Origin of the sequence: Desulfobotulus pelophilus (genome assembly GCF_026155325.1) — a bacterium.
GTDB classification, from domain to species: Bacteria; Desulfobacterota; Desulfobacteria; order Desulfobacterales; family ASO4-4; genus Desulfobotulus; species Desulfobotulus pelophilus.
Genome location: NZ_JAPFPW010000014.1, coordinates 1 through 93,583, shown reverse-complemented (window position 1 = coordinate 93,583; position 93,583 = coordinate 1). Strand labels below are relative to the sequence as shown.

The window sequence follows — 93,583 nt, the reverse complement described above, 5'->3', positions numbered from 1 at the left end:
GCCGGGCAAACACAAAAAAAAAGCCCCCTTTCGGGAGCTTTTTTTAAATTTTGGTGGGCCCACCTGGATTTGAACCAGGGACCGACCGGTTATGAGCCGGTGGCTCTGCCAGGCTGAGCTATAGGCCCAAAAAACCTTAACTTAATATCTTTTTGACATAAGCTTGTCAAGAGAAAGTCACATCACATCGTTCAGCAATAGGGATAAAATCAATATTCAATAAAACTTTTCAGCTTTTTACTGCGCGTTGGATGACGCAGCTTCCTCAAGGCTTTTGCCTCAATCTGACGAATTCGCTCACGGGTAACAGCAAAGTCCTTACCAACCTCTTCCAGAGTATGATCCGCTTTTTCTCCGATACCGAAACGCATACGCAAAACCTTCTCTTCCCTCGGCGTGAGCGTTGCCAGCACACGCCGCGTCTGCTCGGAAAGATTGAGATTGATCGCAGCATCGGAAGGAAGCATAAACTTCTTGTCTTCTATGAAGTCACCCAAATGACTATCTTCTTCTTCCCCGATGGGCGTCTCAAGGGAAATAGGTTCCCGCGCTATCTTCAGCACTCTGCGTACCTTATCGAGCGGAATTTCCATTTTTTCTGCAATTTCTTCAGGACTTGGTTCGCGGCCAAGTTCCTGAACAAGATAACGGGAGGTGCGAATCAGCTTATTAATGGTTTCAATCATGTGCACAGGAATACGAATAGTTCGTGCCTGATCTGCAATGGCACGGGTAATGGCCTGGCGTATCCACCATGTGGCATAGGTACTGAATTTATAACCCCTGCGGTACTCAAACTTATCAACGGCTTTCATCAGGCCAATATTGCCCTCCTGAATCAAATCCAGAAACTGCAATCCTCTGTTTGTATACTTTTTGGCAATACTCACCACCAACCGCAAATTGGCCCGAACAAGTTCGCTTTTTGCTTTCTTAGCACATTCCCTGCCCTCATCCACATTGGAAATAACCTTTTTCAAGGAACGAATGTTGGCCTTTAGGCTATATTCACGGGCCTCAATTTGTGCCTGAATACGGCGCAGATCAGAAAAAATATCTTTCAGCCTGTCCTGGTTATAGTCCGTCCGTTCTTCTGCCCACGCCAGAAATATGGATTCTTCCTGAAGCCGTATCCGAAAATCCGTAATGGTTGTATCAAAAGCCTCTGCCGCCTGCCCCATGAGCTTGTTCATCACTTCAAACCATGAGATATGGTGACGGATTTTTTTCTCTATACGATCCGTGACACTGCTCTCAAGCCGCCACTCCTTGATGCAGTCAAAAATTTTTTCATTACGTTTGGAAATAACTCTGCGATGCTTTCTTTTTTCCTCGTAATCCATATCCGGATCTGAAATTACTTCACGCAGGTCAGCATTTTCTGCATGAAGGATCTTGATTTCACGGATTACATCCAGAAACTCGCCTATCTGACGATTTTCATCAAGCAGGGTATCCCCTTCATCGATATCCCTTAGCACATGTTTAGGCCGCAGCTCTCCATTTTGTATACGGTCCGCCAGACTGATGAGGGTATCTACAGCCACCGTCATTTCCAGCATTGCCTTGAGAATCTCCTGCTCACCCTGTTCAATTTTTTTGGCAATTTCAATTTCCCCTTCTCTACTGAGAAGGGTCACCATACCCATTTCCCGAAGGTACATTTTCACAGGGTCCGTAACAGAACCAAAATCCACCTCAGACTCATCGCTTGAGGCAAACTTGGGAATTTCTTTCTTTTCCTCTTCTTCAGCCTCTTCGAGATCTTCTTCTTCCTCCAGATCAGGACGATCAAGAAAATCCTCTGCATTTTCTGAATCTTCATTTATTTTAGAAATCTTTTTTACGGGGAGATCCGATGCTTTCATTATTTTGACGCCCATTTCCCCAAGCGTCACAAAAACAGCATCCATCTGTTCGGCCGTAACCGTATCCGATAAGACCTCATATACTTCATCATAGCTGAGGTATCCGCGCATTTTTCCCATCTCAAGAAGAGACTTGAGCTCTTTTTTCTGTGCAGCACGCGCCTTTTTATCGCCAGCGGACGGTTGGGTCATTGGGTATGCCTCCTAGGTGTTACTACACGGGTCAGCCCGAGCTTTGCCGCTTCCCGGGCCTGCTGTTGTTTCTGTTCAAGCAAGGCCATTAATCGGGTCTGATCCCTGCCCGCTTCTGCGGCCTTAATACGGTTCATAAGGCCGGAACCTCTGTGCGCCTGCTGCTGCAAACGCTGAAACTGTGAAATAAGGGTATCCGCGTTATCAAGAGTCCAGGCAGAACTCTGAAAACGAATTCGGGCCAGACACTTCTGCACTTCCGTATCCCTAAGCATTTCGGCATCCGCCAAGCCATAGTCATCATCCTTACTGTCAAGGAGACAGGAAGCCATACGCTTCAATACAGGGTCTGAAAAAAAATCCAGCGGGTGTAAAGCAGCCAATCGCTCCCTTGCCTCCGGGACCGACAGCATGAGAGATACCAAAGCCTCCTCCATGGGTAAATGCTCCGAAACAACTGCCAACCGATCCGGAGCACCTCCTGAAACCGCCCTGGGCAGCCCCGTTTTTCCCAAACGTTCCCTGACTGCCCTCTCCTCCATATCAAGACCATCAGCCAACTCCCGCAGGTACAGATCTCGGACAACTGGATCTGCAACATTATCGAGAATCGGGAGAAGAAAATCCAAAGAACGCATACGCCCTGCCGGGTCCCTGCCCCAGCGCCGGAGGGAAGAATGGACCAAGAAAGAAAAAAGGGGCTCAGACTTTGCACCCTCCTCTAAAAACACATCTCTTCCATAACGGCGTACAAAAGTGTCTGGATCCTCTCCTGTGGGGAGGAGCAGAACCCTTGCATCCACGGCCTGAGACAGAATAACCGGAGCCGCACGTTCAGCAGCTTTCAGGCCTGCGGCATCTCCGTCAAAAACAAGCACAAGGCAATCCGCATACCCTCTCAACAACTGAACCTGTTCCCGGGTCAAAGCCGTACCCAGTCCAGCAACGGTTTCCGGAATACCATGCTGATGAAGGCTGATGACATCAAAATAACCTTCCACCACATAGACAGTCCGTTTTTTCCGAATTTCATGGCGGGCCTGATAAAGACCGTAAAGAGACCTGGCCTTGTGATATACTATGGTTTCAGGAGAGTTCATATATTTGGGGTTACCATCCCCCAGAACCCTGCCACCAAATCCGATTATGCGTCCCTGAATATCCTGTATCGGAAACATTATCCGGTTACGAAACCGATCATAGGCACGATTCTGTTGACTCCTGACCACCAGCCCTGCCTTTTCCATCAGATCGCTACCAACACCTTTTTTTGCAAGATAGTCTCTGAGATACGACCATCCATCGGGGATAAAACCAAGTTCAAAAAATTCTGCAAAAGAATCCGCTATCCCCCGCTCTTTCAAATACTCTCTGGCTGCATTACCAAGGGAGCTTTTCATCAGGCCGTGTCGGAAAGCGGACTGAGCAAGTCGGTTTACGTCAAGAACAGCTTGTCTTTCACCTGTATAAGTGTCGTTATCTCCACCGGAAGAAAGAGGAATACCAAAACGTTCGGCAAGATTTTTTACGGCATCGGGGAAAGAAAGGCCTTCACTCTGCATAACAAAAGAAAACACATCCCCTCCTGCACCACAGCCAAAGCAATGATACATCTGCCTTTCAGGATCCACTGAAAAAGAGGGTGATTTTTCTGTATGAAAAGGACAGAGGCCAGACAGACGTCGGCCAGTGCGTTTCAAAGTTACACGATCGGAAACCACCTGAACAATATCTGCGACATTCCGAAGCGTTTCAATGGTTTCATCCGTTATCCTTGCACCCAAGGCGGCCCTCTTCTGTCTACACGTCAAAAGCCTCACGGTACCCAACGAACGCAAACTACCCCTTTTAAAAAAAAGGGTGACAACCTGCAGAAGTTAACCCGTTTTGTACTCCTGTCAAGAAAAAGTGAGGATATTTTTTTCACACATCAGCCCAAAGGGGCATGGAGCCCCTTTTCAGCCCATTGCATACAACGGCTGTAGGAGGTTATCACCTAGAAGAAAAGAGCTGATTCGCCTGGAGTATGGAAAGAGTTCCCTCATAAAGGGCACGCCCACTGATGACCCCTGTTACCCCAGAGGCTTCCAATGGAAGGAGGGCCTCCAGATCTCTGATAGTCGAAACACCACCGGAAGCAATCACAGGAATGGATACGGCTTCTGCCAGCGCGCGTGTTTCTTCTATATTTACCCCACCATGGGTCCCATCTCTTCCGATATCCGTAAAGATAATAGCTGCTACCCCCACTCCTTCAAAGCGCTTTGCGAGCTCAACTGACGCCGTTTCTGTGGTTTCCGTCCAGCCATCCACAGCAACCCGGCCTCCCCGTGCATCAATACCAACCACTATGCGACCTGGCCAGCGCTCACATGCGGAACAGACAAGCTCCGGATCCCGAAGGGCTGCTGTTCCCAATATTATACGTTCCACACCGATAGAGAGATAATGGGAAATGGTCTCCATGGAACGGATTCCTCCGCCGACCTGCACCGGAACAGTAACCGCAGCAAGAATCTCTTCAATGAGTGAAAGATTTCTGGGTTTTTGCTCAACGGCCCCATCCAGATCCACCAGGTGAATCAGTCTGGCACCTTCCGCTTCCCACTGAGCGGCCTGTGAGACTGGATCATGGGAAAAGACAGTTTCAGCATCCATACGCCCCTGGAAGAGACGCACACAACGACCATTTTTAATATCTACAGCGGGAATGAGTATCATGTAATGCCTTTCTTAAAAAAGCCCCCCACAATTCTGTTCCTACAGGATGCCCTTGGTGGAGGGAACTCCCGTAACCCTCGGATCCAGAGACACCGCCTTATCCAGCGCTCTTCCAAGGGCTTTGAACATGGCCTCCACAATATGGTGACTGTTTTCACCATAGGGAACATCAACATGCAGGGTAATCCCCGCCTTTACTGAAAAAGCCCTTAAAAATTCTTTTGCCAGATAAGGATCAAAGGGCCCCGGACAACGGATGGGATCCGGCAGAAAACAAACGAGAAAAGGCCTGTTTGACAGATCCAGAGACACTCTGCAAAGGGTCTCATCCATGGGAACAACAGCATCTCCATACCGCGCAAGCCCCTTGCGGGCACCCAAAGCCTCCGCAAGAGCATCACCAAGGACAATGCCGACATCCTCCACGGTATGATGCCAGTCAATATCGATATCCCCCCTGCAGTCCACCTCAAGATCAAAACACCCATGTGCCGCAAACAGGGTCAGCATATGGTCAAAAAAAGGAACCCCCGTATCTATTCGGGACTGTCCTCTGCCATCCAGATTCCATGAAACGCGAATATCCGTTTCACCCGTTTTTCTTTCTATAAAAGCCTTTCGATCCATACCCCCCCCAAAAGCTATTTCAAAACTTTTTTAATTAGCAAAATACCCCCTTATGGTCAATGACGTTTCCAACATCTTCCGTCTTCTTCTGGCTTAGCAGAGACTATGAAATATATTCTCCTTTTTCTAACCACCCAAATGGACTCTCTGACCATCCAGCCAACGGGTACCATGCGTGAAATGCCCAACTCATCCAAAAGGAAGAAGGCCTGCGTTTTCTCCACAAAAAAACAACTACTCGCATCTTGGCGATTTACAGAAATCAAAAAAAGCCTTATGATTTTATGCAGATTTGCTCTGCAGCCATGCTGCGCCCTGTACGTAAGCTGAGCCCCATTATCCGGAGACGGTCATGAATATTCAAACCGCCATCCATATACAGCCGGGTTCACACGGTGGCCCCCGCATTGAAAAAGCTGCCACAACAGGCCGCACTCAACCAGCTGCGCCCGTCGCCTCTCCTGAAAATACCGGCCGAACCGGAAAAAATGAAGAAACGGCAGGTTCATTAACTGGCTTATCCAAACTGACTCCCTCCCAGTTACGCATGGTATCGGAACTGAAAACCCGTGATCAGGAAGTCCGTACCCATGAACAAGCCCATATAAGCGCAGGTGGAGGGCATGTAAATGGCGGCATCCGCTACATATATCAGAAGGGTCCGGATGGGAAAATGTATGCCATTGGAGGAGAGGTGTCCATTGATGTCTCTCCGATTCCTGGCGATCCGGAAGCCACCGCCAGGAAAATGGAACAGGTCCGCCGTGCAGCCATGGCTCCTTCCGACCCATCCCCCCAGGACCGCAGTGTAGCCGCCCGAGCCACAATGATACGCAGCGCTGCCCTTCAGGACCTTGCCCTGATACAGCTACAGCAACAAAAGGATAAAACAGCGAACACCCGTTCAAACTCAAAAGCTGCCTATGAAAACCCAGAGCCTCTTTCCGGTCAACTTATCCGTGTACAGGCATGATTGGCACATCGCTCACCATAGCTTCCTGAATAGCCGACAAGCGTACATCCAGCTCCCTGCTTTTTTCTATCAGACCAGCAATCAGCACAAGCCTTTCCTCCTGACTCGCACCCCTACGCGCTGCTGTCTGGTCCAGAATATCCATCTCACCCACGCACGTACTGAAACGGGCTTCCAGATCTGCCTGAAGAGCTCCGGCAAGAGCCGAAGACAACCGCAAAACATATTGAAATTTAAGATTTTCACGATAATCCACCATATGCTGAACAATCTGCCTGTCTGCCTCTTTACGAATTTTTTTCAAACTGTTAGCAAGTACCTTCAAACCCTCTTTTCCCGTTACTCCTTCTTTTGCTGCATCCCTGTCTTTTGAAAAAACGATGGAAAGCCAACGCCTCAACCGTTGAAACCCGAAAGCCATATGTCCCTCCGTCCGCACACGGGCACTGTATCGCGTAACGGCTCGGGCAGGGGGAAGGCGCAAGCCCATTCGCTCAGCCAGACTTCTCGGATCAAGTACAATACTCGGTGTCTTCGCAGAAGAAGGAATATCAAGGGGAACCCCCATACCTCGCAATCCAGCACAATACTCTTCCAAGATATCGTTCACCATGGATACGTAAGGCCTTGCAACCTCAGTATAATATTCCTGCATTCTGACTTCCATCTCCCGAACAGAACGGACAATTTCCGGATTAACCCGATCGGTCATATAGGTATCCAGCGCTTGCCGGAAGTCCTGAAAAGCATGATAAAGGGCCAGAGAAAAGCCCGAACTGTCAAGAATTCCAGCATAATTGCCCATATCCGGCCGGTAGTCTCGAATAAAACTGAGAATACCGGGAATCACCTCACCCGAAGCGCTATCAAAAAACCGATCGAGACTGGTTTTCAACTCCCTTTCAAGGCTCGCACTGGCTCCATCCAGCGTGCTCCGGATCAACCCCTGAACCTGAGCTACCCTCCGATGCCTTCCCCTGACCTCCTCAAGAATCCGGGCAGCCTTTTCCTGGTCTCCTCCAAGAAGGTCGCAATCCACAAGACATCGATTAATAAGGGATGCTGTAATCTGACGTAAACGTGCCGCCTGGTTCATCAGGAGCAACTGCGCCCTCTCATGGGTCATTCGGGCACTCAGTGATGCGTTGAAATGTTCAAAGGCCCTGATACTTTCCTTGACCATGGATGGATCCGCCTCCCACTGCGCAAGACGAAGACGTTCTTTTTCCGGAAGCTCACCCTGCCCTTCCAGTGTTTTAAGAAGTCGGTAGAGGGCAGAAAAAACATTCAGGTGAACACCCGGGCACAGGAACCCGAGTTCAGAAGATACCTTTTCCACCACTCGCAGTACGTCCTCTTCATCCGCATGTTCGCCAAAATCCGTATTCAAAACAAAAACAACTGAATCCAGTATTCCCATTCTGCGGATCATATTCAAAAAACGCAAATCTGCCTGACGTAACCCTGTCCGGCTGCTGATTACGTATAAAACCAGATGGGCCTGAAAAAGATAATCCTGAACCTGAGCAATGTGAAGCGGATTGGGCGCATCGCTTCCCTGACAGTCGGCAAGCTCAATGCCATCTGGCATACTCAGATCATCAACTGTAATAAGAATGTCCCGCACATAGGCTGCCAGTACCTCATCGGCAACAAACATCTGATAATCTGAAAAGCAGCTTTCCTCAAAAACAGCAGCAGGGGTGTCGGTCGTGATAAAGGCTTTGACGGAATCATATCCTTCCAGATAGGAAGACAGATAAACGCTGTGAATATTCCTCGCGTCTTCCGTTACCAGCTGATCCGTTCCCAATGTCTGCAGGGCCACCCGAAGATCTTCCCTGTCCCTGTCCCTGCGGATATCAAACCGGGCTTCCACCTGACGCCAGCCGGAAGCGGGGAAAAGAGCCAGCGACCCTTCAATATCTGCATTAACTTCATCCCAGCCCTTGAACCGTACCTCAGCACGGAGTTTTTCACCACGGCGGACCCTCGTCACAATGGAAGTGACAACTCCAGCACCCCGTTTCAGGATGTCGCCGCCCAGCCACGCATTGACCAGTGTGCTTTTCCCCGACTTGATGGTACCCACAACAGCGACCTTCAGAGTTTCTTCCCGGAACTGTCTCATAATCTCTTTTGTATCCCGTTGCCAGGATGGCCCACTTCCGGAATGGATATCATCATTTTCTTCATACTCAACAGCCAGATCAAGCAGATCTTTCGCAAGGACTCCAAGCCCATCCTTCCAGATGCGATATTTCTCCATTATGCAATACGCCTCAACCTTCTTGCTGATTCAATCCAGACCCGGCAGACAACTACAATCCGGAGGCCTATCAGGCGTTTCCGCCCTCCGCCGCCAGGAACTCAGGCCGAATCCCCATTTTTTGAAGAACCGTATCCCAGCAACTATCCGCAGACAGGGAAAGCAGCAGGTCTGCGGATACAGTATGCACAAGCCATGCATTCTCGCATATTTCATTTTCAAGCTGCCCCGGACTCCAGCCGGAACAACCCAGCATCATTTTATAGGAAGCAGGCCCCCTGTCTGCAGCAATGGCTTCTACTATATCACGTGAAAAACTCAAACCTATATACGGCGTAATGGGAAGGCAGCTTTTCCAGTCAAAGGGTGGGCCATGCAAAACAAAAAGACCATCTTCCCGCACAGGACCACCACAGAAAACCGGTCGACTCTGGTTACACTTGCTGCAGGCCATACCAATGGAACGGAACACATCCGCTTCCGAAATGTCTGAAAGAGAATTATTCACAACCACTCCGAAGCTCCCTCCTGCATCATGGATGGCCATACACACAACAGACCTGAAAAACCAAGGATCTTCAAGCCTTGGCATGGCAACCAGAGATTTTCCCACAAAAGGATTGCTCATAAGGTTTTCCCGTCTTTGATTCGCTGCAAAAACTATAAAACAAAACAGATATCAAATGTGAAAGCGCTGTACAAGAGACTGCACTTCCAACAGCTGCTTGCGCATGGCATCGGCTTCTGCCTTCAGAGATCGGCCGCTTTGTACCACGTCGTCCGTAGATCTGTGGACAGCAGCAATGTCTTTTGCAATTTCTGAGGCAGCAATAGAAGCCTCTGAAACATTATGATTCATTTCCTGTATGCCTTGGGAAGCCTGCAGTACATTGTCAGCTATTTCATGAGTGGTTTTGCTCTGCTGCTCCACAGCCGTGGCAATGGAAACCACAATAGAATTAACATCCTGAATAACCGATAAAATTTTGGCAATACGATCCACGGTTGCAGAGGTGGAATCCTGAATGCCATGGATTTTTTCTCGTATTTCTTCCGTTGCCCTTCCGGTTTGTCTTGCCAATTCTTTGATCTCGTTGGCCACAACAGCAAAACCTTTGCCGGCCTCTCCCGCCCTTGCCGCTTCTATGGTCGCATTCAGGGCCAGAAGATTGGTCTGGTCAGAAATCGTATTGATGGCTTCTGTTACCTGGCCCACTTCCCTGGCCGCATTCCCAAGGGTCTCCATGTGCAGAGATACTTCTTCGGCCTGCACCACTGCATCCTCCGTAATGGCGCGTGCATGTTCAGAATTTTTGGCTATGGCGTGGATGGTTTCCGTCATCTGTTCCGCTGCGGAAGCAACCATGGAAACATTGGTTGTGGTCTGTTCCACTGCCGCAGCCACAGAATTCATGTTGCTGCTCATTTCTTCACTGGCAGCGGCCACGGAATTGGCCCTCGCAGCATTTTCTTCCGCATTGTCATTCAAGATCTCTGAAATGCGGCCCAGTCCCTCCATGGTGGTCTTCAGCCCGACTCCAGCAGTTCCAATACCACCCAGCATGGATCGCAGTTCAGCAGACATATTGTTCATTGCCGTAATCATTCGTCCAAACTCATCTCCCGAAACATACTTCACCTGAGACGTCAGATCTCCAGATGCCACTGCCTGAAGCATGGACTCAGAAAGAAAAAGAGGGCGCAGTACGTTTCGGCGAATCTGCCACCATCCAAACCCGATAACCACAGAAAGAATTACCAGTACCCAGAGGGCCACCGAAACCCTGGCACGAAAAACAGCCTCATGAACCGCATCAAGGGAAGAAATAATTTCAAAGGCTCCATGTACCTCGCCAACCTTCCACCCCTCCCGCACTCCCCCAACAGGATCTCTGGAGCCTTTCGGATCCCCATGACAGAGCATGCACTCCTGGGTCAGGGTTATGGCTTTAAAATACCGGACCTGATCTTTCTCAAAAATAATCTTTTCTTCAATTTTTCCTTCCGCCAGTTCCCTCAGAACTGCCAGTTCTACGGCATTCGGGGTATTGGCAGGATTTCTGGGACTGATCTTGGGAGCACGGAAACGATAGCCTGCTTTTTCCGCATTGATGGCCGCCATGTTCAGCGCCGTAATTACCGGCACAGCCTCCATAATCTGCCTGTCATCCAGATCTTTGTAGGGACGCATGACGTCCATTTCCAGCTTTTTAGCCATTTCGTTCCGTGCAGCTTCAGCCATAAGCACAATGGCCCTGCTTTTTTCGAGTATTCCTTCGTAGGCTCCCCTGCGGATATCCCCCACTCTCATAATGGCTAAAATCAGCGCAACAACCAGAGGTCCTGAAGCGACAACGGCAAGAATTTTCCAGCGTACACTCATATTTTTCAGGTTCATCAGAAAACTCCTCGGGCAAGGGCAAGGGCATGCGTACAGTTCGGTATCCTAAACGACATCGACTATTTTATACGCCAAACACCACAGCTTGCAAAGGATGAAAGCAAAAAAGCCGGCTAGAGAGGCTCTTTCAAAAAAGAGACCTCACCGCAGCCCGATGCCTGCCAGAATCAGACAAAAGCAATACGGCATGAATGCCTTTATGAGCAACATCCACGATGAATACAGACCACATACCAGACTTGACAAGGATTGTTACAGATGTTTTCTATAGGGTGCCTGTATCAACCGCACCTCCCCTTTTCCGGAAAAAACATCATGCCTGTTTTTGAGTATACCGCACTCACCCCCAAAGGAAAACGATGCAAAGGTGTCATTGATGCTGACAGCATGCAGATGGCACGGAACCGACTACGGGATCAGAATCTGTATCCCACACTGATGCAGGAAGTTCGCAGCCGGGCACACGAAAAAAAACGACTTCTGAACACGTTGGGATCTAAACGCTTACGGCCCAAAGATGTAAGCCTCATTACAAGGCAGCTGGCAACCCTCACCGGTGCCGGGTTCCCTCTGGTCAGTGCCCTGGGATCCGTGATTGCCCAGACGCGGTCCACTCCTGTACGACGGGCCTTGTCCAGAATCAAAGACTCCGTTGAGGGTGGTGCTGGATTTGCGGACGCCCTTGCCGCAGAAGCAGGAAGTTTCTCACCCATTTATGTCAATATGGTCCGCTCAGGAGAAAGCTCCGGGACACTGGAACTGGTTCTCGAACGGCTTGCAGATCTTCTTGAAAATCAGGAGGCCCTTAAATCAAAAATCCAGTCAGCCCTTGCCTATCCGGTTATCATGGCACTTTTCGGGGGGCTGGTTCTTTTTGCCCTTATGACCTTCATTGTCCCGGGCCTTGTGGCTATTTTTGCCGATATGCAGCAGGAACTGCCCATGCCAACCCGGATTCTCCTGCATATCAGCGGATTTCTCAAGGCAACATGGTGGATCCTGCTCCCGGCTATGGCAGCACTGCCCTTTGGCTTCAGGATGGCCCGAGCGTCAATCCGCTTTGGAACCCGGATAGATGCCGTACTGCTCCGACTCCCCATAGCAGGAAATCTTACAACAAAACTGGCTGTATCCCGATGCTGCAGAACCCTTGCATCACTTCTGGCCAACGGAGTCCCTATTTTAACGGCTCTGGGGATTGTTGAGAATGTTGTGGGCAACAAGGTGCTGGCAGCTACAATTTCCAAAGCAGTAAAGGCTGTGGAACGGGGGGAAGGGCTGGCATCATCCCTTGCGGCGGGCAGCGGCTTTCCGGACATGGCCCTCCAGATGATTCAGATAGGTGAACGCAGCGGCAATCTTGAGGCAATGCTGGAAAAGGTTGCCGATATTTATCAAAACGAAAGTCAGAATATGGTAACAGCCCTTACATCCATGCTGGAGCCTGTTGTCATTCTCATAATGGGGATCAGTGTAGGCCTCATTGTTCTTGCCATATGCCTGCCAATCTTTGAAATGAACCAGCTGATCCGCTGATACCATCTGCCGTTCAGGATACGGGGGATTCCCTGAGGGCTTTGAGCTTCCGACGCAGCACCCATATGGCAAAGGCTAGCAGACCAAGAACAGCTGCCACACACCCCACCCTGCCCAGATCCTTCTCCAGAATGGATTCTCCCAGAAGTACAAAAGCAGCTCCATACATCATGCTGATGGGAAAACTGATTAAAAAATAAGTCCGAAACGACACGCCGCTTAAAGCAATCAGATAGTTCTTGGCAAAGGCGGGAACTCCAGGGAGGAGTTTCGCCGTAACCGTAAAGACTACCGCCCGTCCATGGCGGACCTGGGGCAGGCGGTAGGAAGTCCGGGCAAGGACCCTCTCCAGCAGAGGACGCAGACCGCTCCTGCACACCCAGAAGGAAAGAACCAAATTGATTCCAAGACTTACAGCCGAACCCGTCAAGCCAGTCACCCAGCCAAAGGTCGCTCCTGCAAGTATATAAAACGGGGTTGTGGGAAAACCTGCAAGAGGCAAAAGGGCAAGGGCCATAAAAAACGGAACGGGACCGGCTTCCTCTTTCCATGCATGAAACAGCTCACCATCCCAGAAATTCCAGAGCCATAGGCAAAAAAAAACAAAGAGTGTTAAACCGGCAAATCGGCTGAAACGAATTATATTTTTTGTCAGTATCACCACGCTTCCTTTCATGGCCGGACAGCACAGAGACCAGCCTTCGTTGCACCAAATCTTACCGGTATCTCTCTCATCCCTCATCCGGGCAGAAAATCTGCAGACCGCCTCTGCCGCCCCGGTATTCACCTGCAGGCCCGTCAGCAAAAAGCCCTCTTTTCCATGGGCATCAGTCCTTTTTCGGCATAGAATGGACTTTCCCATCGCTCCAAAGCGTCAGGAACCGGCCTCTGGGCATGGCATTGCCTACTCTCACCATTTCTTTCTGGGAAGAATATCCCCGGAGACTTGACGATGGGCCAGCAGAAAGTATAAGAATCGGACTTATTGTCTTGCCAACCTATTTACGATGGAGGTTTACCATGAAATACCTGTTTTATGTCAGCCTTGTTGCATCCGCACTCATGTTTACCGCCTGTACCGCAGAAAAGACAACGCCGGAAAGCGCTGCCCGCAAGCATGTTGAGGGACAAATTATTCTTGATCAGGGTATTCAGACCAATACTTCCGGTCTTACCTTCACCATAGCTGAAACCATCGACAATACGGCCCTTGTGGATGTTTCAGGCACCATAGCCATTGAAGGCCAGGTTCAGGCCGTCAAAAATGATAAAGGCCAGTGGATAATCAAATAAGCATATCCGAAGAAGGCGACCTCAGCGAAGATCGCCTTCAATTCCCATCAAAACCATTACAATGGGTAATCCCTTTGCCCAAGGCTCAACCAGACTCCATCCGGCCCCCAGGACAACCTCACGGTTTCCCTGCTGCCGCCCTGGAGCTCAGCAAACTTTCCCCGCCATAATTTCAGGTCTGTATTTTCAAGGACCTGGCGGAGTATCTCCGCCCGCTCCACGATATTCTGATCCATCTTTCCCTTCAGGGCAAGAGACACAGCCCTTTCCTGCTGACGTTTAATTTCCGTCACTATGCAGTGCCGTGAAAGATCCAGATGCAGAACGCCCATAATCAGCTCCTTAGATTGAACCATTAGCGGACTAACCCAAATTCGTCATTCTTTTGAAAGCCCAATGAAATCAAATGAAGCAATTTTTTATGGGTACCACATATCCATTTTTCAGCCATTTACAGTAAGCCTTCAGAAGTGTGGTCACTATTTTGGCGAATTTGGCTAACCGAACAACAGGACAGCCATTCCGTGCCTGCCTCTTGCAAAACCGCCGGATCTGAACGAATTGACCGGCCCTCATGCTCCTGCTGTAAAAACAAGCCGCTCCATACCGCGGCAGTCCACATACAGCATCAGCATGCCCGGGCCAGAACCACAGCCCGCAGGGGCGCAGGCTCCCCCTCCACAGTCCGGAATCTGTTTTCCGGATCCAGAAAATCTTCCAGAGACTCATCAAAAGACCATGCTGTCCGGCGCTGCTCCTCCGTTCCGGTAAAATCGGCATCCACACAGCGAACATCAGAAAACCCCGCATGACCCAGCCACCGGGAAAGGCAGGAAACCGTTGGCAGATAATAAATACTGCGCATTTTGGCATAACGGCCAAGGGGAGTGAGAGACACAGGCTCATCTCCTTCAATAATCATGGTTTCCAAAACAAGGTCCGATCCTTTTTTCATGCGGGCCCGCACATCCTGCAGAAACGTCACTGGAGACTTTCTATGATAAAGAACTCCCATACAGAAAACCACGTCAAAAAAAGGCCCCATATCCGGAAGTGCCTCAAAAACCGATGGGAACATAAAAAGATCCGGATGCCGCGCATACTGCTGCACAAGCTGGAATTGATAATAGTAGGGCAGAAAAGGCTCCACTCCCAGAGCAAAAGCAGGCTTTTTTCCGGCCATACGAAAAAGATAGTACCCGTTGCTGGAACCGATATCCAATATGCGTCTTCCTTGCAGCTCAGGCATGAAGGGACATAACCTCTGCCATTTCATGGAAGAGACCCATTCCGTATCCACATCCACGCCGAAAAGGGAAAAAGGGCCTTTACGCCATGGTATCAGCCCCCTGAGAACATCATAAAAGTTCAGCGCCTGCTCCTTTGTGAAGTCCTCAGCCCTGCCAATACAGATGCAGTCTCTATCCAGTTCCACAATGGAGGGAATCACATCAGGAAGGGAATCAAAGGCCTCACGGAGCATCCTGGCCTGCAAATCAGACGATCCGAGACGGGCTTCGCAATCTGTCACAAGGCCAAGAAACCCCGAAGCGGCTTCCGTCAGCCCCAATCTGCCGGCTTCCAGCATCAGACGCCGCATACTTTGTCCTCCTTTACGGCCAGAAAACTGGTAAAATGAAACCATTTCAAATATATTTCCACCTTACGGAAGCCTGCCATTGCAAGGCGTTTCTGGTGGGCTTCCATGGTTTCCGGTACCAGCACATTTTCCAGAGCTTCCCGCTTGCGGCTGATTTCCAGAGAAGAATACCCATTGGCTGCTTTGAATTCATAGTAAAGTTCCTGCTGCATATCCGTAAGAAAAGTATTTTCATGTACCACCTTCTCGGTCAAAAGCAGTATACCACCCGGCACAAGGGCATCATAAATCCGGCAGACAAGTCCTTTTCTCATCGGAAGCGGAAGAAATTGCAGGGTAAGATTCATGACCACCACGGAAGCATTCTCCAATCGGCTTTCACAGATATCTTCACAGCAAAGCCGGATGCGCTCCCGGCCCTTCCGCACCGAAAGTCTCTTTTTATAAATTTCCAGCATGGGTTCGGAATTATCCAACGCAATCATCGAAAAATCCATATCCCCTGCCGCCTCAAGAAATCCGATCCCGAAATTTCCGTGGGAACATCCCAGATCGTACATCCGTGTTCCTGGCCTGTAAAATCTCTTTGCCAGGGTCATCTGTAATCCGAGGGTTTCACTGTACAAAGGAACAGACCTGTACAGCATGTCATCAAATACAGCTGCCACACTGGCATTAAACGAAAATGGGGCTGAATTCGCCTCATCTGATGTAAAAATTTTGTCCACCGGCATATCCAACCCCTCCTGCTCTGAACCCAAAAATCGCCATCTGTCTGTAAACGAAATTATATTTTACTGTCAACGCAGCCTTGTTCTGCATCCTGTTTTGAAGTATATTTTTACCGTAAAAACTGCTTCCTTGCGTAATTAAAAACCCTTACTCCTTGCCCTATGATCCTGTCGGTCATTTTTCAGACAGAAAGCCATACAACTCAATGCACGATCCTTTTTCAAGCCGAAACCGTTACCGCAGCACCATGGGCCATGCTGGCCTTGTCGGTTTCCGGCTGACCGAGCAGGAAACCGACCTGCATATTCAAGCAGTGTCAGATCTTTCCGTGGCAGCCCGGAAGACCCTCCTCAGACTGAGGCAGGAAATCCGGGAATACATAAGCTCTTATCCTGAATTTTCCACCAACCTCACACCATGGAACGAAAATCCTGGTACATCTACTCTGATCCAATCCATGGCTAACGCCTCCCGACTTGCAGAAGTGGGGCCCATGGCCTCCGTTGCAGGGGCCATTGCAGAAGCGGTGGGCAGAAAACTGCTCCGCCGATCCTCCCGTATTATTGTGGAAAACGGGGGAGACCTGTTTGCATGCAGCGACCTTCCTCTTACCATAGGACTTTATGCGGGAGACACACCTTTTTCCGGAAAAATTGCCATGCAGATCCCCCCTCCTGTTGATGGCATGGGCATCTGCACCTCATCCGGCACTCTGGGTCACTCCATCAGTTTCGGCAGGGCGGATGCCGCCGTGGTCATGGGTCCGGATACAGCCCTTGCCGATGCCCTTGCCACATCCATGGCCAATCAAATCCATAAACCAGAAGATATTGACACTCTCATCAAAAAAGCAGCCGAAAGACAGGGTATCACAGCCATGGTTCTCGTGAAGGGAGACCGTCTTGCGGCCTATGGCAAAGTGAAACTGCTTCGCATGGGAAGCTGAAACTGCCTTTGGTTACGGAAATAAAATAAAAAAGAGGTTGAACTTCAGCAGTAAAAAACGTATCAAAATTATTTATTGCCTCATTTCAGGGAGGTAAAATTCCCTTCTGGCATGCCTCCAGCTGTAAAATGTATGCAATCCATTCTCTGATGTTTATTCATCCATACTGCTTTCATTGCGGGAGAAGGACACCCATGACACGAATGAAGCTGATTCTTACCTTACTTGTTCTTGGATTCATCGGCCTGCTTTTTTATCAGAATCAGGGGTACCTTCTTCAGACCTATACGTTCTCTCTGAATTTTCACTTTTTTGGCTATAGTTTTCCTGATGCACCCACAGGAATTTATTTTGCCATTTGCTTTGCCGCAGGCTTTCTCATCATGTTCTTCAGCAGCCTCATGATCCGATTCCGTGCCGCAACCCGAATCCGCATGCTGAGAAATGAAAACCAGCAGCACCTGGAAACCATTGAAGCGCTTCAGGAGGAGCTGGCTGACAAAGCATATTCTGCTAAACGACAGGACAACCATGGAGAACATGACAGTTCTCCTGAAGACGCTCAGGATCAAAGGCTCTGATATTCTTTTCATCCAAAATTTTTTTCCGGCCCGGCGCCTGTTGCCCGGGCCGGATTTGTCTTGAAACAGAGGCCAGATCCATACAAACTTTTGTCACTGGAATCTGAAATCAAGCCCTGAATCTGTCCAAATACCAGCCCCGCCAAAAACAATATATCCTCCACGGAGTCCCATGAGTAATCCATCTGTCCCAACACCTATGATGATGCAGTACATGGACATTAAAGCCCGACATCCGGACTGTCTGCTATTTTATCGCATGGGTGATTTCTATGAAATGTTCTATGATGATGCGGAAACAGCATCAAAAGCACTGGATATTACCCTCACAACCCGCAACCGCAAAGATCCGGACGCCATACCCATGTGTGGTGTTCCCGTAAAATCTGCAGATATCTATATGGCAAAGCTTGTACAGAATAATTTCAAGGTGGCCATATGTGAACAACTCGAAGATCCTGCCACGGCAAAAGGCCTTGTGAAACGTGATGTTGTACGAATTCTCACACCGGGTATGCTGATTGAGGACCATCTTCTTAATGACAGAACCAATAATTTTATTGTTGCCATTGCTTTTCATGGAAAAACGTGGGGCCTTGCCTGTCTGGATCTGTCCACGGCGATTTTCCGCGTGACAGAAACCCGATCCAGAACCGCCGTAAGGGATGAACTCGCCCGCATACAGCCAAGGGAAATCCTCCTTCCCGAGGATTTTGACCATAATCCAGACAAACTATACTTTCAAAATATTTTCGACCGCTCCAGGGTTAGCCCCGTAGCGGGACCCTGCTTTCTTCCGGCAAGGGGCAGAGCCGTCCTTCTGGAACAGTTCCGCATTCGCAGTCTGGACAGTTATGGCATCCGGAGAGCGGGAGCCGGGGTTGGCGCGGCAGGCGCCCTCCTTCACTATGTACAGGAAACCCAGAAGCAGGACATTTCCCATATCAGGGGACTACAGCTCTATGCGCTGGATGGCATTCTCCTTCTGGACGATACCACATTCAGAAATCTCGAAATCACACAAAATCTCCGGGACAATACTTCCAAAGGCAGCCTGCTCCAAACACTGGATGCAACCGTAACTGCCATGGGTGCAAGAACCCTGCGTCACTGGCTTACCTATCCACTCATGGATATTCCAGCGATAGAAACCAGACATCATGCTCTGGGAATGGCCCTGGAACGACCTCTTGTCCGACGGCAGATCAGGGAAAAATTGCGACAGATCCACGATCTGGAAAGGATCAGCACCCGCATTGTCATGGGGCGCTGCCACCCAAGAGATCTGCTGGCACTAAAAAATTCCCTGCTGCTGTTGCCGGAAATTCTGTCATCTCTCGCAGACATGTCCTCTCCTCTTTTTACACTTCAAGGCAACCAGGAAGAACTGTTCACACTGGCCGTGCTGCTTGACAAGGCCATCCGGAATGATGCTCCCGTGCAGATGGATCAGGGAGGAGTCATCAAACCCGGTTTTCATGCAAAGCTCGACGAGCTGATTGCCATGGCAGCGGATGGTAAGAGTTATCTGGCCAGCCTGGAGGCCCGTGAACGCGATAAAACCGGTATCAGCACACTCAAAGTCAGGTTCAACAGAGTTTTCGGTTATTTTATAGAAGTATCCAAAGCACAGTCTAAGTCTGTTCCTCCGGAGTACGTCCGCAAACAGACCCTTGTCAATGCGGAACGCTACATAACCGATGAGCTGAAAAATTTTGAAGATAAGGTCCTCGGGGCCCAGGAAGAACAGATCCGTATGGAAACGGCCATTTTCGATGAAGTCCGACAGAAAGCCGCTTCCATGCACGCATCTATCAGCTCCGCAGCAGACTTTCTGGCCAAAGTTGATGTGCTGTTCGCCCTTGCCCAGCTGGCAGAAGAAAAAGCCTATGTTCGTCCTGAGATAACCACAGATGGCATTCTTGATATCAGAGACGGCCGCCATCCCGTTGTGGAGTACATGCTTACGGACAGCCGCTATGTCCCCAACTCCATTTACATGGATAACAAAGAATCTCAGGTGCTGATCATCACCGGCCCGAACATGGCAGGCAAATCTACTGTTCTGCGTCAGGTTGCCCTGATTGTTCTCATGGCCCAGACAGGAAGTTTTGTTCCGGCCTCATCCGCACGCATATCCGTTACAGACCGTATATTCACCAGGGTCGGTGCTTCGGACAACCTGGCTCAGGGCCAGTCCACGTTTATGGTGGAAATGGAAGAGGCTGCCAATATTCTGCACAATGCCACTGCGGACAGCCTCGTCATCATGGATGAAATAGGCCGTGGGACCAGCACCTTTGATGGCCTCAGCATTGCATGGGCTGTGGCTGAATATCTTCATGACTTCAAGCAAAAAGGCATCAAAACCCTTTTTGCAACCCACTATCATGAAATGATCCGCCTTGCCTCCAACCTTCCAAGGGTAAAAAATTTCAGTGTTGCCGTGCGTGAGTGGGACGATCACATCATTTTTCTTCATAAACTCACACCCGGTGGTGCCAACAGAAGTTATGGTATCCAGGTTGCAAAACTTGCCGGACTTCCGGATTCTGTGATACACCGTGCAGGAACACTGCTTGCCAGGGTTGAAGACGGACAGCCCCTGTGGGAAGAAAAAAGCAGCGAGGGTGGAGAAATGGATCCTGATCAACCACGCCAGCTCTCCCTTTTTCCCGGCCCGGAAAAAATTGTTCTCCAAATGCTGAAAGAAACGGATCCCAATACCATGACCCCTCTGGAAGCAATCAATTTTCTCTCTTCCATCAGAAATAAAATCATGGAAACGAATGCCTGACCAGAGAATGGAAATGACAAAACTGGAGTTCACAACCCTGTACAGTACATGTATCTTCTGCAGCAATTACCGGTCGCTGCAGCCCGCTGCACCTGGCCAGTCAGTTATCGAGTGAAGGAAACAAGAACCCATGATTCTTAAAGAGCTCCGGATCAGGGTATACCCGGCAAACCCATCCACCCAGGGCAATTTTTGGCCTTTATGGGGTTCTGTTTTCTGTTTCCTTATGGTTTTTGTTCTTTTATTCCCCACATCCCCTTCCTGGGGTCAAACCGTACGGAATCTTTACCTGCAGACAGACAGAGACTTCCAGAATCTGCAGAAAGACCCCGGAAAACGACAATACCGCTCCCACTGGGAAGATGTTGCGAAGGCATTCAAGGACGCTTATAATCAAGATCCTGACGACGGATGGGCTCCTGCCTCCCTTTACAGGGCTGCTGAAGTCTATCTGGGGCTTTCCCAGTTTTCAGGACGCCGTGAGGACAGGGACCAGGCCATTGCCCTTTTTCAAAAGGTGTTTCATGAGTGCCCTAAAAGCCGTTATAAATTCAGGGCCTCTGCCAAACTCAAAGAACTCAACGCCCCCCTTGCACCGCCAGCCCCCCCACCGTCGGCACAGGTGCCTCTCAAAACCACCCGGTCCACACGTCCCGATACGCCCACAACCGTAACAACAGCACCGGCTGCCACAGCATCTGCCCCCCCAGCCGCGACCCTGCCCGTTCCTGCTCCCCCCCCGGCCAGAGTCAAGGCAGAGGGAGAAGACACAAGCCATCTCGGAAAAATCCAGGGTGTCCGCTACCAAACCTATCCCAACCGGACCCGTATTGTTGTGGATGCAGACCGTGAACTTGCTTACTCTTTCAACGATCTTAACCGTGACCGTTCAACAGGGCTTCCACCCCGAGTATATGTTGATTTTAAACTGGCAACCCTTATGGAAGGCCTTACACCGTCCATTGACGTCCAGGATCCTCAGGTTAAAACCCTCCGTATCGCCCGCAATACGGCAGACAGGGTCCGACTGGTCATGGATCTTGACCAGTCCAGAGATTTTAAAGTTTTTCAGCTTTTTGATCCCCACAGAACGGTTATCGATATCTGGGGTACCACCTCCTCATCGGACAAAGCGGAACTCGCAGCAAGCATTCCGGCTGCAGCTCCCCCTGTACCCGCTGCCGTAAATGGAGGGGCCATCCGGCGTCAGCTTGCTCTCGGTGTCCGCCGGATCGTCATTGACCCTGGTCATGGCGGCAAAGATCCCGGGGCCATTGGGCATGTGAAAGGTGTTTTTGAAAAGGACATCAATCTGCAGATCGCCAAGATACTCGCTGAAAAACTGAAAAAAGAGCTACAATGTGACGTTATTCTTACCCGCACAGGAGATACGTACCTCACCCTTGAGGAACGTACGCAATTTGCCAACCAGCACAAAGCCGATCTCTTTCTCTCCATTCACACCAATGCGGCTATCAACCGCAATGCCTACGGCATTGAAACCTATTTTCTCAATCTGGCAACAGACGAAGAATCCATTGCCGTTGCAGCCCGTGAAAATGCGACTTCCACCAAAAACATCAGTGACCTACAAACCATTTTGAATGATCTGATGCAAAATGCTAAAATTAATGAATCCAGCAGACTGGCATCCTATGTTCAAAAGGGAATGGTTGACAGTGTCAAACCCCACTACAGTCATATCAGTGATAAAGGAGTTAAGCAGGCTCCATTTTATGTACTGCTGGGTGCCCAGATGCCCTCCATTCTCATTGAGGCAGGCTTCATCACCAACCCGAGGGAATGCCAGAGACTGACTAATCCACAATATCAGAGCCGTATTGCCGATGGCATTGTCGAGGGTATCCGACGTTACATACGGGAACACTTCCCCGACAATCCCTGATTAACAGATTCATAAAAAGATCACTATTTTTATAAGGAGTTTGCATGGAAGACTGTATTTTCTGTAAAATCATTGCCGGGCAGATACCCACAGAATTTCTTATGGAAACAGAAGATCTTGTTGTTTTTCGTGATATCAACCCCAAGGCACCTGTCCATCTGCTCATTGTACCGAAACAGCACATCCGCAGCATCAATGACATCCAGAAAAATCACAAAGAAGTGATCGCCAGCCTCTTTTATATCGCAAAAGAAATGGCGGCAAGGGAAGGAATCGACGAAAGCGGTTATAAACTGCAGTTTCATGTGGAAAAAGGGGGGGGACAGGAAGTTTTTCACCTCCATCTCCATCTCATAGGAGGCTGGAAGTTAACCACTTCCCGAACTGCAACCGGAACTCATAGCGTGTGATACATTGCTTTCCGGACTGAAAACACCACGGACCCCTGACGGGATCCGTGGTATATCAGAAAGACATTCCTTTAAAGAGTGTACAGGCGCTTCCCTCCTACCACAGGAATACCGCGGGCAGACAGATGCGTGACAGCCCCGTCCACATCATCAAAGCGAAAAATCATCACGGCCTTATCACCGCTCTGCTGCACAAAAGCATACATATATTCCACATTGATATTTTTCTCCCGCAGAATCTCAAGGATGTCATGCAGGCCGCCGGGACTATCGGTCACCTCCACGGCCACAACTTCGGTTTTACCAACGGTAAACCCCGCATCCTTAAGAACCCTGTCCGCCAGTACCGTGTCGTCTACTATCATGCGAAGCACTCCGAAATCGGCTGTATCGGCCAGAGAAAGAGCCCGTATGTTCACAGCGGATTCCTTGAGGATGGCTGTCACTTCCGCAAGACGACCTGCCTTGTTTTCCATAAAAATAGAAATCTGTTCCACCTTCATCAGCTATCCTCCTTATCACCGTTGTGAACGATCGTGTATCTCGTATGTTGGAAATCACCAAGGGGCAAAGCCTTGCATTACCTGCCCCATCGGAGAAGCCGTACACAGCCGGAGTTCATGTGCCAACCCTTCCAGCCGAAAGGCCCGTAAAAAAATCATCACAGGCCATACTAGCTTCATATACGCCGACGATCAATAACTCTCACGGCTTTTCCTTCACTCCGGGCAATACTCTTGGGTTCAACAAGACGAACTTTCGCTGAAATTCCAAGATATTCTTTAATATTTTTAGCAATCATACGTTCCAGATTCTGAAGGCCTCTTACCTCATCCGTGAAGAGTTTCTGGCTGATCTCGACCTTAACCGTCAAAATATCCAAGCTGTCTTCCCTGTCCACCTCCAACTGATAGTGCGGCTCGACCTCGGAAATAGTCATCAGAACAGACTCAATCTGAGAGGGAAAGACATTCACCCCACGAATGATCAGCATATCGTCCGTACGGCCGGAAATCCGCTCCATCCGTATCAGAGTACGTCCGCAGACACAGGGTTCCTCAATCAGTCTTGTGATATCCCTTGTTCTGTACCGGATAACAGGAAATGCTTCTTTGGTAATAGATGTGAAAACCAGCTCCCCGACCTCTCCGGGAGGCAGGCGCTTACCGGTTTCCGGATCAATGATCTCTGGAATAAAATGATCTTCAAAAATATGAAGACCTGCTTTCGCTTCATGGCATTCCACAGCCACACCCGGTCCCATGACTTCACTGAGCCCGTAAATATCCACAGCAGAAAGCCCGAGGTCGCCTTCTATCTGGCGGCGCATGGCCTCACTCCAGGGTTCAGCACCAAAAATACCATGGCGGAAATTCAGTTCTTTGAAATCAACACCCATTTCACGGGCAACTTCTGCAAGGTGCAAGGTATAGGATGGCGTTGCCGTTAAAATAGAAGGACCAAAATCTTTCATAATGGTGATCTGCCGTTTGGTATTCCCTCCGGAAACCGGAATCACGGTGGCTCCCAGTCTCTCCGCACCATAATGAACCCCCAGACCACCGGTAAACAATCCGTAACCATAGGCATTGTGGATAATATCTCCACGCCGGGCGCCCCCTGCGGACAGGGCCCTTGCCATCAAATTGGCCCATGTTTCAATATCTCTTGCCGTATATCCCACAACCGTTGGCTTGCCAGTAGTGCCGGAAGAGGCATGGATGCGCACAACATTTTCCTTGGGAACAGCAAAAAGACCAAAAGGGTAGTTGTCCCGGAGGTCCTGTTTTACCAGAAAAGGCAGCTTTTCCATGTCATCCAGACTTCGGATATCAGAAGGTGTCACCCCAAACTCGCGGAAACGCTCCCTATAAAAAGGAACAGTTGCATAGGAACGCTGCAAAGTGGCCTGAAGACGTTTCAGCTGTATGGCCTCCAGAGCTTCCCGGGGCAGAGTCTCAAACTCCATGTCATAAATCATCGGCTTTTCTCCTTGTCATCGCACATCCGGGAAAGGATACGCCCATACAAAAAAAAGCTGCGGGAGCGATCCTCCCACAGCCTTATTGTTATTCCGATTCCATGGGCGGCATAAACGGAGTACGTCTGCCCATTGGAATGGAGACCGAACAAAGAATGCTCAGCATCACTTTACATGGGCAGACTTACAAAAGAGAGAACCTGCCCGATAATATATTCGATTCCGCATCCTTCCCTCCGAATAAAATTCAGCGGGAATGTACCTGCCCCTGTAGAACTTGTCAATACCCTTGGGCGATCCATCAACTCATTTTCGTTTATTTCTGGTACTGCTTACAGATTTTGCCGGATCAAAGCGGATCAGATGACAAGACAGAATTCAAACTACAGATACAAGCTTCTTTATTCCATGCCTATCCCTTCAGTCCAGCCGTAAAAACTGGTTTGCGTTTTTCAAGAAAAGCCGTGGTCCCCTCCTTTGCATCTGCACTGGCCATACAGAGGGCAAAGGCATCGATTTCCATTCGGCACGCTGTCGCAAGATCCACATCCATGCCGCTGTTCACAACTGCTTTTGCAGCCCGCAGGGAAACCCTGCCTTTGGCGGCAATACCCTTTGCGGTTTTCATTACCGCCTCCATCAGTTCTTCAGGCTGGCAGACCTTATTTACCATACCGATGGCCATGGCTTCCTCAGCGGAGAGCATTTTCCCTGTAAAAATCATCTCTTTGGCCATATTTTTACCCACCAGCCTGGGTAGTCGCTGGGTACCGCCAAAACCGGGTATAATGCCCAGAGTAATTTCAGGCAACCCGAACTTTGCAGACTCAGAAGCATAGATGAAATCACAGGCAAGGGCCATCTCACTACCGCCACCAAGGGCAAATCCATTCACGGCGGCGATGACAGGAATGGAAAGATTCTGCAACTTACCAATGGCATCATGGCCCAGCTGGCAGAAAAACCTGGCATCCAGAGGGCCGAGTTTGGCAAGTTCAGAAATATCAGCCCCGGCTACAAAGGCTTTATCACCACTTCCCGTAAGAATCAGAACCCGAATACTTTCGTCCTGATCAATGGCATCAAGGCAGCTGGAAAATTCTGTCAGTAGAGCCGCATTCAAGGCATTCAATGCCTTGGGACGATTGAAGGTCAGGGTTGCGACACCATCTGCAGATGAATAAACAATGTTTTCGTATTCCATACTTTCCTCCTTGTTGGATAAACCCACCTCCGAAGCACCAGAATCCAGTGGGAACAGCAGCTGAACGTATTACTGGCATATTTATATCAGGCGTAAAACAAAAAAAGTGTCTTGTCAAATACCATGGCCCCGCAAAAAGTCCAGCCACTGCCGCCAAGCGCCGTGTATCGTATGATGCAAGGCTGATAAAACATTCATATCATATATGATTATGAATAAACACATGCTTTTGAGGACCCATCAGACAGGGTGTTCATGGAACACAGAAAAGAGTATCCTTCCATCCATTCAGAACATGAAACAGTGGCAAATCAGGAGTCTTCTGGTAAAAAATACAGAACCCATTTATTTTTTCAACGTTTAATGCTTATATCAAAGTCGTCTTTCTTCAAAAGGCTGACCCAAAAAATAACTTACCCATGTCATGAATACCCAACTTTTGCCCAGGGAGCACCATGGTTCTCCGGATTCTTATCCTGCTATCCCTTCTCCTCTCCGGTAACGGGGCCTATGGCTTCACGAATATTCCCCTTGCAGAACTGTCCCTTTCTCTCACAGCATCGGTAAAGGACGAAACCCAAATTCTGGAAGAACTTTCCAGAGATATCGAACATGAACAAAAACTGGATACCATTACCCAGTCGGAAATACGTGCTTTCCGCATCCTTGCAGCATCGCATCGCAATCTCATCCTTGCATCCCATACCCCCATAACAGACCTTGAGAGAGCAAGGGCTGATCAGCAGGCATCCATTACCAGCATGGACAACCATCTCCAGCGCATACAGCGGCAGCTGGAACGGATGGGAAACCTCCGTATGCAAACTGAAAACCGGCAGAAAATTACCCATGAACAAAAAGAGTCCCTTAGTCCTGAAGAAGATAGCAGTGCTGCGGCAGAGGAAGTGCGAAGTGCCCTGAGCGCCCTTATCACTCTCCTCGAGAAGAAACATGATCTGATCATTCAAATGGAAAAACGATTACACGAAAGAAAAACAGAGATACGGGAGCTCCGTCAGGATACGGAAGAGCTGTCACTGAGCCTGCAGAAAACACTGAGAGATCGGAGAGCCATTGAACTTTTTCAGAAACAGGAAGGATTCCGCGCTCTGCTGGACCCCAGCACACCCCTTGCCATCCTGCTTCAAATTCGCGAAAATGTCTTTCGCCTTCTTTCTCCGGAATTCTGGCAGTCGGAAATCAGCCCTCTGCTGCAAATTTCTCCCACCATTGCCATCCGCCTTCTCATTGCAACCCTTTTTCTTTTACCCCTTTTTCTGAGACTGCTCACACAACTTAAAAAAATGGAACGCCTCTACCCTGAAGGCTGGCGGACTGTCCTTCTGGAATCCACACGCCGCACCCTGCCCTTCATGGTAATGGCCATTGCCATGGAAGGCTGCATGTGGAGTCTTGCCATTCTGTCTGCCACAGGCTTTTTCAAAACAGCATCCTCATTTATGTGGTTCTTGGCGCTCTTCAGAATGCTCACTGCCTTTCAACAGGCATGCCAGAAGGAAAACCGGCCATCCCCTTCCCCGGAAGTCATGATCCTGCTTCGCCATCTCACACGGGCACAGGCTGTTTTTGTACCGGTACTGCTGGTGTCCATCTGGATTTTCCCACCCTCCAGTCCTCTCCTTTTCGTTGCAAGACTGAGCATGGAAATATTCATCGCAATGATCATTTTCCGTTTCTGGTCCGGGTGGGCTAAGCCAGCCCCAGAACAAAGTTCTCAAATTCCCAAAATTGGCCTTCACATCAGCACCAAAGCCATAGCCATAGGAGCTCTGCTGCTGGAGCTTTTTGGATACGGCACCTTTGCCCTTTTCTGGTACTGGGGATGGGGTGTCACTTTTATTGCCATAGGAGCCTATATTCTTTTACTGGCCGCCATCAAAGAATGGACACCTCCGCAAGCACTCAGTTCCGATGATAAAACAGCTGCCAATGCCCTGTTCTTCAAACGTATGGGCATTCAATCCCTGCCCTTTGTCCTTATCCCCCTTCCCATACTCCTCATCGCCAAAGCCTGGCGCCTGCACGAGAACATACTGCCTCTGATTTCCGGTCTTCTCAGCTATCCCATTACCTTTGGCAACATGCAGTTCAGCCTTCTGCGCTTCATACAGACCCTGAGCGTACTGATCATAACCCTTATGATCACCCGTTCTTTCAGAGCTTTTGTAGAAAAACGGATTCTTATGGAAAGCGGGATGGAGCAGGGGCTCAAGGCTTCCATTCTCACCCTGCTGGGATATCTGATCTGGGGCATTGGAATCCTTGCGGCCCTTCATGTGTTCGGACTGAACACCACAACCCTTACCGTTGCCTTTGGTGCACTGGGGGTGGGCCTCGGATTTGGCCTTCAGGCTATCTTCAATAACTTTGTCAGTGGTATCATTCTGCTTTTTGAACGGCCCATACAGGTAGGCGACGTCATTGAGATTGACGGCATATGGGCAACTGTCATGCGTATCAACGTCCGATCCACAGTAGTCCAGACCTATGACAATGCCACACTCATTATTCCCAATGCTGATTTTATCAGCTCACGGCTTATCAACTGGAGCTTCAAGGACCAGCGTATCCGGAGAAATATCGATATCGGCGTTGCCTACAGCTCCGATGTCCGTAAAGTGGAAAAGGTTCTCCTGGAAATTGGCAACAACACCAAACATGTGCTCACCTACCCTGCGCCGGATGTTCACTTTATGAACTTTGGCGACTCTGCACTCATCTTCCGTCTTCGCTTCTGGAGCACCCTTGATCATTTCCGCAGGGTTGAAACCCAGATCCGCTTCCAGATCACCGATGATTTCAGAAAAGAAAATATAGAAATTCCCTTTCCTCAGAATGATCTGCACATACGGTCAGACTATCGCTTTGACATGCAGAAAGCAGCCAGCCTTCAAAAAGACACCCTTTCGGATCCGACCGAAAAAAAACAGGATAGGGATCCTCCGCATCTTCTCTGAAGAGGTAGCCTGCATTTTTTCTGCAAACAACAGGCTTTTTTCCACAAAAAACGGCATCCTGGTATGCAGGATGCCGGCAAAAATCTCAAAATCCATTCAATCCGTCTTATCGTGAAATCTGGTCCGGGCGGATGCCCATTGCCCTGGCAACACCTTCCCCATATGCTGGATCGGCCTTAAAGCAGTTTCCGATATGCCGCATCTTGATTTCTGCGGGGGCATCTCCCATGGCTCTGGCCGTATTGCCGAACAGGATCTCCTGCTGTTCCTGCGTCATCAGCCGGAAAAGGGCTCCCGGCTGAGAATAATAATCATCGTCATCCCTGTGATTCCAGTGATCAGCCGCACCTTCCAGACTCAAGGGAGGTTCTGAATAATCTGGCTGTTCCTGCCACTCTCCGTAGCTGTTAGGTTCATATCCAAGAGTACTGCCATGGTTTCCGTCCACGCGCATGGCTCCATCCCGGTGATAACTGTGAAATGGGCAACGAGCCTTGTTCACGGGTATCAGGTGATGATTGACTCCTAGGCGGTAGCGCTGGGCATCACCATAAGAAAAAAGACGGCCCTGCAGCATTTTATCCGGAGAAAAACCTATACCCGGCACCACATTAGCGGGATTAAAAGCCGACTGCTCCACCTCCGCAAAATAATTATCCGGATTGCGGTTCAGCTCCATCACCCCAACCTCAATCAGGGGATAATCTTTATGTGACCAGACCTTGGTCAGATCAAAGGGATGGTATGGGCAGGAAGAAGCCTCTTTCTCCGGCATAACCTGTATGAACAAGGTCCATCTGGGATAATCCCTGTTCTCAATGCTCTCATACAGATCCCTCTGATGGCTTTCCCTGCATTTTCCGATCAGAGCTTCCGCTTCCGCATCCGTAAGATTCTGAATTCCCTGCTGGGTCTTAAAATGAAACTTTACCCAGAAACGCTCATTGGTGGCATTGATCATACTGAAAGTATGGCTTCCAAAGCCATGCATATGACGATAGCTGGCAGGTATACCACGGTCACTCATGGTTATGGTAACCTGATGGAGGGCTTCCGGCAGCGACGTCCAGAAATCCCAGTTATTTGTGGCACTGCGCATATTGGTTCTGGGGTCCCTTTTCACAGCATGGTTCAGGTCAGGAAATTTCAAAGGATCCCGTAAAAAAAAGACCGGCGTATTGTTACCAACGAGATCCCAATTTCCTTCTTCCGTATAGAATTTCAGTGCAAAACCACGAATATCCCGCTCCGCATCCGCAGCACCCCGCTCGCCGGCAACCGTACTGAAACGGGCAAACAATTCGGTCTGTTTACCCACTTCAGAAAAAACCTTTGCCCGGGTATAAGAACTGATATCATGGGTTACCGTAAAAGTCCCATAGGCGCCGGAACCTTTGGCGTGCATCCTTCGCTCCGGGATCACTTCCCTGTCAAAATGCGCCAGCTTTTCCAAAAACCAGATATCCTGCAGAAGCATGGGGCCCCGCGGACCTGCTGTCAGCACATTCTGATTATCGGGTACGGGAGCTCCTCCATTGGTTGTCAGTTTTCTTTTGTCATCTTTCATGCATCCTTCTCCTTTGGTATAAAGTATGGGTGCCTCAAGAAAACCGGGAACAAAAACTATAGTCCGCACGAAAACATACAAAGTCAAAAAAACACATATCAGCGGACTATTCAGGTCAAAAAAAGCTGTAAAGAGATTTTTTACAGTGGCAGAAACACAAAAAAGAGGCAAGTCTTTCTCATATCCCGAACAGTTCAGGATGATGAAAAACCTGCCTCTTTGGTAACGCCACTTAAACGGGAATCTATGGAAGATTACCTGAAAAAGACCCCGTTACACAAAACAGAATTCAATTTTCTTCGATTCTTCCCACATCGTTTTTAACCACGTAGAATCCTGCCAGACTCAGAAGAGCCACGCCGACCAGAAGACCCAACCCCACACTCCCCGTGAAGCCAAGCATCAGGTAAGCTACCCCGGCAATGGCTGCGGTAAAAAGAGCATAGGGAAGCTGGGTCAGCACATGGTCCATATGATGGCAGGAGGCCCCCGTTGAGCTCAGAATTGTCGTATCGGAAATAGGGGAACAATGGTCACCGAGGACAGCACCTGCGAGAACAGCGGCCAGAACAGGCAGAAGCAGGTCAGGTGCTACCTTTGCTGCAATATCTCCGGCAATGGGAAGCATAATACCGAACGTCCCCCAACTCGTACCCGTGGCAAAGGCCATTGCACCAGAAATCAGAAACACCAGTACGGGAATCAGGGCAATGGGAATGGTGCCATCTATCATTCCAGCAAGATAAACACCGGTCTGAATGGCTTTAATGACAATGATAATAGTCCAGGCAAACAGCAGAATCCAGATAGCCGGAAGCATGGCCCGTGTCCCCTCAACAAGAGCGGAAGCATAGGTCCGGGCACCATGACCGGCCAGCACCATTCGACCGAAGGTCACTGCCAGCCCGGCAAGGCCACCATAGACAAGGGATTTTGCCACATCCGTGTTTTCAAAGGCTCCCAGAAGAGTGAAGGGTTCATCACCCATCTCACTGGCTCCGGTCCAGATCATGGCTGCTGTTGTAGCCAGAATCAACACAAGAATGGGCTGCACAAGATCCTGTACGGATCCCTTGCCCTGGTCATCCACCGCTTCAATATTCCCCGCTATAGGTGTTCTGTCCGGATCATACAATTGCCCGCCTAATGCCCTTTCTTCATGAATTCTCATGGGTCCGAAGGACCGCCCTGTCCAGGCAACAAAAAAAACCAGCATCAGGGAAAAAATCGCATAATAGTTCATGGGTATCATGGACATGAAGGTACCGAGGGGAGAATGGGATGCCATAAAGGAATGGGCAGCCAGCACACTGCCTATCAGGGCAATAATATAGGCCCCCCAGCTTGAAACCGGTGAAATGACACAGATAGGTGCAGCCGTGGAATCCAGAAGGTAGGCAAGCTTTGCCCTGGAAATTCTGTAACGATCCGTCACGGGTCGGCTGATGGAGCCCACGGCCAGACTGTTAAAGTAGTCATCAATGAAAATAAACACACCAAGAATGGCCGTCAGCATACGGGCTCCCCTGCGGGAGGCTACACGCTCCATGGCCCATTCACCAAAAGCACGGCTACCACCGGAAAGGGCAATGGCCCGAGTCATGATACCAAGCAAAATCAGGAACAAAACAATAAAAACATTCCAGGTATTCACTCCGCCGTCTTCCCAGAAAAGGGAAAGAACAATGGAGCCAAGGTAAGAGAGAACTGCTCCCGGAGAGAAACCGCAGAGCATCAGTACGCCCGTGATAATGCCCAGGCCCAGAGAGATCAGAACTCTCCGGGTAAGGACTGCCAGAATAATGGCAATGGCAGGAGGCAACAGGGACCACGCCGAAGTATCGTAAGCAATCAGTTCCATAGCAGTATTTCAGAGCCGCATCAAAGCAGCCTTCCTTTCCTCAGGTCATGAAAAATTCCATCCTTGGTGTACAGACTTCCGCAGACTGCTTTTCTAGGCCACCTTTAATTTACGCTCCAGCAGTGCAAGAAGCTGAGAGATCACAAAGGTCAGTAAAAGATAAATCAACGCTGCTCCCACAAGAAACTGCACATAATCATAGTACCGCGCACCCATGACCCTTGCAGAATACATCAGCTCACCAGCACCAATGACAGAAACCAGAGAGGAATCTTTCAGTAGAATGATAATTTCATTACCGAGGGGTGGAATAATTCTTCGAAAGGCCTGTGGAAGAATAATATGGCGCATGGCCTGCCCATGGGTCATGCCCAGAGAACGCGCTGCCTCCATCTGCCCTTTGGCAATACCTTCAATGCCTGACCTGACAATCTCTGCCACATAGGCACCGGAATTGAATCCGAGGGCGATCACTCCGGCCATCAGAGGATCCGGAGTCATGCTGTTACCCGTTATTGCCATATAAATCTGGGGCACCCCGAAATAGACAAAAAAAATCTGCAGCAACATGGGGGTTCCCCGCAGGACATAGACATAAATCCCACTGACAATTCGGAATGTGGTATTCCGGGAAACCCGGCCGATACCGGCCACACAGCCAAGGATAAACCCCAGAAGAATGGCCCCCAGCGTCAGCTGAATTGTTACCACTGCCCCTTTAACCAGAAACATCCTATGCTGCCAGAGCAGCGCAAAATCCAACTCCATACTCTGTCTATACCCTTCTTATCAATACAAAATGTACTCTTCGGAATACCTCAGCTTCGTTTCATGCCCAGGCCCGATACAAAAAAAAGCGAAAAAGCCTATTACCCGATGAAAGCCTGCATTAAGTACCCGTTTCTGCAAAAATTACGACATAATCGTTTGATGGTGAAAAAACGAATTCAAAACTCCATCGGGAGCAACGTACAGTCAATCAACATGCGACCATACACAGTACCATACAACGCCCTTTTTCAGGCAGGTATCCAATCGCCTGGGGGAATGAACCTTGCCCCCAGGCTGAGATGGCCCATGAGCCCGAATCAGACACAGGGGGAATTCAGGGGCCATCACATGGCTTACCAGGCCACCTCATTTTCTAGGTGAATTCTGTTTTTACACGTTCCACTTTTCCCGCAACTCATCCAGTTTGCCAGACTTCATAACATGTTCAAAAGCAACATTCAGAGCCTCAAGAAATTCCGGACATCCTTTGCGGATTACCGCAGCCACTTCTTCATAATTCAGTGCTTCGTCCAGCTGAACAAAGCCAAATCGCTGCACATAATTTTCTGCTATAGCCACATCCAGCACAACACCATGGGAAGCTCTGTTCCGAAGCATCATCACAGCGGTACTGGCATCATCCACAATACGGGCAGTTGCTCCCTCAATGGATTGAGCCGCTTCGGCACTTGTGGACCCGATCTGTGCGGATACGACCTTTCCTTTCAGGTCTTCAATGCTCCGGATACCGGAATCAGGGTTCACAAGAACCACCTGTCCGCTTTTATAATAGGGAATGGTAAAGTCCACACTTTCTCTGCGCTCATCCGTCACTGAAAAGCTGGACATACCAAGCTGAACCTGACCGCTGCGCACAGCAATAAGGATGGAATCGAACCCCATACCCTGCAGTCTGACCTGAAGACCCATTTCTTCCGCAACAGCGCGAATCAGATCAATATCAAAACCAACAATATTTCCCTTATCATCGATGCTCTCAAAAGGAGGATAATCCGGACTGGTGCCCACAATAAAAAATCCGGATGACTGAATCTGAGTCCAGGTACGGCATTCGGCCATCGCAGCCCCCGCCCAGACCAGCATCATCAGACTTACCAATACAATTGTTCCACACCGCTTTATCATTTTACCTCCTCCGCACAGATATGGGTTTCAGGAAAAATTCAGAGTTCCGTAAAAACAGCTCTGAGAAAAGAATTGAAAGTATCTCGTTTCAGTGTAAAAGGACTTACTAAGCGTCTGACCCCTTCTTGTCAAGCGACTTTCTTCTTGGGATCCGATAGGTTGTCAAATGGTCAGACCCTTGACCCAAAACCTGTGCCTGCATGTCCATGTTTCAGCTTTATTTTCTGACTTTATCCAAATGACGCTTGATTTTTTTGCTGCTGTCCGTACATTTTATACCCAACTGTCTGTTCGCTGGCAAGGCAGCCCGGATCATTGCCGGTGAATACCCTGTCCCCTACCCATTTCATTCCACGGAGGCTCCATGACACAGTCCCAAACCACTCTTTATACCAGCGGTCATCAGGGAACGGAAAGCGAATTTGGTCGCCTTGCTCAAAGCTATGGTATTCAGGAAGTTCATTACTCATGGCCTGGCCGCTCCATCGAACGCAGTAATGCCATGCAGGTTCTTGATGAAACGACCCTGGCCAAGGGAGATGTCAGCATGGAGATTGTTTCCAAACGCATGGGTCGTGGCTATACCAAAGCAGACACCATACGTAAGGTCATGCAGCTGCTCTTTCACACCATTAACCATGGTCATCAGGTACTGGCCGTAGGGTGGATCCAGGATGACGGTACCGTAAAAGGAGGCACGGGCTGGGGAGTGGAGCTGGCCAAGTTTTTTAACCGCCCCCTTTCCGTATACGATCAGAAATCCATGGAATGGTTCTCATGGAAACAGAACCAGTGGATAAAAGAAGCGCCGGTCATTACCCATACAACGTTTGCCGCCACAGGAACACGGCATCTGACCGATGAGGGACGCGCTGCCATAGCCGATCTTTTTGCCCGTTCTTTTAAAAAATAAAAGTCATAGAGATTACGATGGTAAAACTCTGTTACCATCATCCAACTGGCAAACCCCGTTCCTGCGTTCGGTCAAGCAGAACGGGGTGTTTCCTCCCCTTCATCCGCAAGAGCAGAAAGAGACCTTATGACACTGTCGCTTCAGGATCTTCTGAATGAAATCAAAAAGAATCCGCGTTTTCCCCAAGCGGGCATGGTTCTCTGCCACAATGGCGTAGTACGTGAGACCAGTCGCGATGGCAGAAAAGTTACGGGACTTCGGGTCAGCGTGGATTCCTCCCGCCTGGCGGAAATTATCCATAAGGCAAAAGCCATGCCCGGCATCCTGGATGTACTTGTACATATATTCAAAGACAAGCCTCTGAAAGTCGGAGATGATGTCATGTACATCGTTGTGGCAGGGGATATCCGTGAACACGTGATCCATGCTCTCACATCCACACTGGAATCGATCAAAAAAGAAGCCACTCAAAAAACGGAATTCTTTTAACTCCCCGACAGACCAGACAGAGGCATAAGGAAAACAATGTCCGAACTGACACACCTTGATAACGAAGGACGGGTACGGATGGTAGATGTATCCGATAAACAACCCAGCCTCCGACGCGCCAGAGCAGAAGGCTCCATTCATATGAAACCGGAAACCCTCAGCCAAATCCTTTCCGGTCAGGGAAGAAAAGGCAATGTTCTTGAAACCGCACGCATTGCGGGCATTATGGCTGCCAAACGCACGGCAGAGCTCATTCCCATGTGCCACCCTCTTATTCTGACAGGAATCCGTGTAGATTTTACAACAGACAGAAACCACAACTGCATAGGCATTGAGGCAGAAGTGAAAACCTTTGACAAAACCGGTGTGGAGATGGAAGCGTTAACAGCCGTAGCCGCCGCCGCTCTCACCCTCTATGATATGGCTAAATCCATGGACAAAACCATGGAGATTTCCGGCATACGGCTTATGGAAAAAGAGGGTGGAAAGTCCGGCATGTTTGTACGGAGCAGCCTGTGACCCTACCTCTTCAGGATGGATGCGGCAGGCCCGTCACCTATCTGCGCATTTCCATAACAGATCACTGCAATCTTAGGTGTCTCTACTGCACTCCCGAAAAACCCAATCCCAGGCTTTCCCATCAGCATATTTTGCGCTTTGAGGAAATTCTTGTAATTGCTCAGACAGCCCTTGATATGGGAATCCGTAAAATACGCATTACGGGCGGAGAACCCCTGATTCGAAAAGGCGTCTTTTCTTTTCTGAATCATTTGGGAAAACTTCCGGGTCTCCGCCGTCTTGCCATCACCACGAATGGTGTACGGCTGGCTTCTACCCTTAATCAGCTCGAGGAGGCCGGAGTTCATCAACTCAACATCAGTCTGGATACCATGGACCCCGGCAAATTTGCCCGCATCACAGGCAAAGACTGCTTCCATACCGTGTGGGAAGGGATAGAAAGAGCCGTTGAATCCGGTTCTTTCCGGATCAAACTCAATGCCGTTGCCCTTCGGGGAATCAATGAAAAAGATTTTCTTCCACTGGCCTCCCTTGCCCGTCAATGGCCCGTCAGTGTCCGCTTCATTGAGGAAATGCCCATCGGTCATCGCCACAACAGGAACCACCGCCCCATACTGGTACCCGAAATCCGACAGATTCTGGAACCCCTCGGCCCTCTCTCACCCATCAGCAGCGAAGCCGAAGACGGTCCTGCAAGCCGCTTTTCCTTTCCGGGAGCCATCGGAGAAATCGGCTTCATCCCGGCACTGAGCAGACATTTCTGCCACAATTGCAACCGCCTCAGACTCACTGCCGATGGACGCCTGCGGCCCTGCCTTCTTTCCGATGAAAGCATGGACATAGGAGGCCCCCTGCGCCGGGGAGTACCCAATAGCAGACTGCAGGAAATATTACGGGAAAGTCTAAAGCATAAAGGCGCGGAACATCACTTTAACCCGGAGAGCGCAGATCAGGTTGACACGGCTATGATACGAATCGGCGGATAGCCCCAAAAGCCTGTACCTGCTTTTGGGGAAACACACAGTCTTTCAGCGGAAGCGCTCTACCCCTTTACGCGGACAAAGGGCAGCCACAGGACACCGGCTGCACCATGGGGAGACTGGTCGGCAGAGGGTCTGACCAAAAGCCACAAGAATCTCATTGTAGGCAACCCAGTACTCAAGGGGCAGCTTGGCCCTGAGTGCCATTTCCGTTTTTTCCGGCGTAGGGGCTTCCACATAGCCCAGTCGGTTGGAAATGCGGTGAACATGGGTATCCACACAAATGGCTGGAATACCGAACCCTTCCACCAGAACAAGATTGGCTGTTTTGCGCCCCACCCCCGGCAGGGCCAGCAGCTCCTCCATAGAATCCGGAACACCGCCTTCATACTTTTCCACGAGAATGGCAGCGATGGACATAAGTCGCCTGGCTTTGGTCGGGTAGAACCCCACGGGAAAAATCAACTCCCGTATACGCTCCTCACCCAGATTCAGCATACGCTCAGGAGTATCTGCCCTGCTCAAAAGTCTCCGTGCCGCTGCTTCCGTAACCTCATCCTTGGTCCGCAGGGAAAGAAGTGTTGCCACAAGAACACCGAAAGGCGTTGCACCCGTTGCCGCCATAAGACTTATGACAGGAGCATTCCACTCCCTGTAAGCCTCCTTCAAAATTTCCATGAAACGATGAATACAAAAGTTCGAACCGGACATTGTACTCCATTCCTTAAGAAAAAACGTGACCTTGCAGCCCATTTTCGTGTATCAGCCAGACTGTCCATTTCAATGGCGTCAGATGCAGGACAAAATGATGTCACAACCCGCAAGAGAGGAGCCCATCATGAAATTTTTCTTTGCATCCGGTTACCAGCTTTTTTACGGCTTTCTCATCCTGCTGTCCCTTGCTTTTGCCCTGTTCGGCATACTGGTGCTACGAATTGCCTACCACCTTGAAGAACCGGGCTACTTTATCCTGTTTTTCTTTGCCGCCAATTTCATCATACTGCTCAGTATTACCTTTGCCATCATTTCCTTCTTCCGGATTCGTACCTTCCGCTCCCCTCCATCGGAAAACAAAGATAATAATGGACAGAGCTCTCCCGGTGATCACAGCACGGGAGAAAAGAGACCTGCAAAACGAACGGCAAAACGATAAAACCACAAAGGTTTTGGCAGGCTTTGAGCATTGACCTCACAGGAAACGTTAAAATCTCTCTGCAGCATCTCCCCGACAGTCTCCGCCACTTTTGAGTCCGCTGCAATCAGCGTGATTTCAAAGTTCAGATAAAAGGATCTGTTATCGGCATTGGCCGTACCAACGGCTGCAAACTGATCATCCACCAGCATCACTTTCTGGTGCAAAAACCCCGGAAGATACCGAAAAATACGAATGCCTTCCATGGCCAGTTTCTGCAGATAGGCATAACCGGCCAGATGAACCAGCCAGAAATCCGAACGGGATGGAAGCAGAATACGTACATCCACACCCCGTAGAGCGGCTGTCTGCAAGGCCTGCATCACAGCATCGTTGGGAACAAAATAGGGGCTTGCAATCCAGACTCTTTTTCTGGCAGCCAGAATGGCATTCACAAAAAAAAGGGAACATGCTTCGAGATTGTGGGCAGGATCCGTGGGTAGAACCAGAAGAGGGGTACCCATCCCCTCTTCATTTTCCGGATCCCTACGCAGAGAAAGTGTCGCTCTTGTGGCCCAATACCAGTCCCCTTCAAACACCCGCTGGACCGCAAGAACTGCCGGCCCCCGTACGCCCATATGGGTATCCCGCCAAAAACCGAACCTCCTGCTTTTCCCAAGATACTCCCTTCCCACATTATGCCCGCCCACAAAAGCTTCCCTGCCGTCCACCACAACAATTTTACGATGATTGCGGAAATTCAGCTGAAACCGGTTAAAAAAACCCCTGCGGGTAAAAAAAGGCCGGAACTGCACACCCGCATCCCTCAACCTGCGACCATACCCGGCTTTCAGTTTACGACTGCCGATCTCATCATAGAGAAAATACACCCTGACGCCTGCCCTGGCTTTTTCCATGAGAAGCTTCTGCAGTCGCAGGCCCAGAGCGTCATCCCGCACAATAAAAAATTCCAGCAGAATATAATTTTCCGCTTCTCCTATGGCTGAAAAAATGGCTTCAAATGTAGCCTTCCCATTCACAAGAAGCCGAACCTTGTTGCCACGGGTAAAAGGTGCTCGTGCAAGACTTTCAAATAGCCGGTATGTGTCCGGCTGATCTTCAGGAGAAAACGCACGGTATCTTTCCAGAGTCTCTATCTGCTCCTTCACTTCACGGGCTTTTTCCAGGGAGCCCTGCCGAAGAGCCTCCAGATAACCATGAAACTTATTTCTTCCGAAAACCCAGTAAAAGGGCAGCGTCAGCCATGGAAAAGTGATCAGTGCAATCACCCAAGCCACTGCCCCCTGGGAACTTCTGGCATACATCACAGCATGAATCGCCATGAGAATGGCCAGAACCTCCACAACGGTAACCAAAACAGCAATCAGCGTAAGCATATACCCATCCAGACAGTTCATAAGCAGGAAAAGGAATGACGCGCAGCGAGCCTTTCACCCAATAGTACTATTGTATCTATATAATGAGTATAAGAAATACAATCCTTAACCCTGCCAGTACACCGGTAAGTAACCACCCCAGCACTACCCTCACACGAAACCGTGGGGACAGGTTTCGTACACGGCTCATTGTCCATCCCTGTCCTCATTTTACAGGAAAAGCGTTCCGACTGACGATGGCCGGTTTTAGTCCTCCTTGCCCGCTGCCGACAACAGTGACAAAGCCTTTTCCGCCGGTACCAGGTCCGGCCTTGTCTACGGGAACAGCCAGAATTTGTACTAACCGGTTCGTCTCGTGCACAGCGGACAGTGATTATTATCTTTTTTAATCAGCCCTGATTCATAAAAAACCAAAGCACGTTCCCACAGCGGGGCGGTTTTTTATGATTAAAAATCCCTTATGGAAATCCGCATATTTCGGGTATCCAGAACAGGCGGATCGGTACGGGATTGATTGATGGCAGCGGGACGGTGGAAGGCTGCAGATGTGCGAGTGGAGGTGACTTGTCATTTTTCAGAAACGTAAACCTTGCAGAATACCATTCTGAATCCAAAAGTTGTTCCGATAAATTCCAGCTGCGTCAGTTGAAAAACTGGGATTAATTAAAAACAATAAAAAAAAGGTTTACAGCTCTAAGCTGTAAACCCTTACTTTTTATGGCGCGCCCGGAGGGATTCGAACCCCCGGCCTGCGGATTCGAAGTCCGACGCTCTATCCAGCTGAGCTACGGGCGCAGAGTTTTTTATGGGGTGAGTAGAGGGGCTCGAACCCTCGACCCCAAGGACCACAACCTTGTGCTCTGCCAACTGAGCTATACCCACCACAAAAACGAGATTGCTTATATCTGTGGCGGTAAAAAAATGCAAGGCTTTTTTTCTTTCATCCGGAAAAAGAAAGGACCTTTTAAAAGGAAATCTTGACCCGGAAGGCCTTATGCACTAATTCATACAGGATTCCATGGCGTTCGACCTTCTAAATCTGGAGGTTCTTCCCAAACGAACGCCTGCCACATGCACACTTCTCCAACGGAGCCTTGCGGTATTTTGAAAGAAATTATTCTCGGCACAGCCGGTCATATCGATCATGGGAAAACAAGCCTTGTTCGTGCGCTTACGGGAACGGACACAGACCGACTGAAAGAAGAAAAAAAACGGGGTATCACCATTGAGTTAGGATTTGCCTCTCTCAACCTCCCGGACGGCAGACGTCTCGGGGTTGTGGATGTACCCGGTCATGAAAAATTTGTCAAAAACATGGTTGCCGGTGCTTCAGGCATCGACATCGTTGCAATGGTCATTGCAGCCGACGAAGGCACCATGCCCCAGACCCGTGAGCATTTGGAAATATGTTCTCTACTGGGCATCCGCCAGGGTATTGTGGTACTCACCAAGTGCGATTTGGTGGATGAAGAATGGCTCGAAATGGTCACGGAAGATGTCAGAGATTTTCTTTCCGATAGCTTTCTTGCCGAAGCACCCATCATCCCTGTTTCCTCCCATACGGGTCAGGGCCTGGAAGAACTGATTCGTACCATCGCCCATATGGCCTATCTGGTACCGGACATCCGTAACACTACCGTTTTCAGACTCCCTGTAGACAGAGCCTTCTCCATGAAGGGCTTTGGTACCGTGATTACCGGAACCCTGATTTCCGGTTCCGTCAGCACGGGCGATACCGTAATGGTATATCCCGCCCTGACCCAGTCCCGCGTACGGGGACTGCAGGTTCACAACAACAACGTCACGGCAGCGGTATGCGGTCAGAGAACTGCCATGAACTTTCAGGGCCTGGATCTTTCGGAAGTGCAGCGAGGAGATGTCATTGCCCCCGTAGACGCTCTGAAAAATACCTTCATGGTGGATGCGGATTTTCACTATCTGCCCAGCAATGAAAAGCCCCTGAAAAACCGCACCCGCGTCCGTTTTCATACGGGTACCAGCGAAATCACAGCGCTCACCATTCTCCTTGACAGGGATACCCTGTCCCCCGGAGAAAAAGCACCTGTCCAGTTCCGTTTTGACACTCCCATGGTCTGCGTTCGGGATGACCGCTATGTGGTACGCTCCTACTCCCCTGTCCGAACCATCGGGGGCGGCACCATACTGAACCCCGTACCCCGAAAGCACAAACGGTTCCAGGATTCAATCATTGAGGGGCTCAACCATCTCAGTGAGTCCGGAAGTGAAGAAGCCGCTGCCTTCCACCTGCTTCAGGCGGGGGCTGTAGGCTCCACCCTCTCCGACCTCAGACTGGTGACCAACCTCTCGGAAAAACAGCTGGGCGGAATCCTGCAGAAACTCCTTTCCAACCGGACCATTCTGGTTATGGATAAGGAAGCCAAAAGCTATATTCATGCAGATGCCTTTACAAGGCTCTGCTATTTTGCAACGGACTACCTGGAAAAGTTTCATCAGTCCCACCCTCTGAAAGAAGGCCTGCCCAAAGAAGAGCTGAAAAGCAAGTTCCCTTCCTATATTCAGCCTCGCCTTCTCAACCAGATCCTGAACCAGCTGGTAAAAGATGGGCAAATGGTACAGGAAGAAGAAATTGTCCGGCTCAGCACCCACAAGGTTGCCCTTCAGGTGGATCAGGAAGCCCTGCGGGAAAGAATTCTCGCCGTCTACAAGGAAGCGGGCATCACCCCTCCCTATTTCCGGGAAATAGTAAGAACGCTGGACAAGGGACAGGCCCAGGCAGCTCCGGATGTGATGAAAATTCTTATCCGGGAAAATCTCATGGTCAGGGTAAAGGAAGAACTTTATTTTTATCGGACTTCTCTGGATGAACTTCAGGAAAAAGTAGTTGACTTTCTCCTTCAAAATGAAGAAATGAATCCAACTCAATTCAAGGAAGTCTGCGGCGGTATTGCACGAAAATATGTCATACCGCTCATGGAATATTTTGACGGCATTCACCTGACCATCCGCATCGGTGACACACGGAAGCTCAGGAAACAGAACCCAATGGAAAGATAAACTTTTTCTAAAAAACAACGCCCATAAGGACCCACCATGCACAATGACAGGGATACAGAAAATTCAAAAGAGGAAACCAGTTCCTTTGGCATCTTTGCCACCCGTCAGGCAGGCAAGGCAATCTTTTTTACTCTTTTCGGGCTATGGCTTACCGGTACTATTTTCGGGATCATGCGGTCAACAGACAGCCCGAATCCCATTGAAGCAGCACCTTCCCTGTCTTCCAGCGACAGGGAAGGCCAGAGCATCATACGCCCAGGAAGTGAAGGACATGTTCAGACCATCACTCCCAGAGAAACCACCCGGACTGAAATGGCTGCAGAAACTCCTGCCCGGTCTTCCCGTGCAGCATCTTTGCCTCCACCCAATACGGCTACTTCCCAGAATGTAGTCGGCTGGGCTTTTGTGGAAGCAGCCATGCAGCCCATGCATCACGAGCTGTATGAACGATTCTGGGGATGGCGGCCCAATGATCTGATCCGCCCCACGGACAACGTAAACAACTTTCAGCTGGGTACCCTTGAGGTCACACGAAGAACAGCCGTGAAGCTGGCCGAGGATATTTCCCGAACCGGCAGCACGGCTTCCTTCAATACGCATCTGGAGCAGGCCATGAACTGGTTCATGATCCGCCCCACTAAATTCTGGTTTCCATCAGCAGAGTCAAAATATAAGGCAGGACTCAGGGAAATGGGCCGCTACCAGGAACAACTGGCCAAGGGCGATGCCAATTTTTTCAACCGTTCCGACAATCTCATCCCTCTGCTCATTGCCTATAAGAATCTTCTGGGCAGCTGCAATGAGAACCTCATCAAAAGCCATGAAAGCGATGGACGGCCTGTCAGCTTTTTTAAGGCTGACGATTACTTCTATTATTCCCAGGGAGTAGCCAATGCCATGTCCATCATTCTTGAAGCTGTAGAACATGATTTTTATCCCATGCTGCAGAATCGAGACGGGCTGGACAGCCTGCGCAAAGCCATCTATTACTGCAAAAAAGCAGAAGAAATCAAACCACTTATTATTTTAAATAGCGACATGAGCGGGCTTCTCGCCAATCACAGAGCCAATCTTGCCACCCACATATCTCTGGCTCGCTTTTACATTAGTGTTCTGATAGCAACCATTTCCACCTGATCCTACCCAAAAAAGACAGGTAGAAACCGGCATAATCCCAGCTCCTTCCGTCGGTTAGTATCGACAGGAGGAGCTGCCCTTGCCTGTTATCCATCCACAGAACGCCTGTCAGCTACAGCAGAAAGCTGCCGTAACGGCATCCAGAAAAACCATTCCCTCCACAGTGAGACGACAGAACCGGCTGTCACAAATCAAAAAACCTTTCTGCTCATAATAATCCAGCAGACCCCCGTATTCTGTATGAAAAGAACCGCCAAACGCAGTATCCCATGCCTGGATATCCAGTCCCTTGCGGGTTCTGAACCCCAGATAAAACCCTTCAATCTGCTCCCCATCCCTGGTCAGGGGCTCTTCCAGAATACGTGGAAGCTGTTTCTGCCTCACTGAGTTGATATAAAAAGCAAGATCCGGAGCATTGGACCATCGCAGGGGATGAATATAGCTATGGGCACCCGGTCCGAAACCAAGGCAAATTTTTTTTTCCCAATACCCGAGATTGTGACGGGACTGGAATTCTTCTCCCCTTGCAAAACTGGAGACTTCATACCATGGGTAACCGGCTGCATCCATATAGTACAACGTAAACCGCAGAAGATCCGCCACCATGGATTCATCCGGGGCAGAAAGCACCCCTGCCTCCAGATCCCGTCCCATGGGGGTATCCGACTCTATGGAAAGCATGTAAAGGGAAAGATGATCCGGCCCAAGGCTCAGCGCTTTTTTCAGTCCGGATTCCCAGAAGACCCTGCCCTGACCTGGAAGCCCGTAGATCAGATCCAATCCCATATTGAAAAAACCGGCCCTCCTTCCCGCATCCCATGCATCCAGAGCTTCTTTCACACTGTGGCTACGGCCAAGGAAACAAAGTTCCTGTTCATCCAGGCTCTGTATGCCGAAATGCAAACGATTCACTCCGGCATGGCGAAATTCCATCAGTTTATGAGGTGAAACGCTGCCAGGATTGGCTTCCAGCGTGATTTCAGCCCCCTGTCGGATGCCGTATCGGCTATCCACAGCATCCACAATCCGGCCTATCACATCCGCATCCAGAAGAGAGGGAGTTCCCCCTCCAAAATACAGGGTATCCACCCCCTTTCCCTTCGGTTTTTCCATGAGACTTATTTCATCCAGAATGGCTTGCGACCAGTCATCCATAGCCTGAAGACTGGCAGTGGAATAAAAATCACAGTACCTGCAGCGGGATTTGCAGAAAGGCACATGAATGTAAACTCCCATACTGTTTTTCATCAGATGAATCGTCGCATAAGGTCATCCAGCACCTCTTCCAGATTATCCGGCCGGATTCCATAACGTCGGCAGGCTTCCTCCACACGACCCCGGCGCTGCAGGTCCCTGAAATCTGCCATTCCGCGATACACGCCCATCCGGCGTCCCGCCTGGTACAACATTCTGTCCTTTTCCGGAAGATCCAGAAAAGACTGGATTTCTGCTATCATTTGCGGTTTATCCTCCGGAAACCTTCCATTGACACTTTCAAAGAGATTCAGCACATGATCACTGGTCAGGGTACTGGAAATTCCTTCCAGTGCCATAATAAAACCGAGCATTTCCCGTGCCACTTCTTCACCGCTGCATTTCTCAAAACGGCCTTCCTGCCAGTCCTGGTAAAGCTCTGTATGGGCCGGAAGGGCCAGGGTTCTCAGCCGTATATAATCCGGGTTGATCTGATTCAGAGCATCGGCCGTGTCCATGGCGTGGGCTTCAGAAAGATCCCTGCCGCCAAGGCCCGGCATGACATACTCGGAAAGGGACATGCCAGCTGCCTTCACTTTCTGACCGGCCATAATATGCACTCCCCGCGTAACGCCCTTCCGAATTCTTTCCAGCACCTCATCACAACCGGATTCCATCCCCACATGAATGCGGTTCAGACCGGTTTCAGCCATCTCCCTCAGCTTTGCATCAGGAATTCCCTTAATGGTATGGGAGCGTGCATACGAGGTAATCCGGCTGATCCATGGAAAGCGGTCCCGAATATGGCGCAGCACCGATATGAGATCATCCGGTTTCATAATCAAGCTGTTGGCATCCTGAAGAAAAACAGATTCCATGCCATGGGCCATCCAGTTAAGTGTTGCATGCAGCGCATCCAGCTCCGGTCCGGACAAATCCTTTCCCGCACGCGTCACCATATCCCGTGTCACGGGGCCTCCTGACGCGTCGGCCTGCAAAGCCGTCAGGCAGGCATGCACACTGTCGATATCGGCAAGAACATGGTCCACAGGCCGCAAACTGAAACGGCTCCCTTTGTATACAGGGCAGAACCGGCACCGGTTCCATGGGCAGTTCCGTGTAACCCGGATCAGAAGACTGCCAGCCTCGCTGGGAGGGCGAATAGGCCCTTGCTCAAAACCTTGATATATGGATGTATCACTTTTATTTTCCAACATTCTTCCTCCTTACGGTTGCTGCATCTGCGCCTGTACAGGGGCTGGACATTCTTTATTATCATCGTCAAAGATGCCAGCTGGCAAGCGATGGCGGCAACAAAACAAGCTGGATTTTCAACATAGGAACCTTTACGAAAATGGCAAGCAACTTTGACACAACGCAGGATTGAATGTATAGAGTATCGTCGTTCATACCCAAGGAGACACCTTTACATGCGACCCTCTTACTTTTTTATTCCCTTTTTGGTTCTTCTTTTACTGGCACTGATCACAGGGCTCCTGCTCCGAAATGAGCTGCAGCAATACGCACAAACACCGCTGCAGGAAAAGGGAGAAGAAATTCTTTTCAGTGTCAGGCCGGGTGAAGGCTTCCGAACCGTGGCCGAACGTATGGAAAGAGAGGGACTGATTCACTCCTCCTTCCGCCTCCGGGTTCTGGCGCGTCTGGAAAAAAAAGACACACGCCTTCATATCGGTACCTATGCCATGTCTCCAGCCCTCTCACCCCGATATCTTCTGGACATGATGGTGGAGGGCCGGGTGAAACGCTACCGCATCACCCTGCCCGAAGGCCTGCGCATAACAGAAATTGCCAAAAGGGTCTCGCAAACCGGGCTTGTGGAAGAAGAAACCTTCGTCTGGCAAGCTAAAGACCCTGCCTTTGCCATCCGCCTGGGCATTACCGCTCCTACCCTTGAAGGCTACCTCTTCCCGGACACGTATTTTTTTACCCATCAGGACAGTGTGGAAACCATGCTGCACACCATGGTCAAGCATTTTAACCGGGTTTTTACGGACGAAAAAAAAGAACGGGCCAAAGAGCTGGGCTTTTCCGTGCACGAAATTGTGACACTGGCTTCCATCATTGAAAAAGAAACGGGGGCTCCGGAAGAAAGACCCCTGATTTCTTCCGTTTTCCATAACCGGCTGAAAAAAGGCATGCGGCTTCAGACTGACCCCACGGTGATTTACGGAATTCCTGATTTTGGCGGCTCCATCACCCGAAGCCATCTCCGGACACCGACACCGTATAACACCTACCATATCCGGGGGTTGCCGCCCGGTCCCATAGCATCTCCGGGAAAAGCCTCCATTCAGGCTGCCCTGTGGCCTGCTCAGAGTGACTACCTCTTTTTCGTCTCCAGAAATGATGGCACCCATCATTTCTCAACCAACCTTCCAGAACACAACCGTGCGGTTCAGAAATATCAGCGCGGTAACCGAAATTCAGGACAATAGGGTTGTGATGGACCAGTCTCTCCCATATCAGTACATGTGCCGGAAAGCCATTGAGATTCAGCAAAAATGGGAACCCAGTCAGGGTGACGTCTACATTACCCCAGCCCACAAGGCCGGGATTCATTTCTGGATTGAGGCAGAGGCCCCGCATGCCTTCCGTAAGGGCTTTGCCATTTTCTACAGGGGGAAAACCATACGGATCGAGTCACGGGTATGGCTTCCCAGGCTCAACCAGCTCATGGATCTGGCACAGATACCCGGCATACGGTTTCAGGATATGACCTTTCGTTTCCACAGGTGGGCTGGCAGTACCGAAGACAGAAAAGAACACCCCTGCCTCCACCACTTCAAAAGTCAGGAACAGCTCTGGCTCGCCTTTGTCATGGCCATCCATTCCGGAAAACAATGGGATGGCAAGCAATGGATTACTATTTCACCTGCAACAGCATGACCCTGGCCTCGCCCTCCTTCTGGCCTTACGAATACAAGGAGACCCGGCAGTACAGGGATAGGGATTCTGACGCTAAAGGATGATTTCCAATCAATACCCATGCCCATCCTTTGCCTTTTAGTGCTAGCCTGATTGATTTGAAAGGAACCCATGTCTTCATCTCTTCCGGAATCCTGGTCCCTGGCCACCCTTGCAGGGCAACGGCTGATGATCGGCTTTGAAGGACCTGCCTGTGACACTCGAATACGCCGACTTCTTTTCCGTTTCCGCCCTGCTGGTGTGGTTCTTTTTGCCACAAATGTCCGCTCTCCGGACCAGCTCCGCCGACTGATCTCCGATCTTCAGACAGCAGCTTCGGATGCAAAAATTCCACCTCTTATCATTGCCATTGATCAGGAGGGGGGCCATGTTGCCCGTCTGAGGGAGCCGTCCTTCAGGGAATATCCTTCCATCAGAACCCTCCGAACTGAAAGTGAAGCCCGAAATCATGCACGTTCCATGGCCAAAGACTTAAAAAACCTGGGCATCACCATGAATCTTGCTCCCGTTCTGGATGTGGCCACTTCTTCCGGAAGTATCATGCTGAACCGCGCTTTTGAAGGCAGTGCGGCCATGGTGGAGACCATGGGCCTTGCCATGATTGAGGAGTATCAGAAGCAGGGGGTTGATGCGGTGGCCAAACACTTTCCCGGTATCGGCCGTACGGTGCTGGATTCCCATCAGGTTCTGCCCCATCTCCATACGGATTGGGAAGAACTGGCATCCAGTGACCTTATTCCCTTCAGGGCAGCCATCCAGACAGATGTTCCCGGCATCATGGTATCTCACATCCTGTATGAAAAACTGGATCCCCAGTGGCCAGCCAGCCTTTCTGTGCAGATATCCAGAAACCTTTTAAGAGATACCATGGGCTATGAGGGTCTTGTCATGACCGATGATCTGGACATGAAAGCAATCCGCCTGCCCATGGAAAAAGTAATGGAACGCATGGTGGCAGCAGAAATTGATCTGGGACTGATCTGCCATGAGGGCCCTGCCCTGGAAGAAGCTTTTGAAACCCTTGTTCAGACAGCAGAAAACCCCGAGGCCAGAAAGCAATTCTTGCAGTCTGCCCACAGGGTTCTCCGTTTGACCATAAAAAAAGGACTCCGGAATTAGCAGGTCTAATCCGGAAGCAGGTCATAGAAATACCGCATCGCATCGGAACGGGAAACAATCCCTATAATTTTGCCTTCCCTCACCACGGGAAGGCGGCCAATATCATGCTTGACCATCACCTTGGCCGCCTCCATGGGACTTTTGCCCGGATCAATGGTAATCACATTCCGGCTCATAAAGGCTTTTACCGGTGATTTTTTCTGGGATTCCTTACGGATCTTTCTGAAATCCCGCCGGGAAATGACACCGGTTAACACACCTTTTTCTACTACCGGAAGCCCCGTGCACCCTTTCTCCACCAAGACCTCCCACACCTCATCCATGGGGGTATCCGCCTCCACCGTTTTTACCGGATAGCTCATGATATCACTCAGCTGAATGGAACTCTGCTGATTGCCTTCCAGAAGGGTGAGCATCTGCTCCATCACGGCATCCGGATTCACCATATCCAGCATGGCGGAACCGGCGGCGGGGTGTCCACCGCCGCCAAGACTGCGCATCACGGAACCCACGTTCAGATCTTCGGTTTTGCTGCGACCGATAACAAAAGTACGCTGGCGTTCCAGATCCGTAAAAATACCGAAGGCTGCGTCCACGTTCATGATTTCCCGGTACATGTTGATCACAACAGAAAGATTGCCCACATGGCCTTCAATCACCATGCGACTGACGGCAATCCGATGACCCTTCACATCCACCTTGGCTGCTTCACCCGCCTGAATCATTTCAAACAGAATGTCCTTCTGGCGTTCACCATACACAGGCCGCAAAAAAGTGGAAAGCACATTGAGGTCCGCCCGGTTTTCCAGAAGAAATGCGGCTGCCAGCGCATCTTCGGAGCGGGTGGAGCTGAAACTTAAGTTCCCCGTATCTTCATAAAGCCCCAACAGAAAAAGAGTCGCCTGCATGGGAGTGAGCCGCATACCCTTTTCCCTGATACGCCGGACAAGCAGGGTTACGGTGGCTCCCATCATTTCCCGGCATGTCCAGCCGGCCTGTATGTCTCCCTCGGGATGATGATCCCAGAGTATAAGCTCCAGCCCTTCTTTGTCCTTAAACTTCCGGAACTGCCCGTCCAGCCGGGACCAGGATCCCGTATCCACAACAATCAGGCGTTCTACTTTTTTTACTTCCACTTCTTTAGGAAGATACGTGTCAAAAATATCTTTGTGGATGGATAGAAAAGCTTTCACATTGGGGTTCATGTCATTGGGCCGTACGGGAATGGCTCCGGGATACAGCAGGCTCGCAGCCATCATGGAGGCCACTGCATCAAAATCCGCATTTTTGTGGGTCGTTATGATGTCCATCTTCCTCACATTTTGTCCCTAAGGGTCAAATCCGGTGTTCTATTTCTCATCCCGGGAGGATCGTACTTCCCGGCTTTCTGTTGAATCAGGCAGATAAAGCGAATCCCGGCGCCTCTCCGGAAGCAGTCGTTCCTCCCGTTCCATGGTAAGACGTAAACGTTCCAGCTCCACCCTTGCATCCATGGCTTTGGAGGCAAGGCGATATCTCAGATACAAAAACCAGAAAGCAAGACTCAGTATGCCAAGAAAAAGGGAGGCAAAAATCCAACGGAAGCGCAGGACCAGCTCCAGAGCAGACAGAGCCGCGCGGGACAAAAGCACCGGCAGCACCCAGAGGGCAAGCACAGACAGAAAAACAAGTCCACCCACCGTAAAAACACCGGGCCTGTCCATTCCTGCCATCACCTGTCCCAGGGTTTCCATCTTCGCCTTGTCCTCCATGGGGCCGGATTCTTCCTGAGAGAAAAGGGAGCGCCATACCTTCACAAAAAACGCCAAAAAAAGCACCATGCCAACGGGGACACCAATGGCGGCAAACAACCATGCCGTAAGTGGAAAGGGTGTTTCACGGGTCACCAGGCGGGTATGGTAGGATTCAAGAGGGCCAAAATTCTGTTCAAAATAATACCGGTCAAAACGGGTCAGGGTATCTCCCCTGGTCTCGTAAATTACGCTGCCATCGCTACTCTGGACCTGGAGCCATGATTTTTTTCCAGATGCATTCCAGGCAAGAGAAAAAGCAATGATTTCTCCCACTGCCAACAGAATCAGGAGAGTCAGAATCAGCCTGCGGGAGAGGCCGGATGGCGGTGTCGTTTCAGGCATAAGCACCTTTCTCAATTGACCATACAAAAAAAGCAGTACAGAGCCTACGCTTCTGCCTGCCTTTTTCTTAACATAGCCCTTTGCCCCGGACAACAGGGTGTATGCATATATCTTTCTTATTTTTCACTGCATCGGATCAGAAGAGAATGGAGCATTGGATCTTCGGGAAAGCCATTCCCTGGCACGGCTCTCTCTCAATCGCTGGTCAGGGAGAAGCCACCCTGCGGTCCCATTGGAAAAGGGAAGTTCTGGGAGCAAGAAAAACGCGCACTTCCGCTATGGCAATACCTTCTGCATAACGCACATCCATAACCTGCGCACCCATGAGATAGGCCCGGGTTTCTGCCATAATGCGGTCATGCCCCATCTGACCGTCTCCTGACATGGCGGATGCTTCTATCAGTATGCCGCCAATCCGCTCTGAAAGACGTCTGTACCCATCCAGGATGGCGGCCCGCTCAGCATGATACCGCCTTTGAGCAGGCGACCCCTTATCGGGCGCCAGACCCTGTCCTTCCGCCCGCACCATGAGTTTCACAAGGGCTTCTTCGGGTTCTATACCAGGAATCAGATTTTCAGCCTGCATCACCGGTGTCTGATACCGCAGCACCTGATGCCGCGTGGCACATCCTGCCAACATAATCAGCAACATTACCACGCTCAGCCAAAGGCAGGCACGCCCTCCCCTGCTCTGTCCTTTTACCATCTTTACTCTCCCATCGGCCAGCCTGTTGTAAAGTTCCCATTTATTCTGGCAGCCGGTCCATGTTATAGGTTGAACTCAGATAAAAAGCGTCATTTCAGAACCTATCGGTCCAGCCGCTTTTTTCCTTAAGACTTACGCTATCAGAAACGAAAAAACCATGCGGTCCTCTCCTGTTCATACAGTTCTTTTACTTTTCCTCTGTGTTTTTTGCACGGCCTGCGCCGGGATACATCAGGCAGCAACAACAGGTCCCTATTTCATCACCCTGGAGCAGGACAGTCACAATGGCATGCTGGGAGAAAGCCGCCTTCTTATGGTCTCCGCTCCTGAAGAATACAGAGCAGATGCATGGACAGTGACTTCTGTTTCCGTAACCATCCCCAGCCAGCCCGGTCAGGACGGCCGGGAAAGGGCATTGAAAACCGCATGGAAAACCCTTCTCTTCCGGGAAGGCACTCAGAGTATTCAGGCACGCAGTTCATCGGAAGGCAGACACACCCACACAAGCATGACCCTGCGCTACGAAGGACTGGTGGAAGAGCCCATGCGAATTGTATCTTTTATACGCGAAGAAAAATCCATCTCCCTGACACTGGAAACCCGTTTTGCTCCCATTGCCTTTCCGGACCAATGGGAAAAGCTGCACAAAAAACAGAAACGGCAGGAAACAGCAAAAGAAATTCTTTCTGTTTTCCGCTGATCCAGGGCCTGTACTGCTGGGAAAAAGGTATAAAAAAACTTACAAAAACAAGGAAAATAACATGATTGCTGTTGTACAGCGGGTCAGCTCCGCTGAAGTTCGCATTGATGGAGATGTGGAAGGAAAGATCGGCAAAGGAATTCTTGTTCTCCTTGGTGTTGCCAGAGAAGACACCACCGAAGACAGCAACTACCTTTCAGATAAAATTGTTCATCTGCGTATTTTTGAAGATGGGGAAGGCAAAATGAACCGGTCCCTGCTGGACTTCAGCGGAGAAATTCTCGTGGTTTCCCAGTTCACCCTCCTGGGAGACTGCCGCAGGGGACGCCGCCCATCCTTTACGGAGGCCGCCAGACCTGAAATGGCCATTCCCCTTTATGAGCACTTTGTCACAGCCTGCAAAAACTTTGGTATAAGGGTAGCAACGGGAAAATTTCAGGCCACAATGGCCGTTTCCCTTATCAATGACGGTCCGGTTACCCTTACGCTGAACAGTACCGAACGCAAAAAATAAGGACAGAACCCATGCGCTGCTACCGACTGCTTGTAATGCTCATTCTGTTGCAACCCACCCTGTCCCTGGCTGATCCACCTTCTTCGGAAAGGGCCTGGGTTCTGAAAACCCCCAGTGGTGAAATCCTTTCTGAACAGAACCCGGAACAAGCCATGATACCGGCTTCCATACTGAAAGTTCTTACTTCCCTCTATGCCCTTGAAACACTGGGGGCAGAATATCGTATCCCTACCCTCCTCAGCACGGGCAATGACGGATCGCTGGTTGTACAGGCGGAGGCGGATCCCCTCATGACGTCAGGGCCACTGAAAAATCTGGCCCAGCAACTGGCTTCCCACACGCAGAAGCGTCATTTTACCCAGCTTGTCATAGATGTATCGGCCTTTGAACACAAACTTCCCGTAGACGGACGCTGTCACACTTCCCAACGCACCTACAATGCTCCCCTTTCCCCCTTTGCCGTCAACTTCAACACCGTAGCCTTTCAGATAAAGGGGGGAGAAATCCTGTCTGCAGAAAGGGAAACCCCTCTCCTTCCCATGGTTCTTGAGCCAATCCGGGCATCCCGCATGGCTTCGGGTCGCATTGCCCTGCCATCGGAAAATGATTTCCCTTTGCAATATGCCGCTTCCATGCTCCGTTTTTTTCTTGAAGAAGAGGGGTTTTCCTTTGAAAACACCGAGAATTCTTTCCGGGATAGTGCCCCACGGATACCCGATACCCCCATACTGGAAGTTCTGTCTCCATTCACCATTGAAGACATTGTGCATCAGCTTATGGCCTACTCCAACAATGTCATGGCCAACCAGCTGATGCTGACAACCGCCCTCAGGGATCAATATGATGCGGGCAACACCACTTCCGGCCCCATGGGCCTTGATGAGGCAAGAAAACGTTTTGCCAGTTTTATAGGCCGCCAGCTGGGGATAGATGATTTTACCGTAGAAGAAGGCTCCGGTCTTTCCAGAAAAAATCTCATATCCGCCAGAGAAATGATGAAAGCCCTGCACGCATTCAGCCCCTACATGAGCCTGATGCGCCAGGAACCCAGTGGCTGGTATAAAACCGGCACTCTTTCCGATGTGCGAACTCGGGCCGGTTACCTCAGGGGACCGGGGGGATGGTACCCCTATGTGCTCATGACTCACAGGGAAAATGATGCCTATTCACTTTATCTCAAAACCCTTCAGCAAACCGCAGGCAGCGGGAGTCGTCTGAGCCATTCTGCAAACTCTGCGGCCAAAAACCCGGCAACCAACTGAACCCAGAACTCAAAGGTAAGGGACCGGCCCATCAACAGCAGATAAGGTAATGGTGCTGTGTGCTATTCAGAAGGGACTGGCTCTTTCTTCTTTTTTTTCGGGGGAGCATAGAACTGCCATTCCTTATTGACGATGAGGCGTGCCCCCCTGTTAAAGGTGAAATAGGCCCCTGCCCACTGCAGTACAACAAAAAGGCGGTTCTTAAAGCCCGTGAGAAAATAAATATGAATGAGCAGCCATGTCATCCATGCAAAAAATCCTGAAAAACGAATTTTCCCCACCTCCACAACAGCCCGGCTTCGGCCAATGGTAGCCATCTGTCCCTTGTCAAGATAGGTAAAATCCCGGCGGGGTTTACCGGCCATGTCCATAAGAATATTTTTTGCAATATGGCGTCCCTGCTGCAGGGCCACAGGAGCCACACCGGGTAGCGCCCATTCTGCACCATCAGGGATGAAAGCCGCCTGATCACCCCCTGCAAAAATTTCAGGATGCCCGCCAATACTTAAATCCGGCCGAACCGGAACCCTGCCGAGATCATCCATGTTCTGTCCCAGAAAACCATTGATATCCGATGCCTGAATCCCTGCGGCCCAGATAACCGTTGCAGCCTGAACCCGTTCCTTACCAATATCCACACCATCGGAATCAATGGATGTTACCCTTCTTGAAGTCCAGACCTGAACACCCAGCGCCTCCAGATCCCGCGTTGCTTTAGCCGAAAGATCCGGATGATATCCCGGCAGAATCCGATCCCCGGCCTCCACAAGAATCACCCGGGTAAGCGTAGGGTCTATATTTTTAAAATCTTTGGAGAAAGTATAGCGACTCATCTCACCGATGGCACCGGAAAGTTCCACCCCTGTTGTACCGCCACCCACCACCACAAAAGTCAGCTGTTTCATTTTTTCTTCCGTATTATCCGTGCACTCAGCTCTCTCAAAAGCATAGAGAATCCTTCGACGTATCTCGGTTGCCTGCTCTATGGTTTTCAGTCCCGGTGCCAGTGGCTCCCAGACTTCATTACCGAAATAGGTATGCTGCGCTCCGCAACCCAGCACCAGATAATCATAGTGGATCGGGCCTACTGTAGTCACAACCTTCCTTGTTTCCATATCTATGGAAAGGGCTTCCGCCTGGAGAACCCTCACATTTCTGTAGCCTGAAAGAAGGGCCCGAAGGGGAGCGGCTATTTCCGCAGGACTTAAGCCCGCCATGGCCACCTGATACAGAAGGGGCTGGAAAAGATGATAGTTTTTGCGATCAATCAGGGTCACGTCAAGCTTACCGGATCTGCCAAGAATCTTGGCTGCATTCAGCCCCACAAAGCCTCCGCCCACAATGAGCACATGTTTCATATTTTTTCATCCTTTCCTCTAATAATAAGCTCAACGTATACAAAAAAGGAAATGCCACTTCTCCTTTTGCAAAATGACCATATTATTGTATTGTAGTTCTGAAAAAGGCCTTTGTCATCCATCTACTTGCGCCTTGGATTAAAAAGCATTGGCAAAAAGGGAATGAACGACTCTCTTCGCTTCCTTTTCATGCTATGTTCCTTTATTCCAATCTCATCAGCCGGAAAAAAGGCTTCGTAAATCAGGGCAGGAATCCGTGACCATGGTAGCCTTTGGCCGTTTACCTTACCAAAGCATGAATTGACTCCCAATTCCATGACTGAAGACCTGTAGTAAAGATACAGCCCACAGGCGGAGAACGGGTAGGATATGCAGAATCTTGTTTCCTTTCTACTGGAACTGATGACCTTCCGGACCCTTGCACAAAACCCGGAAGCCATCCGGCACTGCACGGCACACATTCAGAGAAACCTCACAGCCCATGGTGTCCCCCACGAAATACTGTCTGTCCAGCAGTGTCCATCCATCCTTGTCTGCCCCCAGCCACGCCGTGCGCCCATACTGCTGATCAGTCATATGGATGTGGTGGACGGACCGGATCATCTTTTTTCTCCGCGTGTTCAGGACGGTCGCATATGGGGTCGGGGTGCCGTGGACGACAAATATGCCATCGCCCTTTCCCTGGCACTTTTCTATCGTAACCTTTCCCGCCTGCGGGAGCGGGGACACGGTGTGGAAGCAATGAATTTCGGCCTGCTGATCACATCAGATGAGGAAAGCGGAGGTGAAAAAGGCACCGGTACCATCCTGCCTTTGCTGAACTGCCATTTTGCCATTGTTCTGGACGGGGGCTCGCCGGAACAGATCATTACCTGTCAGAAAGGGATTCTCCATCTCCGTATTACGGCAAAGGGTAAAAGCGCCCACGCAGCCCGGCCCTGGCTGGGAAGAAATGCCATTGAAAACCTTATGGAGGATCTCTCCCGGCTTCAAGGCTTTTTCAGCGGGAAGAAACAGGAACTCTGGGAAAAAACCCTGAACATCAGCCGTATAGAAGGAGGATCGGCTATCAACCAGGTACCCGATTCCGCATCGGCCTTTCTGGATATCCGTTTTACGGAAAAAGATGATCCTGCTGAGATTCTCCAAATGATTCAAAAGAGCTTGAAACACAGTTCGCTAAGTGAGCAAACCCATGATCCCGTTTTCACAGCAGGATCGTCTCCCTATCTGGATCTTCTGAAGCAGGCCGCTCCATGGGCAGGGGAAGCACGGGAGCACGGAGCCAGTGATGCTCATTTTCTTTCAGCCAGAGGAATTCCCGGCGTAGTCTGGGGTGCAGATGGCGAAATGAGCCAGCATTCTGATTCGGAACGTGTACGAATTGACTCCATAGAAGCCCTTGATTCCGGACTGCAGTCTTTTCTGGACCTCTGCACAGTGCATAAGGAAACACTTCCGTGGCACTGAAAACTACCCCCTTCCCCGACTGGCTGGCCTGCCCCGTCTGCGATGAGCTGCACATACGGCCCCATCTCCTTGACGGACAGATTGCTCTTTGTAAAAACTGCGGGAACCACATTGTCGGCCGGAACCCCCATGGTCTGGATCTTCCTTTCGCCCTCTCCCTGGCAGCTCTCACAGCGTGGATAACCGCCATCCTTCTGCCCTTTATCCATGTGAGCTTCGGAGGGCAGAATCAAACCGTATCCCTTCCCTCCGCCGTTACCATGCTTGCAGAGCACAGCATGACCTTACTGGCAGCTTTCGTAGGGCTGCTTCTCATCATGGCCCCTCTGTGCTCCATTCTTTGCATGCTGTATCTCCTTATTTTTCTCAACAGAAACAGAAAACCACCCTTTTATCGCTTTTTTCTCAAAGCCTATTCCCGAACCCGATTCTGGGACATGACCGATGTCTATCTCATCAGTATTCTCGTGGTACTGGTCAAAGCCGTTCACATGGCAGATATTCTTCTCCTCTACGGCTTCTGGGCCTTCTGTCTTCAGGTTCTCTGCATCCGACTTGCTTTTGCTGCTTTACCCCCACGGGATATCTGGCAGGTACTCATCACCTCCTCCACCCTTCCCCGACCCTTGCCTGGTAAAAGGGCCATGGAGGCCGGTCTTGTAAGCTGCCATATATGTACCCTTGTCCATAGCATATCGCAGAAACGCTGCCTGCTCTGCTCCAGCCCCCTGCACAGCCGTAAACCCCAGAGCATCAACCGTACCCTTGCCCTTACCCTTACGGCAGCCATTCTCTATTTTCCTGCCAACCTTTACCCCATTATGATTACAGTCAACATGGGAGAAGTGATCTCCAGCACCATTCTGGGCGGAGTTATCCTTTTATGGGAAACGGGCGTCTATTCCGTTGCCATTGTTGTCTTTTTTGCCAGCGTCTTCATACCTCTGGCTAAGCTCATTGCCCTTTCTTATCTGATGGGGTGCGTATATGCCGGCCGAAGAATCTTTCCCCATGACCAGACAAAACTCTATAAGATAGTAGAAGTTATAGGCAAATGGTCCATGGTGGATGTCTTTGTGGTTGCCACGCTGGCCGCCATGGTGCAGATGGGTCCCCTTGCCACCATAGAACCAGGCATCGCCGCCACAGCCTTTGCCGCCATGGTGGTCATCACCTTATTTGCAGCCGAAACCTTCGACCCCAGAAAACTCTGGGACCGGAAACCTGAGGAAAAGCATGCCCATGAACCTGAACGAACCGGAACTTCCTGACATCACAACAGCCAAGGCCCGTTTCTGGATCTGGCTCATACCCATTGCTGCCATGATCGGCGGCGGGTGGCTTCTTTTTCAGCACTATGCCCAGCGTGGCATTCTCATCAGTATCACGTTTGAAACAGCCTCAGGCCTTGTGGCTGGCAAAACCCAGCTGCGCTTCAAGGATCTTACCATCGGAATCGTAGAATCCCTTGATCTTACGCAGAATCTTTCCCACGTCAATGTCCATGTCCGGGTGGATCGCAGCATGCAGCCCCACATCAGCGAAGACAGCCGTTTCTGGGTGGTCCGTCCACGCATTGACAGGCATGGTATTTCCGGACTGAACACGCTGCTATCCGGAGCGTATATCGCCATGGAGCCGGGGACAGGTAAACCTGCCACCACATTCACCGGTCTTGAAAACCCGCCCATCACTTCACCGGAAACTCCGGGACTCCGCCTTGTTCTGGAAACCGACTCCGGAGGGGTAGATGTGGGAACCACTATTTATTACAGAAAAATTCCCGTAGGAACGGTGGAAGCGCGCACCGTTTTGCCGGATCCGCAACGCATTCTGCTGGATGTATTTATCCGCTCCCCCTACGACGCCCATGTGAATCAGGCATCCCGGTTCTGGCGTGATTCGGGCATTGATTTTTCTCTCAGCGCGGAAGGTATCCGTTTCCATACAGAATCCCTGGAAACCCTTTTTGCCGGAGGCATTGCCTTTGACAATCCGGACCCTTCGGCAGCGGCGGTGAAAAACAGCTGCCGCTTTCACCTTTTTCCCAGTTACAGAGACATCCGTTCCCAGTCCATGCAGATGGGACTTCCCTTTGTACTCTACTTTGACAGCTCCGTGCGCGGCCTTACGCCCGGTGCCCCGGTGGAGTTCCGGGGCGTTCAGGTGGGTGAAGTTCTGGATATCGATCTGCTTTATGACAGAGAAGCGGGTAAAATACGTATTCCCGTAACCATATCCATACTCCCGGAAGAGCTTCTGGGTAACGGCATCCCCGATGCGGAAGCGTTGCTCATGGAAATGCTGCAGACAGGCCTGAAAGCCCGGCTGGATGTAGGCAACCTCCTTACGGGGCAGCTTTATGTTTCCATGGAAATGGATGACTCTTCCGCATATATACCCCAACAATTCAATGATGAAGGTTTTCCTGTCATAGCAACTATGCCCCATCCCATTGAAAAAATAACAGAAAGTGCGCTCAGCCTCCTGCACCGTATCGGAGAGCTGCCCATAGAGGGTATTGCGGAAAACACCATCCACGCCCTGCAAAGTGCACAGCGCCTCATGGCTGAAATGGAAACCCTTCCAAAAAACATTGGTCCCATACTGACAGAAAGTCAGGAAGTTCTTGAGACCATACAAAAAACACTGGAAAATCTGCAGTCGGGTCTTCACAGCCTGCAACCCGGCAGCTCCCTTTATATGGAAATCAGCCGGGCCGCCCAGGAGCTTTCCGATTCAGCACGGGCCGTTCGAATTTTTGCAGAAAGTCTTGAGGCCAGACCGGATATGCTTATCCACGGAAAGTAACCTGCTTTTGCACAAGGAGACCGACATGCCAGGCAAAACAGCCCGCTCCGTACCATCCCCCTTGCGCGGATACCGGTACACCCATCTGATACTGATACTTCTTTTCTGCCTGGGATGTGCTGCCACACCCCAGCCCCGGTTTTACCACCTCGGTATCCACGATCCGGGCAGTATGGATGAAGATATTCGTCAAAAAGTTGCGGTCCTGGAAACCACCGCACTGCCAAGGCACCTGGACCGACCCCAGATTGTGGTCCGCAGGGAAACCCACGAACTTGTTGTCCATGAAGATCACCGGTGGGCGGCTCCCCTTGACCGGCTTTTCCGGGAATCCCTTGCCAGTCGGCTGGACGGTATTTTCAAAACTACCCGGGTTGTCCCGTCGGATACCATCTCAGCCTATCCCACGCCGACACATCGTATCCGCGTCAGAATTCTTGATTTTTCATCAAACACAGATGGAATCATACGCCTTGCCGGTTTTTTTTCCGTTCAGGAGGCACGGGAGGGAACAACAGAAAAACCCTTTGATCTTCATACCAGGGCGGAAGGTAAATCCTTTTCAGATTTTGTGGCAGCGCAGGCTCTGGCCTTGAATATGCTGGCAGATATTATTGCTGCTGAGGCAGCCGGTTTTTAGCCCTGCCGACGAACAGCAGATCCGTCAATCGAATGGAATGGACCTGTGGACATGATCTGCCATCAGGCTTTTGGGTCTCTTTTGGGTCTTTTTTGGGTCTCTTTTGGGTCTCTGTCCGTGATAGCAGCTACACATTGAATCAACGGCAGACAACCAGCAGGAGTCAGTTTTTTAATGAAATCAACGTCTTACCAGAAGCTTCCTTACGTATTCTGTTCCCGTGCAAAGGCTGCAGGAATGCTATTTAAAAATGAAACGGGTTAAGCCTTCCAGCCATATTCTCTATTGCCTGCATAATTATGGAAAAAAAGCTTGACACAAAAAAAGCTTAATAGTAATCATTATCGAAAATGGCGAGTACAACCACCCGCTAAGGAGATTGTTCATGGAAAAGAATTCTCCCAAAAAACTCGGTGCTACTCGTCTCAGTGCCCAACGCCGGGTTATACTGGAGGACGTTCTTGGCTGCAAATCACACCCCACAGCCGATATGGTCTATCGAAGTGTGCAGCATAAACTTCCGAGAATAAGTCTGGGAACCGTGTACCGTAACCTTGAAAGTCTCAGTGAGGGTGGGTATATTCAAAGAATTGATACGGGTACAGGTCCAAGACGTTACGATGGTGACACACGTACCCATGCTCACATTCGATGCATAGCCTGCGATAAGCTGGAAGATATTGCAGTAGAAGAGCATCTTGAAAGCCTGATCCCTGAAAACACCGGAACAGGCTATACCATCAATGATGTGATCATTGAAATCAGAGGATTATGCCCTGAATGCCAGAAAAAAGCGGCTGTTTGAGGCATCAGAACCGCCATACCATGGTGGCGTGGTACTTATAAAATGAACCTTCAATCTATTTAAAGGAGTGCAACAGAATGAAATCCATCAAAGGAACCCAGACCGAAAAGAATCTTTTGACTGCTTTTGCCGGCGAATCTCAGGCGAGAAACCGCTACACCTATTTCGCTGCCCAGGCCAAAAAAGAGGGCTATGTTCAGATTGCTGCCATCTTTGAAGAAACAGCCAATCAGGAAAAAGAACATGCCAAGCGTTTTTTCAAATTCCTTGAAGGCGGAGAAGTGGAAGTTCGCTGGAATTTCCCCGCTGGCGTTATCGGTACAACCGTAGACAACCTTAAGGCAGCTGCCAAGGGCGAAAACGAAGAATTCACATCCATGTATCCCGGCTATGCCAAAACGGCACGTGAAGAAGGTTTTGAGGCGATTGCAACGGTATTTGAAAAGATCTGCGTTGCAGAAGAACATCATGAGCAGCGCTACCTTGCTCTGGCAGCCAATATTGATGCAGGGCGTGTTTTTGAGCGTGAAGAAGGTACCACATGGGCCTGCCGTAACTGCGGCTATGTTCATACAGGAGAAAAAGCACCGGAAATGTGCCCTGCCTGCGCCCATCCCAAGGCTCACTTTGAACTGAAGTCCACCAACTATTGACCAGGACTCTGACCGGCACATTTCCTTTTTTCTGTGATCCATCCGGTCAGAGAATACGTCATGGAATATAAACAGCCCCGTCCTTTAAAGGAAGGGGCTGTTTATTTTAAAACCTCAGGCCAGCATTTTTCCGTGCTACCAGCTGCAGAACCAAACCGGAGCCAACATTATCCCACAAGATTTCTCAATCCCGATTCATCCAGAATAGGGATATTCAGGGAAAGGGCTTTTTCATATTTACTTCCCGCTTTTTCACCTGCCACCACATAGTGAGTTTTGGCACTGACACTCCCCGCCACCCTGCCACCCGCTGCGGTAATAAGATCCTGGGCTTCTTTTCTGGAAAGAACGGGCAAAATACCGGTTATGACAAAGGTTTTTCCCTCCAGAGGACGATGCCCACCAGCCTGAAATTCGCCCTCTTCCACGTCAACGCCCGCGGCAAACAAAGCCTTCAGGGCTTCCCTGTTCTCCGAACGGGAAAAATAATCCCGGATGGCCTCCGCCAGCACAGGACCGACACCTTCCACGGAAGACAGGCTTTCCACATCGGCCGCCATAAGATTGTCAAAACTCCGGAAACGCTGGCCAAGAATTTTGGCCGTGTGAACACCCACATGGCGGATACCCAGACCGTATAACAGGCGGTGGAATGAAGTTTTTTTCCGGTCATGGATGGCTTTGACAAGATTGGACGCTGATTTTTCACCCATGCGGTCCATGGCCGCAAGACCCGGAACATCCAGATAAAAAAGATCCGCACAGGTCTTTACAAGCCCCCTGTCCACAAGCTGGGCCACAAGTTTTTCACCCATGCCATCCATATCCAGGGCTGGCTTGGAAGCAAAATGACGAATTCTTTCCTTAAGCTGGGCAGGACAGGTGGCGGACACACAACGTACAGCCACCTCCCCCTCTTCCTGCACCACGAGGCTGCCACATACGGGGCAGTGATCCGGCATCTGAAAAACAATTTCCGAGCCATCCCTCAGATGCTCAATCACCTTCACAACCTTGGGGATGACATCTCCCGCACGCTGAATAAAAACCTGATCTCCGATGCGGATATCCTTGCGGAGAATTTCATCCATGTTGTGCAGTGTGGCCCGGCTCACGGTTACGCCCCCCACTTCCACGGGAGTGAGAATGGCCACAGGCGTAAGAACACCGGTGCGGCCCACCTGCACTTCTATTCTTTCCAGACGGGTACGGGCTTCCATGGCAGGGAATTTCCAGGCCAGCGCCCACCTCGGCGTACGGGATGTCATACCGAGTCGGGTCTGGAGATCAAAATTTTCCACCTTGATCACCATGCCATCCACCTCGTAATCAAGGGACTCCCGGCGTTCCACCATTTCCGCATAAATATCTGGCACTTTTTCCGGTAACACAGCACTCTGTGCCAAAGGACTCAGGGCAAAACCTGCGGATCGGAGAAAGGCAAACAATTCTGCCATGGAGGAAAGAAAAAGACCCTCCACCTCTCCCATACCATGGGCAAAAAAGCGTAAGGGCCGTGTGGCCGTAATGCGGGAATCCAGCTGACGCAGGGAGCCGGAAGCGGCATTTCTCGGGTTGGCAAAGGGGGCTTCTCCGGTTTTTTCCCGGCTTAGGTTCAGGGCTTTAAAGCCTTTACGGTCCATGAGCACCTCGCCCCTCACTTCCAGCACCGCAGGCGGTTCTTCCACCCTCAGGCGCAGGGGAAGGTTGGCAATGGTCCGCACATTTTCCGTTACCCCTTCGCCCACCAGGCCATCCCCCCGTGTGGCTGCCTCTGTCAGAACACCATTCTCATAGCGCAGGGAAACGGCAATGCCGTCAAACTTAGGCTCCACGGAAAAAAGCAGCTCCCCTGCCACGCCTTTCCGAATGCGCTGAACAAAGGCAAAAAACTCCCCCTCATCAAAGGCATTGTCAAGGCTGAGCATGGGAAGGCGATGGAAAACCGGAGTAAAGCCCGAAAGAGGTGGTGCTCCCACCCTCAGGGTGGGGGAATCCTGGGTTTTCAGTTCCGGGAAACGCCCCTCCAGCTCCTGCAGCTCCCGGAAAAGGGCATCATAGGCTGCATCGGTGATTTCCGGATCATCCAGCACATAATAACGGTAGCTGTGCCGTGACAGATCCTTCCGGAGAAGGGCAGCCCGCTGCCGTACTTTTTCGCTGCACTGCCCTTCTCGTTCTTTCAACGGTTTTTCCATGGACCCTTTGCCCCTCTCCTGCTCCATTCATCAATCCATGGGATTGTTATGTTCTTCCAGGCCATCTTTGATGTCATCTATGTTATCATAGATCCACTGCACGTCTTCAATTGTCAGCCTGCCCGCTTTCACGGGTGCCCTATCGGAACCATCCTTTTTTTTCAGCATCCTCGGTCCGATCTGTAACTTGGCCTCACCGCCGTCATAGCTGTGGATGGCAACCACAAGACCTGTTTCCTCACTTCTCCATGATTTCAAAACCTTATCCTTTGACGGATCAAAACCAGCCATTCTACCTCCTTAGTGTATAGTCAGCCTTTTTGCTAACCCAGTCGTGAAAAATCCGCAATTCTGTTAAAAAGAGCCGCAATGGAAGCCAGAAGCCCCAGTCGGTTATTCTTCACCCTTTCATCCTCTGCCATGACCATCACCCCGTCAAAAAAAGCATCCACAGACTGACGCAGGGTGGCAATGCTTGCAAGGGCAGCATCCAGATCATTGACAACCATGTGGCCGTCAACGGTCTGAACGCAGAGTTCAAGGGCTTCATACAGCCCTTTTTCCGCAGGTTCCGTCAGTAGGGATACATCCACCAGAGGTTTCACATCCCCGGCTTTTTTCAAAATATTGGAAGCCCTTTTAAAGGCTCCGGCCAGAGCAAGAAAATCCGGCTGATTCCTGACGCGGTCCAGGGCTTCCACCCGGCGCAGGACATCTGGAATATGGTTATTCTCTACGGCCAGAACAGCGGCAATACCTTCCCTTGAAAATCCTTTTTCGGCCAGCAGATTGGCAAGGCGGGTCACCATGAAGTCGCAGACTGCCTGCACCGTTTCTTTCCCGTCTTCCTTCTTTTTATCCCCAAGGGTTTCCAGGGCAAGGGTAACCAGCTCCCGAAGGGAAAAACCCAAGTTTTTGTCCAGAAGCATCTGCAGAATCCCAAGGGTTGCCCGGCGCAGGGCAAAGGGATCAGCCGCTCCTGTGGGCCTCAGCCCCACCGCAAAACAACCACAGAGGGTATCCAGCTTGTCCGCCATGGACAGGACCACACCGCACAGATCTTCCGGCAGTTTTCCACCACTGCCAAGGGGTCTGTAATGATCCTCCATGGCACGGGCCACCCGTTCATTTTCTCCGTGGAAAAGGGCATAGGCTCTGCCCATGATGCCCTGTACCTCGGGGAATTCATAAACCATCTGGGAAGCAAGATCCGCCTTGCAGAGGCTGGCGGCCCGGTCCAGATCCGCCATCATCTCTCCGTCAAGGCCCAAATCTTTACCCATGCTGGCACAAAGACTGCGGATTCGTGCCACCTTCTCTCCCATGGTGCCCAGCTTTGCCTGAAAGAGCACCTGATCAAGCTTTTCATTCCACTGGTCAAAGGTGGCTTTCTTATCCGTTTCCCAGAAGAATCTGGCATCGGAAAGCCTTGCCCTCAGTACACGCTGGTGGCCCTGACGTACCAGCTCCATATCTTTGGGGGAGGTATTGTTAACGGCAATGAAAAGGGGCAGAAGATTACCCTTTTCATCTTCAACGGCAAAATATTTCTGATGTTCCCTCATGGATGTGATGAGCACTTCTCTGGGCACTTCCAGAAAGGCAGGATCAAAACTTCCCATGACAGGATAGGGCGCTTCCACAAGGTGGGTGACGATTTTTAACAGCTCTTCATCCGCAAGCACCCTGCCGCCGGAGTTTTTGGCCACTTCCTCCACGGAACGGGCCACGGCTGCCTTTCTCTCCTGAACATCGGCTATAACACCGGCATCCTTCAAAATCCCTTCATAATGTTCTGGCAAATCAATGGTCACGGGCTGGGGATGATGAAAACGATGGCCGCTGCTCAGGCGGTCAGAAACAATACCCTCCACTTCAAAGGGAATCAGTGCCTCACCGAAAAGGGCAACAAAACGCTGAATGGGCCTTGCAAAGGCAAGCTCCGTGTCTGCCCAGCGCATGGTTTTGGGAAAGTTCAGGGCACGGACCGCCGCAGGCAGCATATGGCAGAAAAGCTCCGCCACAGGCCGGACCTTTTCTTCAACTCTGGCAAAAAGATAGCGCCCCTTGGGGGTTTCCCGGATTTCAATCTCTTCTAAGGAGATTCCGGCTTTTTCCGCAAATTTCACAGCGGGGATGCCCGGCTTGCCTTCCGCATCAAAGGCAGCCTTCTCCGGCGGCCCCATCAGCTCCGTGGTTTCCGGCCGCTGCATGGTGGCCACATCCGCAATGCGCACACAAAGCCGCCTCGGGGTGGCAAAACTTGTGATCTCTCCAAAGTCAACGCGGGCGGCGGCCAGCTCTTTTTTCAGAAATGCGGCAAGGGCCGCAATGGCAGGGTCAATGTATCCTGCCGGTATTTCTTCGGTTCCAATTTCAAAAAGAAGACTTGTCATGATGGTGTCCTTATGGCTACGGGGCATTCCCCCCGAATGTACATGGCTTGGATATCAGGCTTATTTTTTCAGAAGGGGAAAGCCCATGGCTTCCCGCTGAACCAGATAGGCTTCGGAACAGGCCCTGGCGATGTTCCGGATTCTTCCGATATAACCGGTTCTTTCCGTCACACTGATGGCTCCCCTTGCATCCAGAAGGTTGAAGGTGTGGGAACACTTCAGGCCGAACTCATAGGCGGGCAGAACCAGATCCTTTTCTATGAGCCTCTTTGCTTCGGACTCATACTTTGCAAAAAGATCAAAAAGCAGGGGAACATTGGCTTCTTCAAAGTTATAGCGGCTCTGTTCCACTTCCTGCTGGTGAAAGATATCCCCGTAGGTGATTTTATCATTCCACATGAGGTCATACACACTGTCCACACCCTGCAGATACATGGCAATGCGTTCAAGGCCGTAGGTCAGCTCTACGCTCACGGGCTTCACCTCTATGGAACCTGTCATCTGAAAATAGGTAAACTGAGTAATTTCCATCCCATCCAGCCAGACTTCCCAGCCCAGTCCCGAAGCACCAAGGGTGGGCGACTCCCAGTCGTCTTCCACAAAGCGGATGTCATGGGCCAGGGGGTCCACGCCAATGGCTTTCAGACTTTCCAGATACATATCCTGCACATCCGATGGAGATGGTTTCATGATGACCTGAAACTGGTAATAATGCTGCATACGGTTGGGATTTTCCCCATACCGGCCGTCCGTGGGTCTGCGGCAGGGCTGGGCATAGGCAACGCTCCATGGTTCCGGTCCAAGGGCTTTGAGCAGGGTTGTGGGATGAAAGGTTCCCGCACCCACCTCAAGGTCATAGGGCTGGGCCTGAACGCACCCCCTGTCTGCCCAGAATTTCTGCAGGGTGAAAATAAGATCCTGAAACCGCATATCCATCATCCTTATTTGCTTAAAAGGTTGTTAAAATATCCTTACGAAAGTAAACATTCATAGCATTTTACTCTGAAATCCCAAAAACATAACGATTCCGCTCATGTATACTCTATCATTCCGGCACTGCAGTATCAGCAGCTGGTTCCGATGCAAGTCACCATGGCTGTTTGCCAGTGACGTTATCCTTCACTCCAATTTGCGGATACATTTTATGATAAAAAAGGCTTTCTTACTTGAGCACCGAACCGCTCCCGTACAGGACAAAAAGCTCTAAAAACAGAGATGGTGTCACAGGCAAACAGCCCATGTGTCTGCCTGACGGTCATGGTCGTTAACAGGGCGCAATAATACGGATCAGCCACGCAGAATGTACTGCCGCCGAGCAACTTTCTAGTGACGTCAAGGCGGCAAGTATCGTTACAAAGTAATCTGCAGGGCTTAATTCCGGCCAGAAATTACCGCAGGTTTTATAAATAATGCCTGTTCCTGCCATCAGACATCAAACAGCACACCGTCTTTTTCAGGAGCCGCATCCAGAATACAGGCTCCGGGCATTTTATCCATCAGCCGTTGCCACTGGCTTCGTAAAGCTCCTAGCGTATCTTCCGGCCCCAGTGCCCAGACACAGCCCCCTCCTCCGGCACCCGCAAAACGGACGCCGCAACCAAGGGTACCTGCTGCCGAGGCAAGACGCATCCCCGCAGGGTCCAGAACATCCGGAGTCAGACGCAAACGGATGGTCAGTTCCTCCTGCATACAAAAGACAGCTGTCTTCAGGTCCATTTCAGCCAGTGCCTCTCCGAATCGGCGGGTCAGCAGGCCTATATCCTCCCATTCCTTTCGGGTTCTGCCCTCTTTGAACCCCTGAACCCAGCGTCCGTTCACATCCAGGGAGTCATGGGGATCACCTCCGTAAGCCACCAGCATGGAAGACGCAAGACCATGGTAATCCGACGGATTCAGAAGAGAGGTCTGCCGCCATGGACGAATAAGCCCCTCCCTTTCCCATTGCCATAAATGGACACCTCCATAAGCGGCCGCCAGCTGGTCCTGCATGCCGCAGGGTACACCGGCCACGGCCGACTCAATGGCCCTTGCCCTGAGCACCACATCCTCCACGTTCACCGAAGCATTCTTATTCTCCAGTCTCATGAGCAGGGCAACCAGTGCCACCGCCATCACAGAAGAGCCGCCCAGAGCACTTCTCGGCGGAGAAGCGGATGTAATTTCCACATGGATATTCCCGGCACCAAATGCATCCAGAATGGCAAACACCAGACCCAGGGGATGGTTATAAGGTGCTTCACCGCAGGCAAACTCCGCCGGTTCAAACCCTCTGGAAACCACACGCACCCTGCCTTTCTCATGGGGCCGGATACGGACCTCCGTACGGAGATTCAGTGCCATGTTCACCGTACACGCAAGTTCCGGCCCCAGAGACTGATAAAAAAGGGGCAGATCCAGGGTTCCACCAAAATCTACCCGACAGGGCGCAGAGCCCACCATTTCCTTTTCCGGACAAAGCATCTCCAAACAAATCCCCTTTTCAGACAGATGTTTTCCTGTACCCGAAACCGCTTCAGGCCTTGGCACGATATGCAGTGATATCCGCAGCCGCCGTTTCCAGAGAGAAACCCTGAGGCCCGCGCACACTGCGCAGGTAACGCAAGGAACGAAAATCTCTTCCCATATGAAAGGACACAAAGGACTCCAGAAACAAAAGGCCTTCTCTGGCGGCTTCCCTGGAAAACTGAACACGCCCTGGCCCCTCGCTTACCCTTTCCTGCAGCCAGCAGAGGGTTTTCACCGTTCCCGGAGCCATGGCACAGACTTTCGCCACAGGAGAACAGGTACCACAAAGAATACGCCCCCTGCCATAGTCAAAACGGATACGACCGGCACGAACACCTTCCAGACGGGCCCCACATCCTCCGCAGTTATCCATCCCGGGAGAGAGCCCGGCAAGACCCAGAAAACGAAGCTGAAAGAGAAGGCTGGCTATTTCAGGATTTTCCACCCCATGGTGCAGGGCCTTCAGTCTATGAAAAAAAAGATCATAAACATCTTCCTGCGGGGCATGTTCCTCCAGCCAGAGACAGAGTATTTCAGACCAGTAAGCCGCATATCCCATACGTATGAAATCCGAACGCAGATTTTCAAAGGGTTCCAGAAGACGCACTTCCTGCAGAACGGGCATTCCACCGGATTTCGGCTGGCTGCAGTCCGGATGCAGAACGGAAAACAGCTCCAGCCTGCCTGAAAAGCGACGTCTGCTTTTACGGGCATTTTTGGCAATGGCAGAGAACTTTCCCTTTGAACGGGAAAAGAGGGTCAAAATAACATCATAATCACCATATTCCACACGGCGCATCACAATGGAAGACGCATCAGGATTCATAGAACCGCACTCCATGGAATCACATATTCAGCAGCTTAGTGGCAATGGTAAAATACAGAAAAGCCGTAATCACGTCCGTGCTGGTAGTCACAAAGGGACCGGTTGCCACCGCAGGGTCTATTTTCATTCGGGCCAGCCCCAGAGGTACAAGGGCACCCATGAATGCCGCTATGGTCATGGACGAAACCATGGCTAGTGCGACAACAATATTCAACATAAAAATACTGTACTGCAGCTCCGCCACAAGGCCGATGAGAAGACCGTAAACCGCACCCAGGACCAGTCCCACCAGAAATTCCTTGCCGATCACCCGCCAGAAATCCCCCAGAGAAAGCCTGCCCGTGGCAAGCCCCCGAACCACAATGGTGGAAGACTGTGTGCCCACATTCCCCCCCATACCTGCAATAACGGGCATAAATGCGGCAAGATAGGCGTATTTGACAAGGGTTTCCTCAAAGCCGGAAATAACATAAAAAGCCAGAATCCCCCCAAGGCAGGAGGCAAAAAGCCAGGGAAGCCGGATACGGATTCCGCCCAGAATCGTCTGGGTTTCCACGAAAATCTCTCCAACACCTGCCATTTTCAGAATATCTTCCGTTGCTTCCATACGGAAAATATCAATTACGTCATCAACGGTAACAATCCCTTCCAGCACCCCTGTTTCATCCACAACGGGAACGGCCAAAATATCATAACGGGCAACAATTTTAGCCACTTCTTCCTGATCCATGGAAGTCTGTACGGAAACAAGATCCGGATTCATGATATCCTTCAACCGTGTTTCCGGCCGTACCACCACTAGCTGACGAAGGGAAATAACCCCCACAAGCCGCTTCAGATCATCCACAACATAGAGATAAAAAGGCATCTCCACATCCCTGTGTTCCTTCTGCAGAGACTCAATGGCCTCCCTGGCCGTGGCATCCTGGGAAAGGGCTACAAAATCAGGTGTCATGATACCGCCCGCGGTATCATCACTGTAGCGCAAAAGCCCCTCCACCTCTTCGGAGCCTTCCTTTTCCATTTTCTCCAGAACAGCCGTGGCGGTTTCCGGTGGCATCAGACCGATAAGGTCGGCAACGTCATCATTGGGCATTTCATCAAGGATATGGACGATGTCATCCACCGGCATTTCCCGAATAAACTCCAGAAAAATACTGTCTTCCAGCTCGGAAAGCAGCAGACCCTGCTGTTCCACATCGTTCATCATGGAAAAAAGCCGCTTTTGATCGGCAAGTCCTATGTACCGAAAAGCGTAGGCGAGATCGGCTGCGTGGGTTTTTCGAACTATTTTTTTAAGATGCGGGACGGCATTGCGGCGCAGAAGCCGCTTGATGCTTTCCACAAGAATGGTATGACGGTCATGAAACATACGGTAACCCCCGGTCTCTCGCCAGAACGCAAAACGACCCGTTCGATGCCGCAACTGCCCTTGGGGTAGGATGCAGCCGGATATCGGCGGGTCGGAAAAATCAGGTTGCAGAACAGACTGTCAGGGAAGGTGCAGATTCACCGCCTGTCCACCTGAGCCGGAAAGGGGCAGGGCTTTTCCGTTCAGGCGCAGCCGTACCCCTGTGGCACTTCCAATTAAAACATTATACGTTTTTTCCGCATGAAATTCAAGGACATCTCCGGGTTCCACGGAAAAAGAACGGGAAGGTTCCTCATCCACAATAATTTTTACCCACGTAGACTCCACGGCCAGCAGCTCCAGCTTATATCCGCTCTGCACCGGTTTGCGGGGCTGATCGTAGTCTGGAGTGCTGCGGGCAACGGCCATCAGAGCCGCTTCTTTTCTGGCCTCCACATCACCCATAAAACCCGCCAGCCATACTCCCCCAAAGCTCAACGCTGCTATCAGAATCAACAAAACAGCGCATCCCTTCAACCATCGGACCAGACGCTTTCTGAACAAAATCTTTCTGCGGGCATCTTCTTCCCTGGCATCCCATTTTTTTCTGGCCTTCTTGTACAGTTCCGCCGCATAATCCGGATCCAGGTTCACTTCCTGTGCGTAGTGCCGCACAAATCCCCGGACAAAAACAGGAACCGGAAGCCCCCCGTGGTCCTCATCTTCCAGGCGCTGCAGCGTTTCCCGGCTCACGAAGAGCCGTTCCGCCAGATCCTGCAGCAGAATACCCTGCATGATACGGCCATTCTGCAGATACAGACCAAACCCTTCCTCTGTAGTCCGGGATTCTTCCCCCATACCGCTGTATCCCCGCAAAAAAGGTGTTATCAATCCAGCATACGCACATGAACTTTTTCACGCAACTCCGTAACCCAGATCTGGAATCGGCGGTTTACCTCCACATCATACAATTCATCGGCTATTTCATCTTCCACTTCGGAAAGGGGTTTTGGATTCTGAAAGCCGGTTTCAAGAAGCTTAAAAATCTGAAAACCCTGAGGGGTACGCACGGGACCGGAAAAATCCCCCCGCTGAAGTCCCGCTACAGCATCCCGTATGCGGGGAGACAGGGTCTCCGCCTCAAACCAGCCCAGCTCACCATCAGGCCCGGCAATGGTGGATTGGCTTTCCTGAGCAGCCAGCTCCGAAAAGCTCCTGCCAGATTCAAGGTACCCGACCAGTGTCTGTGTTTTTTCCCGAAGCCGTGCCTCCGTTTCCGGTGCCATGTTTCTTGGAAAAGGAATCAGAATATGGGCCAGACGATAGCGTTTCCCACCTCCGAAACGTTCCGCATTCTCACGGTAAAAAGCCTCTATCTGCTCACGCGTGATGACAATGCGGGACCGCACCATGTAATTCACCAGTCTGGAACGCAGCATCTGCTCCCGCATCTGGTTCCGGTACACCTCCAGGGTGAGACCTTCTGACAAAAGGGCTTTCTCAAATTCCTCAGGCGAGAGATTGTGATTCATGCGAAAATCTTCAAGGGCCTGATTCACTTCCTGATCTGAGATTTCTATCCCAGCCTCTTCCACCGCAATATCAGTAATGGTCTGATCAATCATCTGATTCATCACATCTTCCCGATAGCGATCAATCAGCGCCTGTGTTTCCTCAGGCCCGTAACCGGCAGCTTCAATACGTTCCCGTATGGGAGCAAAGGTCTCTTCAAATGCCACCTTGGTGATAATGCGGTCATCCACAAGGGCAATAATCCGGTCCACAATAATCTGGGCCGATACAGGAAAAGCAAACAAGCCGAAACAGATCCAAACAACCAGCGTTCCCAAAAACTTTGTCATATTACAAACCTGCTTCCTCATGCAGATCCACGTCAGGGGCCGGATTCACGGGCAGACTGACATCCCCCTCCTCCTCACCCAGCTCGGCCAGCAGGGGCCGGGTTTCCGGAAAAACCCGGTAAAGAAGTTCGGTATGAACCTGAACCTCCACCTGCTCCTTCACACCCTGCAGCCATTTCCTATATACCGGTTCCGCTTCCTGTCTGCGGAAACGGGCAATCAATTCTTCTGTAACCTCTTCCGTCATAACCACTTCTTCTGGCTTCTGACCAAGGGTTTTGCTGTATTCCAGAAAGAAAGGCCTCAGGGCCTCCGGCGTCACCTCCAGCTCACGGTCCAGAATCTTTTCCACCAGCTTCTCCGTAAGAAGCCTCCGGCGCAGCCCTTCCTCCCAGGCCCTTTCCGAAATGGCGCTTTCCGAAAGCATACGTTCAAGCTCATCTTCCGGAAATGTCATCCGCATCTCTTCCACCGCTGCTTTTAACCGAGCCTCATCAATGACAATTCCCTCCTGTCGTGCCCCTGCCTCCAGCACAAGGCTTTCCGCCAGATCTTTGAGAACCCGATAGTGAAGAGCCCTCTGAATCCGCTGTTCCTGCAGAATATTATGGGAGTAGGCAGCCTTTGCCATTTCATAGGCATCCCGGTATTCCACAAGGGTAATCCTCGAATTCGCTGTGGCCAGAATCCAGTCCGAATCATGCAACTGTGCCGGAGTACAGCCGGATACAAGCATAAGGGACAACCAAAAGATACAACAAAGACGGGCAAGGACAGTCGTTCCGTAAAAAGGCTTCATGGTCCTCTCTGGTGGGATCAAGGAATTTTCCCTGTTCGGAAAAAAAGCAGTAGACAACCCTTCAGCCGTTAACACGGGCCACAATTTCTTTCAAGATGTTTCTGGCCTGCACCATGGGAGGCAACCGGCGATCCTTGAGTAATACGACCCTCAGACTGCCGTCGGCAAGAAATACCATTTCCTGATTTGCCACCTCCATCACCTCCCCTATGGCCATGGGTCTTTTCTGATGGATTTCCGAAAAGGTCATCAGAAGCTGACGCTCATTCAGGTCCAGACGCCGAACCCCGGCCTTCACACAAAGGACCTTCAGCATAATTTTTAAAAGAATATTGCCGGCCTCGGAGGGCAGAGAACCGTAACGGTCCGCCAGCTCTTCCCGGAAGGTTTTAATTTCTCCAATGGATACCATACGTGAGAGCTTTCGGTAAATAGCAATGCGCTGATCAATATCCGGAACATAGGATTCCGGAATGTAGGCATTCATGGAAAGGGTAATCTCCGGTTCCAGAGGGTCCAGTACCGGCTCACCTCTCAACTCAGAAACCGCATTTTCCATGAGTTGCAAAAACATGTCATACCCCACGGCCGCAATATGGCCGGACTGACTGGCCCCCAGTGCCGCACCACCGCCCCGGATCTGAAGATCGCTCATGGCCACCTGAAAACCGGAGCCAAGGTCTGAATGCTCCATCAGTACCTTGAGCCTGCGCATGGCATCTCTGGAAAGCCGGTTTTCCTCGGGAACAAAGAGGTAGGCATAGGCCTGCACATCTCCCCTGCCGATACGGCCCCTGAGCTGATAGAGCTGAGAAAGCCCGAAACGGTCTGCCCGGTTGACAATCATGGTATTGGCGGATGGTATATCCAGACCGGACTCGATGATGGTGGTACAGACCAGAAGATCCGTCTCTTTCCGGATAAAGGCCAGCATCTGATTCTCAAGATCATCTTCCTTCATCCTGCCATGGGCAACCCCGATACGAACACCAGGAAGCAGCTCCCGCAGCCGGGCCGCCTGCCCCTCGATGCTGTGAATATTATTGTGAACAAAAAAGATCTGGCCTTCCCTCTCCATTTCCCGGTTCACGGACTCCCGGATCACACTCTCGTCATACTCAGATATGTAGGAAATAATGGCCTGTCGTTCTTCCGGCGGCGTGGCAATCACACTGATATCCCGCATACCCATCAGTGACATATGGAGGGTACGGGGGATGGGAGTGGCTGTCAGTGCCAGTACATCCACCGTTTCTCTCATTTTTTTCAGAATTTCCTTATGGCGGACACCAAAACGCTGCTCTTCGTCAATAATGACAAGGCCCAGATCCTTGAAATGCACATCCTTCTGCAGGAGCCTGTGGGTGCCAATGATAATATCAAGACGGCCATCGGCCATTTCATTGAGAATCTGCCGCTGTTCCTTTGTGCTGCGGAACCTGTCCAGTGCCGCAAGACGCACGGCGTAATGCTCAAACCGCTGGGCAAAGGTCCGGTAGTGCTGCTCCGCCAGTATGGTGGTAGGCACCAGAACCGCCACCTGCCGGCCATCCATCACAGCCCGGAATGCCGCCCGCAGAGCCACCTCTGTCTTACCATAGCCCACATCTCCGCAGACAAGACGATCCATGGGTGCAGGGCTGCCCATGTCTTCCAGCACTTCACCGATAACCTTGAGCTGATCCGGGGTTTCCTCATAGGGGAAGGCGGCCTCAAAATCCTGCAGGCGGCTGTCCGGCGCGGAAAAGACCTTACGCGTATGCACCTTACGGGCAGCATACAGGGCCAGGAGTTCACCAGCCATTTTTTCCACAGAGGCTTTGGCCTTTTCACGGGCCTTATCCCATGCCTTGCCGCCCATCTTATCCAGCACGGGCTCTATGCCGTCCACGCCCACATACTTATGCAGAATACCCATGCGGTCTACGGGCAGGTAAAGACGGTCGCCATCTTTATACGTTAAAAGAATGAAATCACTCAGCACTCCGTTCAACCGGAGTTTTTCAAGTCCCTCAAAACGTCCCAGTCCATGTTCCGTATGGACCACGATGTCCCCCTCCCTCAGTTCTCCGAGATTCAGGAAGCGGTCTTTGGCCGAACTTTTCTGTACCTTTCTGCGACGACGTTTGGCACCGAATATTTCATCTTCACTGACAAGGGCCAGTCCTTCATCCAGCCATACAAAACCCGAACGGATCCGTCCTTCGCAGAGCCATACACCCGGACGTCTGGCACGGTAGATTTCGGCAAAGGAACCGGCAATACCGACGGAAACCTCATAGGCACTCAAAAGATCCCTTACCCGGCTCACCTGGGAGGGAGTGGCACAGACAATACCCGTTCGACAACCTTCCCGCACCCGGTTCTGCAGCCAGTTAACAAGGGGCAGCAAAGGCTGCATGCCTCCCTGCCGACCGGCCATCTCACCCCGGATCACCGTATTTTCTCCGATTTTGCAGTCCATACTGTCACCGGAGCCCAGCAGGGAGGGCATATCACTGAAAAGTGTACAGTTTTTTTGAGTAAGCCGACTGTACAACTCCTGCCATGACATATAAAGATCTGCCTCGGCCACGGCCAGCCGCTCAGCAGCCATGGCCTCTTTCCGGGCCATTCTCACGCGCTGTTCCTGCCGGTCCACAAGCAGAGAGCAGCGTTCCGGATCATCCACAAACACAAGAGAGTTTTTAGGTACATAATCCAGAAATATATCCAGCTTATCATACACAAGAGACAGCTGCCCCTCTATGGCCGGGTGAATACCCTCTTCCCGTATGCGCTCAACAATCTCCCGTACCTTGGTCACACGGAGCCCTGCTTCCGCCGCCTCCTGACGCACCCTGCCAAGGAGTTTTTCCACGGATGCAGGGGCAAGCAGCATCTCCCGGGCGGGCAGCATAACGGCTTCGTCCGTATCTCCGGCCTTTCTCTGGCTTGCTGCGGAAAAAAACCGGATGGACTCCACCTGATCCCCATAAAATTCAATACGTACGGGATCCGGATGGGCGGGAGAATAAAAATCCAGAATGCCCCCGCGCAGGGCAAAATCACCGGGCTCCTCCACAAGGGTACTGCGCTGATATCCGGCGGCTACCATGGTGGATACCAGTTCATCCCTGTCCAGGGTTTCTCCGGCGGAAAGGGTTCGCGTAAAGGCTTCCAGCTTTTCAGCCGGAATAACCCGCTGAACCAGAGTTTCTGAAGGAACAATGAGAATGGGAGGAATGGCACCGGAAAGGCAGCCGTACAGCAGGCGCATGCGAGTGGCAATGGTTTCCACATGGCAGGCCATGGCCTGGAAGGGCAACACATTATATCCTGGAAAAATGGCCGCACAGGGATCGGGGCCGTCCCTAAAAAAGCGCAGTCGCTCCAGAAGCTCTTCCGCTTCCTTCTGACCGGGCACCACAACCAGCACAGGTTGCTTTTCCGCTGCGGTCAGCGCAGCAATCACAAACGCACGGGCTGAAACGGGCACACCTGTGCAGGTAAGGGGCTGCCCGCTTTTCTGTAAAAATGCCTGAAGACCACTGTCTGTTTTTTTTTCTTGATTTTGCTTCATGGTACCTGTATGAATTTGTGCGTTTGTTGCCGGCGTAACTCAGTTGGTAGAGTAGCTGATTCGTAATCAGCAAGTCAGCAGTTCGACTCTGCTCGTCGGCTCCATCTGAAAGAAACGGGATTTTTCGCTAGCCGGAAAATCCCTTTTTTATGGTTAGCCTTTTCCAGCAGAGAGCCTGATCATCCAGCTCCACATGGCATCCCCCCTTATCCAGAAAAAGGGCAGGCCGGTGGAAGCCTCTGAAAACGGGCTCATCATAAACGAATCCCCGGAGAGGACAACCCCAAAAAACAATGGGCAGTTTCCGGCTCCCGGAAAAAAATTCGTTTCAGAAATAAAGATGTTGCCTTGACTTGCATATAACTGCCGTATATGTAAATTTTTCCTGCAGAACATTTCTGCCTGAAGCCGGCAATGTGTGCGGAGGATACAAAATGAACTGCATCGACGGTATCGAAGGCGTGGCCAAGAAAATCATTGATACCCTTTATCGCACTGCCCGGGATCAGGGCTGTGATGACAGCGAGTGCATACGCTGCCTCAGAGCAGCCGTTGAGGGTGCCGGTAGTTTTGTCATGAACAACCGGGAGGTTGTGAGTGACCCGAGCCTGCTGACAAAAGAACTGTACCTGTATGCAAAAACTCTCTGGCTTTCCTCACGCAACCCAGCTACAGAGGAAGCCAAAGACCCTGATGAGGAATACTACGGATACTACTTTGACCGTATTTATCACCAGCAAAATTACCCCCTCTGAAACAGACCACCACATGGGGAAAAACACGCAAAGGATTTCAGGAGTAGGAATGGCGCTGACCAAAAACGACATCGTGGAAAAAATCAGCAGTACCGGCTTCAACAAGAAAAAATCTGTGGATATTGTTGAAACACTGCTGATGATCATGAAAGACCAGCTGGCAGAAGGAGATGACGTACTGATTTCCGGCTTCGGTAAATTCTGCGTCAAGGATAAAAATGCCCGCAGGGGACGCAATCCCGCCACGGGCAATGATCTCATTCTCCGGCCACGCAGGGTTGTAACCTTCAAGTGTTCCGGGAAACTCCGGGATGCCATCAACGGACCGGAATCCTGAAAACCTGCCATACGGGCCGGGGGTTCCTGTGGGATCCCCCGGCTTTTTTATGTGCATGGTTTTCTGGCTGCCGGACCCTGCTTGCCGGAAAAAAACAGAAGGCCTGCACTCAGGCTTCTGCTCAGGCCGCCCAGACTTCCGGCTGACGGGCTTGTCATATTCCTGCCCGCACCGGCCTCATTACCCAAACCCGATCCCATCCCGTGAGAACGCCCATGGCTCTGACACGTATGCGACCCTTTACTCTGGCCCTCTGGATTCTTGCCCTGTTCACCCTGATGCGTTTTTTCCATGCCGGAACCTTTCTTCTGGTTCCCGATGAAACCAATTACTGGCAATGGGGCAGACATCTGGACTGGGGTTATCACGATCAGGCTCCCATGATCGGATGGCTGATCCGGTTCTTCTGTGAAATCATGGGCCATACGGAACGGGCTGTCCGCATGCCATCCATTCTCGGCATGGCCCTTGCCGGTCTGTACATGGTGCTTGTGGCAAGGCGCTGGTTTGGTGATCGGGCCGCACTGGCAACGGCCATACTCACCCAGTCCGTACTCCTTTTTCAGGTGGGGGGAATTCTGGCCACATCCGACGGAATTCAGGCAGCGGCATGGGCTGGTGCCACTTACCATGTGGCCAGGGCTTATGAAGAAAACAGCTGGTCCCAGTGGTTGTGGGGAGGGTTCTGGTTCGGCTTCGGCCTTCTTGCCAAGTTCACCATGGTGCTTTTCGGTTTGTTTGCCCTAGGATACGGCCTTTTCTCAAAGGCACACCGCTACCGCCTTGCAGGTATCCGTCCCTGGACAGCCGTTATCATGGGAAGCGCCATGTTTCTGCCCGTTATCTACTGGAATGCATCCCACAACTGGAACTCCCTCCGCCATGTGGCCCATCTGGGCGGTGCCGGAAGCGGATCTGCCTTCACGCTCAAGTATTTCTTCGAGTATATTGGTTCCGAACTGGGCCTGATTACCCCTGTCATCTTTATTCTGGTGGTGGCCGCATGGGTGGCAGCGTTCCGGAAAGATGCCCCCGGCGAACCATGGATACGGCAGTACCTGGTGGCGACGTCCCTGCCCATGGTCCTTTTTTTCGCCCTGCTCAGTCTGCACACCCGCATATACGGTAACTGGCCAGCGGCGGGTTACCTGGGCGCATCCGTGCTGGCCGCCGCTTTTTTTGGACCATCCGCAGCGGTTCCGGCGGCAAAATTCTACCGCCGATGCCGCAAACTCTGGCCCTGGGCCATCGGTTCCGGCTTACTTCTCACAGGCCTTCTGCTCGTTCATGTGCTCTACCCCATTCTGCCCATGCCACCCCATAAAGACCGGGCAGCCATCGAATCCCGCAGCTGGGATCAGCTCGGCAAAACCGTAGCTGCCATGGCAAATGACATGCCAGACCCTCAGTCCACCTTCTTCTTCGGCATGCGCTACCAGATTGCCAGCGAACTGGCTTTCTACATACCCGGACAGCCCCGCACCGTTTCCATCAACCGATGGAATCGCCCCAATGTATATGACTACTGGTGGAAGGATGAAGATCTGCTGACAAACGATGCCATTGGTGTCTCCAGAAACCCGGATATGCAGCAACGGCTCCTTCAGGTTTTTGAAAGGGTGGAAGCTCCTGTTCCGTTCACCGTTACAAGGCGAGGCGAAAAGGTTCGGGATTTGTACATATACCGGTGTTATGGATTTCAGGGTGGGCTCCGCTGGCAGCCTGCAAGACCCGATGATATACGGGCAGCTCCCCTTTTGCCGGTTCGGCAGAACTGAATTTTGCTTTTCCCTGATCCGGCCCCCAAAAAGTCCATGCCTCCCCCTGGGAAGGCATGGACTTTTTTTGGGAGCTACACAGGCCCATGTTTGTCATGGCTTTTTCAGCAAGAATCAAACATTGCCGACGTAGCTACTCTGCCTCTTTTGTAGGACAGGAAGGCTTTTCCGGCATTCCCCGTACCCACAGATCCCTCTGTGGGAAAGGGATTTCAATCCCGTTGCTGCCAAGGGCTTTGTATACGGCCATAAACAACTCATGGGAAACAAGACCGCGCTGCTCCGGTTTTTCTATCCAGCAGAGCAGTTCAAAATCCAGGCTGGAATCTCCAAAACCCCGCATTCTCACCCGTGCTTCAGGGTCACGGCAGACGGTGGGGTGTTTGCGTGCCACGGCTTCCAGTACATCCACCACATGATTTACATCGGAACCATAAGCCACACCCACTTTGATACGGATGCGGTATTTCAGCCAGCGTCCACCGGATTCATTCACAATTTTAGTATTGGCCATTACGGAGTTGGGGATAATTACTTCCACATCATCACGGGTAAGAAGCCTTGTGGAACGAATTCCCACCTTGGTAACCTCTCCCCTCTCCTTTCCGTCCAGCACCACGTAGTCTCCCAGCTTATAGGGAGCATCCGCTATAATAAAAAAACCGGCAAAGAGGTTCGCCAGCGTATCTCTTGCGGCAAAACCCACGGCAATACCAATAACCCCGGCAGAAGCCAGCCAGGCCGTGGCATCGATGTTCCATACCTGCAGGAGGGCATAGCTGCCGATGGCAATGACGATCACCGTCATGATCAGATCAAAAAGAGGCAGAGTACGCTCTTCCACAATGGCAAAGCGGTCCTTCACCCTGCCCAGCATTTCCAGAAAAAGATGACTGGCCCTGAGACCTGTCCTTATCAGCTTCAGTATCAACAAACTAATCAGTATGCGAATAGAGAGTGTAATGGCGAATTCATGCAGCGGCAGTGTGTGCAGGGCTGTGACCAGACTGAGATAAACAATGATAGCCGCCGCAACACCGGCTCCCATACGAACCAGTTGACCCATAAGATCCGCATTGGCTTTTTCCGTAAGTTTCAAGCCCCAGAACAAAATAAAACGACGAACCAGAAAGGCCACAAAAAAACCAACGGCAAGAATGACAATGCCCAGCACAAAGGGATAACTGGCCAGAAAATCCCAGATACCGCCCAGCCACACGGGCAACCAGTAAGGAGTATCAATTATATTTTCCGCTGTTTCATCCATACCAAGAAACCTTCTTTCACTTTTTGTGTGTGCACTCCCGGAAGCTTCCCGGACCGCAGGTCTGCCGGAAGCATGCTCGTTTCATCTTTTCCGGACTTATCTCAGGAAAAGAGTGTTTCTTCTTGCTATACGGTCTTTTTGTGATATTGCCAAGGGACTCTTTGCCAAAACATGCCCAACCTTATCACTGACCTTGTACGGAGTTTTGCCATGAACCAGCTAGAACGTATTTACCGCATTGACGCCCTTCTCCAGACAGGCAACTGCATCTCCCTTTCCCGCATGGAAGAAGAAATGGAAAAATCCCGCTCCAGTATTAAACGGGATATTCAGTACATGAGAGATTATTTCGACGCCCCCATCGTCTACAATAAACAAAAGCACGGCTACCTTTATAACACGGATACCGGAACCTTTGAGCTGCCCGGATTCTGGCTCAGCCAGACGGAACTCTATGCCCTGAGGCTTCTTCAGGAAGTGACGGATACGGAAGAAAAGGCTGCCATGGCACCATTTCTGGTTCCTGTCCGGGAAAAACTGGATAAAGCCCTGCAGAAGCTTGGCCATGATCCCGGCCTCATCGCGCGCTGCGTACAGGTAATGCCCATTTATCAACGCCAGCTTGAAAGACCCGTGTTTGCCGCCGTATGCCGCGCCCTTCTTCAAGAGCGGGTGCTGGATATCCGCTACCACTCCCGAAGCGACAACAAGGTGGAAAACCGGCGCATTCACCCCCAGAAACTCATTCAATACCAGATCAACTGGTATCTGGTGGCCTTCTGCGAGCTGCGAAAGGAGCTGCGCACCCTGTCCATGGACCGCATCTCCATTCTGGGCATGCCGGATATTCCTGCCGATATTCTTGACCCGAAAAAAGTAAAGGACCACACGGAAAGCGGATTTGGCATTTTTGCTGGTAAAGCGGAGAACACGGCCTTTCTGCGCTTTTACCAGCCCAACGCCCGCTGGGTGAAGGATGAAAAGTGGCATAAAAATCAGATGACCCGCTGGGACGGCGACACCCTGCTTTTATCTCTGCCTTACAACAGCTCCACGGAGCTTGTGCGGGAGATTCTGCGCCACGGACCGGGGGTAAAAGTAGAAAGCCCGGAAAGCCTGAAGATGGAGGTGGTGGAGGCGTTGAAAAAAAGTCTGGGGAATTATGAGGTGTAAAAAAGGTAAATTTTTTGGGGGGTGCACCACTATATGGTGCGGTGGGTGTGGTATGTATTTTACTGTTACGCGCACTTCTTAAGTTTTCACAAACCTTTTTCACAAAAATAATGATCTGCAAAGGAGCATGCATGCGCCAATTTTATGCCCGTACAACGGAAAATCCAACAAAGGAAGACTGGCAAACGCTCAGTCAACACCTTCTTGCTGTCAGCGATCAAACTTCCGGCTTTACGTCAAAAATTGGGCTTTCATCAGCAGGATGCTTGGTAGGTCTTCTCCATGACATGGGAAAATATTCTGAAAAATTTCAAAACTATCTTGAGGGGCTAGAAACAAAGGGGGGCGACCACTCAACCCCCGGAGCCCAATGGATCTGGGAAAAAATCCAAAACACCACCCACATCCGGTATTTATGTGGCCAAATTCTTGCCCTTGCCATCAGCTCCCACCATTCATCCCTCCTTGACTGTCTCTCTGAGGATGGTGAAACAGACACCTTTACAAAACGTATGAAAAAAGAAAGCACCCTTGATGAAATCCTTTCCGTTATTCCCAATGATATTCTCACAAAAGCCTCAATACTTCTGAACGAAGCCATTGAAGAAATCAAAAATCATTTTGGCCAAATACGCAAAAAAAACACCTGCGATTCAGAAGTTTCTGCCGCATGCGCCAAATGTTCCCGAGTTTGTGCTGCAAAAAATCCCATCACAGCCTTCCAGTTTGGTCTTGCTACCCGTTTTCTCTACAGCTGCCTCATTGATGCAGACCGTACGGATGCAGCTTCCATTGGAAAGGATTCAGGACTGGTTCAAGAAGAAGTAACGCCAGACTGGCCTGTTCTGATCAAACACCTTGAAAATCATTTAGCATGCTTTTCTGACCAGTCCCCCATCGACAAAATTCGAAAACAAATATCAGACTGCTGCCGAGAACGCGCTCAAGATGAAAAAGGAATCTTCACCCTGACCGTCCCGACAGGTGGGGGTAAAACCCTTGCCACCCTGCGATTCGCTCTCCAGCACGCAGAAAAACATAAGCTCGAACGAATCATCTACGTTATTCCCTACACATCAATCATTGATCAGAACGCCCAGGAAGCCAGAAAAATCCTTGAAGCAGATTCAATTCCGGGCAGCATTGTTCTGGAGCATCATTCAAACCTTGATCCCAAAGAAGAAAGTGAAGAAGAACAAAAACGCTTCGACAGAAACCGCCTGCTTGGTGAAAATTGGGATGCCCCAGTCATCTTCACCACAACAGTCCAATTCCTAGAAGCCCTTTTTGGAAACCGAACCAGCAGTGCAAGACGGATGCATAGAATGGCAAAAAGCATCATTATTTTTGATGAGATCCAAACACTTCCCATCAAATGCATCCACCTCTTCTGCAATGCCCTGAACTATCTGACCAATCATTGCCAAACCTCTGCCGTTCTCTGTACAGCCACCCAACCCCTCATCGGCAAAGTTGCGCCGGAATATGGGGCATTGCAACTGTCTCAATCCAATGAGATTATTCCTGATATCCTCACCCTCTTCCATCAATTGAAAAGGGTTGAAATTCTAAATCTGTATAAACCATCAGGGTGGAGTCTGGATGATGTAGCCGCCAAGGTCTTGGAAACCTTCAAAACAAAAGAACACTGTCTTGTTATCGTGAACACAAAAAGCTGGGCAAGAAAACTCTTCCAAGTCTGTTCCAGTATGCTTGAAGATACGGAACCTGTCTTTCACCTCAGTACAGATATGTGTCCGGTACATCGTATGGAAATTCTAAATCAAATCAGAAACCGTCTGCCAGACCCGAAGCAGCCGGATAAAAATACCAAGCCTATTCTCTGCATCAGCACCCAGCTTATTGAAGCAGGCGTTGATATCAGCTTTGGCTCTGTCATTCGCTTTGTCGCTGGAATGGATTCCATCCTCCAGGCAGCGGGTCGCTGCAATCGGCATATGGAAAAGGACATAGGCCATGTTCTCATTATCAATCCCGATAAGGAACCCATCGGGATGCTGCCTGACATCAAAATTGGAAAAGAAATATCCCTGAGGATTCTTGATGAGTACAGGGAAAAGCCACAAGAGTTTAACAATGACCTCTCTAATCCCCTTGTCATCGAACGCTATTTCCAATACAGCTTCCATAATCGTAAATCTGAAATGACCTATCCCATCCCTGGAAAAATTCATGCCCTTGATGAAACCATTCTCAACCTGCTTTCATGCAATCCTCTGAATCCTGGAAACATGATCTGTCCAGCAATGCTGCGCCAATCCTTTGCTACGGCTGCCAAAGCCTTTAAGCCCATTGACGCACCAACCCATGGAATCATTGTTCCCTATAATGAAGAAGCAAAAATTATCATTGGAGAACTTTATGCGGCCTTTCACCCAAAAACCCAGAAAGGAATACTCCGGAAAGCCCAAAAATATACCGTCAACATTTTTCCCTACATGGTTAAAAAATTAGAAAATGAAAAAGCCATCCACCCCATCCCAGAACTCGGGATCTATGTTCTGGATGAACGTTTCTACAGTCCCGACTACGGGCTTTCCGAAGAAATCGTAGCCCTAATGGAAGAAAGGATCATATAGTTTGCCTGTTGCAAAAAATTGATTTTTCACACAAATAACGTTAATATAGCCATCGGTGGGGCGTGGATTGAAATATATGAAACGATGTAAAATGGTAAACAGAAAAAATCGCCCCACCACTTTTCAAAAAAATGCCATTGACATCTTGAACCAAACAAAAGTATTCATATGTAATGAAGTAAAAAAAATATAAATTTGGGTGTAAAATAGATTCTACGGCTTAATACGAGGAGGTTTCCTTGAAAAATGGAATCATAAAAAACAGTATCAGCTTTAAAGTAAGCGGGCGATACGCCCTGTTTACAGATCCAACGTCACGGATCGGGGGAGAAAAATGTTCTTATCATGTGCCAACCTATGATGCACTGAAAGGCGTGGTCAAATCCATATACTCAAAACCAACCCTCATATGGAAAATTAAAAAAGTACGGATCATGAACCCTATCCGCACCCAGACCAAAGGAATGAAACCGATCTCCTTTAGTGGAGGCAACAGTCTTGCAATCTACACATTTCTTGCCAACGTCGAGTATCAGGTTGAAGCCTACTTTGTATGGAATGAATACCGAACAGAACTGGCACCCGATCGCATTAATGGCAAACACTACGCCATTGCAAAACGAATGCTGGAGAAAGGAGGAAGGCAAGACATCTTTCTTGGGACGCGGGACTGCCAGGGATATGTGGAACCCTGTGAATTTGGTGAAGGAAAAAGTGACTATGACGGCTTGGATGAACTAGGCTTTGGATTGATGTTTCATGGTTTTGACTACCCCGATGAAACAGGAGAAAACGCTTTAAAAACCCGTTTCTGGTACCCTGTCATGAAACACGGCATTATCGAATTCCCGAAACCTGAAGACTGTACTATCCGAAAATTTATTCGGCCCATGGAACCCAAGCAATTTGAACTCGGCAAGAACCTGCGACACGTAGAGATTGAGGAGACATGCTTATGAGCTGGATTCAAAAACTCTATGAAACATATGAAGCCTGCTGCAACAACGAACAACTGATGACAGAACAGGCCCGACTTCTTCCCATCGGACATACCGTACAACAGGCACATATCCATATCGAAATTGACAACTATGGGAATTTCAAACGCGCGAGCATCTTGGATAAGCTACTCATCCCCCTACCCGCCACTGAAAAATCAGCAGGTAGAACAAGCGGAGAAGCTCCACATCCCCTGATTGATAAAATCCAGTACTGCGGAGGAGACTATGCAAAATATGGCGGTACCAAAAAAAGCTATTTTAAATCATATTTAAAACTTCTTTCTGGCTGGGCAAACTCCCCATACACACATCACAAAGTACAGGCTGTTTTACGCTACGCAAAAAAAGAACAGCTCGTACAGGATCTTATTTCCTGCGGAGTCCTTTTTACAGACAACCAAAATATTCTTCGAACATCTTGGCCAGAGGAAGAAGGGGCTGTTCCACCCATTTTCCGTATGTTGACCAAAAAAAAAGTGAAAGGAAAAGCCGTTCAGGATCAAGGGGATGCTCTGGTATGCTGGAGTATCCACATCCCTGGAGATCCCGAAAGTGATACATGGGGAGACAAATCTCTACAAAATGCCTGGATATCCTATCTGCAAGATCAAAATCAAGGAGAAGGATTTTGTCATGTTGAAGGTAAAAAAACTCTTATTGCAAACCAGCATCCAGCCAAACTCCGCCACTCAGGAGACAAAGCCAAGCTTATCTCGGCAAATGACAATACCGGCTATACCTATCGTGGACGTTTTACCGAGAACCTGCAGGCATGCTCTGTCGGAAGCGTTATATCACAAAAGACCCACAGTTCCCTTGCATGGCTGATCTCTCGCCAGGGTGTCCGCAATGGTGATCAAGCCTTTGTCTGCTGGGCCGTATCCGGAAAAACCATCCCCCAGCCTTTAACAGAAACACATGAGCTCTGGGATGAAGACACGCCATTCACGGAAGAAGAAATTCCCCAATCGCCAGATCATACACGGGATGCAGGCCAACGCTTTGCCTCAAAACTGAAATCTTTCATTAAGGGTTATGCTAAAACAATCTCACCAACCGAAGACATTGTCATGATCGGACTGGACTCTGCCACCCCTGGACGCATGAGTATCATCTATTACCGGGAACTGCTTGGTTCCGAATTTTTAGTGCGGCTGGAAAACTGGCATACGGATTCCGTTTGGTGGCAACGTCTTACCCGAAAAAAGAATGATACAAAAAATAAAAAGAAAGAAGTGTTTTGGTCACTTTCCGCTCCATCACCCAAAAACATCGCAGAAGCAGCCTTTGGGCAAAGGCTGGACGACAAGCTTAAAAAAGCAACCATTGAGCGCCTTGTTCCCTGCATCATGGATGGTCAGCAGGTACCGCTTGATCTCATGACAAGCTGTATAAGCAGAACTTCAAACCGAATCGGAATGGAACACTGGGAATGGGAAAAATGCATGGGCGTGGCCTGTGCCCTTTACCGCAGTTTTCATATCCGACACCCCGACCCTAAAAAACGGAAGGAATATTCCATGGCTCTGGATGTAACATGTACCTCAAGAGACTACCTTTACGGACGACTTCTCGCCATTGCGGATCATATTGAAGCCATCGCCTTATATGCAGCCAACCCCAATGGCAATTCTCACCCCACAGCAGCAAACCGGCTGATGCAGCGCTTTGCTGACTACCCCTGCTCAACCTGGCTTACCATAGAAAAATCTCTCCAGCCTTACATGCAGAGACTCCATAGTCTTCGCCCTAGCTTTCTCACCAACATGAACAAACTCTTGGATGATGTCCATGCCCTTTTCGAAAGATCAGACTATATGAATGATACCCGGCTTTCTGGAGAATACCTGCTTGGTTTCCATTGTCAGCGGAGAGAATTTAAAAGATCAAATGATAAAGGAGAAAACGCATGAGTCTTTCAAACAAAATTGACTTTGCCGTAATTTTTTCAGTCAAAAATGCTAACCCAAACGGTGACCCTTTGAACGGCAATCGCCCCCGTATCAACTATGACGGATTTGGAGAAGTGACGGATGTCTGTATTAAAAGAAAAATCCGGGATCGTCTCTCCGAAAAAGGCCACCCTATTTTTGTTCAATCTGACGACCGTAAAATTGATGGAATGGGCAGTCTGAAAGAAAGGGCCGAATCGGCCGAATTCGGATTAGGAAAGGAAGCCTTTAACGCAAAAAAAACGAAACCCGATGAAACCATAAAAGCCGCATGTAAAAAATGGCTGGATGTAAGGGCTTTTGGTCAACTCTTTGCCTTTGGAGGTGACGAAACGAAAGGTGTTTCCATTCCCATTCGAGGGCCTGTCTCTGTTCAGTCAGCCTTCAGTATCGCCCCCGTTTCAATCACCAGTACTCAAATCACAAAAAGTGTCAGCGGTGAAGGTGATGGAACAAAAAGAGGCTCCGATACCATGGGTATGAAGCATCGTATAGATCAGGGAATCTATATTTTCTATGGAAGCATGAATCCACAGCTTTCCGAAAAAACCGGATTCAATGATGAGGATGCCGAAACTATCAAACAGATTCTGCCAAAACTTTTTGAAAACGATGCTTCGTCGGCTCGACCAGAAGGCTCCCTTGTTGTCGAAAAAGTCTTCTGGTGGAAACATAACTGCAAATCTGGACAGTATTCCTCTGCCAAAGTCCACAGAAGTCTCAACCCCAAAGGCGAGGCACCCTTCTTCGACATGGAGCCGCTTGCAGGATTAGAACCTGAAATCATAGAAGGTTTTTGATTATGTATCCTGAAGCCGATTTTCTTCCCGTCTCCGGTATGCAGCACATGATCTATTGTCCCCGCCAGTGCGGACTTATCCATGTGGATCGGGAATGGGAGGAAAATCGCTTCACCGCCGAAGGCCGTGTACTGCATGAGCGGGTAGATAAAGGCGGAGAACAGGAAAAATCCGGAGTACGCCTCTGCTACGCCATGCCGTTGAAAAGCCTTTCCCTCGGTCTTTTTGGCGTGGCGGACTGCGTGGAATTTCATAAAATCGAAAAAGAAATCTGGCAGCCCGTACCAGTGGAATACAAGCGTGGAAAACCCAAGCTGATTGAGGCGGATCGGGTTCAGCTTTGCGCACAAGCCATCTGCCTGGAAGAAATGCTGCATACAGAAATACGGGAAGGTTTTCTTTTCTACGCAAGCCCGAGAAGACGAGAAACCGTTCCTTTTGATGCTGCCCTGAGGGAGCTTACCCGCCAGACGGCCATGGAATACCATGCCATGATGGAAAGCGGCGTACTGCCAAAGGCCAGGTACCGGAAAGACCGCTGTGACCGCTGCTCCCTTTTTGACATCTGTCAGCCCAAAGCCAAATCTGCAAAACTCTGGCTGCAAAAACGGCTTTCCGAGGATCTCACATGAAACCTCTGCAAAACATCCTTTATATCACCAAACCGGGGGCCTATCTTTCCAAGGAAAGGGAAACCATTCGTATCCGCTTGGAAGAAGGGCCGGACATGAAAATTCCCATACACGGAATTTCCGGCATTGTGTGCTTTGGTACAGTGGGCATGAGTCCATGGCTGATGGGTTTCTGTGCGGAGCGCAATGTGGCCGTAACCTTTCTCACGGATACGGGCCGTTTTCTTGCCAAGGTGCATGGCCCCCTGCATGGCAATGTGCTGCTGCGTCGGGCGCAGTACCGCGCTGCAGATATTGCGGATAAATCCGGAACCCTTGCCGCTGCCTTTGTGGCAGGCAAGCTCTACAACTGTCGTCAGGCGCTCCTGCGGTGCATCCGGGATCACGGGGAAACCCCTGCCCTGCGAGAAACGGAAAAACTTCTTTCCGACCGCATACGCAAACTTACTTCTATAGAAGATTGCGATACAGCCCGTGGGATGGAAGGGGACGCTGCCCGTTCCTATTTCTCCGCCTTCCCGGATCTGATCCGAAAAGACGACCCGGCCTTTGCCTTTTCAGGCAGAAACCGCAGACCACCCAAAGATGCCGTCAACGCTCTCCTTTCCCTCTTCTACACCCTGCTTGTCCATGATGTGAGAAGTGCGCTGGAAACCGTGGGGCTGGATTCTGCCGTAGGCTTTCTTCATAAGGACAGGCCCGGTCGGCCCAGTCTCGCCCTGGACATGATGGAGGAACTTCGTCCTGTTTTCTGTGATCGCCTGACAGTATCCCTGATCAATCGGGAGCAAGTCAGGGCCTCCGACTTTCTAACAAATCCTGACAGTGGAGCCGTTACCCTGGAAGATGAAGCCAGAAAACGGGTGCTGGCCGCATGGCAGAAAATGAAACAGGAAACCCTGACCCACCCTTTTACAGATGAAAAGATAGCCAAAGGCCTGATACCCTTCATTCAGGCAAGGTTGCTGGCACGACATCTTCGGGGGGATCTGGATGGCTATCCTCCCTTTCTTTGGAGGTGAACCCATGATGGTGCTGGTAAGCTACGATGTAAAAACTGCAGATATTGCAGGCAGAAGGCGTCTTCGCCGCATAGCGAAAACCCTTGAAGATTACGGACAACGCGTCCAGTATTCCGTGTTCGAGTGTTCCGTCGATCCAACCCTCTGGGTAAAACTGAAAAACCAGCTGCTAAAAGAAATCGAACCGCTGGAAGATAGCTTGCGCTTTTACTACATGGGAAAAAACTGGAAACCCAAGGTGGAGCATGTCGGAGCCAAACCCAGTCTGGATATGGATGGGCCTCTGATTTTTTAAGATTTGCGAGAGAGTAGCGGTCTGAGGCCATTGGAAAGAAACAGGCTGTCTTTTCAGCAACTAAATTAAAAAAAGCAAAAGATGTTCGCACATTAAAAAAATCTTTAGAAAACAATGGTTAAATTAAAATCAAACATTTTTTACTGGACTTTTAAGGTAAAAGAAAGGAGGTTCGCTGAAAGCTTACCTTAACTTGTTGCTTTAGATTATCTTTATTGAGCTACAGTCGCCCCCCATGCGGGGGCGTGGATTGAAACATCCATGCCTGATCCCCCTCGGCTAGCTGGCTGGTCGCCCCCCATGCGGGGGCGTGGATTGAAACCATAATTATCAGTGCGCACATGCCTGTGCATAACTGTCGCCCCCCATGCGGGGGCGTGGATTGAAACCGACAACTCGGAAACCTTGAAATTAGCGATTAAAGTCGCCCCCCATGCGGGGGCGTGGATTGAAACGACGTTTATACCCGGGAATCCTTCTTGCCACATGTCGCCCCCCATGCGGGGGCGTGGATTGAAACTGATCTCCTACTACGGCAACACAAAGACAGGTCGAGTCGCCCCCCATGCGGGGGCGTGGATTGAAACCATTACCTTGCTCATCTGGGCCTCACGGCCCCAGTCGCCCCCCATGCGGGGGCGTGGATTGAAACCTCTCTGTTATGTTTTACATGGGGAGGGGTCGGCGTCGCCCCCCATGCGGGGGCGTGGATTGAAACTTCCCTTGTGCGTACGCTGTCATCACTTGAGGCACGTCGCCCCCCATGCGGGGGCGTGGATTGAAACCCCCTGTATGCCCTGCTTTTTGTCCCTTGCTTTGTCGCCCCCCATGCGGGGGCGTGGATTGAAACTCCCGGCTACAAGGTTATTCCCCCTCCGGGCGCAGAGGTCGCCCCCCATGCGGGGGCGTGGATTGAAACCATAATAGACTCAGCCAGTTTGTCGCCATACCTTGTCGCCCCCCATGCGGGGGCGTGGATTGAAACTGCATGAGCAGAACGAAAGTAGGCAGTAATTTAGGTCGCCCCCCATGCGGGGGCGTGGATTGAAACGCCGATATCTACATGCAGCATCGGCTGGCCTACAAGTCGCCCCCCATGCGGGGGCGTGGATTGAAACAAATTCAGCATCAATATAGCCCTCCACTCTTGGAGTCGCCCCCCATGCGGGGGCGTGGATTGAAACTTTTGTATGCCTGAAACACTGCCACCTCTTACCTGTCGCCCCCCATGCGGGGGCGTGGATTGAAACTTCTTCTATCCGTTGCCTCGTCTTGCTCGTCCACGTCGCCCCCCATGCGGGGGCGTGGATTGAAACTCGTTGTGTCGGCACTGGATATGATTACAAAAATGTCGCCCCCCATGCGGGGGCGTGGATTGAAACGGGTTGAGAGGTGTCCAGAACATTGTGGCTGTAGGTCGCCCCCCATGCGGGGGCGTGGATTGAAACTAAATCAGTAACGATATAGTTTTGTCCAGCCCCGTCGCCCCCCATGCGGGGGCGTGGATTGAAACTGTCCAGTTTTGTTGTCAAGGCTTTTAAGGTTGGTCGCCCCCCATGCGGGGGCGTGGATTGAAACGAATCCTTGTCCTTGCAAAACATAGCAGGGCAGTCGCCCCCCATGCGGGGGCGTGGATTGAAACTGGCGATAGCGACGGATCGGACTGGATGTGCATTGGTCGCCCCCCATGCGGGGGCGTGGATTGAAACGCCTTATGGCGGGCCTCCCGATAGAGGGCCACACGTCGCCCCCCATGCGGGGGCGTGGATTGAAACACGCCGAGACCACGGACGAATGGCTGGCCATGGTCGCCCCCCATGCGGGGGCGTGGATTGAAACTCCCCGTCCGCATCCATGAGGATGGTGTTCAGCGTCGCCCCCCATGCGGGGGCGTGGATTGAAACATCCCCCACTGTACCCGCCGGGAATATCGAAACGTCGCCCCCCATGCGGGGGCGTGGATTGAAACTTACACTCTCGATGTGCAAATAGCGCATACAGGTCGCCCCCCATGCGGGGGCGTGGATTGAAACCTTCCCGTAAGGGCTGGCCCCGGAAGGCACCTGGTCGCCCCCCATGCGGGGGCGTGGATTGAAACAAACAAGGCTGAAGGGTACTTTTTTCTCAGATCCGTCGCCCCCCATGCGGGGGCGTGGATTGAAACCTGTACCTTGCCCTTGTGAGAGCAGGGTATGG

At 50.6% G+C, this 93,583-nt stretch carries 77 protein-coding genes, 4 tRNA genes and 1 CRISPR repeat array; of the genes, 40 read left to right on the top strand and 41 right to left on the bottom strand.

Going from position 1 to position 93,583, the window contains the following annotated elements:
• Positions 1-51: 51 nt before the first annotated feature.
• From OOT00_RS12100 to hisB, 5 genes are all read right to left on the bottom strand, one after another.
• A tRNA-Ile gene (locus tag OOT00_RS12100) sits at positions 52-128 on the bottom strand.
• A gap of 81 nt (positions 129-209) precedes the next feature.
• The gene (gene rpoD, locus OOT00_RS12095) at positions 210-2,060 is read right to left on the bottom strand and encodes an RNA polymerase sigma factor RpoD (protein WP_265425634.1); all 1,851 of its coding nucleotides are present in this window, start codon (positions 2,058-2,060) and stop codon (positions 210-212) included.
• A complete protein-coding gene (dnaG, locus tag OOT00_RS12090) occupies positions 2,057-3,880 on the bottom strand; it encodes a DNA primase (protein WP_265425636.1) in 1,824 nt (607 codons plus the stop codon). Before dnaG ends, rpoD begins: the two co-directional genes overlap by 4 nt.
• 172 nt (positions 3,881-4,052) lie before the next feature.
• A complete protein-coding gene (gene hisA / locus OOT00_RS12085) occupies positions 4,053-4,781 on the bottom strand; it encodes a 1-(5-phosphoribosyl)-5-[(5-phosphoribosylamino)methylideneamino]imidazole-4-carboxamide isomerase (protein ID WP_265425633.1) in 729 nt (242 codons plus the stop codon).
• Between the two features lie 39 nt (positions 4,782-4,820).
• A complete protein-coding gene (hisB, locus tag OOT00_RS12080) occupies positions 4,821-5,408 on the bottom strand; it encodes an imidazoleglycerol-phosphate dehydratase HisB (RefSeq protein ID WP_265425632.1) in 588 nt (195 codons plus the stop codon).
• 352 nt (positions 5,409-5,760) lie between these two features.
• Between hisB and OOT00_RS12075 the strand changes: the two genes are divergently transcribed.
• Positions 5,761-6,381: a putative metalloprotease CJM1_0395 family protein gene (locus OOT00_RS12075; RefSeq protein ID WP_265425631.1), complete on the top strand. Its 621-nt coding sequence runs from the start codon at positions 5,761-5,763 to the stop codon at positions 6,379-6,381.
• Here the strand turns inward: OOT00_RS12075 and OOT00_RS12070 are convergent.
• The 3 genes from OOT00_RS12070 to OOT00_RS12060 all read right to left on the bottom strand — a co-directional run bounded on the left by OOT00_RS12070 (position 6,362) and on the right by OOT00_RS12060 (position 11,048).
• Positions 6,362-8,650: a dynamin family protein gene (locus tag OOT00_RS12070; RefSeq protein WP_265425630.1), complete on the bottom strand. Its 2,289-nt coding sequence runs from the start codon at positions 8,648-8,650 to the stop codon at positions 6,362-6,364. The genes OOT00_RS12075 and OOT00_RS12070 overlap by 20 nt on opposite strands.
• Before the next feature lie 70 nt (positions 8,651-8,720).
• Entirely contained in the window at positions 8,721-9,278 is a 558-nt protein-coding gene (locus OOT00_RS12065; protein WP_265425629.1) for a YqgE/AlgH family protein, read from the bottom strand.
• A 51-nt stretch (positions 9,279-9,329) separates the two neighbouring features.
• Positions 9,330-11,048, bottom strand: a complete 1,719-nt coding sequence (locus tag OOT00_RS12060; RefSeq protein WP_265425628.1) for a methyl-accepting chemotaxis protein — start codon at positions 11,046-11,048, stop codon at positions 9,330-9,332.
• Positions 11,049-11,366: 318 nt separating this feature from the next.
• On the opposite strand from OOT00_RS12060, the gene gspF reads away from it, so the two are divergent.
• Positions 11,367-12,587, top strand: a complete 1,221-nt coding sequence (gene gspF, locus OOT00_RS12055; RefSeq protein WP_265425627.1) for a type II secretion system inner membrane protein GspF — start codon at positions 11,367-11,369, stop codon at positions 12,585-12,587.
• A 13-nt stretch (positions 12,588-12,600) separates the two neighbouring features.
• On the opposite strand, the gene OOT00_RS12050 is transcribed toward gspF, so the two are convergent.
• Entirely contained in the window at positions 12,601-13,248 is a 648-nt protein-coding gene (locus OOT00_RS12050) for a TVP38/TMEM64 family protein (protein WP_265425626.1), read from the bottom strand.
• Positions 13,249-13,607: 359 nt separating this feature from the next.
• Between OOT00_RS12050 and OOT00_RS12045 the strand changes: the two genes are divergently transcribed.
• Complete coding sequence (locus tag OOT00_RS12045; protein ID WP_265425625.1) at positions 13,608-13,880, top strand: hypothetical protein; 273 nt, start codon at positions 13,608-13,610, stop codon at positions 13,878-13,880.
• 56 nt (positions 13,881-13,936) lie between these two features.
• Here the strand turns inward: OOT00_RS12045 and OOT00_RS12040 are convergent, their stop codons facing one another.
• From OOT00_RS12040 to cmoA, 3 genes are all read right to left on the bottom strand, one after another.
• Complete coding sequence (locus OOT00_RS12040) at positions 13,937-14,212, bottom strand: hypothetical protein (protein WP_265425624.1); 276 nt, start codon at positions 14,210-14,212, stop codon at positions 13,937-13,939.
• A gap of 296 nt (positions 14,213-14,508) precedes the next feature.
• Entirely contained in the window at positions 14,509-15,480 is a 972-nt protein-coding gene (cmoB, locus tag OOT00_RS12035) for a tRNA 5-methoxyuridine(34)/uridine 5-oxyacetic acid(34) synthase CmoB (RefSeq protein WP_265425623.1), read from the bottom strand.
• A complete protein-coding gene (gene cmoA, locus OOT00_RS12030) occupies positions 15,468-16,214 on the bottom strand; it encodes a carboxy-S-adenosyl-L-methionine synthase CmoA (RefSeq protein ID WP_265425622.1) in 747 nt (248 codons plus the stop codon). The genes cmoB and cmoA overlap by 13 nt, the downstream gene beginning before the upstream one ends.
• Positions 16,215-16,417: 203 nt before the next feature.
• Between cmoA and OOT00_RS12025 the strand changes: the two genes are divergently transcribed.
• The 5 genes from OOT00_RS12025 (at position 16,418) to OOT00_RS12005 (ending at position 22,852) form a co-directional block, all read left to right on the top strand.
• Positions 16,418-17,158, top strand: a complete 741-nt coding sequence (locus OOT00_RS12025) for a UPF0280 family protein (protein ID WP_265425621.1) — start codon at positions 16,418-16,420, stop codon at positions 17,156-17,158.
• A gap of 194 nt (positions 17,159-17,352) precedes the next feature.
• Positions 17,353-17,739 (top strand): LapA family protein, encoded by a 387-nt coding sequence (locus OOT00_RS12020; protein WP_265425620.1) that lies wholly within the window; start codon positions 17,353-17,355, stop codon positions 17,737-17,739.
• A 172-nt stretch (positions 17,740-17,911) separates the two neighbouring features.
• Complete coding sequence (mutS, locus tag OOT00_RS12015; protein WP_265425619.1) at positions 17,912-20,536, top strand: DNA mismatch repair protein MutS; 2,625 nt, start codon at positions 17,912-17,914, stop codon at positions 20,534-20,536.
• A 130-nt stretch (positions 20,537-20,666) separates the two neighbouring features.
• The gene (locus OOT00_RS12010) at positions 20,667-22,442 is read left to right on the top strand and encodes an N-acetylmuramoyl-L-alanine amidase (RefSeq protein WP_265425618.1); all 1,776 of its coding nucleotides are present in this window, start codon (positions 20,667-20,669) and stop codon (positions 22,440-22,442) included.
• A 44-nt stretch (positions 22,443-22,486) separates the two neighbouring features.
• The gene (locus tag OOT00_RS12005) at positions 22,487-22,852 is read left to right on the top strand and encodes a histidine triad nucleotide-binding protein (RefSeq protein WP_265425617.1); all 366 of its coding nucleotides are present in this window, start codon (positions 22,487-22,489) and stop codon (positions 22,850-22,852) included.
• A gap of 71 nt (positions 22,853-22,923) precedes the next feature.
• Here OOT00_RS12005 and OOT00_RS12000 read toward each other — a convergent pair whose 3' ends face one another.
• The 3 genes from OOT00_RS12000 to OOT00_RS11990 all read right to left on the bottom strand — a co-directional run bounded on the left by OOT00_RS12000 (position 22,924) and on the right by OOT00_RS11990 (position 26,037).
• On the bottom strand, positions 22,924-23,355 hold the full coding sequence (locus OOT00_RS12000) for an ACT domain-containing protein (protein WP_265425616.1): 432 nt from the start codon (positions 23,353-23,355) through the stop codon (positions 22,924-22,926).
• Positions 23,356-23,531: 176 nt separating this feature from the next.
• Positions 23,532-24,833 carry a phenylacetate--CoA ligase family protein gene (locus OOT00_RS11995; RefSeq protein ID WP_265425615.1) on the bottom strand — a complete coding sequence of 434 codons (1,302 nt, stop codon included), beginning with the start codon at positions 24,831-24,833 and terminating at the stop codon, positions 23,532-23,534.
• Between the two features lie 412 nt (positions 24,834-25,245).
• Complete coding sequence (locus tag OOT00_RS11990) at positions 25,246-26,037, bottom strand: enoyl-CoA hydratase/isomerase family protein (RefSeq protein ID WP_265425614.1); 792 nt, start codon at positions 26,035-26,037, stop codon at positions 25,246-25,248.
• 455 nt (positions 26,038-26,492) lie between these two features.
• On the opposite strand from OOT00_RS11990, the gene OOT00_RS11985 reads away from it, so the two are divergent.
• A complete protein-coding gene (locus OOT00_RS11985) occupies positions 26,493-29,015 on the top strand; it encodes a mechanosensitive ion channel family protein (protein ID WP_265425613.1) in 2,523 nt (840 codons plus the stop codon).
• A 106-nt stretch (positions 29,016-29,121) separates the two neighbouring features.
• Here OOT00_RS11985 and OOT00_RS11980 read toward each other — a convergent pair whose 3' ends face one another.
• The 4 genes from OOT00_RS11980 to OOT00_RS11965 all read right to left on the bottom strand — a co-directional run bounded on the left by OOT00_RS11980 (position 29,122) and on the right by OOT00_RS11965 (position 34,360).
• A complete protein-coding gene (locus tag OOT00_RS11980) occupies positions 29,122-30,582 on the bottom strand; it encodes a catalase (protein WP_265425612.1) in 1,461 nt (486 codons plus the stop codon).
• 289 nt (positions 30,583-30,871) lie between these two features.
• Positions 30,872-32,443: a Na+/H+ antiporter NhaC family protein gene (locus OOT00_RS11975; protein WP_265425611.1), complete on the bottom strand. Its 1,572-nt coding sequence runs from the start codon at positions 32,441-32,443 to the stop codon at positions 30,872-30,874.
• Positions 32,444-32,536: 93 nt separating this feature from the next.
• Positions 32,537-33,211: an amino acid ABC transporter permease gene (locus tag OOT00_RS11970; protein WP_265425610.1), complete on the bottom strand. Its 675-nt coding sequence runs from the start codon at positions 33,209-33,211 to the stop codon at positions 32,537-32,539.
• A gap of 393 nt (positions 33,212-33,604) precedes the next feature.
• Positions 33,605-34,360 carry a basic amino acid ABC transporter substrate-binding protein gene (locus tag OOT00_RS11965; protein WP_265425609.1) on the bottom strand — a complete coding sequence of 252 codons (756 nt, stop codon included), beginning with the start codon at positions 34,358-34,360 and terminating at the stop codon, positions 33,605-33,607.
• Positions 34,361-34,724: 364 nt separating this feature from the next.
• Here OOT00_RS11965 and OOT00_RS11960 point away from each other — a divergent pair, with 364 nt between their 5' ends.
• The 4 genes from OOT00_RS11960 to moaA all read left to right on the top strand — a co-directional run bounded on the left by OOT00_RS11960 (position 34,725) and on the right by moaA (position 37,267).
• Complete coding sequence (locus OOT00_RS11960) at positions 34,725-35,273, top strand: hypothetical protein (protein WP_265425608.1); 549 nt, start codon at positions 34,725-34,727, stop codon at positions 35,271-35,273.
• Between the two features lie 126 nt (positions 35,274-35,399).
• Positions 35,400-35,762, top strand: a complete 363-nt coding sequence (locus OOT00_RS11955; protein WP_265425607.1) for a molybdenum cofactor biosynthesis protein MoaE — start codon at positions 35,400-35,402, stop codon at positions 35,760-35,762.
• 36 nt (positions 35,763-35,798) lie between these two features.
• A complete protein-coding gene (gene moaC, locus OOT00_RS11950) occupies positions 35,799-36,281 on the top strand; it encodes a cyclic pyranopterin monophosphate synthase MoaC (RefSeq protein ID WP_265425606.1) in 483 nt (160 codons plus the stop codon).
• Positions 36,278-37,267, top strand: coding sequence for a GTP 3',8-cyclase MoaA (moaA, locus tag OOT00_RS11945; protein ID WP_265425605.1), 990 nt, complete (start codon positions 36,278-36,280; stop codon positions 37,265-37,267). The genes moaC and moaA overlap by 4 nt, the downstream gene beginning before the upstream one ends.
• A gap of 42 nt (positions 37,268-37,309) precedes the next feature.
• Here moaA and OOT00_RS11940 read toward each other — a convergent pair whose 3' ends face one another.
• Positions 37,310-37,972 carry an endonuclease III domain-containing protein gene (locus tag OOT00_RS11940; RefSeq protein WP_265425604.1) on the bottom strand — a complete coding sequence of 221 codons (663 nt, stop codon included), beginning with the start codon at positions 37,970-37,972 and terminating at the stop codon, positions 37,310-37,312.
• A gap of 127 nt (positions 37,973-38,099) precedes the next feature.
• Here OOT00_RS11940 and OOT00_RS11935 point away from each other — a divergent pair, with 127 nt between their 5' ends.
• Positions 38,100-38,414 carry a hypothetical protein gene (locus OOT00_RS11935; protein ID WP_265425603.1) on the top strand — a complete coding sequence of 105 codons (315 nt, stop codon included), beginning with the start codon at positions 38,100-38,102 and terminating at the stop codon, positions 38,412-38,414.
• Here OOT00_RS11935 and cls read toward each other — a convergent pair.
• The 3 genes from cls to OOT00_RS11920 form a co-directional block, all read right to left on the bottom strand.
• Positions 38,366-39,790, bottom strand: coding sequence for a cardiolipin synthase (gene cls / locus OOT00_RS11930; RefSeq protein ID WP_265425602.1), 1,425 nt, complete (start codon positions 39,788-39,790; stop codon positions 38,366-38,368). The genes OOT00_RS11935 and cls overlap by 49 nt on opposite strands.
• 718 nt (positions 39,791-40,508) lie before the next feature.
• Positions 40,509-40,585: transfer RNA gene (locus OOT00_RS11925), tRNA-Arg, on the bottom strand.
• 11 nt (positions 40,586-40,596) lie between these two features.
• Positions 40,597-40,672 (bottom strand) — tRNA-His (locus OOT00_RS11920).
• Between the two features lie 222 nt (positions 40,673-40,894).
• On the opposite strand from OOT00_RS11920, the gene selB reads away from it, so the two are divergent.
• Together selB and OOT00_RS11910 are read left to right on the top strand one after the other, a co-directional pair.
• On the top strand, positions 40,895-42,826 hold the full coding sequence (selB, locus tag OOT00_RS11915; protein ID WP_265425601.1) for a selenocysteine-specific translation elongation factor: 1,932 nt from the start codon (positions 40,895-40,897) through the stop codon (positions 42,824-42,826).
• 36 nt (positions 42,827-42,862) lie between these two features.
• The gene (locus OOT00_RS11910) at positions 42,863-43,963 is read left to right on the top strand and encodes a DUF2333 family protein (protein WP_265425600.1); all 1,101 of its coding nucleotides are present in this window, start codon (positions 42,863-42,865) and stop codon (positions 43,961-43,963) included.
• A gap of 108 nt (positions 43,964-44,071) precedes the next feature.
• Here the strand turns inward: OOT00_RS11910 and hemW are convergent, their stop codons facing one another.
• Positions 44,072-45,199, bottom strand: coding sequence for a radical SAM family heme chaperone HemW (hemW, locus tag OOT00_RS11905; RefSeq protein WP_265425599.1), 1,128 nt, complete (start codon positions 45,197-45,199; stop codon positions 44,072-44,074).
• 11 nt (positions 45,200-45,210) lie between these two features.
• Entirely contained in the window at positions 45,211-46,374 is a 1,164-nt protein-coding gene (locus OOT00_RS11900; RefSeq protein ID WP_265425598.1) for a radical SAM protein, read from the bottom strand.
• A gap of 213 nt (positions 46,375-46,587) precedes the next feature.
• On the opposite strand from OOT00_RS11900, the gene mltG reads away from it, so the two are divergent.
• The 3 genes from mltG (at position 46,588) to OOT00_RS11885 (ending at position 49,222) form a co-directional block, all read left to right on the top strand.
• Positions 46,588-47,613: an endolytic transglycosylase MltG gene (gene mltG, locus OOT00_RS11895; protein ID WP_265425597.1), complete on the top strand. Its 1,026-nt coding sequence runs from the start codon at positions 46,588-46,590 to the stop codon at positions 47,611-47,613.
• Positions 47,567-48,064 (top strand): hypothetical protein, encoded by a 498-nt coding sequence (locus tag OOT00_RS11890; protein WP_265425637.1) that lies wholly within the window; start codon positions 47,567-47,569, stop codon positions 48,062-48,064. The genes mltG and OOT00_RS11890 overlap by 47 nt, the downstream gene beginning before the upstream one ends.
• Positions 48,065-48,214: 150 nt before the next feature.
• Positions 48,215-49,222, top strand: a complete 1,008-nt coding sequence (locus tag OOT00_RS11885) for a glycoside hydrolase family 3 N-terminal domain-containing protein (protein WP_265425596.1) — start codon at positions 48,215-48,217, stop codon at positions 49,220-49,222.
• 5 nt (positions 49,223-49,227) lie between these two features.
• On the opposite strand, the gene OOT00_RS11880 is transcribed toward OOT00_RS11885, so the two are convergent.
• The 3 genes from OOT00_RS11880 to OOT00_RS11870 all read right to left on the bottom strand — a co-directional run bounded on the left by OOT00_RS11880 (position 49,228) and on the right by OOT00_RS11870 (position 52,063).
• Positions 49,228-50,532, bottom strand: coding sequence for a CBS domain-containing protein (locus tag OOT00_RS11880; RefSeq protein WP_265425595.1), 1,305 nt, complete (start codon positions 50,530-50,532; stop codon positions 49,228-49,230).
• 39 nt (positions 50,533-50,571) lie between these two features.
• Positions 50,572-51,357: a hypothetical protein gene (locus OOT00_RS11875; RefSeq protein ID WP_265425594.1), complete on the bottom strand. Its 786-nt coding sequence runs from the start codon at positions 51,355-51,357 to the stop codon at positions 50,572-50,574.
• Between the two features lie 205 nt (positions 51,358-51,562).
• Complete coding sequence (locus tag OOT00_RS11870; RefSeq protein ID WP_265425593.1) at positions 51,563-52,063, bottom strand: hypothetical protein; 501 nt, start codon at positions 52,061-52,063, stop codon at positions 51,563-51,565.
• Between the two features lie 157 nt (positions 52,064-52,220).
• Between OOT00_RS11870 and OOT00_RS11865 the strand changes: the two genes are divergently transcribed.
• From OOT00_RS11865 to OOT00_RS11855, 3 genes are all read left to right on the top strand, one after another.
• Complete coding sequence (locus OOT00_RS11865) at positions 52,221-52,763, top strand: hypothetical protein (protein ID WP_265425592.1); 543 nt, start codon at positions 52,221-52,223, stop codon at positions 52,761-52,763.
• Positions 52,764-52,824: 61 nt separating this feature from the next.
• A complete protein-coding gene (gene dtd, locus OOT00_RS11860) occupies positions 52,825-53,277 on the top strand; it encodes a D-aminoacyl-tRNA deacylase (protein WP_265425591.1) in 453 nt (150 codons plus the stop codon).
• A gap of 11 nt (positions 53,278-53,288) precedes the next feature.
• Positions 53,289-54,539, top strand: coding sequence for a D-alanyl-D-alanine carboxypeptidase (locus tag OOT00_RS11855; RefSeq protein ID WP_265425590.1), 1,251 nt, complete (start codon positions 53,289-53,291; stop codon positions 54,537-54,539).
• 62 nt (positions 54,540-54,601) lie between these two features.
• On the opposite strand, the gene OOT00_RS11850 is transcribed toward OOT00_RS11855, so the two are convergent.
• Positions 54,602-55,897 carry an NAD(P)/FAD-dependent oxidoreductase gene (locus tag OOT00_RS11850; protein ID WP_265425589.1) on the bottom strand — a complete coding sequence of 432 codons (1,296 nt, stop codon included), beginning with the start codon at positions 55,895-55,897 and terminating at the stop codon, positions 54,602-54,604.
• 369 nt (positions 55,898-56,266) lie between these two features.
• Between OOT00_RS11850 and OOT00_RS11845 the strand changes: the two genes are divergently transcribed.
• From OOT00_RS11845 to rbr, 6 genes are all read left to right on the top strand, one after another.
• Positions 56,267-57,367, top strand: coding sequence for a M20 family metallopeptidase (locus OOT00_RS11845; RefSeq protein WP_265425588.1), 1,101 nt, complete (start codon positions 56,267-56,269; stop codon positions 57,365-57,367).
• On the top strand, positions 57,358-58,638 hold the full coding sequence (locus OOT00_RS11840) for a paraquat-inducible protein A (RefSeq protein WP_265425587.1): 1,281 nt from the start codon (positions 57,358-57,360) through the stop codon (positions 58,636-58,638). Before OOT00_RS11845 ends, OOT00_RS11840 begins: the two co-directional genes overlap by 10 nt.
• Positions 58,610-60,178, top strand: a complete 1,569-nt coding sequence (locus OOT00_RS11835) for a PqiB family protein (protein WP_265425586.1) — start codon at positions 58,610-58,612, stop codon at positions 60,176-60,178. The genes OOT00_RS11840 and OOT00_RS11835 overlap by 29 nt, the downstream gene beginning before the upstream one ends.
• A 25-nt stretch (positions 60,179-60,203) precedes the next feature.
• Positions 60,204-60,818 (top strand): PqiC family protein, encoded by a 615-nt coding sequence (locus tag OOT00_RS11830; RefSeq protein ID WP_265425585.1) that lies wholly within the window; start codon positions 60,204-60,206, stop codon positions 60,816-60,818.
• A gap of 385 nt (positions 60,819-61,203) precedes the next feature.
• Positions 61,204-61,623 (top strand): Fur family transcriptional regulator, encoded by a 420-nt coding sequence (locus OOT00_RS11825; RefSeq protein WP_265425584.1) that lies wholly within the window; start codon positions 61,204-61,206, stop codon positions 61,621-61,623.
• Between the two features lie 77 nt (positions 61,624-61,700).
• Positions 61,701-62,276 (top strand): rubrerythrin, encoded by a 576-nt coding sequence (gene rbr, locus OOT00_RS11820; protein ID WP_265425583.1) that lies wholly within the window; start codon positions 61,701-61,703, stop codon positions 62,274-62,276.
• 167 nt (positions 62,277-62,443) lie between these two features.
• Here rbr and ligA read toward each other — a convergent pair whose 3' ends face one another.
• The 11 genes from ligA to mfd form a co-directional block, all read right to left on the bottom strand.
• Entirely contained in the window at positions 62,444-64,474 is a 2,031-nt protein-coding gene (ligA, locus tag OOT00_RS11815; protein WP_265425582.1) for an NAD-dependent DNA ligase LigA, read from the bottom strand.
• A 30-nt stretch (positions 64,475-64,504) separates the two neighbouring features.
• Positions 64,505-64,765, bottom strand: a complete 261-nt coding sequence (locus OOT00_RS11810) for a hypothetical protein (RefSeq protein ID WP_265425581.1) — start codon at positions 64,763-64,765, stop codon at positions 64,505-64,507.
• 32 nt (positions 64,766-64,797) lie between these two features.
• Positions 64,798-66,870 carry a glycine--tRNA ligase subunit beta gene (gene glyS / locus OOT00_RS11805; protein ID WP_265425580.1) on the bottom strand — a complete coding sequence of 691 codons (2,073 nt, stop codon included), beginning with the start codon at positions 66,868-66,870 and terminating at the stop codon, positions 64,798-64,800.
• Between the two features lie 60 nt (positions 66,871-66,930).
• Positions 66,931-67,800 (bottom strand): glycine--tRNA ligase subunit alpha, encoded by an 870-nt coding sequence (gene glyQ / locus OOT00_RS11800; protein ID WP_265425579.1) that lies wholly within the window; start codon positions 67,798-67,800, stop codon positions 66,931-66,933.
• Between the two features lie 495 nt (positions 67,801-68,295).
• Positions 68,296-69,330, bottom strand: coding sequence for a GHMP family kinase ATP-binding protein (locus tag OOT00_RS11795; RefSeq protein ID WP_265425635.1), 1,035 nt, complete (start codon positions 69,328-69,330; stop codon positions 68,296-68,298).
• Positions 69,331-69,382: 52 nt separating this feature from the next.
• A complete protein-coding gene (gene recO / locus OOT00_RS11790) occupies positions 69,383-70,201 on the bottom strand; it encodes a DNA repair protein RecO (protein WP_265425578.1) in 819 nt (272 codons plus the stop codon).
• A gap of 19 nt (positions 70,202-70,220) precedes the next feature.
• Entirely contained in the window at positions 70,221-71,573 is a 1,353-nt protein-coding gene (mgtE, locus tag OOT00_RS11785) for a magnesium transporter (protein WP_265425577.1), read from the bottom strand.
• Between the two features lie 120 nt (positions 71,574-71,693).
• A complete protein-coding gene (locus tag OOT00_RS11780) occupies positions 71,694-72,410 on the bottom strand; it encodes a helix-turn-helix domain-containing protein (protein WP_265425576.1) in 717 nt (238 codons plus the stop codon).
• Positions 72,411-72,439: 29 nt separating this feature from the next.
• The gene (locus tag OOT00_RS11775) at positions 72,440-73,414 is read right to left on the bottom strand and encodes a peptidylprolyl isomerase (RefSeq protein WP_265425575.1); all 975 of its coding nucleotides are present in this window, start codon (positions 73,412-73,414) and stop codon (positions 72,440-72,442) included.
• 1 nt (position 73,415) lies between these two features.
• Positions 73,416-74,213, bottom strand: a complete 798-nt coding sequence (locus OOT00_RS11770) for a SurA N-terminal domain-containing protein (RefSeq protein ID WP_265425574.1) — start codon at positions 74,211-74,213, stop codon at positions 73,416-73,418.
• Positions 74,214-74,274: 61 nt separating this feature from the next.
• Positions 74,275-77,775, bottom strand: coding sequence for a transcription-repair coupling factor (gene mfd / locus OOT00_RS11765; protein ID WP_265425573.1), 3,501 nt, complete (start codon positions 77,773-77,775; stop codon positions 74,275-74,277).
• A 28-nt stretch (positions 77,776-77,803) separates the two neighbouring features.
• On the opposite strand from mfd, the gene OOT00_RS11760 reads away from it, so the two are divergent.
• The 4 genes from OOT00_RS11760 to OOT00_RS11745 all read left to right on the top strand — a co-directional run bounded on the left by OOT00_RS11760 (position 77,804) and on the right by OOT00_RS11745 (position 80,645).
• A tRNA-Thr gene (locus OOT00_RS11760) sits at positions 77,804-77,879 on the top strand.
• Positions 77,880-78,209: 330 nt separating this feature from the next.
• Complete coding sequence (locus tag OOT00_RS11755) at positions 78,210-78,530, top strand: hypothetical protein (RefSeq protein WP_265425572.1); 321 nt, start codon at positions 78,210-78,212, stop codon at positions 78,528-78,530.
• 49 nt (positions 78,531-78,579) lie between these two features.
• Positions 78,580-78,867, top strand: coding sequence for an integration host factor subunit alpha (locus tag OOT00_RS11750; RefSeq protein WP_265425571.1), 288 nt, complete (start codon positions 78,580-78,582; stop codon positions 78,865-78,867).
• Between the two features lie 215 nt (positions 78,868-79,082).
• Positions 79,083-80,645 carry a glycosyltransferase family 39 protein gene (locus tag OOT00_RS11745; RefSeq protein ID WP_265425570.1) on the top strand — a complete coding sequence of 521 codons (1,563 nt, stop codon included), beginning with the start codon at positions 79,083-79,085 and terminating at the stop codon, positions 80,643-80,645.
• 133 nt (positions 80,646-80,778) lie between these two features.
• Here OOT00_RS11745 and OOT00_RS11740 read toward each other — a convergent pair whose 3' ends face one another.
• Complete coding sequence (locus tag OOT00_RS11740) at positions 80,779-81,912, bottom strand: mechanosensitive ion channel family protein (RefSeq protein WP_265425569.1); 1,134 nt, start codon at positions 81,910-81,912, stop codon at positions 80,779-80,781.
• 633 nt (positions 81,913-82,545) lie between these two features.
• On the opposite strand from OOT00_RS11740, the gene OOT00_RS16565 reads away from it, so the two are divergent.
• The 8 genes from OOT00_RS16565 to cas2 all read left to right on the top strand — a co-directional run bounded on the left by OOT00_RS16565 (position 82,546) and on the right by cas2 (position 91,387).
• On the top strand, positions 82,546-83,085 hold the full coding sequence (locus tag OOT00_RS16565) for a helix-turn-helix transcriptional regulator (RefSeq protein ID WP_438266400.1): 540 nt from the start codon (positions 82,546-82,548) through the stop codon (positions 83,083-83,085).
• Between the two features lie 131 nt (positions 83,086-83,216).
• Positions 83,217-85,685, top strand: coding sequence for a CRISPR-associated helicase Cas3' (cas3, locus tag OOT00_RS11730; protein WP_265425567.1), 2,469 nt, complete (start codon positions 83,217-83,219; stop codon positions 85,683-85,685).
• 239 nt (positions 85,686-85,924) lie between these two features.
• On the top strand, positions 85,925-86,644 hold the full coding sequence (gene cas5c, locus OOT00_RS11725; protein ID WP_265425566.1) for a type I-C CRISPR-associated protein Cas5c: 720 nt from the start codon (positions 85,925-85,927) through the stop codon (positions 86,642-86,644).
• Positions 86,641-88,599 carry a type I-C CRISPR-associated protein Cas8c/Csd1 gene (gene cas8c, locus OOT00_RS11720; protein ID WP_265425565.1) on the top strand — a complete coding sequence of 653 codons (1,959 nt, stop codon included), beginning with the start codon at positions 86,641-86,643 and terminating at the stop codon, positions 88,597-88,599. Before cas5c ends, cas8c begins: the two co-directional genes overlap by 4 nt.
• Positions 88,596-89,438 carry a type I-C CRISPR-associated protein Cas7/Csd2 gene (cas7c, locus tag OOT00_RS11715; protein WP_265425564.1) on the top strand — a complete coding sequence of 281 codons (843 nt, stop codon included), beginning with the start codon at positions 88,596-88,598 and terminating at the stop codon, positions 89,436-89,438. The genes cas8c and cas7c overlap by 4 nt, the downstream gene beginning before the upstream one ends.
• 2 nt (positions 89,439-89,440) lie before the next feature.
• Positions 89,441-90,070: a CRISPR-associated protein Cas4 gene (cas4, locus tag OOT00_RS11710; RefSeq protein WP_265425563.1), complete on the top strand. Its 630-nt coding sequence runs from the start codon at positions 89,441-89,443 to the stop codon at positions 90,068-90,070.
• A complete protein-coding gene (cas1c, locus tag OOT00_RS11705) occupies positions 90,067-91,092 on the top strand; it encodes a type I-C CRISPR-associated endonuclease Cas1c (RefSeq protein ID WP_265425562.1) in 1,026 nt (341 codons plus the stop codon). Before cas4 ends, cas1c begins: the two co-directional genes overlap by 4 nt.
• Positions 91,064-91,387, top strand: coding sequence for a CRISPR-associated endonuclease Cas2 (cas2, locus tag OOT00_RS11700; protein ID WP_368407599.1), 324 nt, complete (start codon positions 91,064-91,066; stop codon positions 91,385-91,387). The genes cas1c and cas2 overlap by 29 nt, the downstream gene beginning before the upstream one ends.
• Positions 91,388-91,612: 225 nt before the next feature.
• Positions 91,613-93,551: direct repeats of the CRISPR family, unit length 32 nt; unit sequence GTCGCCCCCCATGCGGGGGCGTGGATTGAAAC.
• Positions 93,552-93,583 lie beyond the last annotated feature (32 nt).

Bases quoted from the DNA above. Each gene is read 5' to 3' on its own strand.
- rpoD (WP_265425634.1), bottom strand. From the start codon at position 2,060: ATGACCCAACCGTCCGCTGGCGATAAAAAGGCGCGTGCTGCACAGAAA.
- hisA (WP_265425633.1), bottom strand. From the start codon at position 4,781: ATGATACTCATTCCCGCTGTAGATATTAAAAATGGTCGTTGTGTGCGT.
- hisB (WP_265425632.1), bottom strand. From the start codon at position 5,408: ATGGATCGAAAGGCTTTTATAGAAAGAAAAACGGGTGAAACGGATATT.
- OOT00_RS12075 (WP_265425631.1), top strand. From the start codon at position 5,761: ATGAATATTCAAACCGCCATCCATATACAGCCGGGTTCACACGGTGGC.
- OOT00_RS12070 (WP_265425630.1), bottom strand. From the start codon at position 8,650: ATGGAGAAATATCGCATCTGGAAGGATGGGCTTGGAGTCCTTGCGAAA.
- OOT00_RS12065 (WP_265425629.1), bottom strand. From the start codon at position 9,278: ATGAGCAATCCTTTTGTGGGAAAATCTCTGGTTGCCATGCCAAGGCTT.
- OOT00_RS12060 (WP_265425628.1), bottom strand. From the start codon at position 11,048: ATGAACCTGAAAAATATGAGTGTACGCTGGAAAATTCTTGCCGTTGTC.
- gspF (WP_265425627.1), top strand. From the start codon at position 11,367: ATGCCTGTTTTTGAGTATACCGCACTCACCCCCAAAGGAAAACGATGC.
- OOT00_RS12045 (WP_265425625.1), top strand. From the start codon at position 13,608: ATGAAATACCTGTTTTATGTCAGCCTTGTTGCATCCGCACTCATGTTT.
- OOT00_RS12040 (WP_265425624.1), bottom strand. From the start codon at position 14,212: ATGGGCGTTCTGCATCTGGATCTTTCACGGCACTGCATAGTGACGGAA.
- cmoB (WP_265425623.1), bottom strand. From the start codon at position 15,480: ATGCGGCGTCTGATGCTGGAAGCCGGCAGATTGGGGCTGACGGAAGCC.
- cmoA (WP_265425622.1), bottom strand. From the start codon at position 16,214: ATGCCGGTGGACAAAATTTTTACATCAGATGAGGCGAATTCAGCCCCA.
- OOT00_RS12025 (WP_265425621.1), top strand. From the start codon at position 16,418: ATGCACGATCCTTTTTCAAGCCGAAACCGTTACCGCAGCACCATGGGC.
- OOT00_RS12020 (WP_265425620.1), top strand. From the start codon at position 17,353: ATGACACGAATGAAGCTGATTCTTACCTTACTTGTTCTTGGATTCATC.
- mutS (WP_265425619.1), top strand. From the start codon at position 17,912: ATGAGTAATCCATCTGTCCCAACACCTATGATGATGCAGTACATGGAC.
- OOT00_RS12010 (WP_265425618.1), top strand. From the start codon at position 20,667: ATGATTCTTAAAGAGCTCCGGATCAGGGTATACCCGGCAAACCCATCC.
- OOT00_RS12005 (WP_265425617.1), top strand. From the start codon at position 22,487: ATGGAAGACTGTATTTTCTGTAAAATCATTGCCGGGCAGATACCCACA.
- OOT00_RS12000 (WP_265425616.1), bottom strand. From the start codon at position 23,355: ATGAAGGTGGAACAGATTTCTATTTTTATGGAAAACAAGGCAGGTCGT.
- OOT00_RS11995 (WP_265425615.1), bottom strand. From the start codon at position 24,833: ATGATTTATGACATGGAGTTTGAGACTCTGCCCCGGGAAGCTCTGGAG.
- OOT00_RS11990 (WP_265425614.1), bottom strand. From the start codon at position 26,037: ATGGAATACGAAAACATTGTTTATTCATCTGCAGATGGTGTCGCAACC.
- OOT00_RS11985 (WP_265425613.1), top strand. From the start codon at position 26,493: ATGGTTCTCCGGATTCTTATCCTGCTATCCCTTCTCCTCTCCGGTAAC.
- OOT00_RS11980 (WP_265425612.1), bottom strand. From the start codon at position 30,582: ATGAAAGATGACAAAAGAAAACTGACAACCAATGGAGGAGCTCCCGTA.
- OOT00_RS11975 (WP_265425611.1), bottom strand. From the start codon at position 32,443: ATGGAACTGATTGCTTACGATACTTCGGCGTGGTCCCTGTTGCCTCCT.
- OOT00_RS11970 (WP_265425610.1), bottom strand. From the start codon at position 33,211: ATGGAGTTGGATTTTGCGCTGCTCTGGCAGCATAGGATGTTTCTGGTT.
- OOT00_RS11965 (WP_265425609.1), bottom strand. From the start codon at position 34,360: ATGATAAAGCGGTGTGGAACAATTGTATTGGTAAGTCTGATGATGCTG.
- OOT00_RS11960 (WP_265425608.1), top strand. From the start codon at position 34,725: ATGACACAGTCCCAAACCACTCTTTATACCAGCGGTCATCAGGGAACG.
- OOT00_RS11955 (WP_265425607.1), top strand. From the start codon at position 35,400: ATGACACTGTCGCTTCAGGATCTTCTGAATGAAATCAAAAAGAATCCG.
- moaC (WP_265425606.1), top strand. From the start codon at position 35,799: ATGTCCGAACTGACACACCTTGATAACGAAGGACGGGTACGGATGGTA.
- OOT00_RS11940 (WP_265425604.1), bottom strand. From the start codon at position 37,972: ATGTCCGGTTCGAACTTTTGTATTCATCGTTTCATGGAAATTTTGAAG.
- OOT00_RS11935 (WP_265425603.1), top strand. From the start codon at position 38,100: ATGAAATTTTTCTTTGCATCCGGTTACCAGCTTTTTTACGGCTTTCTC.
- cls (WP_265425602.1), bottom strand. From the start codon at position 39,790: ATGCTTACGCTGATTGCTGTTTTGGTTACCGTTGTGGAGGTTCTGGCC.
- OOT00_RS11910 (WP_265425600.1), top strand. From the start codon at position 42,863: ATGCACAATGACAGGGATACAGAAAATTCAAAAGAGGAAACCAGTTCC.
- hemW (WP_265425599.1), bottom strand. From the start codon at position 45,199: ATGGGAGTTTACATTCATGTGCCTTTCTGCAAATCCCGCTGCAGGTAC.
- OOT00_RS11900 (WP_265425598.1), bottom strand. From the start codon at position 46,374: ATGTTGGAAAATAAAAGTGATACATCCATATATCAAGGTTTTGAGCAA.
- mltG (WP_265425597.1), top strand. From the start codon at position 46,588: ATGCGACCCTCTTACTTTTTTATTCCCTTTTTGGTTCTTCTTTTACTG.
- OOT00_RS11885 (WP_265425596.1), top strand. From the start codon at position 48,215: ATGTCTTCATCTCTTCCGGAATCCTGGTCCCTGGCCACCCTTGCAGGG.
- OOT00_RS11880 (WP_265425595.1), bottom strand. From the start codon at position 50,532: ATGGACATCATAACGACCCACAAAAATGCGGATTTTGATGCAGTGGCC.
- OOT00_RS11875 (WP_265425594.1), bottom strand. From the start codon at position 51,357: ATGCCTGAAACGACACCGCCATCCGGCCTCTCCCGCAGGCTGATTCTG.
- OOT00_RS11870 (WP_265425593.1), bottom strand. From the start codon at position 52,063: ATGGTAAAAGGACAGAGCAGGGGAGGGCGTGCCTGCCTTTGGCTGAGC.
- OOT00_RS11865 (WP_265425592.1), top strand. From the start codon at position 52,221: ATGCGGTCCTCTCCTGTTCATACAGTTCTTTTACTTTTCCTCTGTGTT.
- dtd (WP_265425591.1), top strand. From the start codon at position 52,825: ATGATTGCTGTTGTACAGCGGGTCAGCTCCGCTGAAGTTCGCATTGAT.
- OOT00_RS11855 (WP_265425590.1), top strand. From the start codon at position 53,289: ATGCGCTGCTACCGACTGCTTGTAATGCTCATTCTGTTGCAACCCACC.
- OOT00_RS11850 (WP_265425589.1), bottom strand. From the start codon at position 55,897: ATGAAACATGTGCTCATTGTGGGCGGAGGCTTTGTGGGGCTGAATGCA.
- OOT00_RS11845 (WP_265425588.1), top strand. From the start codon at position 56,267: ATGCAGAATCTTGTTTCCTTTCTACTGGAACTGATGACCTTCCGGACC.
- OOT00_RS11835 (WP_265425586.1), top strand. From the start codon at position 58,610: ATGAACCTGAACGAACCGGAACTTCCTGACATCACAACAGCCAAGGCC.
- OOT00_RS11830 (WP_265425585.1), top strand. From the start codon at position 60,204: ATGCCAGGCAAAACAGCCCGCTCCGTACCATCCCCCTTGCGCGGATAC.
- OOT00_RS11825 (WP_265425584.1), top strand. From the start codon at position 61,204: ATGGAAAAGAATTCTCCCAAAAAACTCGGTGCTACTCGTCTCAGTGCC.
- rbr (WP_265425583.1), top strand. From the start codon at position 61,701: ATGAAATCCATCAAAGGAACCCAGACCGAAAAGAATCTTTTGACTGCT.
- ligA (WP_265425582.1), bottom strand. From the start codon at position 64,474: ATGGAAAAACCGTTGAAAGAACGAGAAGGGCAGTGCAGCGAAAAAGTA.
- OOT00_RS11810 (WP_265425581.1), bottom strand. From the start codon at position 64,765: ATGGCTGGTTTTGATCCGTCAAAGGATAAGGTTTTGAAATCATGGAGA.
- glyS (WP_265425580.1), bottom strand. From the start codon at position 66,870: ATGACAAGTCTTCTTTTTGAAATTGGAACCGAAGAAATACCGGCAGGA.
- glyQ (WP_265425579.1), bottom strand. From the start codon at position 67,800: ATGCGGTTTCAGGATCTTATTTTCACCCTGCAGAAATTCTGGGCAGAC.
- OOT00_RS11795 (WP_265425635.1), bottom strand. From the start codon at position 69,330: ATGCTTTGTCCGGAAAAGGAAATGGTGGGCTCTGCGCCCTGTCGGGTA.
- recO (WP_265425578.1), bottom strand. From the start codon at position 70,201: ATGAATCCTGATGCGTCTTCCATTGTGATGCGCCGTGTGGAATATGGT.
- mgtE (WP_265425577.1), bottom strand. From the start codon at position 71,573: ATGTTTCATGACCGTCATACCATTCTTGTGGAAAGCATCAAGCGGCTT.
- OOT00_RS11780 (WP_265425576.1), bottom strand. From the start codon at position 72,410: ATGGGGGAAGAATCCCGGACTACAGAGGAAGGGTTTGGTCTGTATCTG.
- OOT00_RS11775 (WP_265425575.1), bottom strand. From the start codon at position 73,414: ATGACAAAGTTTTTGGGAACGCTGGTTGTTTGGATCTGTTTCGGCTTG.
- OOT00_RS11770 (WP_265425574.1), bottom strand. From the start codon at position 74,213: ATGAAGCCTTTTTACGGAACGACTGTCCTTGCCCGTCTTTGTTGTATC.
- mfd (WP_265425573.1), bottom strand. From the start codon at position 77,775: ATGAAGCAAAATCAAGAAAAAAAAACAGACAGTGGTCTTCAGGCATTT.
- OOT00_RS11755 (WP_265425572.1), top strand. From the start codon at position 78,210: ATGAACTGCATCGACGGTATCGAAGGCGTGGCCAAGAAAATCATTGAT.
- OOT00_RS11750 (WP_265425571.1), top strand. From the start codon at position 78,580: ATGGCGCTGACCAAAAACGACATCGTGGAAAAAATCAGCAGTACCGGC.
- OOT00_RS11745 (WP_265425570.1), top strand. From the start codon at position 79,083: ATGGCTCTGACACGTATGCGACCCTTTACTCTGGCCCTCTGGATTCTT.
- OOT00_RS11740 (WP_265425569.1), bottom strand. From the start codon at position 81,912: ATGGATGAAACAGCGGAAAATATAATTGATACTCCTTACTGGTTGCCC.
- cas3 (WP_265425567.1), top strand. From the start codon at position 83,217: ATGCGCCAATTTTATGCCCGTACAACGGAAAATCCAACAAAGGAAGAC.
- cas8c (WP_265425565.1), top strand. From the start codon at position 86,641: ATGAGCTGGATTCAAAAACTCTATGAAACATATGAAGCCTGCTGCAAC.
- cas7c (WP_265425564.1), top strand. From the start codon at position 88,596: ATGAGTCTTTCAAACAAAATTGACTTTGCCGTAATTTTTTCAGTCAAA.
- cas4 (WP_265425563.1), top strand. From the start codon at position 89,441: ATGTATCCTGAAGCCGATTTTCTTCCCGTCTCCGGTATGCAGCACATG.
- cas1c (WP_265425562.1), top strand. From the start codon at position 90,067: ATGAAACCTCTGCAAAACATCCTTTATATCACCAAACCGGGGGCCTAT.
- cas2 (WP_368407599.1), top strand. From the start codon at position 91,064: ATGGCTATCCTCCCTTTCTTTGGAGGTGAACCCATGATGGTGCTGGTA.